At 42.9% G+C, this 115343-nt stretch carries 93 protein-coding genes and 1 tRNA gene (1 of these 94 running past the window's edge); 33 read left to right on the top strand and 61 right to left on the bottom strand.

What is annotated here, in order from left to right; genetic code table 11:
* On the top strand, positions 1-72 hold the 3' end of the coding sequence (locus BM090_RS13205; protein WP_091513939.1) for a porin family protein. It extends 567 nt beyond the left edge of the window; 72 of the gene's 639 nt are visible here — the last part of the coding sequence; its start codon lies beyond the left edge, outside the window; its stop codon occupies positions 70-72.
* Between the two features lie 260 nt (positions 73-332).
* Complete coding sequence (locus BM090_RS13200; RefSeq protein WP_091513935.1) at positions 333-1085, top strand: SDR family NAD(P)-dependent oxidoreductase; 753 nt, start codon at positions 333-335, stop codon at positions 1083-1085.
* Positions 1086-1162: 77 nt separating this feature from the next.
* Here BM090_RS13200 and BM090_RS13195 read toward each other — a convergent pair whose 3' ends face one another.
* Positions 1163-1858: an IclR family transcriptional regulator gene (locus BM090_RS13195; protein WP_091513931.1), complete on the bottom strand. Its 696-nt coding sequence runs from the start codon at positions 1856-1858 to the stop codon at positions 1163-1165.
* A gap of 142 nt (positions 1859-2000) precedes the next feature.
* A complete protein-coding gene (locus BM090_RS13190; protein WP_091513928.1) occupies positions 2001-2723 on the bottom strand; it encodes a 3-ketoacyl-ACP reductase in 723 nt (240 codons plus the stop codon).
* A gap of 241 nt (positions 2724-2964) precedes the next feature.
* Here BM090_RS13190 and BM090_RS13185 point away from each other — a divergent pair, with 241 nt between their 5' ends.
* From BM090_RS13185 to BM090_RS13175, 3 genes are all read left to right on the top strand, one after another.
* Entirely contained in the window at positions 2965-3867 is a 903-nt protein-coding gene (locus tag BM090_RS13185; RefSeq protein WP_091513924.1) for an NAD(P)H-binding protein, read from the top strand.
* 94 nt (positions 3868-3961) lie between these two features.
* Positions 3962-4885: a helix-turn-helix domain-containing protein gene (locus tag BM090_RS13180; protein ID WP_091513921.1), complete on the top strand. Its 924-nt coding sequence runs from the start codon at positions 3962-3964 to the stop codon at positions 4883-4885.
* Between the two features lie 101 nt (positions 4886-4986).
* Entirely contained in the window at positions 4987-6057 is a 1071-nt protein-coding gene (locus tag BM090_RS13175; protein ID WP_091513917.1) for a M42 family metallopeptidase, read from the top strand.
* Between the two features lie 224 nt (positions 6058-6281).
* On the opposite strand, the gene BM090_RS13170 is transcribed toward BM090_RS13175, so the two are convergent.
* The 4 genes from BM090_RS13170 to BM090_RS13155 form a co-directional block, all read right to left on the bottom strand.
* Complete coding sequence (locus BM090_RS13170; protein ID WP_091513914.1) at positions 6282-6878, bottom strand: NAD(P)H-dependent oxidoreductase; 597 nt, start codon at positions 6876-6878, stop codon at positions 6282-6284.
* A 109-nt stretch (positions 6879-6987) separates the two neighbouring features.
* Positions 6988-8088 carry an HU domain-containing protein gene (locus BM090_RS13165; protein WP_091513910.1) on the bottom strand — a complete coding sequence of 367 codons (1101 nt, stop codon included), beginning with the start codon at positions 8086-8088 and terminating at the stop codon, positions 6988-6990.
* Between the two features lie 79 nt (positions 8089-8167).
* Positions 8168-9811 (bottom strand): TonB-dependent receptor, encoded by a 1644-nt coding sequence (locus BM090_RS13160; protein ID WP_143083974.1) that lies wholly within the window; start codon positions 9809-9811, stop codon positions 8168-8170.
* A gap of 203 nt (positions 9812-10014) precedes the next feature.
* Complete coding sequence (locus BM090_RS13155) at positions 10015-11262, bottom strand: ABC transporter permease (RefSeq protein WP_091513902.1); 1248 nt, start codon at positions 11260-11262, stop codon at positions 10015-10017.
* 213 nt (positions 11263-11475) lie between these two features.
* Between BM090_RS13155 and BM090_RS13150 the strand changes: the two genes are divergently transcribed.
* Positions 11476-12390 (top strand): glycosyltransferase family protein, encoded by a 915-nt coding sequence (locus BM090_RS13150; RefSeq protein WP_091513899.1) that lies wholly within the window; start codon positions 11476-11478, stop codon positions 12388-12390.
* Between the two features lie 62 nt (positions 12391-12452).
* Here BM090_RS13150 and BM090_RS13145 read toward each other — a convergent pair whose 3' ends face one another.
* Entirely contained in the window at positions 12453-12845 is a 393-nt protein-coding gene (locus tag BM090_RS13145; protein WP_091513896.1) for a VOC family protein, read from the bottom strand.
* Positions 12846-13043: 198 nt separating this feature from the next.
* Here BM090_RS13145 and BM090_RS13140 point away from each other — a divergent pair, with 198 nt between their 5' ends.
* The 5 genes from BM090_RS13140 to BM090_RS13120 all read left to right on the top strand — a co-directional run bounded on the left by BM090_RS13140 (position 13044) and on the right by BM090_RS13120 (position 16938).
* Positions 13044-13391: a hypothetical protein gene (locus BM090_RS13140; protein WP_091513892.1), complete on the top strand. Its 348-nt coding sequence runs from the start codon at positions 13044-13046 to the stop codon at positions 13389-13391.
* Positions 13392-13393: 2 nt separating this feature from the next.
* A complete protein-coding gene (gene gmk, locus BM090_RS13135; RefSeq protein ID WP_091513889.1) occupies positions 13394-13978 on the top strand; it encodes a guanylate kinase in 585 nt (194 codons plus the stop codon).
* An 87-nt stretch (positions 13979-14065) separates the two neighbouring features.
* Positions 14066-14653 (top strand): nicotinamide riboside transporter PnuC, encoded by a 588-nt coding sequence (pnuC, locus tag BM090_RS13130; protein ID WP_091513886.1) that lies wholly within the window; start codon positions 14066-14068, stop codon positions 14651-14653.
* A gap of 92 nt (positions 14654-14745) precedes the next feature.
* A complete protein-coding gene (locus BM090_RS13125; protein WP_091513882.1) occupies positions 14746-16038 on the top strand; it encodes a T9SS type A sorting domain-containing protein in 1293 nt (430 codons plus the stop codon).
* A 3-nt stretch (positions 16039-16041) separates the two neighbouring features.
* On the top strand, positions 16042-16938 hold the full coding sequence (locus tag BM090_RS13120) for a GAF domain-containing protein (protein ID WP_091513880.1): 897 nt from the start codon (positions 16042-16044) through the stop codon (positions 16936-16938).
* Positions 16939-16983: 45 nt separating this feature from the next.
* Here the strand turns inward: BM090_RS13120 and BM090_RS13115 are convergent, their stop codons facing one another.
* The 3 genes from BM090_RS13115 to BM090_RS13105 all read right to left on the bottom strand — a co-directional run bounded on the left by BM090_RS13115 (position 16984) and on the right by BM090_RS13105 (position 19004).
* Complete coding sequence (locus BM090_RS13115) at positions 16984-17424, bottom strand: SRPBCC domain-containing protein (protein ID WP_091514302.1); 441 nt, start codon at positions 17422-17424, stop codon at positions 16984-16986.
* Between the two features lie 137 nt (positions 17425-17561).
* Positions 17562-18134 carry a Crp/Fnr family transcriptional regulator gene (locus tag BM090_RS13110; protein ID WP_091513877.1) on the bottom strand — a complete coding sequence of 191 codons (573 nt, stop codon included), beginning with the start codon at positions 18132-18134 and terminating at the stop codon, positions 17562-17564.
* A 45-nt stretch (positions 18135-18179) separates the two neighbouring features.
* Positions 18180-19004, bottom strand: a complete 825-nt coding sequence (locus BM090_RS13105; RefSeq protein WP_091513873.1) for an alpha/beta hydrolase — start codon at positions 19002-19004, stop codon at positions 18180-18182.
* Between the two features lie 114 nt (positions 19005-19118).
* On the opposite strand from BM090_RS13105, the gene BM090_RS13100 reads away from it, so the two are divergent.
* Positions 19119-20753 (top strand): T9SS type A sorting domain-containing protein, encoded by a 1635-nt coding sequence (locus tag BM090_RS13100; RefSeq protein ID WP_091513869.1) that lies wholly within the window; start codon positions 19119-19121, stop codon positions 20751-20753.
* Between the two features lie 106 nt (positions 20754-20859).
* Here the strand turns inward: BM090_RS13100 and BM090_RS13095 are convergent, their stop codons facing one another.
* Positions 20860-22200 (bottom strand): ammonium transporter, encoded by a 1341-nt coding sequence (locus BM090_RS13095; protein WP_091513866.1) that lies wholly within the window; start codon positions 22198-22200, stop codon positions 20860-20862.
* A 220-nt stretch (positions 22201-22420) separates the two neighbouring features.
* Here BM090_RS13095 and BM090_RS13090 point away from each other — a divergent pair, with 220 nt between their 5' ends.
* Positions 22421-24082 carry a M1 family metallopeptidase gene (locus BM090_RS13090; protein ID WP_091513862.1) on the top strand — a complete coding sequence of 554 codons (1662 nt, stop codon included), beginning with the start codon at positions 22421-22423 and terminating at the stop codon, positions 24080-24082.
* 57 nt (positions 24083-24139) lie between these two features.
* Here BM090_RS13090 and BM090_RS13085 read toward each other — a convergent pair whose 3' ends face one another.
* From BM090_RS13085 to BM090_RS13060, 6 genes are all read right to left on the bottom strand, one after another.
* Entirely contained in the window at positions 24140-24787 is a 648-nt protein-coding gene (locus tag BM090_RS13085; protein WP_177199931.1) for an OmpH/Skp family outer membrane protein, read from the bottom strand.
* Positions 24788-24857: 70 nt separating this feature from the next.
* A complete protein-coding gene (locus tag BM090_RS13080) occupies positions 24858-25409 on the bottom strand; it encodes an OmpH/Skp family outer membrane protein (RefSeq protein WP_091513856.1) in 552 nt (183 codons plus the stop codon).
* A gap of 62 nt (positions 25410-25471) precedes the next feature.
* A complete protein-coding gene (gene bamA / locus BM090_RS13075) occupies positions 25472-28075 on the bottom strand; it encodes an outer membrane protein assembly factor BamA (RefSeq protein ID WP_091513853.1) in 2604 nt (867 codons plus the stop codon).
* 136 nt (positions 28076-28211) lie between these two features.
* A complete protein-coding gene (locus BM090_RS13070; protein ID WP_091514298.1) occupies positions 28212-28943 on the bottom strand; it encodes an isoprenyl transferase in 732 nt (243 codons plus the stop codon).
* A 127-nt stretch (positions 28944-29070) separates the two neighbouring features.
* Entirely contained in the window at positions 29071-29637 is a 567-nt protein-coding gene (locus tag BM090_RS13065) for an acetyltransferase (protein WP_091513849.1), read from the bottom strand.
* A 108-nt stretch (positions 29638-29745) separates the two neighbouring features.
* Complete coding sequence (locus BM090_RS13060) at positions 29746-29997, bottom strand: 4a-hydroxytetrahydrobiopterin dehydratase (RefSeq protein ID WP_262487668.1); 252 nt, start codon at positions 29995-29997, stop codon at positions 29746-29748.
* A gap of 294 nt (positions 29998-30291) precedes the next feature.
* Between BM090_RS13060 and BM090_RS13055 the strand changes: the two genes are divergently transcribed.
* The 3 genes from BM090_RS13055 to hemN all read left to right on the top strand — a co-directional run bounded on the left by BM090_RS13055 (position 30292) and on the right by hemN (position 34388).
* Entirely contained in the window at positions 30292-32715 is a 2424-nt protein-coding gene (locus BM090_RS13055; RefSeq protein ID WP_091513841.1) for a heavy metal translocating P-type ATPase, read from the top strand.
* A gap of 30 nt (positions 32716-32745) precedes the next feature.
* Complete coding sequence (ccoS, locus tag BM090_RS13050) at positions 32746-32958, top strand: cbb3-type cytochrome oxidase assembly protein CcoS (protein WP_091513837.1); 213 nt, start codon at positions 32746-32748, stop codon at positions 32956-32958.
* Between the two features lie 62 nt (positions 32959-33020).
* Positions 33021-34388, top strand: a complete 1368-nt coding sequence (hemN, locus tag BM090_RS13045) for an oxygen-independent coproporphyrinogen III oxidase (protein ID WP_091513833.1) — start codon at positions 33021-33023, stop codon at positions 34386-34388.
* A 230-nt stretch (positions 34389-34618) separates the two neighbouring features.
* Here the strand turns inward: hemN and BM090_RS13040 are convergent, their stop codons facing one another.
* The 4 genes from BM090_RS13040 to BM090_RS13025 all read right to left on the bottom strand — a co-directional run bounded on the left by BM090_RS13040 (position 34619) and on the right by BM090_RS13025 (position 39810).
* A complete protein-coding gene (locus BM090_RS13040; RefSeq protein ID WP_143083973.1) occupies positions 34619-35122 on the bottom strand; it encodes a hypothetical protein in 504 nt (167 codons plus the stop codon).
* A gap of 148 nt (positions 35123-35270) precedes the next feature.
* Positions 35271-35762: a cytidine deaminase gene (gene cdd, locus BM090_RS13035; protein ID WP_091513825.1), complete on the bottom strand. Its 492-nt coding sequence runs from the start codon at positions 35760-35762 to the stop codon at positions 35271-35273.
* A gap of 189 nt (positions 35763-35951) precedes the next feature.
* The gene (locus BM090_RS13030; protein WP_177199930.1) at positions 35952-37958 is read right to left on the bottom strand and encodes a PAS domain-containing protein; all 2007 of its coding nucleotides are present in this window, start codon (positions 37956-37958) and stop codon (positions 35952-35954) included.
* Positions 37959-38232: 274 nt separating this feature from the next.
* On the bottom strand, positions 38233-39810 hold the full coding sequence (locus tag BM090_RS13025) for a complex I subunit 4 family protein (RefSeq protein ID WP_091513818.1): 1578 nt from the start codon (positions 39808-39810) through the stop codon (positions 38233-38235).
* A gap of 242 nt (positions 39811-40052) precedes the next feature.
* On the opposite strand from BM090_RS13025, the gene BM090_RS13020 reads away from it, so the two are divergent.
* Both BM090_RS13020 and BM090_RS13015 read left to right on the top strand, forming a co-directional pair.
* A complete protein-coding gene (locus BM090_RS13020; protein ID WP_091513815.1) occupies positions 40053-40604 on the top strand; it encodes a TetR/AcrR family transcriptional regulator in 552 nt (183 codons plus the stop codon).
* A gap of 35 nt (positions 40605-40639) precedes the next feature.
* Positions 40640-41512 (top strand): alpha/beta hydrolase family protein, encoded by an 873-nt coding sequence (locus BM090_RS13015; RefSeq protein ID WP_091513811.1) that lies wholly within the window; start codon positions 40640-40642, stop codon positions 41510-41512.
* Between the two features lie 92 nt (positions 41513-41604).
* Here BM090_RS13015 and BM090_RS13010 read toward each other — a convergent pair whose 3' ends face one another.
* The 4 genes from BM090_RS13010 to BM090_RS12995 all read right to left on the bottom strand — a co-directional run bounded on the left by BM090_RS13010 (position 41605) and on the right by BM090_RS12995 (position 45014).
* Complete coding sequence (locus BM090_RS13010; RefSeq protein WP_091513807.1) at positions 41605-43170, bottom strand: DUF4097 family beta strand repeat-containing protein; 1566 nt, start codon at positions 43168-43170, stop codon at positions 41605-41607.
* Positions 43151-43720 (bottom strand): hypothetical protein, encoded by a 570-nt coding sequence (locus BM090_RS13005; RefSeq protein WP_091513804.1) that lies wholly within the window; start codon positions 43718-43720, stop codon positions 43151-43153. Before BM090_RS13005 ends, BM090_RS13010 begins: the two co-directional genes overlap by 20 nt.
* Positions 43721-43750: 30 nt before the next feature.
* Positions 43751-44305, bottom strand: coding sequence for an RNA polymerase sigma factor (locus BM090_RS13000; protein ID WP_091513801.1), 555 nt, complete (start codon positions 44303-44305; stop codon positions 43751-43753).
* Between the two features lie 175 nt (positions 44306-44480).
* The gene (locus BM090_RS12995; RefSeq protein ID WP_091513797.1) at positions 44481-45014 is read right to left on the bottom strand and encodes a hypothetical protein; all 534 of its coding nucleotides are present in this window, start codon (positions 45012-45014) and stop codon (positions 44481-44483) included.
* 233 nt (positions 45015-45247) lie between these two features.
* On the opposite strand from BM090_RS12995, the gene BM090_RS12985 reads away from it, so the two are divergent.
* Entirely contained in the window at positions 45248-46480 is a 1233-nt protein-coding gene (locus BM090_RS12985; RefSeq protein WP_091513789.1) for a nucleoside recognition domain-containing protein, read from the top strand.
* A 76-nt stretch (positions 46481-46556) separates the two neighbouring features.
* The gene (locus BM090_RS12980; RefSeq protein WP_091513786.1) at positions 46557-47150 is read left to right on the top strand and encodes a T9SS type A sorting domain-containing protein; all 594 of its coding nucleotides are present in this window, start codon (positions 46557-46559) and stop codon (positions 47148-47150) included.
* A gap of 64 nt (positions 47151-47214) precedes the next feature.
* On the opposite strand, the gene BM090_RS12975 is transcribed toward BM090_RS12980, so the two are convergent.
* The 11 genes from BM090_RS12975 to BM090_RS12920 all read right to left on the bottom strand — a co-directional run bounded on the left by BM090_RS12975 (position 47215) and on the right by BM090_RS12920 (position 60746).
* Positions 47215-48486, bottom strand: coding sequence for an NAD(P)/FAD-dependent oxidoreductase (locus tag BM090_RS12975; protein WP_091513782.1), 1272 nt, complete (start codon positions 48484-48486; stop codon positions 47215-47217).
* A gap of 197 nt (positions 48487-48683) precedes the next feature.
* On the bottom strand, positions 48684-49313 hold the full coding sequence (locus BM090_RS12970; protein WP_091513778.1) for a hypothetical protein: 630 nt from the start codon (positions 49311-49313) through the stop codon (positions 48684-48686).
* Between the two features lie 10 nt (positions 49314-49323).
* Positions 49324-50589, bottom strand: a complete 1266-nt coding sequence (locus tag BM090_RS12965) for a M43 family zinc metalloprotease (RefSeq protein WP_091513775.1) — start codon at positions 50587-50589, stop codon at positions 49324-49326.
* 209 nt (positions 50590-50798) lie between these two features.
* The gene (locus BM090_RS12955; protein WP_091513769.1) at positions 50799-53240 is read right to left on the bottom strand and encodes a bifunctional UDP-N-acetylmuramoyl-tripeptide:D-alanyl-D-alanine ligase/alanine racemase; all 2442 of its coding nucleotides are present in this window, start codon (positions 53238-53240) and stop codon (positions 50799-50801) included.
* Between the two features lie 176 nt (positions 53241-53416).
* On the bottom strand, positions 53417-54064 hold the full coding sequence (locus tag BM090_RS12950; RefSeq protein ID WP_091513766.1) for an HAD family hydrolase: 648 nt from the start codon (positions 54062-54064) through the stop codon (positions 53417-53419).
* Positions 54065-54148: 84 nt separating this feature from the next.
* Entirely contained in the window at positions 54149-56269 is a 2121-nt protein-coding gene (gene ppk1, locus BM090_RS12945; RefSeq protein ID WP_091513762.1) for a polyphosphate kinase 1, read from the bottom strand.
* Positions 56270-56366: 97 nt separating this feature from the next.
* Positions 56367-57107 carry a tRNA (guanosine(46)-N7)-methyltransferase TrmB gene (trmB, locus tag BM090_RS12940; protein ID WP_091513759.1) on the bottom strand — a complete coding sequence of 247 codons (741 nt, stop codon included), beginning with the start codon at positions 57105-57107 and terminating at the stop codon, positions 56367-56369.
* 145 nt (positions 57108-57252) lie between these two features.
* Complete coding sequence (locus tag BM090_RS12935) at positions 57253-58005, bottom strand: NUDIX hydrolase (protein ID WP_091513755.1); 753 nt, start codon at positions 58003-58005, stop codon at positions 57253-57255.
* Between the two features lie 105 nt (positions 58006-58110).
* Complete coding sequence (locus BM090_RS12930; RefSeq protein WP_091513751.1) at positions 58111-58968, bottom strand: SIR2 family NAD-dependent protein deacylase; 858 nt, start codon at positions 58966-58968, stop codon at positions 58111-58113.
* Positions 58950-59774 (bottom strand): protein-ADP-ribose hydrolase, encoded by an 825-nt coding sequence (locus tag BM090_RS12925; protein ID WP_091513747.1) that lies wholly within the window; start codon positions 59772-59774, stop codon positions 58950-58952. The genes BM090_RS12930 and BM090_RS12925 overlap by 19 nt, the downstream gene beginning before the upstream one ends.
* Positions 59775-59864: 90 nt before the next feature.
* Positions 59865-60746, bottom strand: coding sequence for an NmrA family NAD(P)-binding protein (locus tag BM090_RS12920; protein WP_091513744.1), 882 nt, complete (start codon positions 60744-60746; stop codon positions 59865-59867).
* Between the two features lie 82 nt (positions 60747-60828).
* Between BM090_RS12920 and BM090_RS12915 the strand changes: the two genes are divergently transcribed.
* Positions 60829-61176 (top strand): winged helix-turn-helix transcriptional regulator, encoded by a 348-nt coding sequence (locus BM090_RS12915; protein ID WP_091513740.1) that lies wholly within the window; start codon positions 60829-60831, stop codon positions 61174-61176.
* 98 nt (positions 61177-61274) lie between these two features.
* Here the strand turns inward: BM090_RS12915 and BM090_RS12910 are convergent.
* A tRNA-Ser gene (locus BM090_RS12910) sits at positions 61275-61361 on the bottom strand.
* Positions 61362-61534: 173 nt separating this feature from the next.
* On the opposite strand from BM090_RS12910, the gene BM090_RS12905 reads away from it, so the two are divergent.
* The 4 genes from BM090_RS12905 (at position 61535) to rplS (ending at position 63855) form a co-directional block, all read left to right on the top strand.
* Positions 61535-62062: a 30S ribosomal protein S16 gene (locus BM090_RS12905; RefSeq protein WP_091513737.1), complete on the top strand. Its 528-nt coding sequence runs from the start codon at positions 61535-61537 to the stop codon at positions 62060-62062.
* A gap of 110 nt (positions 62063-62172) precedes the next feature.
* The gene (gene rimM, locus BM090_RS12900; RefSeq protein WP_091513733.1) at positions 62173-62718 is read left to right on the top strand and encodes a ribosome maturation factor RimM; all 546 of its coding nucleotides are present in this window, start codon (positions 62173-62175) and stop codon (positions 62716-62718) included.
* The gene (gene trmD, locus BM090_RS12895; protein ID WP_091513729.1) at positions 62708-63397 is read left to right on the top strand and encodes a tRNA (guanosine(37)-N1)-methyltransferase TrmD; all 690 of its coding nucleotides are present in this window, start codon (positions 62708-62710) and stop codon (positions 63395-63397) included. The genes rimM and trmD overlap by 11 nt, the downstream gene beginning before the upstream one ends.
* Before the next feature lie 101 nt (positions 63398-63498).
* Positions 63499-63855, top strand: a complete 357-nt coding sequence (gene rplS / locus BM090_RS12890) for a 50S ribosomal protein L19 (protein ID WP_091513726.1) — start codon at positions 63499-63501, stop codon at positions 63853-63855.
* Between the two features lie 359 nt (positions 63856-64214).
* Here the strand turns inward: rplS and BM090_RS12885 are convergent, their stop codons facing one another.
* The 3 genes from BM090_RS12885 to BM090_RS12875 form a co-directional block, all read right to left on the bottom strand.
* The gene (locus BM090_RS12885) at positions 64215-65978 is read right to left on the bottom strand and encodes a tetratricopeptide repeat protein (protein ID WP_091513722.1); all 1764 of its coding nucleotides are present in this window, start codon (positions 65976-65978) and stop codon (positions 64215-64217) included.
* 98 nt (positions 65979-66076) lie between these two features.
* Positions 66077-66778, bottom strand: a complete 702-nt coding sequence (locus tag BM090_RS12880; RefSeq protein WP_091513717.1) for a LytR/AlgR family response regulator transcription factor — start codon at positions 66776-66778, stop codon at positions 66077-66079.
* Positions 66778-67797, bottom strand: a complete 1020-nt coding sequence (locus BM090_RS12875) for a sensor histidine kinase (protein WP_091513711.1) — start codon at positions 67795-67797, stop codon at positions 66778-66780. The genes BM090_RS12880 and BM090_RS12875 overlap by 1 nt, the downstream gene beginning before the upstream one ends.
* 334 nt (positions 67798-68131) lie before the next feature.
* Between BM090_RS12875 and BM090_RS12870 the strand changes: the two genes are divergently transcribed.
* The 4 genes from BM090_RS12870 (at position 68132) to BM090_RS12855 (ending at position 74983) form a co-directional block, all read left to right on the top strand.
* On the top strand, positions 68132-69517 hold the full coding sequence (locus BM090_RS12870) for a TolC family protein (protein WP_091513708.1): 1386 nt from the start codon (positions 68132-68134) through the stop codon (positions 69515-69517).
* Between the two features lie 12 nt (positions 69518-69529).
* On the top strand, positions 69530-72757 hold the full coding sequence (locus BM090_RS12865) for an efflux RND transporter permease subunit (protein WP_091513705.1): 3228 nt from the start codon (positions 69530-69532) through the stop codon (positions 72755-72757).
* Positions 72754-73839 carry an efflux RND transporter periplasmic adaptor subunit gene (locus tag BM090_RS12860; RefSeq protein WP_091513702.1) on the top strand — a complete coding sequence of 362 codons (1086 nt, stop codon included), beginning with the start codon at positions 72754-72756 and terminating at the stop codon, positions 73837-73839. Before BM090_RS12865 ends, BM090_RS12860 begins: the two co-directional genes overlap by 4 nt.
* 229 nt (positions 73840-74068) lie before the next feature.
* The gene (locus BM090_RS12855) at positions 74069-74983 is read left to right on the top strand and encodes a hypothetical protein (RefSeq protein ID WP_091513699.1); all 915 of its coding nucleotides are present in this window, start codon (positions 74069-74071) and stop codon (positions 74981-74983) included.
* 516 nt (positions 74984-75499) lie between these two features.
* Here BM090_RS12855 and BM090_RS12845 read toward each other — a convergent pair.
* The 21 genes from BM090_RS12845 to BM090_RS12745 all read right to left on the bottom strand — a co-directional run bounded on the left by BM090_RS12845 (position 75500) and on the right by BM090_RS12745 (position 109244).
* Positions 75500-76606, bottom strand: coding sequence for an MraY family glycosyltransferase (locus tag BM090_RS12845; RefSeq protein WP_221405399.1), 1107 nt, complete (start codon positions 76604-76606; stop codon positions 75500-75502).
* The gene (locus tag BM090_RS12840) at positions 76593-77801 is read right to left on the bottom strand and encodes a DUF1972 domain-containing protein (RefSeq protein ID WP_091514295.1); all 1209 of its coding nucleotides are present in this window, start codon (positions 77799-77801) and stop codon (positions 76593-76595) included. Before BM090_RS12840 ends, BM090_RS12845 begins: the two co-directional genes overlap by 14 nt.
* A gap of 135 nt (positions 77802-77936) precedes the next feature.
* Positions 77937-79007 carry a glycosyltransferase family 4 protein gene (locus BM090_RS18875; RefSeq protein ID WP_091513689.1) on the bottom strand — a complete coding sequence of 357 codons (1071 nt, stop codon included), beginning with the start codon at positions 79005-79007 and terminating at the stop codon, positions 77937-77939.
* Positions 79008-79043: 36 nt separating this feature from the next.
* Positions 79044-80267, bottom strand: coding sequence for a glycosyltransferase family 4 protein (locus BM090_RS12830; protein ID WP_091513684.1), 1224 nt, complete (start codon positions 80265-80267; stop codon positions 79044-79046).
* 61 nt (positions 80268-80328) lie between these two features.
* The gene (locus tag BM090_RS12825) at positions 80329-81039 is read right to left on the bottom strand and encodes an acyltransferase (RefSeq protein WP_091513680.1); all 711 of its coding nucleotides are present in this window, start codon (positions 81037-81039) and stop codon (positions 80329-80331) included.
* Positions 81040-81069: 30 nt separating this feature from the next.
* Complete coding sequence (locus BM090_RS12820) at positions 81070-83463, bottom strand: phosphotransferase family protein (protein WP_091513677.1); 2394 nt, start codon at positions 83461-83463, stop codon at positions 81070-81072.
* A gap of 146 nt (positions 83464-83609) precedes the next feature.
* Positions 83610-84905, bottom strand: a complete 1296-nt coding sequence (locus BM090_RS12815; protein WP_091513673.1) for an O-antigen ligase family protein — start codon at positions 84903-84905, stop codon at positions 83610-83612.
* A 426-nt stretch (positions 84906-85331) separates the two neighbouring features.
* On the bottom strand, positions 85332-86432 hold the full coding sequence (locus BM090_RS12810; RefSeq protein WP_091513670.1) for a glycosyltransferase: 1101 nt from the start codon (positions 86430-86432) through the stop codon (positions 85332-85334).
* Positions 86408-87637, bottom strand: coding sequence for a lipopolysaccharide biosynthesis protein (locus BM090_RS12805; protein WP_091513666.1), 1230 nt, complete (start codon positions 87635-87637; stop codon positions 86408-86410). The genes BM090_RS12810 and BM090_RS12805 overlap by 25 nt, the downstream gene beginning before the upstream one ends.
* Positions 87634-89850, bottom strand: coding sequence for a GumC family protein (locus BM090_RS12800; protein WP_091513663.1), 2217 nt, complete (start codon positions 89848-89850; stop codon positions 87634-87636). The genes BM090_RS12805 and BM090_RS12800 overlap by 4 nt, the downstream gene beginning before the upstream one ends.
* A 14-nt stretch (positions 89851-89864) precedes the next feature.
* Positions 89865-90614: a polysaccharide biosynthesis/export family protein gene (locus BM090_RS12795; protein ID WP_091513659.1), complete on the bottom strand. Its 750-nt coding sequence runs from the start codon at positions 90612-90614 to the stop codon at positions 89865-89867.
* A 21-nt stretch (positions 90615-90635) separates the two neighbouring features.
* Entirely contained in the window at positions 90636-91067 is a 432-nt protein-coding gene (locus BM090_RS12790; protein WP_091513656.1) for a response regulator, read from the bottom strand.
* Positions 91068-91275: 208 nt separating this feature from the next.
* Positions 91276-95295 (bottom strand): FG-GAP-like repeat-containing protein, encoded by a 4020-nt coding sequence (locus BM090_RS12785; protein WP_177199928.1) that lies wholly within the window; start codon positions 95293-95295, stop codon positions 91276-91278.
* Positions 95279-95860, bottom strand: coding sequence for a hypothetical protein (locus tag BM090_RS12780; protein ID WP_143083972.1), 582 nt, complete (start codon positions 95858-95860; stop codon positions 95279-95281). Before BM090_RS12780 ends, BM090_RS12785 begins: the two co-directional genes overlap by 17 nt.
* A 156-nt stretch (positions 95861-96016) precedes the next feature.
* Entirely contained in the window at positions 96017-99652 is a 3636-nt protein-coding gene (locus tag BM090_RS12775) for a PAS domain S-box protein (protein WP_091513645.1), read from the bottom strand.
* Positions 99634-100737 carry an FIST signal transduction protein gene (locus BM090_RS12770; RefSeq protein WP_091513642.1) on the bottom strand — a complete coding sequence of 368 codons (1104 nt, stop codon included), beginning with the start codon at positions 100735-100737 and terminating at the stop codon, positions 99634-99636. Before BM090_RS12770 ends, BM090_RS12775 begins: the two co-directional genes overlap by 19 nt.
* A gap of 1 nt (position 100738) precedes the next feature.
* The gene (locus BM090_RS12765; protein ID WP_091513638.1) at positions 100739-102082 is read right to left on the bottom strand and encodes a sigma-54-dependent transcriptional regulator; all 1344 of its coding nucleotides are present in this window, start codon (positions 102080-102082) and stop codon (positions 100739-100741) included.
* Between the two features lie 245 nt (positions 102083-102327).
* Complete coding sequence (locus tag BM090_RS12760; RefSeq protein WP_091513635.1) at positions 102328-104643, bottom strand: DUF7619 domain-containing protein; 2316 nt, start codon at positions 104641-104643, stop codon at positions 102328-102330.
* Positions 104644-104806: 163 nt separating this feature from the next.
* Positions 104807-106966 carry a DUF7619 domain-containing protein gene (locus BM090_RS12755; RefSeq protein WP_091513632.1) on the bottom strand — a complete coding sequence of 720 codons (2160 nt, stop codon included), beginning with the start codon at positions 106964-106966 and terminating at the stop codon, positions 104807-104809.
* A gap of 168 nt (positions 106967-107134) precedes the next feature.
* The gene (locus tag BM090_RS12750) at positions 107135-108682 is read right to left on the bottom strand and encodes a hypothetical protein (protein WP_091513629.1); all 1548 of its coding nucleotides are present in this window, start codon (positions 108680-108682) and stop codon (positions 107135-107137) included.
* Positions 108672-109244 (bottom strand): RNA polymerase sigma factor, encoded by a 573-nt coding sequence (locus BM090_RS12745; protein ID WP_091514292.1) that lies wholly within the window; start codon positions 109242-109244, stop codon positions 108672-108674. Before BM090_RS12745 ends, BM090_RS12750 begins: the two co-directional genes overlap by 11 nt.
* Before the next feature lie 238 nt (positions 109245-109482).
* Here BM090_RS12745 and murQ point away from each other — a divergent pair, with 238 nt between their 5' ends.
* The 4 genes from murQ to BM090_RS18415 form a co-directional block, all read left to right on the top strand.
* The gene (murQ, locus tag BM090_RS12740) at positions 109483-110301 is read left to right on the top strand and encodes an N-acetylmuramic acid 6-phosphate etherase (RefSeq protein ID WP_091513626.1); all 819 of its coding nucleotides are present in this window, start codon (positions 109483-109485) and stop codon (positions 110299-110301) included.
* A 5-nt stretch (positions 110302-110306) separates the two neighbouring features.
* A complete protein-coding gene (gene nuoK / locus BM090_RS12735; RefSeq protein ID WP_091513623.1) occupies positions 110307-110612 on the top strand; it encodes an NADH-quinone oxidoreductase subunit NuoK in 306 nt (101 codons plus the stop codon).
* Between the two features lie 143 nt (positions 110613-110755).
* On the top strand, positions 110756-113188 hold the full coding sequence (locus BM090_RS12730; protein ID WP_091513620.1) for a DUF7619 domain-containing protein: 2433 nt from the start codon (positions 110756-110758) through the stop codon (positions 113186-113188).
* Between the two features lie 914 nt (positions 113189-114102).
* Positions 114103-115343 (top strand): DUF7619 domain-containing protein (locus BM090_RS18415; protein WP_221405398.1); only part of this gene is annotated, 1241 nt, incomplete at its 3' end.

Genomic DNA, 115343 nt, shown 5'->3' with positions numbered 1-115343 from the left:
CAGTCGCAAGGCACGACTTTCAAACAAAACAATCAGCAATTTATTCTGAGCGTTGGGTACAGTCTTCGTTAAAACATTACAAATATTTACCTGTATTTTAACAAGCTGCATTCTCCGTCAAAAGAGATGCAGCTTGTTTTTTATAAAATATTTTTTGGCATAGATTACAGATAATCAACCATTTATATTTTCAAAGTAAAAATCATTGATTTATTTTGAAGCAAGAAAAACTAACTTTTAATAAATTTGGTTTTGGAATAAATGCACAAACTATTCTCATAGCTTACTGCGCATTTAGTTATCATTTATTATACATTAATTTTACACCAGTTATGTCACTATTAAAAGACAAAGTCGCCATCGTAACAGGCGCAGGTTCAGGCATTGGCAAAGCCATTGCCGTTTTGTATGCTCAAGAAGGAGCTAAAGTAGTTGTGTCGGATATTAACGAAACAAGCGGCCAACAAGTAGTAAACGAAATCAAAAGCAGCGGCGGCGAAGCGTTTTTTTTCAAAGCGGACACGTCAAGTGCCGAAGACAATAAGCAATTGGTAGCCGCAGCCGTAGCGCAATACGGTCGTCTGGACGTAGCCTGCAACAATGCGGGTATCGGCGGTCCAGCCCAACTCACTGGCGAATACGACATTGAGGCTTGGAACAAAGTAATCAGTATCAATTTGAATGGCGTGTTTTATGGTTGCCGTTACCAACTCGAACAAATGGAGAAAAATGGCGGCGGTAGCATCGTAAACATTGCCTCTATTCACGGCACAGTAGCCGCGCCTTACAGTTCGGCTTACACAGCTACCAAACATGCGGTTGTTGGCCTTACCAAAAACATCGGGGCGGAATACGCACAGAAAAACATTCGTTGTAATGCCGTAGGGCCAGGTTATATCCTTACACCTTTGCTCGAAACGCACCTTGACGATGCCGCGAAAAAAGCAATCGCCGCCAAAGCCCCTATGAATCGCTTAGGCACATCGAAAGAAATTGCGGAGTTAGTAGCGTTTTTGAGTTCAGACAAAGCCTCTTTCAGCACAGGCGCGTATTACATCGCCGACGGCGGTTATACGGCTATCTAAGTCGTTTTGTTGCAATAAATTTTATTATGTTAAACCAACACATATTCATCAATGAACAAGAATGTGCGTTGGTTTAACTATTTTTGGAGAAAAGAACTCACAATTTCGGCGGCTTGCTGCATTTCTTTGGCCTGAAAACGATACGATGGCCCCGAAACCCCAATCGCAGCCACCAACCTATTTTGTTCTAACACAGGCACTGCAATACAATTCAGTTCTTTCTCTAGGCGTTCAAAATCTTCTGCATACCCCTTGCTCAACACTTTGCCCAAGCGGTCGTCCCAAACGCTCAGTTGTGCGGCGGACTCATTGCGCAAAAGCGTATTCCGCAAATATTCCGAATACGCCATAAACACATTTCCCAAAGCAGAGTTCATAATATCCAGCTCTTTTCCCAGTTCCAAACTGATACGCACCGACCTGTTTGGGTCGCATTTGAGTTCGTGGCGCATATACGTGCCCAGTTGGACGGTGAGGTACGAAGTTTCACCCGTAAGTTCTGTTATTTTTTCCAAAATAGGCCGAAAGCGTTGTTTGAGCGTATGCACGGACAACGGCGGCGGCATGAGCATATACATTTTGTCGCTGAGCCGATAACGCGGACTGTGTTGGTCTTGCTCCATGTAGCCGAGTTCGAGCAATGTTTTGAGGAAATTATGGGCGGTAGTTTTCTCCATGCCCAACGAGTCCACGATGTCTTGCAAACGAACATTATTGCCATTTTGGGCGACATATTCCATGATGAGCATGGCTTTTTTGACGGATAGTATCATCTCCAAAGTTCATTTATTCAGAACAAAAATAACTGCCGCGCGGTCTCTGCCACCATTTTGTTCCGATTTATTTAAAAAAATAGTACATACCTACACTGAGATATGTACTACGAGTTACAAAAAATCTTCCGTTTTTAGCTGGTTACGGATTGGTTGACCAAAGGCCAAAATCTTTTACAAAAGCTCTTTGCGGTAATTTCAGGTTATGCACCACCAATACGGCGAGGTCTTCGGGTTGAAGCACTTTGTCTTCGTTTCCGTCCGTAAATTTGGCATTGAGCGTCATTTCCGTGGCAATCGTGCTTGGGTTAATGGTCGTAACGCGAATATTGGATTTGCGAACTTCTTGCATGAGGGCTTCCGTCAGGTTAATAACCGCCGCTTTGGACGCGCCGTAAGCACTCAATTTGGCGTTACCTTTCAAGCCTGCCGTAGAGGCCACATTGATAATGTCGCCTTTGCCTTGTTGCAAAATATACGGTAACACTTCGTGCACTACATAATACGTTCCGAACACATTCACGCGAAATACTTGCTCCCATTCGGCTACTGGCAGCTCCAAAAAGCCACCAACTTTGAGGATTCCTGCGTTATTTACCAGAATATCAATGGTTTTCAGTTCGTCGGCGAGCTTAGCAACCGCCGTTTTTACTTGGTCGTATTCGGCTACGTCGGCCACCGCGTAAGCAACCGTCACTTCTGGATACTGCGCCTTTACGTCCTGAGTCACACGCAACAAATCAGCTTCTGTACGTGCAATCAAACCCAAATTAACGCCTTCGGCGGCCATTTCTAAAGCCATCGCACGGCCTAAACCTTTACCTGCGCCCGTAACAATGGCGGTTTTTCCTTTTAATGTTTGCATTTTATATGTCAAGAAAAATAGTTTCCTCTTTTATTGAACACAAAATTCATTATACCCAAAAAAGAAACCAACTATTTTGAGATAAAAGGCTTAAATGTTCCGCATTGAAGAATATTTTATTTCTTAAGCCTAAAACACTGCAATTTTAAAAAACATAGAAACAGCTACTACAACCATAGATTCGGATACATTTGTCCGAAAACTATAGCCCAATTTTGCATCATACCAAAAGATGTTAAAAATGAAAATAGTAGTAACAGGTTCTTTAGGGAACATCAGTAAGCCATTGGCTATTTCTTTAGTTGAAAAAGGCCATGAAGTAACCGTCGTGAGCAGCCAACCCGAACGACAGTCTGAGATTGAGTCGATTGGCGCAAAAGCAGCCATTGGCACCATGTTAGACGTTGATTTTCTTACACAAACTTTCGCGGGAGCCGACCTCGTGTACAGTATGGTAACGCACGGAAAAAATGCTTTTTTTGAACAACAGACTGATGTCGTAGCATTGCTCACCCAGATAGGTGCTAATTACAAACAGGCCATTGAAAAATCAGGCGTCAAAAAAGTCATTCACCTCAGCAGTATTGGGGCAGACCGACCACAAGGAAACGGAATTTTAGTATTTCATTATAACATAGAACAACTGCTTAGCCAGTTGCCTGATGAGGTAGCCGTAAAGTTCATGCGCCCGATGGGATTTTACTATAATATGCTGGCCTACATCCCCAGCATCAAGGCAAACGGAACAATTATTTCCAATTATGGCGGCGATGAAGTAGAACCTTGGGTTTCGCCGTTGGACATAGCCGCCACCATTGCCGAAGAGGTGGAACTTCCTTTTGTAGGAAAATCTTTTCGCTATATCGCCAGCGATGAGGTTTCGCCCAACGAAGCAACTACTATTCTGGGCAATGCAATAGAAATGCCTGATTTAAAGAGAGTTGTTGTTTCTGATGAACAAATGCTTCAGCGAATGATTGGCATAGGTATGAACCCCGAAACAGCAAAAGGTTTTGTAGAAATGAATGCAAGTATCCGAACTCGAAAAATATATGAGCATTATTACCAACATCATCCTGTTTTAGGAAAAGTAAAACTATCGGATTTTGCCAAAGATTTTGCCCTCGCATTTAAACAATCATAATCCAACATCGCTACAACCCAACTGAATTTTGCTTAATTTGGGTGAAATTCAGTTGGATTTATGTAGTATTTTTCGGCTTTTCTTTCTGTATAATATGAGCCAGTCGCCACAACCATTTAGGGTAAAAACTATCAGCGAATTTCATCGGCTAAAAGGTTTGCCGCCGCCCGAAAATCCACTTATTAGCGTAATTGACTACGGTGCTATTGCGTGTAAAGAAGAAGTAAATGCCCAAAATTGGGTTTTTGATTTTTATCAAATTTCGGTAAAACGCGGAATCAATGCAAAATTAAAGTATGGCCAGCAAGCCTATGATTTTGATGAAGGCGTCATGTTTTTTATTTCGCCCAATCAAATATTTGGCATTGAACCCAATCGCCTTCCCGTGCCCAAACGTTCGGGTTGGATGCTGCTCATTCACCCTGATTTCCTATGGAATAGTTCTCTTGCCAAAAACATCAAAAACTACGATTATTTTGGTTATTCCGTTAATGAGGCTTTGTTTCTTTCCGAAAAAGAAGAAGGAATATTACAAGCAATTGTGCAAAATATTCAGCAAGAATGCCAAACCAATACGGACAAGTTTAGTCAAAATATCATTGTATCACACATCGAAACACTCCTCAATTATTCTGAGCGATTCTATCAACGACAGTTTTTTACGAGGAAAAAAAGCAATCATCAAATTCTTGAGCGATTAGAAAATCTGTTAAACAACCGACTCAATGACAACTATTTAATTAATCACGGGCTACCAAACGTACAGTCAATTGCTGACGAACTGAACATGTCACCAAACTATTTGAGTGCCGTGCTGAAAACACTCACAGGACAAAGTACCCAACAACATATTCACGAAAAAATTATAGAAAAAGCAAAAGAGATGCTTTCCACTACGCATCTTTCTGTCAATGAAATTGCATTTCAGTTGGGTTTTGAGCATTCGCAATCTTTTAACAAATTATTCAAAAACAAAACAGAAATGAGTCCGTTAGAATTTCGAGCAAAGTTTAACTAAATACCAGTGCTTTTATTTGTATTGATAGTTAAAATTGTACTTGAATTTTACCGAAAGGCTATGTATCCTTGTACTTTGTTCACTTAACTGAAAACACAATTATGGACGCTCAAAGCAAATCATTTCTGTATCAATATCTTAACAATGCTTCTCCTACTGGTTTTGAGTCGAGTGGCCAACAAATTTGGTTGGATTATCTCAAACCCTATACCGATACTTATTTCACGGACGTGTACGGAACTGCCGTTGCGGTCGTGAATCCTGAAGCAAAATACAAAGTCGTAATTGAAGCGCACGCCGACGAAATCGCGTGGTTTGTAAGCTATATTTCCGACAAAGGCTATGTATATCTCAAACGCAATGGCGGTTCGGATGCACTCATCGCACCGAGCAAGCGTGTGAATATTTTCACGAAAAAAGGCATCGTAAAAGGTGTATTTGGTTGGCCAGCGATTCACGTGCGCGACATCGCCAAAGACGAAGCCCCCAAAATCAATAATATTTTCTTGGATTTGGGCTGCGAAAGCAAACAAGAAGTCTTGGATTTGGGTGTTCATGTGGGTTGTGTAGCCGTGTTCGACGACGAACTGACCGAACTAAACAACAAATTTTGGGTTGGCCGTGCCCTCGACAACCGTATGGGCGGCTTTATGATTGCGGAAGTGGCTCGCCGCCTGAAAGAAAACAATGTAAAACTTGATTATGGCTTGTATATCGTAAACTCGGTGCAAGAGGAAATCGGGCTGCGCGGCGCGGAAATGATAGCGGCACGCATCAAACCAGACGTTGCCATTATCACGGACGTTTGCCACGATACGCTTTCGCCTATGTACAAACCCGTGGAGCAAGGCGAACAGGCTTGCGGCAGAGGTCCAGTGTTGAGTTATGGTCCAGCGGTGCAAAATAATTTGCTTGACATGATTATTGACGCTGCCGAACAGAATAACATTCCGTTTCAGCGCATGGCCGCCTCTCGTAGCACAGGCACGGACACCGATGCGTTTGCTTATTCGTCGGGCGGAATTGCTTCGGCTCTTATCTCGCTGCCGCTCAAGTATATGCACACGACGGTAGAAACGGTACACAAAGACGACGTAGAAAACGTGATTCAACTCATTTACAATACGTTATTGTCGCTGAAAGCGGGTCACGATTTCCGTTATATCAAATAAAAAAACATTCGTTTCATTGCATGACAACAAAGGCATTGAGGTAAATCTCAACGCCTTTTGTTGTTCTTCTCCCCTTCCATTGCTTTATTATCCGTTAATTTTCTATTTTACTTAACATAATTAAATTTATAAAACTTATTATTGGTAATAAAAACTCCCGTTTTTGATAAGTTAACACATAACGGGAGTTTTTTACGGAAAATTTAGATTCTAAAAATTACCAATTAAATACTATACACAACATCCTCAAAAGGTCGGCGGCGTTTCGGAATAACGGATAGTTGGTTGGCATCGTCGGCGGCTCTCCCACCTAAAGCCACCGCAACAAGGGTTTGGCAACCTTCTAATTTCAAAATCGCATCGTATTGGTCGGGCATAATGCCGCCCATAGCCGTAGAGTCAATGCCCAAGCTGGCCACCGCACTCAACAAAAAACCCAGCGCGATATATACTTGCTCCGACATCCACGTTTTGACGTGCTCCTCTCCTTTTGGCTTTATCATTTTATGGTAATATTCCACCGCACCACTAGGCAGCGAAGCAGGCAAACGCTTTTCAAACGCATCTATCTTCTCCACCGCCAACACCACCACATGACTACAATGCAAAAGTTTATCTGTGTTATGAAACGATACTTTAGACAATTGCTCTTTGATTTGCTGGTCAGCCACAAAAATAAACCGCCAAGGCTGGCTGTTAATGGAAGATGGCGCAAGATGCAGCACTTTCATTAACTCATTGATTTGCTGATTGTTAATCTTAATATTTGCATCATACTTCTTGGTCGTGTAGCGCGTGCGAACTGTTTCCAAATAAGACATCGTATTTTGTCGTTTAATGATTGAATAATATTGTATTTCGTATCAACAAAAAAGGCTCTGGATTTGCTCCAAAGCCTTTTGCTATTTTATCGTATTTTTCAACTAAGTTCTAATATTTACAAACCCAAAGCGATTCTTTAAAACGGGTTTGTGCTTCATTGAGTTTTGCTTGTGCTTGTGTAAGATTTTCATAATCAGCTAAACTCACTTTATACAAACCTCTGTTATCGCTTGGGTGAATCACCTTGGCGGTAGCTTCTGATATAGCCAAACGTTGACGCAAACTTACGGCATTTTCGGGTTTAGAAAAACTTCCTACAATTACATAATAACGTTTACTGCCATCGGTTGGGGTAATCGTCTCTACTTCCGCTGGGCTTGAAGTTACCGCATCCATCATTGAGGATTCTTGATGAACTTTAGGCAAAGCCTTTGGTTCTTTCTTCGGCGTATGGTGTGGCTCTACTGCCGCGATAGGCTCACTTGTTTCTTGTTGCGTAGCAGAATCTTCTGTTGGCTCTGTAACCATTGCGACATCGTCCGCCTCAGTCTCTTGCGGGGCTATCGTACTATTTTTTTGCAAAGGATTAAAACCCGCAATACCTTGTTTGCCATCAGTAAAAGCTACGAAGTAAACCGAAACGGCTACCAATGCAATCACCGCCAATACAGGAATAGCCAAAATATAAGTCCAAACACTATCATTGCGGCGGCGGGCGGGCGCAGGAACGCGATTGCTTGTTGCAGCGGCGCGATCTTTGGAAGCTGCTACCAAACGAGTCGCGACATTTTCTCTGATAATGGGCTTAAAGAACAATTCAGGCAATCCAAAACTTTCGTTTTCGTAATTGTTTTTTGAATCTTGTTCAAACTGTAAGGCGTATTCGTGATTAATAAACAGTGTTCCAATTTCTTTGATATAACACTTGTTTTGGTCTTTGAGTGCTTCACGAATATCAAACACAAAACCTTTTATCTGAAAATACGCTTCTTCCGTGCTGATATTTTCAAACTTGGCTATTGTGTTGGCTAACAGTCCATCATCATTTTTAAGACGTTCATTAAATGCCACTGCTTTCGACGGCGGCAAAAACGTATGTCGTACTGGGTGAACCTCCGCAGTATTATAACTCGTAATAAAACCACCCAAATCAGGGATTACTACGCAATCATAATTAAATAGCAGATATTTAATGTATTTTTCAACCATAACAACTATAAAGAGTAACGCAATTTCTTGCCAAAAGCAAGCTGCATTGTTTTATTTTTAAGATTAGTTTATATTTTACCTAAAAAGATGCTGTTGCTCCAAGCATTACGAGCAGTCCTCTTGTTTGGTAATACAAATATCGGGGGTTTTTTTGAGAAAGTATATTGTCCATGTTAAGAAATGCTGAAAATTTCTGCGAAAACTTGTAGTCGATACGCAAATCTACGTCCGCAATTCCTTTCAATTCCTGTGTTTGGTTCGTTAGTGGGTTAAATGCGTACTGCGTTCCGATATAATATAAATCAAAATCTATATAAACTTTTTCTCTATAATTATAGCGTGTATTCAAATTCATGCGCAAGGCTGGACTGTGCCATGCTTTCGCCAACTTTTTGGTAGAATATCCGTAATAATCCGTTTTGAAAGCAAAACGCCATTTGTCGGAAGGTGCGTAGCCGAACTCACCCGTAAAACGTGTGATATTTACTTTGGCACTGTCGTAGGCCAGCGTAAATTTGGCCACGTCTGCCGTATCACTCACAAAAAAGGCTAATTGCTTATATTGTTGCATTCCGCCCGTGATTTTGTAAAAAAAGTCTTTGGCGATTACGCCTTTAAAACCTGCATACAAATCCATCGTCTTGTTGGCGTGCGAAAGCGGCAACTCCCCTTTTACAAATGGATTGAGCTGTACGGTATTGCGATAGGTTCTTTTTTCCAAATCGCCATTAAAACCCGCCAAAGCGGTCAGCGAACCACCCATTAACTGATAAGCTAATTCTACGGTCGGGTAAATCGTGGTTTTGGTGGCAAGTTTGGCCGTATCATTGCAAAAACCAAGATTAAAACCCACCGAAGCCGTCAAAGCTCCTTCTTTGTACTGAAAGCTCGGACGCAAAGCCGTATAATTGCGTCCCAACGAAAGCGTATCATTTTTGTATTGCAAAAGAGCCACTTCCAACGGCACAAACAGCGTCATGGTTTCGTTGAGTTTGTAGCTGCTATTAAAGCCAATCCCAAATTCAGATTCTCTGTTTTTGTGCGAATCCGAAAAATTAGAGAAATTGATGTTGCCGACATAATTAAAAGCTGCCGAATCGGTGGCGTTTTGTAGCGTCGCACCAAAAGAAAGCGTATTATAAATTTGCTTGAGCGAATCTTTGGACACTTCCGTCGGGTAGCCATAATAATTATAGCGTTCGCGCGAATAGTCGAGTCGGCCAGTCAGGATATATTTTTCGTTAAAATATTTACCATAACCTGCAAAACGATTTTCGCCGCTGCCGCTGTTTTTTACAGAGCCTTTGGCCGAAGCAAAATGTTTGAAATGCACGCCATACGCATAATCGTTGGTGCGTTTGCTGTTATGAAAAGCCTCCAGATAAGTAGTGCCATAATTCCCCAAGCCCCCTTTTAGATAAGTGCCGTAAAGTTTGTCAAGTTCGTCTTCGGGCAGACGTACCACACTCATACGCGGGTCAATGGCGGGCAGCGTTGCCCCAAAAGTCTGAAAAGAATATTTTTGAGGCGTTGGCGCAGGCACAGGCAACGGAATCGTTACTTTTTCAAAATTGCGCACGGCTTCGGGTAGCTTTAATTCCTTTTCTTTAATAATCACCACTTCCTCGTCCGAGATTTCTCCGTTTTGGTTACGCTCAATTTGCGCCCAAGCAGAGGGCACGCAGCAACACAACAAGGCCAATAGGCTATAATATCTTTTCATGGGCAAATACAGAATAATGGCAAATATGCTTAGTTTTTGTCTGTGATACAAAAAACGAGGAAACAAGGAAAAAAAATACACGCCAGCGGAAAAAATGACCTAAATTCATCCAAATCCCAACACCAAATATATGAGCAGTTTATTTACTCACATCCAAAAAACATATAGCCTGTCCTTATCAAACGTTTTTTTGCAAAAAACAGCTACAAATTTTTATAGAAAAGCCATTTGGCTAATTCCTTGTAGTTTACTTTTTTGCCGTACATCAGGATACCCACGCGATAAATACGCGCCGCAAGCCACGTAGTTGACAAAAATCCAAGAATCATCGAAAGCATCGAAACGGCGATTTGCCATGCGGGCGGGTCGAAAGGGATGCGAACCATCATCACGATGGGTGCCGTAAACGGAATCACCGAAAGCCAAATGGCCAAGGCTGAGTTGGTATCGCGCAAAATCAGTTGTGTAGAAGCAAACGCAATAACTAGCGGTATGGTAATCGGAAACATGAATTGTTGGCTGTCTGTGTCGTTGTCCACTGCCGCGCCAATGGCCGCAAACAAAGCACTATACAGCAAATAACCCGAAATGAAATAAAACAAAAACCCAAACAAAACCAACGGCATATTGATTGTATTGAGAATAGCCAAAACATCTATCTGGCTCGCCATCGCCATGACGACACCCGACGAAAAGACATAAGAAAGTAGCATCCACAACCCAAATTGTGTCAGTCCGACTGCCGCAATACCCAAAATTTTGCCCATCATTAGCTGAAAAGGCTTCACCGACGAAATCATCACTTCTACGATACGGTTAGTTTTTTCTTCTTGCACACCCTTGAGTACCTGTACGCCGTACATAAAAATAAACATATAAATCAAAAACGCGCCAACATAACCCGCACCCATAGCCGCCTCCGTACTACTTTCTTTTTCTTTAGATTCTTTATCTAACGTTTTGGTATTGAGGTCAATATTTACTTTCATTTGCGCGATAAGTGTAGGATCTATGCCTACTTCCCGCATACGTATATTCTCCAATTCTTTTTCGATGATGTCTTTGATGCGAGTCTCAATATAAAAATTGGGGCTGTTTTCATAGAAAATCGTAATGCCTTTGGTATTGTCGGGCGACACGCCAGCAGGAATGTAAAGCAATGCATAACGGTCTTTTTCTTTGAGGTTACTTTTATCCGTCGTTAGGTTTTTGCTGGAAGCCTCCACAAATTCAATATTGTGTGTGCTAGGAAATTTACCTGCAAACAGGCCACTTTCATCAAACACCTCCACTACTTTATTTTCGGAAGTAATGAGGGTAATAGTAACCCAACCTACTATGGCAGTAAGCCCAGCAAAAAGCAACGGTCCTAACAAAGTCATGATAATAAACATTTTATTTTTGACTTTTTGTAAATATTCGCGGCGCAGAATCAGGAAAATTATTTTCATACTAAACAATATAAGGACGATTTTGTGCCGCAAGGTATAGATTATTGGTTAGAATTGATATGGTTTGAACAATTCGAAGTTCTTGCAAAACAGGCAAAAAGAAGAAATCGTAGGAATATTATTTGTTTTATTGACAAAAAAATCACAGATTTAGGGTCTGATAGTTTATTGGCCTCTGTTCCAATATAAATTACATACACACTTAATTCGTTCATGAAAATACCTAACAAAAAGCTAAACTTTGCCCAAAAGTTTTTGCTGAAACTCAATCGCCCTGCTGATTATATGTATTATAAGCAGATGCGCAAGTTCCTTACGTCCAAAGAATTTAATCAGAAATATTTGTCGGTAGTATCACCGCCCAAAGTCGCAGATACGGTTAGCTTCAAGCATTCAGGAAATGTGGGAGACATTATATATGCCCTGCCAAGCATTATAGCTCTTTCGATGCACAAACCCAGTCATTTGTATTTGCATCTCAATCAGAAAGGCTGTAGCAAAGACCATCCACTCGGCGGCGTAATGCTCAATGAGAAGATAGCAGAAATGATCAAGCCTTTGCTCGAAGCCCAACCCTATATCAATAGTGTAGGTATTTATGACGGACAGCAACCTGTTACATACAATCTGGACTTATTTAGAGAGCTTCCTGTAAGTTCTTGCTTAGGCGATATTTCACGATGGTACTTTCAGATATTTGACACCAACTACGATCTATCACGTGCATGGATACAGGCAATTCCCAATAACAACTATAAAGACACTATTGTCTGGGCACGCAGTGAAAGATACCAGAATCCGCATTTAGATTTTAGTTTCTTGGCTCAATACCCAAAAATAGTTTTTGTGGGTTTGGATCACGAATATCAGTTGGCAAAAAAACAAGTACCCAACATAGAACATGTAAAAGTGAAAGACTTTTTGGAACTGGCTCAACTTATTGCAGGGGCTAAGTTGTTCATAGGCAATCAATCTTTCCCCTATGCCTTGGCAGAAGCCATGAAAGTCCCTCGTATTTTGGAATTATGCTACTATACGCCTAACGTAGTGATTCATGGCGAAAACGGCTACGACACGTACTTTCAAGCCAATTTAGAAAAGAGAATTAGTGCTTTATACGAAAAATAAACGCAAAACGCCATCAAATGTATATTTGATGGCGTTTTTATTACAAAAGCACCTTTATTTCTCTAACCCATTGGCGTACAAAGCTCTATCAGAAAACCGTTGGTATCGCGGAGATAGGCCACCGTTTGCCCCCAAGGTTTTTGTTTGGGTGCTTCCGTGAGTGTTGCACCTGCTTTTTGGGCGCGTTCTACGGCGGCAGGCACATCTTCTACCACAAACCCCAGCTCTATTCCAAACGGATGCGCCGACAGATCCGAAGTCTGAAAACCTTCTTTCAAATTACTGTTAGCCAATTCCTTAGAAGCAAAAGCCAAGGTAGTAGCACCCGTAAGCAATTCGGCGTAACTCTCGTCTGGAGTCATAAATTTCAGATCAAAGCCAAATGCTTTTTGATAAAAAGCCACCGAACAAGCCACGCGTTCTACATACAAAATCGTATAAACATATCGTATCATCTTATAAAGAGTTTTTCTGTACAGAATCTATTTGGCAATGCTACAAATTTTTAGTGAATAACATTGAAGTCCTGAAAATTTCATTTTATTTGAAAAAAAAAATACCGAAAATGAACTAAAACAAAGGTTTTCGTTGTATTTGTGAAATAACACACACTATGAGTAATTTTTTTTATACACAAACAGTCTTATATTACAATGAACCAGGAAGTTACTAATCGCTTAAAGCAAATTTTGGCGCAGGAGAATTATACCAATCAGCCATGTAGCGAAAAGACCTCAGAAATGAGTGCAGAAGAAGAAGCCGTTTTTCAAGAAAAACGCAACGCCTGCTTGGAAATGTTGGAGAAAATCGTTGATTGCCAAGCTACAGAGGAAGAACAACAGGCCTTTTTGGAGCATACAAAACAGTGTATGCCTTGTTATAAAGAGTACAAGCTCGAAGCAGCCATCAAAGAGATGCTCATGCAGAAACTTGAGAAAAAGTCATTACCTTGCGACCTTATTGATTGCGTTAAGTCCAAAATTAAGGAAACACAAATTTAAGTATGGCCTTTGAAGGTAAACTCATTATTTTTTGCGCCCCGTCAGGTTCGGGCAAAACAACTATCGTCAAACACTTGCTGGCCAACAACTCGGATTTAGGGTTTTCTATCTCAGCTTGCACACGCGACAAACGTGGCCGCAACGAGGAAAACGGAAAAGATTACTACTTCCTCACGCCCGAAGAATTTAAAGCACGCATAGATAATGACGAATTTGTAGAATGGGAACAAGTCTATGAAGGCGCGTTCTACGGAACATTAAAGTCTGAAATTGAGCGTATTTGGGCGCAAGGCAAACACGTAATTTTTGATGTGGATGTAAAGGGCGGTTTGAGCCTGAAACGCTATTACCAAGAACGTGCTTTGGCCGTTTTTGTGAAAGTGCCAAGCGAAGAAGAACTCGAAAAACGTTTGCGTGGACGCGGCACAGACACGGAAGAAAGCATTTCGCGCCGCTTGTTCAAAGTGAAATTTGAGATGAGTTTCCAAGACAAATTTGATAAAATATTATTGAATGAAGATTTGGATAAAACCTTAATCGAAGCCCAAAAACTTTACGATGAATTTGTAGGCCATTCAAAAGCCTAATAAGCATATTTGTAAGCAAGGTTCTTTTTTTCACGAGAAAGAACCTTTTTTTTGCCCTTTTATCAAATATTCCTCCCCGAAACTTACATGACAACAGATTGGCTATTTTATTTGGAATGGCTCGGCGTGGCTACGGGTGCGCTGTGCGTGTGGCTCAACTCCCGCCAAAATATTTGGGGTTGGCCTGTGGCTTTAATCAATGTGGTTTGCTACACGGTCATTTGCTGGAACGGACAACTCTACGCCGAAACGGGTTTGCAAATTTTTTATGGCCTTACCTCGGTGTACGGCTGGTATAGTTGGGCGAAAAACAAAAGCAGAAATACGCACCAAAAACTTGACATTCAATTTCTTAACAAAAAACAATGGCTTTGGGTAATGCTCTCTGGCGCAGGCCTTTGGCTGCTGATTTGGTGGCTACTGCACCGCTACACCAACGGCGACGTACCCGCTTGGGACGCACTGACAACGGCCTTTAGTTTGGTGGGACAATATCTGTTGGCACGCCGATATGTAGAAAATTGGTTGTTGTGGGTCGGGGTCAATGCCGTTTCGATTGGTATTTATTACTACAAAAATCTACACCTTACGGCCATTTTATTTTTCATTTATTTACTTTTGGCCATACATGGCTACAGACAATGGAAAAAAGATTTTGAGCCCAAAAAATCGTAATTTGCCCGCAATATTACTTTTATTACAAACTATAACCATTCTCATAACTTATTAAATATGAAACTTTTACCCATTCTTTAGTTTATTTTCTGATGAGAACAAAAATCTCACTTCTTTCGCTACTGGCCGTATGTGGCGGTTTGCTTTCGGCCAAAGCCCAAATCAATGATACAATTACCGTAATGCAGTACAACCTGACCAATTACGGCAATTATACAAGCTATTGCACCACTACCAACAACGCCGTAGCGACCAAAGACCCCAACATCAAGACCATCGTCAAGTACGTAAACCCTGATATTGTGGGATTTAACGAAGTAAACAAAACCTCCACGTATGCCGACCGCCTGCGCGATTTGGTACTCAATACCGACGGCGTGACGCATTACCAAAAAACGCCATCGTCTAACACGGTCAATTCGAGCATTATTAATATGCTCTATTATAATAGCGACAAACTCGTTTATCATTCGCGCGAAACCATTTTGGCCGCTACCCGCGACATTGATTTGTACCGCCTTTATTATAAAGACCCAAATTTGGCCGTAACCAACGACACCGTATTTTTTGTGTGCATCGTGGCGCACCTCAAAGCGGGCAACACCACCGCCGACGCTACCACACGCGGACAAATGACGCAATCGGTCGTAGATTTTTTGGCGGCCAAAAACAAAGCTGCCAATTATATGTTTATGGGCGATTTGAATCTTTACACTTCTGCCGAAACAGCGTACCAAAATCTTATTACGCCCACCAACTCAAAGTATAAATTCTATGATCCCATTAATAAAATGGGGGCATGGAGCGGCAACTCATCATTTAAAGCCTATCACACACAATCCACACGCGTAACCAGCAACGGCTGTTTGGCTGGTGGCGGCATGGACGACCGTTTTGACCATATCATGCTTACCTCGCATTTGCTCAACGACTCGGCGGGGGCACAATTTATTCAAGGCTCGTACAAGGCCGTAGGGCAAGACGGCAACCGCTACAACGGCAACGTAAACGACGGAACAAATTCGTCTGTTCCTGCGGCAGTAGCCAATGCGCTTTTTAACAGTTCTGACCATTTGCCCGTAACAGCCAAGTTCAAGGTAACAGGTACGGTTACGTCATTGCTTTCGCGCCAAAACCAACAACTTTTTGTGCGTTTGGCCAACCCTGTACGCAATGGCCTGATTCGCTGCGAAATAAAAGATATAGACGGAACTTCCTACAAATTAAGCATTTATAATACCGTGGGACAGCTTTTGAACAGCACTACGGCTCAAGTCGAAAGCGGCCAACTCCAAACCAGTATCCAGTTGCCACAAGGTTTGTATATGTTGCGTGTGGAAAATACCAAAGGGCTAGGTAATACGCAACGTATGCTAATAGAATAACCCATGCAAAAACAACGAAATCCCGAAACAGTACAATTCACTCTGTTTCGGGATTTTTTTTACCAAAAAAGCTATAATGTTATGGCGTTTTATACTAAAAACTTATATTTGGTAGCATTGTTAGACTTTTTCCGTTTTTATATGGCACAACAACTACACGACCTTTTTATTAAAGTAGGCGAACTTGGTGGCATACAAGCCCGAACCAAACTTTCTGTATTATCCAAAATGACTTCGGTAGAGGCCCGCACATTACCCGACACCACCGAAAATATTAAGTTATTGGAAAGTTGCTTCCAAGCCATCGTCCGAGAAATCGGAAAAGTACCAACGAACACATCAAATTCAGGAACGGTGGTAATAGATACCACTACTGTTATTGGAGCAAAATTACGCAAACACATGAACGTGGCCGCCGATATTATCGCCCAAAGACATTTGTATCAAGGGAATTTGAGCGACACGGCCAAACGCATCACCGAAGCCTTAGTAGAAGCCGCCGACGTAGAACGCGCCAGTATTTGGCTTTATAACGATACCAAAACTGCTATTGTCTGCACAGATTTGTTTGTACGCTCAAACCAAACACATAGTAATGGCGTAGTCATTAATGCTGGCGACTTCCCCGTTTATTTCAAAGCCATCGAAACAGAACGTACCATTTCGGCCAATAACGCCCACAACGACCAAGCCACCAGCGAGTTTTCGAAATCGTATCTTACTCCGCTCAATATTGGGGCTTTGCTCGACGTGCCGATTTGGGCAAATGGCCAAATGCGTGGCGTAATCTGCCACGAACACGTAGGCGGCGTGCGCCAATGGACTTCTGATGAAGAAACATTTGCTTACCTAATGAGCAACGTAATCGGAATGATTTTAGAACATTTGGAAAAGAACTGACTTTTAGACCAACCCTTATAGGCTACCACCCATAAGGGTTTTTTATTACTGATTTTCAGCGCGTTGTTTAATGGCTTGGTTCATGGCCACGAAATTCTGGCGAATATCATTGCCATTATTTTTGAGCACATAACCCGACAAAAGTCCGCTAAATTCTTCGCCGTGTGTGAGTTTTGTTTGATTGGCTTCGAGCGTTTCGAGGCGAAAATAATGCCGACCGTCGAAGATGCCCGACACCCACAATTTGCCCAACCATTCAAAATAAATTTCGGGAATTACTTGCAGCACCACAGGCCGAAAAGTCATCGTACTATTGCCATTTTTCATGGTATTTTCCAGCCGATTTCCTGTTTTTATTTCGCCTTTTATTTTCAAAAGAAAAGGATTCCAGTCGGCGTATTTTTCGGTGTTGGTGAGTATTTCCCAAACCCTTGCGGCAGGCGCATTAATTACAATTTCGGTTACAATTGATTTTGAATTTTTCATCACAATTTCTGTTTGTTTTTGATAAGACAAAATTAGGCAGCCGCCGCGAGTCGATTTCTTTACAAAAGATAATAAATGCAAAAGAGCTTCTCTTTTTTTAGAAGAAAAGCTCTTTTCGCATGGCCTAAAAACCTGATTTAGTCAATAATTCGTTTGCGTATGCGGCTCAATGACACGGGCGTAACACCCAAATACGAGGCGATAATATGCTGAGGCACACGCTGTAACAAATCTTTGTGCTGCATTTCAAATTTGCGGTAACGCTCTTCGGGGCTGTCCAGAATAAACGACGAGAGAATTTGCTGGGCATTAATAAAGCGTTGTTCGGCTACTTTACGGACAATCACATTCATTTTGGGAAGTCGTTCGTATAGTTTGTCCATCGCTTGACCTTGCAATACGAGCAAGTCGCAATCTTCGAGTGTTTCGAGCGTCTGGATACTGGGCGCAGCCCGCAACAAACTATCAAAACTACTGGCAAACAGATTTTCCTGAAAAATAAAACCTGTAATTTCCTCGATATCCTTTGTATAATACAATCTAATCAAACCTTTGTTAATAAAATATATTTCACTCGCAACCTCGCCTTCGCGCACCAACTTAAACTTTTTGGGAACTTGCCGAAACGTAAAAGCCTGCTCAAAAACTACCTTTTCTTTGTCGGTCAGCGTTACGAATGGCGCGACATAACGATACAGTGCCTCAAACATATATTTTATTAATCAATTGATTTAAAAACGTTTACCAATAGAAAATTATTTCTGAGCAGGATAAAACCACTTAAACGCCTTATAAACAGCCAGATGTAAAATAGTTGCATGGTCTTCGTCGGGCATATACGCAAAATGCGTACTAAGATTTTTCTTCCCCGACTTTTTCAGTGTTTCCGACAATTTTCGCGCTAAAGGCGTCATCACTTTGCCTTCTTCCCCTACCGCCACAAAAACTTGTCGAGGGCTGTCGGGTTGCTTGGCAAACATGGCGGCGGCGTTTTGGCTCAAAGACTGTTTGTCCCACCACAAACTCGGACTGACGATAACGTATTGGTCAAAAAGTTCGGATTTGGTCAATAACACTTCTGTGGCAAGCAAACCGCCGAGCGATTGGCCTATCAGCATTCCTTTGCCGCGTGTCTTATATTGCTGGTTTACAGATGGTTGCAATTCTTTTTCCAGAAAAGCAATAAACTTAGCCGAGCCGCCAGTAGTCGGAAAGTCTTTTTGGTCTTGCGCGTCGGTGCTGGGATAAGTAAAATCGCGTCTTCTGTCCACGTTGCCGATGCCTACTACGATAGTTGGCGGCATCATTTGCATCATGTTCCAGAACTGCACCAAGCCCGCCACGTGTACGAAATCTTCGCCTGCCGAGCCGTCCAGCAGATAAATAACGGGATAGCGGCGTGCCGAATCTGGGTTATAACCTGCTGGTAAATAAATATTTAAACTACGTTTTTCGCCCAATTGAACCGAATTTATTTCGAGCGTTTCGCCCAATACAAAAGGCTTTTTAGTAAGCAATTGTGCGTTGAGTTGGAAGGCCAAAAGCCCCAAAAAGAAAAGTAAAAAAGTACGTTTTTTCATGTTCGTGTATCAAAATAATCGTTTTCAAATTTATAAAAAGAAAACAGAAAGCTATTTTATTAATCATGCAAAATTATTATATTAGTGGTTTATTATTTAAACAACCTTATAGAGATGAAAATATTCAGATTATGGCTGCTCGTCGCGGCATTAGTAAGTGTACAACAAACGGTTTGGGGACAACAATTTGCACTGGAACATACTTATAGCAAGCCAATTACACGTATAAAACTAATCAATGGCGAAGAAAAATATTGTCAATATGATTATCCCCTCACAAGCAAAGAGGTAAATATTTACAATGCCAATCATACATTAAGGAAAACCATCACCCTTTCACCTCCAGAAGGTTATAGCCCATTGACTATACAAAGTATCACACAAACTACTATTAATAGTGATACCCTCCTTGAAATAATGTATCATTGTTTGGATTCGGCATACATCGGTACGTCATCTATTCTCAAATATCGTTTGATTATTGCAAATGAAAATGGAGATTCACTCTTTGAAACAGCGGGCATAAATAGCAAGATTGACACGACAGACGGATTGGCAGCCAAACTTTTTGTATATTCCTCCTCAGTACTTGCACCTACAGCTACTGTATATGATTTGCCAAGTCTCAACTATGAAGCACAATACAATAACTACTATATTAAGCGCAAAAAACTGAATTTATTTGGAGAAAAATATTTCACCAATGATTATAGTACAGCCATTCCTACGGCACTTATCTATAATGCAGACCATTCTTTATGGAAAACAATAACATTAGTACCACCCAATAATAGCTATACCATAAACCCTTGGACTTTCACTATTTCGGACAATGAATTTAATGCAGATTCTCTGATTGAAATAGCCTGCGCTTATACCAACACCACGACCAATATTAATGGAGCAAAAATAGCCAACGAATTAGGTGCAACACTATGGTCATACGACTACGGACAAATACCTATCACGATCAAAGATGGTGCTACACAAAAAATTATGACTTTAGGTTATAATGCCTCGACAGGCGAATATACCAATAGCCATTTTTATAATTTGTCAGATTTCATGTTCGACCATCTGATTCAGGGAATAGTCAAGCCCATTTATTCACCCAACGTAGGACTGAAATATTCTGTATTCAACAGTACTGCGAAAAAAATCACCTTTTATAATCCATCGGATTATAGTATATGGAAAAACGTCAATCTCCCAGTTCCCGCTGGCCAATACCTTAACTATGGAACAGGTTTTGAGCCAAAAGTAAATATTGGGGTGTTAAACAGCAGCAACAATGCAGAAATCTTATACTCCTATTACAACAACAACACGTATATACATACAATACGAATAATCAATGATAATGGAGTAGAATTATTTAAAACAGACAGCACTTATTTTGCCAGTATTAGTAATGAAAATTCATTGACAACTAAAATACTAACCTCTGGTAATGCTAAATATCAGGTATTTGGTATTGATACAACCCTAACGACCACCAAATCAAGCATTTCGTTGAGCGATAAAATAGACCTTTATCCAAGCCCAGCGCAAACGTATTTGACGCTAAGCAACCCCGAAAACATTGCACTTCAATCGCTTAAAGTCATGTCTGCTACTGGTGCTACCATTCAGGCACTTGTACCCACAAGCACTAAAATAAACGTAAGCCATTTACCGACTGGCACTTACTTCTTAGTTGGCCAAACTACTAAAGGCCAAGTCATTCGCAAAACTTTTATAAAAGAATAATTTTTTTTGCAGACAGAAATAAAAAACAGCCTTGTTCCTTTCGGGAATGCAAGGCTGTTTTTTATTTTATGGAGAGAAGTAGTAAAATAAAATACGCATCTGGATTTTAATGGCCGTAGCTTACAAACTGCTCGCCGTGTTGGCTCATGTCCAGACCTTCGGCTTCCTCTTCTTCGCTTACGCGCAACGGAGAAATAAGGTCAGTGATTTTGAGCAAAACAAAAGAACCGCCAAAAGCAAAAGCAATCACGATAGCCAAGGCCTGCAAATGTTTCAGAAACAAAGCCGTTTCGCCAAAAAACAAGCCGTTGCCTGTCGTATTAGCGGCATTAATGGCTTGGTGCGCAAACACACCTGTCAGAATCATGCCCACGATACCGCCCACACCATGACACGGAAACACGTCTAACGTGTCGTCGATGGTTGTTTTGGTACGCCATTCCACCACCAAATTACTCACAAGGCTGGCAAACGTACCAATAAAAATACTATGTGAAATACTCACAAAACCCGCCGCAGGCGTAATGGCCACCAGACCAACCACCGCCCCAATACACGCACCCAAGGCCGAAGGTTTTTTGCCACGCACCGCATCAAACAAAATCCAAGCCATTGCTGCTGCTGCTGCTGCTACATTGGTAGTAGAAAAAGCACTCACAGCCAATACATTAGCACCCAAAGCCGAACCAGCATTGAAACCGAACCAGCCGAACCACAACAAACCAGTTCCCAAAATCACATACGGAATATTGGCGGGTTGATGTGCGCCTTCGTTGTAGCGTTTGCGTTGCTTGAGGTAAATAGCCGAAGCCAATGCTGCACAGCCCGCCGAAATATGTACCACCGTGCCACCTGCAAAATCTAACACACCCATCTGAAACAAAAAGCCGTCGGGGTGCCAAGTCCAGTGCGCCAATGGCGTATAAATCAGCAAAGAAAACAAGCAGATAAACAACAAATATGACGTAAAACGAATGCGTTCCGCGAATGCACCCGTGATGAGAGCAGGTGTAATAATGGCAAATTTGAGTTGGAAAAACGCAAACAAAATCAGTGGAATGGTCGGAGCCAAACTCCAAGGGTCGCCTTCCAACACGCCTTTAAACATAAAGAAAGTGCGAGGGTCGCCAATGAAACCGCCAATGCTATCGCCAAAAGCCATGCTAAAGCCGCACACAATCCAAATAAGACTTACCACCGCCAGGCAAATGAAACTTTGGAGCATCGTAGAAATAATGTTTTTGGAATTGACCATGCCGCCATAAAAAAAGGCCAAACCTGGTGTCATTAGGCAAACCAAAGCACTAGCCGCCATGATCCAAGCCGTGTCGCCTGAGTTGATGGGCTTGTCGGAAAAATGAGAAGGAATGTTTGGCATGAGTAGCCCCAAAATGCTCAAAGCAATCAGTACACCAAACGGAACAATAGCAAGTCTTTTCTGTGTCATACGTTTTTGTTGTTAGATTGATGCAAAAATAAAAATTTGACTCTAATTTAAAAGCAATTTTAACAAAAAAGCTACTTTTATTTGAAAAAAGGCTTCAAAAATTAACCTTATTTTAATAAAAATGTAATTAACAAAAACAAAGCACTTCAATATTTAACCTGTAGTCTTATTGCGCACAAACCGTATATTTGCCTTATTTCTTAACAAAAACCCTAACTCCATGTATCGTCAATTACTGATTTTATGGTGCGTTTTGTGCGGCTTTGGGTCTATGGCTCAAGCCCAAAACGCAAAAAAATACACGTTTACGCACGGCGACACGTTGCGCGGCAGTCTTTCGCCCGAACGTGCCTGTTATGACGTGCGCGTTTATGACCTGAATTTACGCGTGCAACCTCGCACGCATTTTTTGAGTGGTTACAACCAAATTACGTTTCAGGTCGTGCAGGCCTGCCGCCGCATTCAGTTGGATTTGTTCGACAACATGAACATAGACAGCATCGTTTGGCGCGGCCAAAAACTCAATTTTTCGCGTGAAAATGATGTGTTTTGGGTGCGCTTTCCTGAGGAGTTGCGCAAAGGCAGCCGCCAAAGCATACGCATTTATTATAACGGCCAACCCCAAAAAGCCGCCAATCCGCCTTGGGATGGCGGTTTGGTGTGGCGCAAAGACCCCGACGGCCTCGACTGGGTGGGCGTTGCGTGCGAAGGCTTGGGCGCAAGTGTCTGGTTTCCATGCAAAGACCATTTGTCCGACGAACCCGACAGCACTTACATTCGCTGCGAAGTGCCCGCCGAACTCACCTGCGTAGCCAATGGCCAGTTTTTAGGGCAAAAAAACATCACCGATTCTACGGCGCGTTACGATTGGTTGGTGTCGTATCCCATTAATAATTATAACATTACGCTCAATATTGCGCGTTACGCACACATCGCCGACACGTTTCGGACGGCAGCAGGCAATGTATTGAAGCTGGATTATTATGTCCTTAAAAACAATAAAGACATTGCCGCACAACATTTTAAGCAAGTAAAACCCATGTTAAAATGCTATGAAAAATATTTTGGAGAATATCCATTTGTGCGCGACGGTTACAAACTCGTAGAAACACCCTACTGGGGCATGGAGCATCAGAGTTGTGTGGCTTACGGCAACGCCTACAAAAATAACAAACAGGGTTTTGACTTTATTATTATACACGAAAGCGGCCACGAATATTGGGGCAATAGCCTGAGTTGCACCGACCACGCCGAAATGTGGATACACGAATCGTTTTGTACTTACGCCGAAGCCATTTATATAGAAGAGCTTTGGGGGAAAGAAAAAACCATCGAATACCTGAAAGAGCAACGCAAACGCATCGGCAACAAAGAGCCTATGCTCGCGCCGTTGGGCGTCAATTATAACTACTGGGACGACAGCGACAATTATTTTAAGGGAACTTGGATGCTCCACACGCTCCGCCATGCCCTCCACAACGACGCGCTTTGGTGGGAGCTAATACGCGGCCTGAACAAAGAATTTTTGCGCTCGCCCGTTACTACCGCCCAAATCATTGATTTTTTTGAAAGAAAAGCTCCCAACACCTTGCACTGGCGGCCATTGTTCGAGGCGTATTTGCGCTATGCGCAGCCGCCACAATTCGAATACAAATTGGAACAAAATACCGAAGGCACTTGGCAAGTGGCTTACCGCTGGAATACGGCAGAAATGGCCTTTGATATGCCCGTAGAAGTGAGCATCGGCGGCTCGAAATTCCAACGACTTCAGCCGCGCACGCAATGGCAATATGTGGCCATTAGCGCACCCAAAGACCCCAAAAAGTTTGAGGTACAAGTCAATACCGATTTGTTTTATGTGGGCTGTAAGGCCTTGAAATAAAAAGGAAAGCCTCACTAATGTAGTGAGGCTTTCCTTTTTATTTCAAATAGCAATCAATTATTTTTTCTTAGGCGAAGTGGCTGGTTTTTTAGGACTTGTTGTACCTGTTGCTGGTTTTGGAGTAGCAGCAGGTGTGGCAGTTTCAGAACCAGGAGCAGGCAATTTAAAACCTAATTTTTTAGCCACAGATTCTGTTACGTCGAATTGCTCAACAGCGTACAAAAGCACTTGGTCTGAATTTAGCACGTAAGTGTAACCTTCTGCGATCGCTACTTCATTGATAGCCTTGTAGATTTTTTCGATTTCAGGCTTTAGCAACTCATCTTCTTTGTTTTTAAGCTCTGTTTGAGCGTTTTGTTGCAAAGTTTCGATAGAGGCTTGCAACGTACGCAACTCATTTTCTTTGTCCACACGAATAGACTCAAGCATGGTAGCGGCATTTTTTTGATAGTCCGCGTACTTGGTTTCGAGTTGTTGCATTTTGCCATCAATCTCTTTTTTCAATTGAATGCCACGCGCTTTCAAATCTGCTTCAATTTCTTTGGCGCGAGGGCTTACGCTCAATATATAGTTTACGTTGGTATAACCAATTTTAAGATTTTTTGCTCCTGCGGCATTTACTTTTGTGGCAGTACTGTCTTGTGCTTGTGCTGCAACTGTTACAGCGATGAGAGCAAAAAATAAGGCAATTATTTGTTTTTTCATTGGTAAATTATTTTTGTTTTTATTGGTAATATTTTGAATTTCAGTTGTATAGGTAGATAAACCTTGCATTTTAACGTTTGTTGTCAATCACATCATCTTTGTTGCCGATTCCGAGCTCTTCAAGCACAAAATCCGTGTAATCGTGGCGGGGGTCTGTGTAAATCATCACCAACTCACCCGACTTGTCGAACATAATTTGAATTTTCTTGGCCTTAGACACTTTCTCTACGGCATCAAAAACTTTGTCTTGTACAGGCTTAATCAGTTCTTGTTTTTTGAGAAAATAAAGCCCTTCAAAGCCAAATATTTTTCGTTGGTATTCGCGAGCTTCTTCCCGTTTTTTAGAGATGGCCGCCAAACGTTCCTTTTTCATTTCATCAGTAAGCAACACTTCTTCGGCCAAATACGCCTTTTCCATGTTATCAACCTCTTTGTTTTTGGCATCAACTTCTTTTTGCCAGCCTTGCGAAAGTTGTGCAATTTCGCTTTGCGCTTGTTTGTATTCTTTCATTTGTCCCAAAATAAATTTGGAATCAATGTACCCAAACTTTTGTGCATAAGAATCGTGCCAAAAAACGCAGGCCAAAACTACTAAAAATGCCTGAATTGCCAATTTTTTCATTTTCTGTAAGTGTTATTTTTAGAATAAAAACCCCAAAAGAGCTCTTGGGGTTTCTTTTTGTATTAACGAATTTGCTGGCCAATGGTAAAGTGAAGTTGTCCTTTTGGCATATCAGTACCTGGTACGCTATCGAAACGCCAGCCATAATCTACCCCAATCATCCCGAATGCTGGCATAAAGATACGCGCACCCACACCTGCCGAACGGTATAAGTTAAGAGGGTTATAATCGCGATAGCTGCCCCAGTTGTTGCCTGCTTCCAAGAAGCCTAACACAAAAATCGTAGCCGCAGGGTTGGTGGAAATCGCATAACGCAACTCACTTACATATTTGCTATAAATAATACCTCTGGTGGCTTCGCTACCATTTGGCAAAGTGGCATTTTGAGGTGTTATTTTATTGTCATCATAGCCTCTCAAACCAATTACGTCGGTGGCAAGCAGATAGTTAAAGTTAGTAAGGCCTGAGCCACCCACAGAGAATCGCTCAAATGGTCCAACACCCACACCCGCTTTGTAAGAGCCAATAAAGCCCATGTGCCCGCGTGTATTGATGACTAAGTTTTTGGCCAATGGCGTAAACCAAGAAGCGTCAAACATCCATTTATTAAACTCAACCCATTTGTATCGCTCTTGGTCGTCGCTGAAATTGTTGTTTTTTCTAAACAAAGAATACGGAGGTGTTAAGTTTACGCTTAACGAAATGGTAGATCCACTTGTCGGGAATGTTGGGTTATTAATACTATTACGTGAAAGCGTTGTTGTATAGTTAAAGCTATTGGCATGCCCATTCGTAAAGCCCAAAGACCTGTCTGAATAGTTGTCCAGCCAATAACGCTGATAGCCCCAAGAGTGCATCAAAGTAAAGTAGCTGTCTGGCCAACGAAGACGTTTGCCCAAACTCGCCGATATACCTGTGATTTGCAACATACCAGAACCCAAACTCTTGTAGTTTTGTACGGAATGGTTCGTGGAAACCGTAAACGAGTTCGGACGACGGCCACCCAACCAAGGTTCTGTAAACGATATAGAATAATTTTGGAACTGACGGCCATTGGCTTGGAAACGAATCGCCAAACGTTGTCCGTCGCCTTGTGGCAATGGTTGCCATTCGTATTTCTTGAAGATTTTACGTGCAGAGAAGTTGTTGAACGAAAGTCCCAACGTACCCACAAAACCATAGTAGCCACCCCAGCCACCCGAAAGTTCTACTTGGTCGCTTGGTTTTTCTACTACCGTGTAGTTAATATCTACCGTACCGTTTGCTGGATTCGGAACTGGTTGAATACCAATTTGCTCTGCGTCAAAATAACCTAGTTGACCCAACTCGCGTTGTGTACGGATAAGGTCGGCGCGGCTAAATTTCTGGCCAGGGAGCGTATAAATTTCACGCAAAACTACGTGGTCGTTTGTCTTGGTATTGCCTGCCACATTGATTTTGTTGATGGTGGCTTGTGTGCCCTCGTTCATGCGCAATTCGATGTCTATGGAGTCGCCTACGATGGCCACTTCCACAGGATCAACACTAAAGAACAAATAACCGTCGTCCATGTAGAGCGAACTTACGTCATAACCCTCTGGGTTATAGGTAAGTTTGCGGTCTAATGTAGTGGCATTATATACATCACCTTTCTTAATCCCCAAAATAGAATTAAGGGTTTTTGTATCGTGAATATAGTTGCCGACCCATGTAATGTTACGGAAGTAATACTTAGGGCCTTCTTCTATCTTCATTTTAATAACAATGCGTTTGTGGCTATTGGCCGCAATCGTCGTGTCTTTGCGCGTTACTTTTGGCGGCGTAACACTGCTATCCGTTTTTACCAGTACCATTTCTTTGTATTCTTTGGTAGGGTAAAGCGTGTCCCATGTGATGTCGGCATCACGGTAACCATTTTTGTTGTAGTAGGCGATAAGACTTTGTTTGTCCTTCTCAAAGTTAGACTTCTGATACTTAGACGCTTTGAATATACGATACCAACGGCGTACTTTGGTATCTTTCATTTTGCGGCGCAACTGCAAATCGCTAAAAGCCTGATTGTCTTCAAAAACAATTTCCGAAATTTTTACTTTGCGGCCTTTCTTTACGTTGATGCGCAATGTTACGCTATTGCGACCACTGTCTGCTATTTGCTCAATGTTTACGGCAGCGTGCAAATAGCCTTTTTCGGTAAAAAATTTCTGAACCGTGTTTTTAGTGTTTTTAATCAAAGCGTCGGTTACTACGCGACCTCTGATGAGGTTGATTTTTTCGCGTAGGTCGGTGGTTTCACCTTTTTTCGTGCCTTTGAACAAAAACTTAGAAAGGCGCGGGCGTTCGCTTAGGTGGTAATCTAAGAAAATATATTTGCCGTCGGTGCGTGTAACATTGATTTCAATGTCGCCCAAAATGCCTTGTTCCCACATTTTTTTGATTGCTCCCGAAATGGCTTCTCCTGGCACGGTGATTTCGTCGCCTACCTTTAAACCCGAAACCGAAATAATCGCGTTAGGGTCAAGGAATTGAACACCACTGACAGTAATACCGCCAATTTCATATTTCTGGGGATTCGTGTAATTCATTTCTACGGTTTCGCTTCCGCCCGCACGTCCACCCAATTTGATTTGGGCTTGTGTGGCAGCATTGGAAACCATAACGAAAGCTAAGGCTGCAAATAATTTTCTCATAGAAAATGCAAAGAGCCGTGTCAGCAGCGTCTTTGTTTGTTATAGAATAAGAGTTAATGTAAAATTCTGATTGTACTCAATAAAATACGGCAAAAGAACGGATAGGCTCTTGTGTTATTGTATTTTATTCCCAAACCTAACTTAATACTTTCCCGAAGCGGCGTTCGCGCTGTTGGTAGGCGATGATGGCTTCGTGTAGGTCTTTTTTGCGAAAATCTGGCCACAACACATCTGTAATATAGATTTCGGAGTACGCCAATTGCCACAACAAAAAGTTGCTGATGCGCAACTCGCCACTGGTACGGATAAGTAAGTCGGGGTCGGGCATATCGTGCGTAGCTAACAGGCTGTTAATGAGCTGCTCGCTTACTTGTTCGGGCTTGATTTGGCCATCGGCGGCCATTTGTGCAATACGCTTCGCAGCTTCCACCAACTCCCAACGCCCGCCATAATTGAGGGCTAAGGTCAGTGTCATGCGCGTATTGTCTTTGGTTTCTTCCATGGCTTCGGCCAATTCTTTTTGGCAACTTTTGGGCAGGCCGCTTGTGTCGCCAATGGTGGCCAAACGAATGTTGTTTTTGGTAAGTGTCTTAGTCTCTGAGCGAATAGTAGAAACTAAAAGTTGCATAAGTGCCTCTACCTCAATGGCTGGTCTGTTCCAGTTTTCGGTAGAGAACGCATATAAAGTAAGGAATTTCACCCCCAACTCGGCGCAACCTTCTGCCGTTTCGCGCACCGACTGAATCGCGTTGCGGTGCCCAAATACGCGCATTGCGCCTTGTTTTTTTGCCCAACGGCCATTGCCATCCATAATAACGGCGATGTGTTGGGGCAGAATTTCCGTTTTAATTTGTTCTTTCAAATCCATCGTAAAAATTTCGTCCAAAAATACCCGATTCTTTTGGGTAAAAATATAGATAGTGCTTGTTTTCTTTCTAAAAAGAGGTGCAAAATAAGTAAATACAATGCGTTATCACAACACACCGACAAAAGTCTTAGCGTACTACGCCAAAGTCTGGCACATCGGTAGTTACGCTCGCCCCTGCGTGTATGGTAGCCCATTGCCCAATTTTCACGCAAGGCGTAACTACTGCGCCCGCGCCAATGAGTGTGCCCGTGCCTACTTCTACGTGTCCGCAAAGCGTGGCGTTGGGGGCAATATGTACAAAATCGCCTACCAGACAATCGTGTTCCACCACAGCCGCCGTGTTGATAATGCAATGTTGGCCGATGCGTGCATCTGGCTGAATTACAGTGTATTGCATTGCTACTGTTCCCGCACCGACTTTTGCGTATTCCGAGCAATAGGCCAAACGGTGCATGGCCACTCCGAACTGATGTTGTACCATACGGCTAATTTGTTCGCGCACGCGATTGTTGCCGATGGCTATAATGAGTTTGGCTTCTGGCAACACATTGAGGCTATAAATGCCCAGCACTTGCACGCCCAGCAAGTCGTGCAACATAGAAGCGTCATCAAAAATCCCTTGTGTACGTTGTCCCTGCGAATGCAGACATTCAATAATTACTTTGGCGTGTCCGCCTGCTCCGTATAATAACATAGGTTTTCAGGTCTTTGGCTTGTCGTTTTCTTGATGCCTCAGAAAGTACATCAAATTTTATTGTACAAAAAAATGCACCTCAAAAATAGCCATTCTTTTTAACAAAAATTAACTAAAAAGTCTATCAATGGCGGCGGCAAGTTCGCGGTCTTTGTCGGTAACGGTGCTGCCCGCGTCGTGGGTGTTGAGGCGAATGGTTACGCGGTTATAAACGTTGTGCCAGTCGGGGTGGTGGTTGCGCTGCTCGGCCAACAAGGCTACGCGCGTCATAAATCCGAAGGCTTCTACAAAATCCTGAAAAACAAACGTTTTTTCTAAAGCATTATCTTTTTCGTCCCAGTTCATTGGCTTATTTTTCAACTCAATAAAAAATGTACTATTTTTTCAAAAACAAAAGTAGTATAATTTCCCAAACAAGCATTCATTTGAACTTTTTAGAACCCTATTGCACTTATTTATTATACTAATTCATCCCTCAAACGAAGGCTTTTCGCTGGCCGAGTAATGGCCTGATTTCCTGACAAAAATCATAAAGCCCATTGATGGCTCAATAGCATTTTCAGTAGCCTAACTCGTAGCTTTACAATGTGTTTTGTCTGTTTTTGGGGCAAATAATGTATTGACTTAAATGGCTGAAAATCAGCCCTGCAAGATATGGAGCATACCCACACACACACCGACCTAAAATGCGCACATTGCGGCGACGAATGCCGCGACAACTCGCTGCACATCGAAGACAAAGTTTTTTGTTGTCAAGGCTGCCAATCGGTGTATCTTTTACTCAAAGAAAATAACCTTTGCGACTATTACGAACTCAATAAACTGGCGGGTAACTCGCTGAAAGGCAAATCTTTTGATGATAAATTTGCGTACTTGGACGTGGCCGAAATAGCCCAACCCCTCTACGATTTTTATAGCCCAAGCGAGGCACGCATTACGCTGTATTTGCCTTCTATTCATTGTAGTTCGTGCATTTGGTTGCTCGAAAATTTCCATAAAATCAAAAAAGGCGTGCTACAAAGCCGCGTGCAATTCCTCAAAAAAGAATTGGCGTTGGTTTTTGACCCTTCGCAGGTGAGTTTGCGCCAAATCGTGGAACTGCTGGCCACTATCGGCTACGAACCATCTATCACCCTCAACGCCAACGATGCTGACACATATCACAAAAAACGCTCTAAAGAGCTGTACGCCTTGCTTTTGCGCTTGGGCGTGGTGGGTTTTGCGCTTGGCAATGTGATGTTGATGAGCTTCCCCGCGTATTTGGGGATAGATGCCGCCGACCAAGCCTTGTACGGCAATTTGTTCAGATATTTAAACTTAGCATTGTCCGTGCCTGTGGTGGCTTACGGGGCTTCGCCGTTTTGGTATTCTGCTTGGACGTCGTTGCGCCAAAAGAACCTGAATATCGACGTACCGATTACGTTGGGTATTCTGATGTTGTTTGTGCGTAGTGTTATTGAAACGGTTTTTATGAACGCCGAAGGCTACTACGACAGCTTGTCGGGCTTGGTGTTTTTGTTGCTGATTGGGCGTTATGTACAACAAATCACTTACGAAGGCCTTAATTTTCAGCGTGATTACAAATCTTATTTCCCTTTAGCCGCTACGGTGGTTTTGCCGTCGGGTGCGGAGCAAATTAAATCCGTGAATAACCTAGTGCCCACAGACCATTTACGTTTGCGTCCTCAAGAACTTGTTCCCGCCGATAGTATTTTGATTTCTGAAAATGCGCTGGTGGATTATAGTTTCGTAACAGGCGAAGCCGAGCCACAACATTGCGCCAAAGGCCAAACCATTTTTGCAGGTGGCCGCATTATGCAAAATATTGCGGAGCTGACCGTACAAAAACCTTGTTCGCATAGCTACCTGACGCAGCTTTGGAATAAAGACGAATTTGTAAAACCCAAAGACACGCCAACTACACGCACCGCCGAACTTTTCGCACATTATTTCACCTACATCACCTTGGCCATTGCTACGGCGGCGGGTGGTTTTTGGTTGATTTTTGATAGCAGTTTGGCACTCAATGCTTTTACTGCTGTGTTGGTGGTGGCTTGTCCGTGCGCTCTTACACTCAGTATGCCATTTACGATGGGAATGGCGATGGCGATTTTGGGTAAAAATAAATTTTATGTACGCAACAGCGACGTAATCCAACATTTGGCCGAAGCCAATAGCATTGTTTTTGATAAAACAGGCACACTCACCGACCCGACGGCCAACGAGCTCAAATACGAAGGTCGTAACCTGACGGCGGCGCAATGGACAGTTTTTACCTCAATGGCTTCGCACAGTACGCACCCATTGAGCCAAAGTTTGGCGCGTTTGCTCAAAACCCGCTACGCCGTGCAATCGCTTGACGAATGGCATGAGGTGTTGGGCTGCGGCATTGAGTGTCTGGTAGATGGGCAACTATTCCGTTTGGGTAAAATAGACTGGGTAAGTGCTGACAGAAACACGGTTACCAACGATAAAAATATTGCCTTGGGCATTGATGGCACGTTGGTAGGTTATTTTGGCGTGCAACAAGTTTTGCGCAAGGGTGTAAGAACAATGCTTACCGATTTGGCTACACATTTCCGTTTGGCCTTGCTCACTGGAGACAACAAAGGTGGTTTGCGCGACATTGAAAGCGTGCTTTCGCTTATCCCGACCGTGCGCACCAACCAACAGCCCGCCGACAAAATGCACTACATCGCCCAAATACAAGCCGACGAAAAGGCCAAAGTAGTGATGATTGGCGACGGCCTAAACGATGCGGGAGCTTTGCGCCAAGCCAACGTAGGCATCGCCTTGACGCAAGATGCGGCGCAGTTTAGCCCGTCGAGTGATGTGATTGCCGATGCGCAATCGCTGTACCGTTTGGCTGACTTTGTGTTGTATGCACGCACTTCCGTGAAGGTGGTAAAATGGAGCTTTTTACTTTCGTTAGTGTATAATTTCGTGGGGCTTTCGGTGGCCGTGAGTGGTCATTTGTCGCCTGTTTTTGCGGCGGTATTCATGCCACTTAGTTCGATTTCGGTCGTTACGTTTGGGGTGGGGATGACTGCACTCTACGCCCGAAAATTCAAATTGTAATTTCTTTATTCGTATTAAATATTTATTGTCATGGCTGTAATCATTATTTTGCTCACTGTCAGCATGTTGGTAGCGGGCGGTTTTTTGGCTGCGTTCGCAAGTTCGATGCGTCAAGGCCAATTTGACGACACTGTTTCGCCTGCGGTGCGTATGCTCATCGACGACGAAGACAAAAACGCTTTGGCTATTTCCGACAAAGCCAAAAAAGAAAACAAAGAACACGCTCAAAAAGTAAACGCCTAAACGTAATAGGTTTTGTTTGGTTGAGTAATTTTCTTTAAATCTACTTAAAACACTGTTTATCAATGAATTTACAATCGCTTATTCGCAAATACGATACCGCAACGCCTCGCTACACGAGCTACCCGACCGTTCCGTTTTGGAATGATGCCAGCCTTACGCCAGCCGTTTGGGAACAGCAAGTAAAGGCCGCTTACACGCAACGCCACGAAAATGGAATAAGCCTGTACGTGCATTTGCCTTTTTGCGAAGCACTGTGCACGTATTGCGGTTGCAACAAACGTATTACGCGCAATCATGCCGTAGAAACGCCTTATATTGATAGTCTTTTGGCCGAATGGCAAATGTATAAAAACCTGTTGGGCGAAACCCCAACGCTTCAGGAACTGCATTTTGGCGGCGGAACACCCACATTTTTTTCTGCCCAAAACTTAGACAGACTTTTGTCGGGGCTGTTGGAAGGTTCAAAACCTGCACCGCACCCAGAGTTTAGTGTAGAAGTTCACCCCAACGTAACAGACAGAGAACAGTTGCAAGTGCTTTACAATCATGGATTTATGCGCCTGAGTGTGGGCGTGCAAGACTTTGACCCCAAAGTTCAGTTTGTGATTAATCGTTTGCAAAGTTTTGAGCAAACGGCACACGTTTTTGAGGCGGCGCGAGAAATTGGTTACACGTCCATCAATGCCGATATTATTTTTGGCTTGCCGCTCCAAACCGCCGATAGCATTCGCCTTACCATCGACCGCGTGCGACAATTGCGCCCCGAACGCATCGCGTTTTATAGCTACGCGCACGTACCTTGGAAAAGCAAAGCCCAACGCCGCTACACGGAAGCCGACTTGCCGTCGGCGGAACAGAAACGCGCCATGTACGAGTTAGGCCGCGATTTGCTGTTGCAAGTGGGCTACATCGAAATAGGCATGGACCATTTTGCGCTGCCGCATGAGGCATTGGCACAAGCCGCCCTCAATGGTACGATGCACCGCAATTTTATGGGTTATACCACGCAGGAAACGGATATTTTGTTAGGCTTGGGCGCGTCGTCTATCGCCGACACGGGCACGGCTTTTATGCAGAATATCAAAGAAATAGAAGAATATCAGCAGGCTATCGCCGAAGGAAAATGGCCGATTACGAAAGGGCATTTGCTTACCGACGAAGACAAGCTTATTCGTAAACATATCCTGAACCTAATGTGTCATTTTGAAACTGACTGGGAACAGGAAAGTACTTACAGCCCTGCGCTGGAAGAAGCCGTAGTGCGTTTGCGACCGTTGGAAGCCGACGGCTTGGTGATTGTAGAGCCTAAGCGCGTGCGCATTACGCCACTGGGACGCGCGTTTTTGCGGAACGTATGCGTGTGCCTCGACGAACGTTATTGGAAAAACAAAGAACACAGCACGCAGCCGATATTTAGCAAATCAATTTAATTGCTGAAATAATCCCCCGTTTGAAGCTCATAATCGCGTCAAACAGCTATTTAAAAGAAAAAATCATACACTCACCAAAACACAAATGGTAGAAATTAAACTTTTATGAGTTTAATTTCTACCATTTGTGTTTCAAAATAAAATACAGTGTTTTTAATTCATCGAACAAGTTAATAAGTGTGATTTTGTAATGTATAATTAAGCAATAACTAATGTATAACTCCCTGATATTAAAACTCGTCGCCTTTGCTCAATAGCTTTTCTTTGGCATCAGCCACTTTGGCGGCAAGCTGAACCATACTTTTGAGATTTTCTAAACCCGAAACAGCCGAAGCACGCAAACTAAAATTCAGTCGGTAAGTCCCCTCTGTTCCGTCTATTTGCCAAGCTCCAATTTTTTTGTCAGCATTATCACGCAAAAGCGTAAACAGGTCGCTATGTGCAAAATCGCCGCTTTTGTTGCCTTTGGCGGCGGTCGAATAAATTTCTCTTACTTCTATATTATTATAGTCGTAAGTATTGGAATTAATAATAACGAGTTGCGTACGATTTTCGCCCATATCGAACACGAGCTTAAAATTTCCTTTTTCAGAAATTTCGTATTTCACGCCCCACTCATCTAGTTTGGCTTTTACGCGGTTGTCGTAATCAGCACCGCCCATTTGCGCAAATGTTGGCAAAGAAATAAAACCAATGGCGCATACCAACAAATACTTTTTAATACCTGTCATCATTATCCTATTTTATTTAAGTCTGTTTTGAAAGTGTAAACGGAGCAGCGATTTGCTCACAGACAAATATATAAGATATAAGAATATTACTACAAGTTTTCAGACTACAAAAACCGCTATTTTATATTAAATACGCAATATGCAGTAACCATTAAGCCAACTGAGAAGCATCAAAGCTCAGCGGCAAAAGCGCAGCCACCGAATCAAACACGTAGAATTTTCCGCCATCAGTAGGCAACAGAATTTGAATGTTTTGCTTTTGCTTGTATTCGTATTCGCGCATTACTTGTCGGCAACCGCCACAAGGTACTATGGGTAAAAAATGGGTTGGCTTCAAAGAAGGGCGAGCCGCCACAGCAATGGCTTTCACTTGGTGCTGTCCGTAATTAGCCGAAGCATAAAAAAGTGCGGTACGTTCGGCGCATAAACCCGACGGATACGCGGCATTTTCTTGGTTATTGCCTTGCAAAATAGAGCCATCACTCAACAGCAATGCTGCTCCTACATGGAAGTTAGAATACGGAGCGTAAGCATTATTCGTGGCGGCAGTGGCATTGTGCCACAAAACACGCAAATGTTCTGGCAATTCAGCTTCATTTGCATATACGTCAATCGCTATTTTTAATTCTTTTTTTTCTGACATTTGGTGCGGTGTCAATTAGCAAAAATGCTGTTCAGCAGCACACTGCCCCGCCTCAACCCCGCACGAACCCAAATAATAGCCCTGCAAAAGGAGACAAAGGGCGTAAAAATTAGGGTTTATTTTTTTCTTATCAAAATAAAATAAACTTTTTTCTGGCATTTTTCAGACAAATATCAGAGAAACAGTCGCTTAATTAAGCAAACGATTGATTAGAGCCAAACCAATAATCGAGCGATTGCCTTCGCCATAGATCGGATAGAACGCATATTGGCGGCGCAACGGATTGCCTTGTGCATCTTTATACTCTAATGTAAACGCGTAGGTTTCACCAGCCAAAGTGCGGTCATAGTAGCCTTTCCATTCCTCACGAGCATCGGCGGCTATCACCTGAAACACATTCATTCCATCATAATATTCTATTCCCATTTGCTTGTAACGTTCCCGATAGCCTTTATTAACCAAAACAACATTGTACCCCCTATCCAACACCAAAATATTATCATCATAGGCATTAATCACCGCTTCAAGCATTGATTTTTTACGTTCAATTTCTTGGCGAAGGTTTTGCGCCTCTGTTACATTTTTGGACATAGAAGTAAGACCTATGATATTTTCGTTTTCGTCATAAATAGGCATAAATGCTATATCAAAATAAGCTGGTTCTTTGGTTACAGGCGAAATAACACGTTCTGTAAAACTAAAAGATTCGCCTGACAAAGCCTTATCAAATTGTTCCTTGCGGTCGGCAGCTTCTTCCGCCGAAAGTTGTTTGAGTATATTTACGCCCTCCGTAAGCTGTACACCTTTGCTTCGGTACATTTCGCGCATACGCTTATTGATGGTAAGCAAATGATAATCTTTGTCCACCGACACGACGGCAGCTTCTATATTATTGAGAAGTGCTTGCAAATTAGCTTCTTTGGTGGCCATTACTTGCTGCGTGCGCATCATTTCTTCTTGCGTGGCTTGTAACTCTTCTACGTTTTGGCGCATCATTTCTTCTTGTTGGCGCATTTGCTCGGCTTGTTCCTGCGACCTAGCCAATAAGGTTTGGGTTCTTTGGGTAACATGAGCATTACGGATAGACGATGCCAAGGTCTCACTCAAACGCTCCAAAAACTCCACTTCGTGCGCTTCCAACACTTGAAAAGAAGCCAGTTCCAACAAACCTTCTACGGCATCGTTGAGTTTGAGCGGTACAATCGTGATACAAGTAGGCGTAGCCGCGCCTAGCCCCGATGTAATTTGCGTATAATTTTGCGGTACGTCTTTCAAGAAGATTGTTTCTTGCTCCAAATAGCAACGTCCCAAAAGCCCCTGCCCTATTTCGATGCGGCGTTGCTGATGGCGTTTGCGTTCGTAGGCATACAAACTTTTGAGCGAAATATGCAAGTCGTTGTCGTCGTGGCCTTCCACCAAATACAATCCCCCTTGATTGGCATTTAAGTATTTGACAATAAACAACAACATATCATCAAACATTTGTTGTTCATTGTCGGCAGACTGGCGCAAAATAGCCGCTCCTTGTGCCAAGCCGTTGGCTATCCAAGTGCGTTTTTCGTCTTCTTTGTGGGCTTTTTGTACTTCCAAAAGTGTATTTTCAATGTCTTGGCGGGCATTTTCTAACTCTGCATTTTTCTGATTGCTTTCTTCGATCCAAACACTGTTACGTTCTCTAAATTTATGATTGGCATGCAAAAACAAAAACAAAGAATCGGTCAAAAAAACAAGGATTACACCAAAACAAACGTATTGCATATAACCCGACTTGAATGTTTCTGTATCAAAATCGCCATGAAAAGCATTATTCAAGTACGGAAACAACATAATCAACGCCCCAACAAAAATGGCGTTGGCAAACAGGTAGAACCTTTCGGAATATGAATACAGCACAAAAGGGGTCATAAAGAACGTGAGTTGTATCACGATCAAGGAAGCGTAAATGGGTTGGCCGTCGGGCATCAGATACGCGATAGCAATATTGCCCAATACGGCATTAGGCGCGCACAAAAGCAGCCGTGCGACCGTAATATTCCCTCGAACACTAAATATAAAAGCAAGAAAGCAGTTGAGCAGAAAGCATACCAACAAAAATTGCAAACTTGGGTAAACGAAAAAAGCTACCGCAAAAAATACAACTCCTAATAGAATAGAACGTATGGCCAACTGATTGGTAATACGTATTGTTTCATTCATATCATCAGAATAGTCAGGTTTAACACCCCATTCCAATATATTTTTTAAGCTAAAACTCTCAACACTCATAGGCTAATTTACTAATAGTTTTGAACAAAAAATACTGAGCTATAACACTCAATGCCCAACAATAATAAAGGCAACCAATCTATTCCAAAAGTAATAAATCTTCGGAAAAAAGAAAGGTTGCCTTTATGGTTAAATAATAATATTCTTAATATTTGGCAATTATCAGGCAAATAACCTACAATAATACTATTAAAGCCATAATAATTTATTTTATCATTTGAATAAATGCTGTAATAGTCGGCGAAATTTTATCTAAAAGTAAAGCAGGATACACACCAAACAACAATGTGAGCAAAGCCAATGGCATGAGCAACAGCATTTCGCGCGTGGTCAAATCCACCAAAAACGCCGACCACGAATCCCCACCACGCACCCAGAATTTACCCAAAAACATTCTGCGAAACGCCCACAAATAATAGGCTGCCGCCAATACAATGCCCAACGTAGAAATAACCGCCATCGCAGGCGACAAATGCACCGATTTAAACGCCCCCAATAAAGCCAAAGCCTCCGCGATAAATCCCGAAAACATCGGCAAACCCAGCGAAGCGAAAAAGGCCGCCGCCGTAAAAAACGTATAACGCGGCATGGCCGAGGCCAAACCCGCATAGTTTTCGATACGGCGGTCGTGCGTGCGGTCGTAGAGTACGCCCACAATCAAAAACAACATCGCCGAAATTATTCCGTGACTAAACATCTGATAAACAGCCCCATTTACACCTTCGTGTGTAAGCGACGCAATCCCCAACAGCACAAAACCCATGTGCGAAACCGACGAATACGCAATCAATTTTTTCAAATCGTGCATCGCCAACGCATTGAGCGCACCATAAATAATAGAAAGCACACCCAAAGCTCCCAGCCACCAAGCATAATGCGCGGCTGCATCTGGGAAAATACTGTACGCAATTCGTAACAAACCGTAACCTCCCACTTTGAGCAACACACCCGCCAGCACTACAGAAATAGCAGTTGGGGCTTCTACGTGCGCATCGGGTAGCCACGTGTGCAAAGGCACGGCAGGCAATTTGATAAGAAAACCAATAACCAATGCCCAAAATATCCAGTGACGAACAGGCAAGCCAGCAATAACAGTCTGATTCGCTACATTTAACAGCGCATCAGGCGCAAAATTATGTGGGTTCATCATGGCAGGCAGACTGAAAGTATAAACGCCATTTTCTTGCACCGACGTACACAAAGCAATCATGCCCACCAAAATAAACAGCGACCCGACCAGCGTATAAATAAAAAACTTAATAGAAGCGTATTCGCGCCCCACGCCACCCCACAGCCCAATCAGGAAGTACATGGGCAAAAGCATAAATTCAAAGAAAATATAAAACAAGAAAAAGTCTAAGGCCACGAAACAGCCCATAATCGCGGCACTAAGCAAGCCGTACAGCGCGAAATAACCACGCGCTTTGTCCTGAACGTGCCACGAAGCCAACGCCCCGACCGCCATCACCAAAGCCGTAAGCCAAACCATGCTGATACTCAGGCCATCCACACCCACAAAATAATCTATCTGTAAGCCGCTGCCATCACCTCCAAAAGCCAACCATTTGTAACGCTCTACCCATTTGTAGGCCGAAAGCTCGGAAGGTGCTGCCGCTACCGCCTCAAAACCCCAGTACAGCATAGACGCAACCCACAATTGCACTAAGGCCGCTAACAAGGTAATCCAGCGATAAGAGTTTTTGAGCTTTTCGGGAATAAATAAAATGATAAGTGCCGCCAACAAGGGCAATACAATGAGGATAGATAAATACGGGACGTTCACGCGAGTAACAATATGATTAGTAATGAGTTATTGACCAATAAAACCGTTTAAAACAATTTTACTGACTCCAAAAAACTAACACCAAATAAATGTGTTTGGTGCATAAAAAGCCCAAAAATACAGCTTCGCGGCGAAAATGGTACTTTTTTAAAAAAATACCAATGATTTTGAATAACAAAAAAACTATTTGTTCGGAATTTAATTTTTTAATTATCTTTACCTATCTGTAAATAGGTAGCTACATGAGCACACGAGACAACATCATAGAAACGGCAGATACTTTGCTGCGCAAAAATGGATATAACGACTTTAGTTACAAAGACATATCGGAAATTGTGGGCATCAAAACAGCCTCGATACATTATCATTTTCCTGCCAAAACGGATTTGGGTATTGCCATTATTCAGGCGCACGCCGACCGTCTGCAACAAGATACCGCCAAATTGCGAAGCCGTCCGCCATTGGAGCGTTTGGAAAGATTTATACAATATTATTATAAACTCAGTGGTGCGGGGCAAGTCTGTGTCGTGGGGGCGTTTGCCAGCGATTTGGGCGCAGTGGACGAAAACATCAGGCTCAAACTCAACGATTTTATGCAGCAAACAGCCAACTGGGTACGCGAAATTTTGGAAGATGGGCAAGCCGACGGCACTTTTCATCTCAATATTGCCGCCCAAGACAAAGCCGTCCTGATTATCACAAACCTGATGGGCTTGGCGCAAATTGCACGTGTGGGCTATTTGGCGACTTTCGAGCAAATCAAATCACAGATTATCAACGAAATACGAAAATAATTTTTATTTTATAAACCATTAATTACACCAAAAACATGATTCATCAAGAAAAATTTGAAACGCAATGTGCCGACGGCGTAACGCTGCGCGGCATTTTATTAATTCCCGAAAATCCGAAAGCGGTCGTGCAGTTCAACTGCGGCACAGCGGCAAAAAAAGAATCTTATTTGAAGTTTTTGGAGTACATCGCTCAGCACGGCTATGTGTGTTGCCTATGGGATTACAGAGGAAGCGGCGAGTCTGCGCCCCAAAATATGCGCGACTGCCAGTTTCGCTTTTCGGATTATGGACTAAAAGACATGCCCGCTATCAAAGATTTTTTGAACCAACGATTTCCCAACCTACCGTATTTGTTATTGGCACATAGCGCAGGCGGGCAGCAAATCGGGTTCATGCACAACCTGAATGAAGTAAAAGGCGCGGTCAATATTGCCGTTTCGACGGGATATTATCCCAATATGCCATTGAATTACAGACTGAAAGCCTACTTTTTCTTTTATCTGTTCTCGCCGCTCAGCATCCAACTGACGGGCTGGGTACGTGCAAAAAAATTTGGATTCATGGAAGACTTGCCGCGCGAGGTGGTACGAGAATGGCGCAGTTGGTGTGCAGAACGTGACTTTTTCTTTAGCCCAAAATATTATCAAAAAACCGTTCCGAAAGGTCATTATCAAGAATTTGATTTCCCGATTCACGTTTTTTGGACACCCGACGACACTATTTCCAACGAAAAAAACACCCAAAATTTATGGAAACACATTCGTTCGGACAAAGGAATTGAATTTACGCGCGTAGAGCCGTCCGCATTGGGAGTCAAGCAAATAGGTCATTTCGGGTTTTTCCGTTCTTCGCTCAAAAATCAATTTTGGCCTAATGTGGTCAAGCAATTAGATGTTTTTTTAGCCTAAAATTTTGTTTTAAAAAAGCTGCAGGGGCGCATAATCCAAAATTTGGATTATGCGCCCCTGCACTGGTAACCAAGCAATTAACTATCTTATTTTTATTTTGTGTCTATGTGAGCATCGCCATATTGCGACCTGATTTTGACAACACTCGTTGGCGTGCCTTTTCCGACAGTGCCTCTGTAAGTATTGTTATTTGGGCGACGTTCCGAAACCGTCATTTTTACAAAATCTCTGTCCACGCGCAAATCCCCGAATTGAAAATGTGAATCTAAATCAAAAGTGGCGTTTTCATCAAAATCAAGGTCAATGCTTCCGAATTTGCTATCCAAATCAATTTTCCTGAATTTGCGGCTCACCTCTCCTACTTCAAAATTGTCGCAATACTGTACTTTCATGTCCAATTCTTCGTAAAGTTTATCCAACGAAATTTTGGTAAAAGCAGCCTTTCCGCGCAACACATCTATATTGTCAATATCAATGTTATCGTAACGGCTATTGAGGATAATTGTCTGCATATCATCCAAATCCAGCGTAGAAAAATCGGTTTTCATGTCAAGCGAACCCGCTTTTTGGAGGCGAAGCGTTGAGTACGAAACATCAAGTTTGCCTTGTCGGATATAATCGGCCATTGCCGTACCAAACGATACTTTTACGCGGTTGTCGTTGCCGAGCAGTTGGTCAAATTTAACGCTACCATAACTCACATTTACGTCCGAGCTACCCGTAAAAGTGGCCAGATACACATCTCCAAAACTGTTGTTCACTTGCACCGACAAATTTTTGGGAATGGTAACCGTGTAATTTATTTCCATGCCTTTGTATTCGTTGCGACGGTTGGTGTTCTGTTTGGTGATAATCGTGTTCAGGTACATGATTTTATCTTTTGTATATTGCTGAACATCAACCCCTTGCAAAAGATTTTTGGCAGTTGCTTCATTTGAGGCGTGCGCTATAATTTCCGTCTCAATACTAATATCTTGGCGATCAGAAGTATTAATATGCACTTTTCCGTATTTGTTGGTAATGCTCAACTTTTGTACATCTGAGGCATTGGCTTTAAAACTAACCGTGCGTTTTTGAGAAACATCATTCACACCCCAACGGCTGCGACCCGATTTACGATCAGCATCGTTGAGCGAACGCTCAAACTCCACGCTACCATTTTCAAAAGCACGCGCAATTTTGTCTCCAGCCCTTTCCATATCATCGCCGAAGCCTTCCATTCCTTCCCCAAAACCCTCAAAGGCACGTTCCAATTTTGTACCCAAGCGTTCTATTTTCGATTCAAAATCGTCGGCATCCCAAGTCCAGTTCCACGTTTGGCCATCTTCTTCCACCGTAACATCTACTCTGGACTTGGACTTCGAAGCTGGCGGTACAGGTGGTACGGCAGGTGGTTTGGCAGCTGCTTTTGCTTTTTCAGCTTGCTTCTGAGCAACAGCAGCTTGCCTTTGGGCGGCGGCGGCCTGTCTTTGCGCTTCTTTGAGTTTTCGCTGCGCTTCTTGCAATTGCCTTTGAGCTTCTTGCATTTGTCGTTGAGCTTCTTTTTCTGCTCTGAGTGCTTCCTGCTCGGCATTGTTTTGCGCCAAACTAACGGTATTGGGCAAGACGCTAAAGGCCAATACGGTAGCTATCAATATTTTATAAAACGATGTTTTCATTTTCTTGCGATGATTGTTTTGAAATACTCTGTAAAACTTCCAGTTGGCGCGAGAGCAATAACATACGCATCTGCAGGTTGCGCGTCATGGCATCAAGCACTTTTTGTTGATTGGGGTTAGTTTCCAATTCGTGTTTGAGTTGCTTGTAGGTCGAATCCAACTCGGCCATTTTTTGGTCGTTTTCGTCCTGCAAACCCAATTTTTGAAGATCGTATTTACTCAACTGCTTTTCCTTTAGGCTAATCATTTGGGTATAATAACGCTCAACCTCAGCCATTTGCGGATTTATTTGTTCAAGTTTGACGGTGGCAGCCATTTCTGCACGTCCGCTCACTTGCCCCCAATGATAAGCCGCTGTGCCTGCCATCATCAAAAAAGCAGTGGAGGCCGCCGCAACTGAAAACCTTACCCACGAAATAGTCCAAAGTGATGGCTTCTTGGCGGCGGGTTGTTGCAATTGCTCGCGAATCGAAGCCCAAACTTCGTCGGATGGCTCTTCGCTGTCAAATGCAAGCCTGTTGGCTCTGATTATTTCTTCCAAATTATCCATAACAACATAACAATCAGTAACTTATTCTTTTTATTGTTGGCAGATTTCGAGCAGTTTTTTACGCGCTCTACTATACTGCGATTTGGAGGTAGCCTCCGAAATAGACAAGATTTGCGCAATTTCGGCGTGGTCGTAGCCTTCCAACAGATACAGCGAAAGTACAACTCGATAGCCGTCGGGCAGTCGCATGATGGCTTGCCGTATGGCTTGTACTTGTTCCTCTGTGGCCGTGTGTGCCGAAGGCCAAGGGCTTGCTTCGTCGGGGTGGTCGGTGTCGTCGGCCAACGAACTAAAAACTAACCTCCTCTTTTGTAGTCCGCGAATGGCTTTATTGACCACTATCTTTTTGAGCCACAACCCAAACGAAGCATCGCCTTTGAAATTGCTAACCTCTCTAAATGCTATCAGAAACGACTCTTGCAACACATCTTCGGCCTCTTGCACGTCGCCCACGATGCGCAAGGCCACATTGAACATGGCCTTTTTGTAGAGCTTATACAGCTCATATTGCGCCTTGGGGTCGTTGCTTCGGCAACGCTCCACAATGGCCGCGTGTGGGTCTATGTATGTTGGTGCAGTAGTCAAGTTTCTTTCTAATTTCTGTCTAACAGATACCAAGCCGTGTGCAAGAGTTGCACGCCAACGCCAAAATAAATAAAAAAGGCGTAAAAAAATTTACGCCCATTTCATAAAATACAATAAACCAATTAGTTATTATTTTTTATTATTCACTAAATACTGAATTTTATATAGCGCTTTATTATTTGTTTTGCTGATAATATTTTTCGCATTCTTTCTGAACATTGGTAATATCAATTCGCTGCGGTGCGTGCTGGCCATCAAAAATCACCATTGCCCACAGTTCTTTACGCATATTCATCGGGAATTTCTGGCCGCTTTCTGTCTCAAAAACCAGTAGCGTATCGGCAGAGATGCGCTCAACAGACGTGTGTATCATTTCCAGATATTCTTTGGCTTGGCTCATGTAAAACATATTATCGTCGGCGGCGGTCATAAAATCATCTGGATTTTTCGCTTGCAGACTATCTACTTGTTTGTCAGAAGGATAAATCATCACGCCTACATCGCCCCGAAAGATTTTGCTGGGCATTTTGGATGCAGTTTCCTGCACCGTTGAGATTGCTGGCGCGGCGGAGTCTTCTACCTTGAGGGTACTTTTTATCAACGCGCGAGCAGTATCTACAAGACTTAGAGATTTTGCTTCTTTTTCTACTTTGGGCGACGAACAAGACATCACCAAAATCAGATACAAAAGAGTTAAGTATTTTTTCATGATTGATGACAAAAAATAGTAGTATGCTTCAAGACAAAAATACAATTGATAACTTACCTACTCTTGGGTATTATATCAATGTCCCGTTTTACTTAACGAAAAGCATATTTGCGTTTACAGCTCGCCTATATCTTTGGCCAAAATTAGCAAAACACCTCCCCTTTTGTATATTTGCGGGTATTGTTACGGTGATTGTCCAACCAAACCCCAAAGTCTTTTATTTTCAATAAATTATGGTACTGAATTATATTTGGATTCTGTTCTTTCTTATTGCTTTTGTTATTGCCACTATCAAATTGGTATTTTTCGGCGACACAGAAGTATTTCCCGAACTGGTCAATTCCACGATGGCCATGTCCAAAACAGCCTTTGAAATTTCGATTGGTTTGACGGGTGCCATGTCGCTTTGGTTGGGTTTTATGCGCATCGGCGAGCAAGCTGGCGCGATTACGCGGCTGGCCAAGCTGGTGAATCCATTTTTTACAAGACTTTTTCCCGAAATACCGCCACATCATCCCGCTATCGGAGCGATGCTAATGAACTTTTCGGCCAACATGTTGGGGCTGGACAATGCCGCCACGCCGCTCGGCCTCAAGTCCATGAAAGCACTTCAGGAATTGAACCCCAACAAAGACACGGCTTCTAATGCCCAAATTATGTTTTTGGTACTCAATGCTTCGGGTCTTACGCTTATCCCGATTTCGATTATGGTGTATCGGGTGCAAATGGGTGCGGGCAATCCTGCGGACATTTTCTTGCCAACGCTTTTAGCTACATTTTTCTCTACGATGGCAGGGCTTATTTCTGTAGCTATTTATCAGAAAATCAATTTGTTTGATAAAGTAATATTGGCGTATTTGGGCGGTGTTAGCTTGGTGGTTGGGCTAATTATTTGGTATTTTCTGGGACTGCCACAAGAACAAATCGGGAAAATTTCGAGCATTGTCGGCAACTTCATTTTGTTTGGGGTGCTGACATTATTTATTGTTTTGGCCATTAAAGCAAAAATAAATGTGTATGAAACCTTCATTGAAGGCGCGAAAGAAGGTTTTGAGACGGCTACCAAAGTAATTCCGTATTTGGTGGCAATGCTCGTGGGTATCGGCGTGTTCAGGGCTTGCGGAGCAATGGATTTGTTGCTTCAGGGCATTACTTATACACTGGACGCAGCCAATATTAACGCCGACTTTGTACCCGCTTTGCCAACCGCACTCATGAAGCCGCTAAGCGGTAGCGGAGCGCGGGGCATGATGCTCGATGCCATGAAAACCTATGGCGCGGATTCGTTTGTGGGGCGTTTGGTATGTGTTATGCAAGGTTCTGCAGATACAACTTTCTATATCGTAGCCGTGTATTTTGGTTCGGTGGGTGTGCGCAACAGCCGCTACGCCATTCCGTGCGGACTCATTGCCGACGCGGTGGGCATGATTGCCGCCATCGGGTTAGCTTATTTGTTTTTTACCTAACAAATAGCGACTTTGCAAAGTATTATTTTATTATTTGACAATAACCTTTCATTTTTAACATATTTATCTACATCTCATGACAAAACATTTTCGCGCCTTTATGGTGTTGGCAATTTTATTGCTGACCAATTACCAGTCATTTGCACAAACACCTGACTCGCTGAGTTTTAGTGCCAACCCTTTTTCTGATTCTACCGCCGCGCGTATTTTCTTGGGACAACCCACGGATACCGTAAAATTAAAAATTTATAATGTACTGGGTACGCTGATACAAAACTTCGAGTATCATAATTGGGCGGCAGGCACGCATGAAGTGTATATAGGCCAACCTGCAGTAGTAGGTTTATATAAAGTTCGGTTATATGCCAATAATGATACAATTCAAAGGAAAATCATTAAAATTGACAGCTCTGTAACGACAAGTATTTCCAAAAACGTAATATCTATTACGGGGAACGTTTGGCCTAATCCTGCCGCGCAAGCCATTTATTTGCCGCAACAAGCCCAATATTTTAGCATTACGGACTTGGGTGGAAAAGAGATTTTGAAAGGAGCAGCAACAAATAATAAATCTGTTTCGGTGGCTAATTTTCCGCAAGGCAAATATTTTATTCAGCTTTACGATTCCGCCAAAAAAATTATTGGCACACGGTTATTTATTAAAGAATAACAAAACTTTATCATAAATAAAGCGGGGCGATTTTCATGCTGAAAATCGCCCCGCTTTTGTTGTATTATTTGTCTTTGTCGTGTGGCCGAATGATAATGCGCAAAGTTGGGTCGTTGGTTACAAACGCCCACAACCAACTAAAGGCGAGCCAAATTTTATTCCTAAAACCTGCAATCGGCATAATATGCACTACCAACCACAACAGCCACGCCACAAACCCTTTGAAAAAAGCATTGGGCAAATCGGCTACCGCTTTGTATTTGGTAATAATGGCCATTGAACCTTTATTGTTGTAAGCAAATGGCTTCTGCGCTTTACTTTCCAAACTATTTTGAAGGTTTTGGGCTAATAATGAGCCTTGTTGGATGGCCACTTGTGCAAGTTGTGGGTGGCCGTTAGGATAGTCTTTGTCAGTGGTTTGGAAGCAAATATCGCCGATGGCGTAAATGTTTTCTGTTCCTTGTACTTTGTTGAAAGCATCGACTAAGATACGCCGACCGCGTCCAACAGCTTCGGCTGGCAAACCTTTTACTTCACGCCCCACCACGCCCGAAGTCCAAATCAGTGTATTGGTCTGAATATGTTGGCCATCGCTTAACACTACACCACCGTCCACATAATCTTTTACGGAGGTATTAAGTAAAATATTGACACCCAATTCTTTGAGCACCTTATACGTTTCTTGCTGCGATTTGCCGCTCATCGGCGCAAGCAACACGCCACCTGCTTCCACCAAATACAAATGCTGTAGTCTCGTGTCCAGTTCTGGATACTCTTTCGGGGCAATATGTTTACCCATTTCCGCGAGCATTCCCGCCACTTCTACACCCGTAGGGCCTCCGCCCGCAATGACGATGTTGAGGTGTCGGGCTTTGGCGGCTGGATCGGTTTCGCGCACGGCATCTTCCATGTTCAGCAGTAAATGGTTGCGCAAATGCGTGGCCTCGTCTATACTTTTGAGTGTCAGTGAATTATTTTTCACATTCTCCATCCCGAAATAATTACTTTCCGTACCCAAAGCCACTACCAAATAATCGTAAGGAAGTGTTCCCGTGTCGGTGGTAATGGTGTTTTCGGCTGGATTGACGGACAGTAATTCGCCCAAATGGAAACGCATATTGGCTTTATCCTGAAAGAATCGCCTGAATGGATAAGAAATATTAGACGGTTCGATAAAAGCTGTCCCGACCTGATAGAGCAACGGCGGGAAGAAATGATAGTTATTTTTATCGACAAGCGTAACCTCAAAGCGGTTATCGTTGGCTAAAACTTTAAGAAAATTGATGCCGCCGAAGCCTCCACCGACCACGACGACTTTTTTGGGTTTTCTTTCCATAGCGAAAAAGAAAAAATACGGTAATTGATTTGCAACAAAAGACTTCCGCAACGATTGTAGAAGCTTTTCTTTGAAACAAACTAAATTGTTTTTCGGTTTTGAAACCCAAAAAAATAGGTTAATCGGCACAGGTTTTTGTTTAAGCGTAGTATTTGGCTTGTTAAACGGAGAGAAGTGGCCGTCAGTCGTCGGCTCTTTTATTTCAATCGATTATAGTAAACGATAAGCCGCATCATGTCCTCAAAATCGGCGAGTTTGAGGCGATTATTTTTAATAAAAACTTCCAAATCCTGCTGATGGTCAGGCAATATTTTATACAAATCGTTCTCGCTTTTTCCTTCCCAGTAAGTAATGTTACCGTCTGGCAGACGTAAATACATTTCCTTGATGAGGCGCGTGCGCGTGTAATACATAGTTCGGCCTACAAAACTATCAAAAGTCGGGACGGTCTCGGTAATGAGCTTGTTACGCGTCAGTAAACTGGCCTTTTGCCCCTGCAAAGCCATCTGAAAAAACACTGGTACTTGGTATTGTTTGCGCATAGCATACGGCAACACATAAAATGTTTGGGAGGCGTTGCCGTGCTCATCCGTAAAAATGGCCACTTGCACTTGGCGCGGAGAAAGCACTTTTAGCATGCGGTTAGGCATGGCCACTTCCAGCAAATCTTGCGAGAAATCCAAATTCATTTGTCCTTCCAGCGAGTCGCCATCGGCCAACCAAGCCTTCCCGTAAATCGTTGAGACAATGGCCGTTTCTTGTGCTACCGCCAGATGCGAACCAAGCACAAAGAAGCAAACCCAACCCAACCAATAATACGCTCTCATTTTCTTTGAATTAATATTGAACTATTACTTTAAATGTTTTAGTCTGCGAGGGCTGTACCACTTTTAGGAAATAGCAGCCTTCTGCCAACTGATATTCAGGTAAATTAATTGTAATTTTATCCGCAGTTGGCGTAAATGTTTTTTGCAATATTTTCTGCCCGATTGCATTAAAAACAGTTACATCCGCATTGTCCGTTACGGCAGCAACAATAACATTACTGTTTGTTACAGGGTTCGGATATAAGCTCATCGAAACACTTTTTGGCTCTTCTTGCGGCACATATTCACTCCAAAGCGTTTTGCGGCGAATGCTACCACAAAGCACCGTGCGCATTCGGGCTACTTGGTCTTGCGTGAAAATATTCATACATGCATCGTAAGTATAATCCAAATAATTGGCCGTCATGTCCGAGCCTTGCGCATCGGGACAACTGTCGTAAGTAGTGTTACAGTTATAATTTGCCTGCGAAGCAGCTGGCGTGTCATTACAATAATCCGTACTGGTACAGTCGAAACCATCGCCCCAAATATGAATCAAACCCAAAAAATGCCCAATTTCATGTGTAAGCGTTCTGCCCAAATTGTATCGGGTGCTTAACGGGCTATTGCCCACATATTTATAACAAACCATAACGCCATCGGTTGTACTATCTGCACCTGTAGGCAAGCCATCCAAATCGCTATTGACAGGAAACGAAGAAAAGCCCAATAAATTTTCCGCACCATTTTTAAGATTACAAACCCAAACATTGAGGTACTTATCTTTTGGCCAATTGCTTTTGTCTTTTAGTGCCGCTTGTTCGCTTAATTGCCATTCTGACTGGCCTCCATTGGCACGCACAATTCCCGAAGTAGCCTTCCCTTGCGGATCTTTACTGGCCAATACAAATTGAATGCGTGCATCAGCTCCACGCGAATCTGTATTATAACCGTTCGTTCCTTCTTTTCGGCGATAGTCTTCATTTAATATTCTAATTTGAGACGTAAGACGACTGTCTGGAATATTCGTACCAATGCCCACAGCCTCGCCATTATGAATAATATGGAACACAACAGGTATTTGATAAACGGTTGTATCTGAGCAAGAAGCAGTAACCGAAACATTACTTACTGTTTTTTTTGTAAAAATAGTAGGAGACTGCGACAAAAGCCCTACACCACATCGTATTACATTTTCGTCTTCAGTTTTATTTTGGGCAAAAACCGCCATGCCACAGCCCATAAATAAGAAAGAGATAGAGAATATCTTTGCAAAAAGGGTTATTTTTTTTGACATAAAATCAGAAATTACAATGACAACTTCAGTGCAATATACATAATTATCATAGGAGAATAAGGAATTAAATAAAAAATTGGTTTATCCCGTATCAACGGAATAAACCAATTTTTATTGGAGAACATTTTATTGTTTGCGTCATGAGGTATTTGTTTTATAGAGCAAAATGCATTACTCCCACCCCATAACAAAAGCATTAACCTACATATTTATTCCGTATAAAAAACACGCTTGACACGCGCACTAATATTGGTAATGATTTCGTAAGGAATCGTATTGATTTTTGCGGCTAAATCGCTGATAGTAAGCGTGTCATCAAAAATAACGACCTCGTCGCCTTCCTGCGCTGCGATGCCCGTAATGTCTATCATACACATATCCATACAAATATTGCCGACTACGGGGGCAAGCTGTCCGTTCACTTTCACGCTGCCCACTCCCCTACTGAATCCGCGACTAAACCCGTCGGCGTAACCAATGGCAATCGTGGCCAGTGTCGTGTCGGGGTGTTGGGCAAGGCCGCGCCTTCCGTAACCGATGCTTTCGCCTGTGGGTACGTGTTTGATTTGGGAAATAACCGTTTTGAGCGTCCCGACCGTCTGCAAATGAGCCTGTTCCAAGCCGTTTACTTCCACGCCGTACAAGCCGATTCCCAAACGCACCATGTCAAAATGCGCTTCTGGGAAACGAATAATGCCTGGCGAATTGACGATATGGCGAATAAATTTATAACCCAAACCTTGCTCCAAAGCCTCCACGCTACGCGTGTAAGTGGCAATCTGTTGATGCGAAAAATCGTTGTGTTTGGCCTCGTCCGAACCCGCCAAATGGCTAAACGCCGAGCCGACGGTTAAATTTTTGTTTTCGTTCAGCACTTGCACCAACGCCGCAATTTCTTTTTCCTCAAAACCCAAACGCCTCATGCCCGTATCAATTTTGAGGTGAATTTTGGCGGGTTGGCCGTCCAAATGTTCCAAGAGTTTTTGCAGGATTCTGAAACTATATACTTCTGGTTCAAGATTGAAAGACAGCAACTTATCGAAGGTTTCGGGCGCAGGATTCATCACCATAATCGGCAACGTGATGCCGTTGCGCCGCAAGTCCACACCTTCGTCTGTGTAGGCAACGGTCAGGTAGTCCACGCGATGAAATTGCAGCAAATTGGCCACCTCATAACTGCCACTTCCATAAGCAAAAGCCTTGACCATCACCATGAGTTTAGTTTCGGGTTTTAGTTTGCTTTTATAAAAATTCAGGTTATTGACCAGCGCGTCCAAGTTGATTTCCAAGCGCGTGCCATGCACTTTTTCTTGCAGCCACTGCCCTATTCGCTCAAACTCAAAACTGCGTGCGCCTTTTATCAGAATCAGTTCGTTATGAAAATATTGTTGTGGTTTGATGGCCTCCAAAAAGCTGTCCGTGCTGTCAAAAAAGGCCGTTTCTCCTTCAAAAAACTGACGTAACACTTTGATTTCCTTGCCGATACCAATCACACGCCTTACGTTTTTTTCGGTGAGCAATTGCGCAATGTGTTTGTACAAAATAGTGGGTTCAATGCCCGCTTGCGGCACATCGGACAGTATCACGGTTTTGCGCGATTTGACGGCTTGGTTTTGTTGATTAAGTAAATCCAGCGCGAGCGTAAGCCCCGCCAAATCATTGTTATAACTATCGTCAATCAAATAACATTGATTAATTCCTTGCTTGAGTTCCAAACGCATGGACACGGGTTTGAGAGCCAACAGTCGCGATTGGGTTTCGGCCTGCGTTTTTCCCAAACAAAACATCAAAGCCACACAATGCAACACGTTTTCCACCGAAGCCGCATCCGAAAAAGGTAAGTTTAGCTCCCACGCCTCGCCGCCCAAACCTTCCACGCGGTAACGTGTGCCCTCGCGGGTCACTTTCCACGCAATAACGTATTGGTTATCAGATTTATATTTTTGAATAAAAGTATCCAACGCCTCATGCGCACGGTTATAAATCACCACAGGGCAATCTTTGAAAAGCTGCCATTTTTCGGCAATTTTTTCGTTTTGGGAAGAAAAACCTTCGTCGTGCGCCGTACCGATATTGGTAAAAATACCGATGGTCGGCTGCAAAATCGCTTGCAAACGCGTCATTTCGTGGGGCTGAGAAATGCCCGCTTCAAAAATGCCTAACGTGTGCTGCGGCGCGATGCTCCAGACCGAAAGCGGCACACCGATTTGGGAATTATAACTTTTGGGGCTGCGTACAATGTTAAAATCTGGCGCAAGCAATTGCGCCGCCCATTCCTTCACGATGGTTTTGCCGTTGCTGCCCGTAATGGCCACCACAGGCAATACAAAGCCCTGACGGTGCACCCGCGCAAGCAGTTGCAAGGCATCTACGGCACTGTTTACCAACAAGATATTGGCTTCGGGGTAGCGCGAAAGGACGGATTCGGGCAAGGCCACTTCTACCACAAAATTGCGAACGCCCTGCGCGTAAAGGTCTGGCAAATAGTGGTGTCCGTTGTGGCGCGTGCCGCGAATGGCAAAAAACAAGGTACGAGCTGGCAACACTAATTTGCGGCTGTCGGTAGCCAAATAACTAATAACCGACTGTGTGGCAGGCTCTTGCAACACTGAGCCGCCGATTATATCTACTAAATCTTTGAATGCAATCACGGTACTGTACTAAAAAGGGTGAAATGATGGCGGCAAATATACGGATAGCCCCATACAGTGCTATGTTTTTGTGATAATCATAGCGTTATAAAACAAAAATCAACTGATAAACAACGCTTTAGCTATAAATATCAATTACACGAGATTCTAATCAAGCAAATTTCCCAACCAAAAGCCTATAAAAAACTTTTAGTTGGGAAATTTTCGTAATGCGCTACCGTATGAATCGCACCCCATTGGCGTAGCTCGTCGGGCGTGTGCGAAGTAGTAATCCCGACGACGGGCAGCCCCGCGCCATTGGCCGAAACAATGCCGCCGCGAGAATCCTCTAAAGCGATGGCCTCCGACGGTTCTAAACCCAGTGCCTTAAGTGCTTTTTGATAAACTTCGGGGTGCGGCTTGCCGTGCCTGACCTGATGCCCGCCTACTATCACTTCAAAATAAGGCCGTATTTGCAGCGTATCCAACACAAAATCAATGTTATCTGCGCCGCCCATCGTGGCCAAAGCAATCCGAATTTGTTGGGCTTTCAACGCGTCGAGCAGTTGGGGCAAACCCTTGAGCGGCTCCATCGCTGGGCGGTACAACTCCCGATACAAAGCCTCTTTTTCATTGCCTAAAGCCTGTACTTTGGGGTAGTCAAGGTCTTGTCCAAAAAAATGTCTGATAAGCTCGTCTTGCGTTCCGTGATTTTGGGCGTGAAACTCGTGCGGCGCAAGCTCAATGCCATACTTGGCCAAAAACGCCAACCATGCTTTTTGGTGGTAACTTATGTTATTGATAAGTGTCCCGTCCATGTCAAAAATAAATGCCTTTACCTTCATGCTAAAAAAAGATTGGTTATTAGAAAACAAAAACCACCCGCCGAAGATAGCGAGTGGCCTCTGTATTTTTTATAAAAAATTGTTTTAGAACAACTTAGCATTCATTACTACGTCTTCCGTTACATCATAAAATTCTTGATGAATGTTAAACGGTTTTTCGTGGCCGTGTAGTGCGCGTTTGTGGTACGTGCCATCTTCGTGCATGAGGTGGCTGTTCACGTTGTCTTTTACGTTGTAAGCCAAAATATTAATGGCCTCTTGCTTGAGTTTTTCGTCCACAATCAAGAAAAGCGATTCCAGACGGCGGTCAAAACTGCGGTTCATCATGTCGGCACTACCGCCATACACTTTCGGATTGCCGCCATTGTGGAAATAATAAATACGTGTGTGTTCCAACAAATCGCCCACAATCGAACGTACCGTAATGTTGTCGCTCAAGCCTTTGCGGTGCGGACGCAAACAGCAAATACCGCGTACAATCAACTTAATCGTTACGCCAGCCTGAGAAGCCTTATAAAGTTCGTCGATAGTGGCTTTATCTTCCAAAGAATTTACTTTAATCACAATGCCACTCGGCAAACCGTTTCGAGCATTTTCGGCTTCTTGTCGGATTAGCTCAATGAGTTGGTTGCGCATGTCGCGCGGTGCCGTAATCAAATACTTGTATTCGTCGGGCACGGAATGGCCTGTAATGGCATTGAAAAACTCCGAAACGTCGTTGGCGTAAACCTCGTTGGTGGTAAGCAAACCAATATCCGTGTAAAGTTTGGCCGTGCTTTCGTTGTAGTTGCCACTCGACAAATGTACATAACGCGTAATGCGTTCGTCTTCTTTGCGCACAATCAACATCATTTTGGTATGCGTCTTGTAGCTGCTCACGCCATAAATCACAAAACAGCCTGCTTTTTGTAGCTTTTTGGCTTCGCGAATATTGTTTTCTTCATCAAAACGCGCCTTTACTTCAAACAAAACGGCTACGTGCTTGCCATTTTCTACGGCTTTGAGCAGTGCGTTGGTAATGCGTGAATTTTTGGCCAAACGGTAAATAGTCATCTTGATAGACAAGACTTTAGGATCGTCGGCGGCTTGTTCTATCAGGCTTACCACAGGTTCCATACTATTGTACGGGTGGTGCATCAGAATGTCGCGTTGCTTGAGAATGTCAAACAATTCTTCATCAAAATGCTTGTTGCCTGCCGCACTCAACGGCAATACGGACGCGTGCGAAACTGGTGTTTTTTCCTTAAATTCGGGGTGGTTTACAATTTGCCAAAGCCCCGTAAAATCCATCAAACTATTGGTAACAAAGATGTTATCGTAGTCAATTTCCCAGCGTTGCTTCAAAATCTTCATCATGTACGAAGAATAATTGTCTTCGACTTCCACACGCACTACCCTACCCGTGCGGCGCGTCGAGAGTTTGCGACGCACCTCGTCGACGAAGTCGGCTTCGATGTCGTCGCTTTCTTCGATGGAAATATCGCCGTTGCGCGTTACGCGAAACAGATTCACCGACAAAATCTCAATGTTTTTGTAGAGCTTAAAAATGCGCCAGCGCACAATTTCTTCTATCGGTACAAAAACCAGTGTATCAGCACGTTGTATCTCAAAAAATCGTGGCAAATTTTGCGGAATCTGTACGAAAGATAAGCGTTTGGGGTGCTTGGTATCAGCCAAATTTTGCGTAACCACCCCGAAAGTCAATGCTTTGTTCATTACCACTGGAAATGTGTGATAAATGTCCACGAGCATCGGCGTAAGCATCGGATACACCGTCTTTTTGAAATATTGCGCCGTGCGTTCTTTTTCCGCGTCGGTGAGTTGGTCTATGCCCAAAATCTCAAAGTCGTGGGTAATAAATTCGGGCATTAGCTTTTTAAATTGCTCGGTTTGAGCCGCAAAAAAATTCTGCGCTTCATTGAACAAAGCCGTTTTGAAGGGCTTTTCGCGCAGCCCCGAATAATCTACACGCTCTTTGCCGTAGTCCAGATAATTGTACAAACTGCCGATGCGAATCATGGCAAATTCATCAAAATTGGACGCGGTAATCGCCAAAAATTTTAGCCGTTCAAAAACCGATCTTTGCTCGTTGGTGGACTGATCCAGCACACGGTAATTGAACTGAAACCAACTCAAATCGCGGCTCACATAATCGCTTTGGAGTATTTGTTCTGAAGCCTTATTAGGGTGTAATTGGGTACTCATACTTGCAAATATCTTTTTCGTGAAACGAATAACAGGCCGAAGCCAAGACAGGTATATTTGATTGGTAGGCATCTTCTTTGGCAGGTTGTGTTAGGCTTTAATCTTCTTGCCCGTCGTCGCCGTCTTCCCCTTCGGGTACTTGGTCGAAAGGCAAAAAGTCCGCAGCCAATTGTATGGGCTGGTCGGCGAACTTAAAGCGCAGATAATGAATCGGTTGGCCTAAGGCTAAATATTTTTGTTCAAACTTCGTCTTAATGCCTTTGTGTTCGTCGGCATAAGGCGAAGCGTATAAATCGTGTGTAACGATCAGCTCGCGTACGGGCATTTGCGCGAGCGTTTCGAGCGTATATTCAAAAAGCCCTACGTTGTCGGTTTTCAGATGTACCCAACCTTCTTTGCTGATAAGTCGTTGGTACATAGCCAAAAAGCGTGGATTGGTGAGGCGGCGTTTTTCGTCACGGCCTTTGGGGCGCGGGTCTGGAAACGTAATCCAAATCTCATCTATTTCTTGTGGGGCAAAAAATTGTTCTAAATTCTGAATGCGTGTGCGCAAAAAGCCGACGTTTTGCAATTGGCGGTCGGTGGCTTGGCGGCTACCCGCCCAAATGCGGTTGCCTTTGATGTCCACACCCACAAAATTTTTATCTGTAAAAACACTGGCAAGTCCTACCGCATATTCCCCGCGACCGCAGGCAAGCTCCACGACAAGCGGGTTTGTATTTTTGAAAAAAGAAGTAAGCCACTGACTTTTGATGGTTTGATATTCGGATTTACCTTCTTGTATAATATTGACTGCCAAATCATTATCGGCAAATCGCTTTAACTTCTGACGAGACATACTGTGTTTTTATGAGGCACTAATTTTAATAACAATCCGCAATTTTAACAAAATTTTGCAGAAGCCTCAAACCCATTTCCGATTCCGTCAAGAATTATTCCGAATGCACGGCCATCGTTTTCGTACATGAAGCCCCGCGCAACGGCTACCAATTGTCTTTGAAGCCGTTGTGCAGAGCTGCTTTATATTTTTCTTGATTAAATTTGTACAGATACGGGGCTTTGTGTGCGCCACCTCTACGCGCCCCTTCGAGCTTGTCGAGCACGTCGTAAGCCATTATTTTCCGATAAAAATTGCCTCGATTGAGTTTTCGCCCCAAAATAATTTCGTACAATTTTTGTAGCTCAGGCAAGGTAAATTCTTCTGGCAAAAGATTGTAACCAATTGGTTTGTAGGTAAGTTCGCGACGCAACGACAGCAATGCCCCTTCAAAAATCTGTTGGTGGTCCATCATCAACGCGGGCATATCGTGAATGTCGCACCACAGGCACACGTCCGAGGCCTCATCGGAAACAGGCGTAACCGACAGATAAGGAATCAGGGCATAAAATCCCACCGAAACAAAACGCTGCTTGTGCCACAGCGCATCGGGCATCTCTGCAAAAAAGTGTTGGCTACGGTTGGGGTCAGAAAAAACTTTAAATTGCTGTAAATAAATATTTGTTGCGCCTGTTCGCTCTTCCAAAATCCGATTGGCGGCCTCTTCCAAATCTTCCTGCTTGCCCACGTAGCCGCCTGGCAACGACCATGTGTCTTCGCCTTTCATTTTTAATAACAATACTTTCAGTGAGGCCTCATGAAACCCAAAAACCACACAATCAATAGAAATATGAGGCAAAAATTCAAGTCTGTGTTTTTCAGACTTGCTCATCAATAAATCATAAACGCTTTGTTCCATTGAGCAAAAATAAGATTTGAACGATTGCAGAACAAACGCCATCGCCAAATAAACACTTTTACTTTACAAAACTTAGGTACAATTTTCAGGTTTTGTTTGAATAAATCAATGATTGCGTACCACTTCCCGCAAGGCAGCGTCTATGGGCATTCCGATTTCCAGACTGCGGCTCGCGATTTGGGCAGGTACGGCGGGATGGTCGAGGTTAAAACGCAACAAAAACGCCTCAGGATTATGATGTGTAATTTGTTCCATTGGCCAACGCACTACGCTTGGCGTGTTAAAACCCGTTCCCATGTCCATCAGCACCAACGGACTACCCAAATGCGCCTGTACCCATTGCTGAAATTGCTGACGTTGGGTTTGGTATGGTTTTTCGATAAACCAATGGCCGCCGCGCACGTTCATAAACATTGCACCGCCACATTTCGGACATCGGGGAATAGCCGTCAAATCCGTGATTTCGTGCGTTACGGGGTCAAGATTTGCTAATAATTTATCTAAAAAAGGCCGCGTATCGTAGGTTTCTTGCGAACACGGACGCAGGCATTGCATAAGTTTGTAATTGCCTTGTGGCGTAAAAATCCGTTCGGGGTCAAAGCCATTTTTAGCAAACATCGTGTCCACATTGGAAGTAAGCACAAAATAATCCTTCGAGCGCACCAACGCCAACAAATCTTGGTAAACCTCAGCCGTTTGGTTGTCGTAGGCCACATGTTGCACGTGCATGGCATGGTAGCCCCACATTATCGCCTCCGAAAGTCCCTGAAAGCCCATCAACTCATAGTTGTTGTGAAAGCCTCGGCGGTGCATTACTGGAAAAAGTTGTCGGAATCGCGCCTCGTCGGTGTAGTCAATGCCTGCGGCGGCACTCATGCCCGCACCCGCGCCAATGAGCACGGCGGGAGCTTCTTTTATTTTCTGGGCGGCTGTTTTTAATATCTCTACAAAGTTTGTGGCCATTGTTCTATTGCTTTTTGATAAATATGATAATCTGCCTCGCTAAATACATTAAACACAACGTGTTGCACTTGCGAATCGGGATGACTGGCAAGCCAATGATGCACAGCTTGCAAAGCAACCGTTACGGCCAAATGAGCAGGATAACCAAACACACCCGTCGAGATGCAGCAAAAAGCCACGCTCCGAATTTGGTCATTTTGCGCCGCCAAATCCAAACATTGTGTGTAGCAGTCGGCTAATTGTGCCTGCTGCGTGGCCGTAGGCAAGCCGCTACGAACTATCGGGCCAACCGTATGCAAAACATAGCTTGCAGGCAAACTAAAACCTTTCGTAATCTTGGCACTGCCCGTCGGTTCGGGGTGTCCCTGCGCAGACATTAGCCCATAACACGCCTCACGCAAACGAGGCCCCGCCACCGAATGAATGGCATTGTCTATACATTTATGAAAAACCGTAAAACAACCCAACATTTGTTCGTTGGCCGCATTGACGATGGCATCGGCGCGTAGCGTAGTAATATCGCCTTTCCAAAGCGAACATTTGCCCGCCGACGGATACGCCGTGCCCTGCATTTGTGCCGAGAGTCGCGGTAAAGTGGCCGCTTCCGTTACCAACAAACGGGCGGCTTCTTGCGCAAAAAGCCTATCTGCCAGTTCCATCACAGCGGCGGGCAATGGCTCGGACGGATACCAAACCGTCAGGTACGCCTTCAATCGCTCTCTTTTCTCCAAATTCCGAAAAGCTGTTTGTGGCGTTTTGGTTTCAAAATACAAAAGCAATTGGTCTAATATTTCTGTTTCTGTCATATTCTTTTCCAAAAATTTATATGCAAAAACAAGAAGCCAATACTTATGCTTGACTTCTTGTTTTGATAAAGCTACTAAAGAACTATTTGATTAAAAATTAGCGGCAAACTCTTTTGCAAAATCCGTGAGTTTCTGCACGCCGTTTTGTACCGCGCCTGTCGCCTCAAAATCTGCTTGCAGTTTACCCGCACGAATCGCTGCGCCCATTTCCGTATAAAGTCCTGCAATTTCGGAAGGCACACCCGCGCCCGTCATGCCTTGTATGGCTTGTTCGTCCGTAAATTCGACCCAAGGAAGTGCAGGTTTTCCGATGGCTTCGCCCAATGCGCTGGCCACTTGCGCCGCACTCACATAGTCGCTCACAATATAGCGCACTTGGTGGCCTGTAGCTGCTGGTTTTTGCAACTCTTCGGCAGCCGCCACCGCAATATCCGAAGGATGCACCAACGGCAATTGGGTGCTGGCTGGGAAATTAGAACCAATAATTCCTGCATTTTTAATTACTGGAATATCGTTGTAAAAATTGGTGTAGAAATATCCCGCACGCAAAAACGTAACGGCAACGCCCGACAACTCGCTGTACAACTGTTCGATATGATGCAAACCCGTGATTGGTCCCGTACCGCCGTCGTGCTCCGCTCCTACACTGCTGAGCATTACCACGCGTTTTACGCCTGCTTTCTCAATGGCTTGGGCATAGGATTTGCCCGCATTGGTGGTGTTGGCAATAATGTTTTGGCCGCCCATGTTCGGGGGTGTCATGGCAAATACGGCATCTGCTCCCGCAAATACTTGCGCCAAAAATGCCGTGTCCGTAATCGAACCAACCGCCGCCTTTACGCCTAATTGTTCGATGGCGGCTTGTCTGTCCTTGTTGCTGCTAATAACCGTAACATTGTTTCCGCTTGCAAGCAAATTCTTTACTAAATGTTGGCCAATATTTCCTAAAGACCCTGTAACTACAATTTTCATTTCAAATTTATTTTGATGTTTATGGCTGCAAAGGTATTTTTGTACTTACTTTTTTACAAGTACTTACCCTAAAGTATGTGCCATGACAGCCATTAAAGAAACATCGACCATTCAGCAAAACAAAAAGACAGCGCAAGAAATGTGTCCTGTTACGTTCACGATGGAAAAAATCGGGAGCTATTGGAAACCCATCATTATTTATCATTTGTCGGAAGATTGCAAGCGGTACAGCGAGCTGAAAAAATCTATTCCCGCCATTACGGAAAAAGTGCTCATTCAGCATCTCAAGCAGTTGGAAGCCGACGGACTCATCATCCGAGAAGCCAAAGCCGTAGTGCCACCTTTTGTTACTTATCGACTCAGCGAGGCAGGTCAGCGACTTTTGCCCGTGATTCATGCGATGGCCAACTGGGCAACCGCTTATATGTAATCAGCAATAAATCAATAATTTAGCTGTAAAAATTTGTTTGGGAAGAATAATTTGGGGCAAAAGCCAAGGTGGTTTTTGACGCGTAATAAGATAAGAAGCAGAGAGGAGGAGATTCGAACTCCCGATGCGATTTCGCGCATACACACTTTCCAGGCGTGCTCTTTCAACCACTCAGACACCTCTCTGTTTGGGCTGATATTGTTACAAAAATGCAGATATATTTTTTGGTTATCAAATTTTCCAAATATTTTTTGTTAAAGCATTGGGAATAAAAAAAAGATTCGATAGCTTTGCGCCCTCAAAAAAATATAAATAGGTGGACGAGTTCCGCCGCTCAACTTTAATAAGTTAATAAACAATGGCAGTAAAAATCAGATTAGCTCGCAGAGGCCGTAAAAAATTGGCTATATTCGATGTAGTAGTTGCTGACGCTCGCGCTCCACGCGATGGTCGTTTCATCGAGAAAATTGGTATCTACAACCCAAATACCAACCCTGCATCTATCGAGCTTAACGAAGAAAAAGCCTTCCAATGGGTAATGAATGGTGCACAACCTTCTGACACTGTACGTGCTATGTTGTCATACAAAGGCGTATTGTTGCGTCGCCACCTTCAAATTGGTGTAATTAAAGGTGCTGTAACTCAAGAACAAGCTGACGCGAAATTCGCTGAGTGGAAAGCTAAGAAAGAAAACAAAATCGCTGGCAAAGTGGACAACTTGGCTCAAAGCAAAGCAGACGCGCAAAAAGCTCGTTTGGCTGCTGAAGCTAAAGTTCGTGAAGCTCGTGCTGAAGCGTTGCGTGCAAAAGCGGAAGCTGCTGCCGCCGCAGCCGCTGCTCCTGCCGAAGAAGCTCCTGCTTCTGACGAGGCTGCTGCTGCCGAATAATCCTAACGCATTCATTTGCAACACACACACAGAGTAGCCCCACAAAGGCTGCTCTTGTTGTGTAATCGTATTTCTTAAAATCTATTTCCTTCACACAGATTGCAACCCCAATGACCAAAGACGATTGTTTTTTGCTCGGCTACGTTGAGAAAACACACGGTATTCACGGCGAAATTGTCATGGTATTCGATGTGGATTTCCCCGAAGATTACGAGGATTTAGAATCGATATTTTTGGAAGTAAAAGGCCGTTTGGTTCCTTACTTCATTGAGTCGTTGAGGCTGCGCGGCAACAAAGCCATTGTGCAACTGGAAGATGTCAATACCGTAGAAAAAGCCGCGCTGCTGAAAAGCTGCGAACTTTATTTGCCCGAAGAAGCATTAGAGCCTTTGGACGAAGACCAGTTTTATTTTCACGAAATAATTGGTTATCAGGTAATTGACAAACTAAAAGGTGTACTGGGAAAAGTTACTGCCGTCTATGAACTTCCGCAACAACATTTGTTGGCGATGGATTATCAGGACGTGGAAGTACTCATTCCGCTTACAGACGCAATCGTGTTGGCAGTGGACAAAGAAAACGCACAGGTGCAAACCCAATTGCCCGACGGACTACTGGAAATTTACTTAGAAGAAAAACCAAACCGTGAGAATTGATATAATCACTTGTGTACCGCAATTGCTTGCCAGTCCTTTTGACCATTCGATCGTCAAGAGAGCAAAGGACAAAGGTTTGGCCAGCATCAATGTTATTGATTTGCGCGATTACACGACTTACGCACACGGACAACTCGACGATTATGCCTACGGTGGCGGTGCTGGAATGGTGCTTATGCCCGAACCCATAGCCAACTGCATTATGTCTTTGCAAAGTGAGCGTAAATACGATGCAATAATGTACATGACTCCTGACGGAGAACAATTTTCGCAGTCGATAGCCAACCGCTATTCGATGGTGGAAAATATCATGATTTTGTGCGGCCACTACAAAGGCGTGGACGAGCGAATCAGACAAAAATTTATTACGCACGAAATCAGCATAGGCGATTATGTGCTTTCGGGTGGTGAATTGGCCGCCGCAGTCGTTGCAGACGCGTTGGTCAGGCTTATTCCCAATGTCCTTTCGGACGAAACCTCTGCGCTAACCGATTCGTTTCAGGACGGTTTGTTAGCTCCGCCCGTTTATACGCGGCCAGAAGTTTATGAAGGAATGAGTGTTCCGCAGGTGCTTTTGTCGGGCAACCACAAGGCCATTGAGCAGTGGCGCAACGACCAAGCCATCGAGCGAACCAAAACACGCCGACCCGACTTATATCAAAAACTATTGGGCTCATAATGAACGGTGTTCTTTTTTGATTGACGCGCCGGTCCGCTTATCCAGCTTTTATTTTATTCAAAATTTTTCTAATAACGCATTATTTTAACATCATTAATAACATGAGCGAGTTAATCAAAATCGTAGAAAGAGCGTTCAACACAGACCGTCGTGCTGAATTGCCTGCATTTAAGGCTGGTGATACTATCAATGTTCACGTAAAAATCAGCGAAGGTAACAAGGAGCGTATCCAACAGTTCCAAGGTGTTGTAATCCAACGCAAAAACCCTAACACTAACGGCGAAACTTTCACAGTTCGTAAAGTGTCTAACGGTATTGGCGTGGAGCGTATCTTCCCAATCATTTCACCTGCTATCGACAAAATCGAAATCGTACGTCGTGGTGCAGTACGTCGCGCACGTTTGTACTACCTACGCGGCTTGTCTGGCAAAGCAGCTCGTATCAAAGAAAAAAGATAATAAGCCCTCAAGGGTCGTTATTATTGACGATACAAAAAAGCGGTACTTACTACAAGTGCCGCTTTTTTTGTGCCTTTATTCCAAAATCAATATTTGTATTTTATCTTGAATACCCGTTCCACGTATTGTTGTGTTGGAGGCAACAAAAAAACCTTAATCCAAAGGACTAAGGTTTTTCTTTTTTTCCATATACTCTCTAATTATCTGTTAAAAACTACACCTTAAAATCAATAAAGATTTTGTTGTCATAGCCTTTAATTTTAATACTTCAAATATAGTATGAATTTTGAATTTTAATACTTTTTAGGGTTGGACAAACATAGGACAACTACAAAAGTTTAAATTATAGTCAAACAAAATCAAATTTGCACTAAACCAGAGGCTTCTTCTATCAAATTTGTAAAATTATCCTCTTCTGGCAAATCAAGCTTTTTACGCAAGCGATACCTACTTTTATGTACAGCATCCAGCGAAACGCCCAAGGCTGATGCAATTTCTTTTCCACTATATTGTAGCTTGGTCAGTACCAACAAACGGGTTTCGGCAGGCGTAACCTGTGGGTATTTTTTTTGTAAATTTTGAAGAAACGACGGATGCACTTTTTCAAATGCTTTGCTAAACAATACCCAATCTTGTTGTGTTACGAAAGATGGTTCTTCTAGCTGTTGTAATGCAGCATCATAATCTTCTTGCTGCTGAATGGACTTAAGCGAGAGGAGTTCTTGTTGAAAATGCTTGATAAGTTTATTCTTCTGATTGATGTTTTGTCTGAACGAATGCAATTCTAATAATGCCTCTTGCCTTTCGTGTTCCAGCTGCGATTGTTGGAGTGCCAGCAAACCCTGCTGGCGTTGGGCGTTAAGGCGCATCGTCCGAAACACAAAAACAGCCAACACCAATATAGCCAACATCGCAAAAAGCAGAAAATTACGTTGTAGTGTGGCGTATTCTTTTTCTTGCTCCAATATTTTGAGTGCCGCTTCCTTTTGTTTCTCCTCATAAGCCTGCGCCTTTTCCCCGATATTTCGCCGCTGGGCAGCCAAAGACAAGCTATCGGCAAGACTGTCGGCCACAATACGAACCTCCAACGCCTTTTTATAGTCTTTTATCTCGTACAGATATGCCGAATGTTGTTGTAAAAGCTTGTATAAATACTCTCTATTATTGCATGACTTGCTCCAATATAAGCCCCAATCCAAGTATTTTTTTTCTTTATCCAAACGATGAAGTTTCTTGCTAATTTCAACTAAGGTTCTGAGCGTATTTACGGCACTGCATATCTCTTTATAGCGGATAGAATACTGATAATCAATCAACAAACATTTTTCAGCCTCCTCCAATCGCCCTAAGGTATAATATTCCTCCCCAATATTGCCATTGAGTAAGCCTACCCATACACTATCGCGAGGCCTGACGATAAGTGGTTCTATTTTTTCAAAAGCATGAATCGCATCTTCATGTTTTTGAAGCCTACTCAAACACAATCCCACATCATTATAATAATTGATTTTATACCAATTCCACGGGTCTTTATCCATGTATTTGGCCGCACGTTGCAAATAATCCAACGCCACAGGATACTCTTTCATTCTCAAATAAAAGTCGCCAATATTGACCAGTACCTGAAACGAACCAAAGGCATTATCGTAGCCAATTTTTTTATAAATAGAATCCGATTCTATGTACAACTGCTGCGCTTGCGGTTCCATGCCTTTTTCTTGCATAAAATAATGCGATGCAGCAGCCTGTAAATGAAATACATACATACTGGCCAGTTCGGGAGTCCACTTATTCGAATAAGGCTTAATATCTCGTACGGCTTTCAAAAAAATAGGCAACGATTTCGGGATATTCGGTTGAAGGCCTCCGCCATAATAGCAACCTTCCATAAATTTAGCCAAATAATGCAACTCCAAAGAAGGCTTGGTAACTTTCTCAAGGTATCGAATTTCGGCAAGTGCCTCCGCAGAATCTACATATAATATTTTGTTTTGGAAAATCCCCAACAACGAATCCATGCGCGGTTGAGCTTCATTTCTATGCCAATAATCAACTAATTGCGCCTTTGATTGAATGGAAATGAGAGAAAATAAAAATAGCAGTGTTCTAAAAAAACGTAACATAACAAACCAAGACAGTATGTATAAAAATAAGTGCAAATTAGTTAAAAAATCTAAAATACCATTATAATATCCAAAACACTGCTCTTTTTTTGTATTAACTAACGTTTCAAGTATTCCGATAACTCCCGTTTGTAAGTAATACCAATCGGGATTTTTTGCTGACCAATTACCACAAAATCTTTATCTATTTCCTGAATTTTGTCTAAAGCCACAATATACGATTTGTGAATACGCATAAACCGATGACTGGGCAAACTGCATTGAATTTCGTTGGTAGTCGAAGACACCAAATAGGTTCTATTTTTAGTAAATAATTTCACATAATTTCCGAAACTTTGCGCATAAAAGATATCGTCTAAGGCCAATTCTACCATGATGCCATCTACTTTTATGGAAATGACGCTGATATTTTCATCTATATTTTGCAAAGTTTCTTGTCCATACATCGAAAAAAACCTATCCACCGATTTCAGAAAACGAGGGAAATAAATGGGCTTTAGCAAATAATCAATGACACCATATTCGTAGCTTTCTAACGCAAATTCAGAATAGGCCGTCGTAAGAATTGTTTTGGGTGGTGCAGGCAATATTTTGAGCAAATCTAATCCCGTAATTTCGGGCATATCTATATCCAAAAACAATAAATCAACTTTATTATCTCGCAAATAATTAAGCGCATCCACACCATTAAAAAACTGGCTTGCCAGTTCCAATTGTGGGCTTTTTTTGATATAATTAATGAGTACATAATGCGCAGCTGGCTCATCATCTACAATAATACATTTGCGGACGGTATTCATTACGCTAACTGAATTTCTAATTGTACATCAAATATATCTGCCGAAGGTTTTATATCTAATTGGTAGCGATTCGGATAAATAATATTTAAACGCTGTTTGGTATTTACAATCCCAATTTTTGTAGAAATAATTTCTTTTTTCTTTTTGGGAATTGAATTAATAACGCGCAAAATAAGTGTATTATCTTTCACCAAAAGAGAAATTTTAACAAAGCAATCTTTGATGCTACACGCGCCATGTTTGAAAGCATTTTCGATAAAAGTAATCAGCAACATGGGGGCTATCTGATAGTTTTTTTCTGGGTCAATATCAAAGTTTACATCAATGGCACAACGGTAGCCAACTCGCTCTTTTTCAAGCTCTATGTAACTGTTCAAGAAGGTTACTTCATCTTCCAGCGATACATATTCTTTGGCCGAGTTTTCGACCTGATAGCGCATCAGTTGCGAAACTTGCATAATCATATCCGAAGTGCGTTCGGGGTATTGCAAACTGATGCCATACAGCGTATTGAAAGTATTAAAAAGAAAATGCGGATTTAATTGGCCTTTCAGCGTATTGAGTTGCACCTCATTAGAAATTAATTTCATGCTGGAATTGCGTTTTTGCTCCCTGTAATAGGCCAAAATTTGCAAAGCTCCCAAAATACAAAGCAGCGTACCCGCCAACGAAGCCAATTGAAATTGATACGTTTTTTGGTGCGAAGATTTATATAAAAAACAATTTTTGTAGAGTATTTCGGTAGAAACTTCGTACAAAATTCCCGAAAAAATAAGCATGGCCACAATCGTAAGTAAAAAATATAATAATGGCTTTTGTTCTTTCCACAAAAAAGGTAAAATAAAATGTCTATTAAATTGAGCGTGTCCGTACAAAATAGAGAAATAAACGACACCCGAAAAAAAGCCTTTCCAACTTAAAATAAAAATCCAATCGTTGAGCGTAAATAGCACAAAAGAGAATATTAAAATAAATATCTCTTGCAACAACTCATTGTCTATGACGTACTTAAATTTCATATCGTTTGTATAGTATATATCGTTTTGAAAAAAGACAGTTAATTGTGATGCGGTGCGCTGGTGTGTGGCCAAAATCAAAGTCTATTTTTAGCCCAAAAACCAAATTAATCAAATTTTAATATTGGACATTGCACTAAAAATAAAGCACACTTGTTGGTAACTAGCAGCTAAAATTAGGGCTCTATTATTTGCAAAGAAAGCATATAGGCATAGACTTTACGGCGTATAAATGACGAATTGAATTCATCATTTTATTAGCTGCATTTATCACTAAAAACACTCCTATACGCGCCAAGACGTTTATGTTTGTAGTTATATCAATCAATCAACAATTATGGAATTTAAAAGACTTATCTTTTTTGTCAATTTCTTATTATTCTATCAGAGTTTTGGGCAAACGCTATCGCTCAAAGAAGCCGTAGAAACTGGCGTGGCCAACTACGGAACCATCAAAGCCAAAGGCAAATACTGGGAAGCGGCCAACGAAACCGTAAAGCAAGTGCAGCGCGATTATTTACCCAACCTGACGCTCTCTTTACAGCAAGATTATGGCACGGTAAACGGACAAAACGGCCCACTGTATGGGTTTGGCGGCTTTGGCGTTTCCTCGTCGGGCTTGCCGCTGCCCCACCAAAACTGGAACGCCGCGTTCGGGGCACTTTACCTTACCAACGTGAATTGGGAGTTTTTTACTTTCGGAAAAATAAAGCAAAGAATTAACCTATCCAAAGCCGATGCCAGCCGCTACGAGAAAGATTTGGAACAAGAAAAATTTCAGCATAAAATCAGAATTGCAGCCGCTTACCTTAATCTTTTGGCCAGCCAACGCATGATTATTTCTCAACAAAAGAATTTAGACAGAGCGGAAATATTTTATAAAACAACTGCCCAAAAAGCGAAAAATGGCCTCAATGCGGGTGTAGATTCTACGCTTGCCGCCGCGGAAGTATCGAAAGCTAAAATTTTATTAAATCAGATAAAAGACCAAAACAAAGAACTCAACAACAAGCTCATTGCCCTGATGGGCGTAGAAGTGCGCGATTTGGTGTTGGATACGACCTTTGTGAAGAAAACGCCCAAATCGGCCTACCCGACGGCAGCCAGCAGCGACACGCTCAATCCTATTTTGCAATTTTACAAAAGCCGCATCAGCTTTGGCAAACAACAACTAAAGTCTTCAGAAACAGAATATTATCCGAGTCTTAGCCTTGTGGGAATCTATCAAACACGGGCTTCGGGTTTTAATGCCGATTATGCCAGCAACCAAAATTCGTTCACGCGCAACTATCTGGACGGCATCAGCCCCAATCGCCAGAATTATTTGTTGGGTATGGGACTCAACTGGAATCTGACCACTATCGCCAAAGTAAACAAAAAGGTAAGTGCCCAAAAACTGTTGGTAGAAGGCCTGCAAAGCGAATACGACGTAGTAGAACAGCAACTCAAAACGCAGTCGGATGCGGCAGATACCAAAATCAAGTTGGCCATCGAAAATGCGCAAGAAGCACCTAAGCAAGTAGCCGCCGCCCAACAAGCCTACACCCAAAAAACGGCTTTGTACAAAAACGGTTTGGCGGATTTGGTGGCTGTTACCCAGACGTTTTACACGCTCAACCGCGCCGAAATTGACCAAGACATTATCTTGACCAACATTTGGCAATCGCTGTTACTCAAGGCGGCGGCAACAGGCGATTTTGACTTTTTTATGAATGAATTTTAAGAATAACCAGCTATGAATTTAATACGTTTCGCACTTCGCAAACCCATATCCATTTTGGTGTTGGTGGCGGGTCTCGTTTTCTTCGGAATTGGAGCCGTCCAAAGCATCAAGGTAGATATTTTGCCTAAAATGAACTTGCCAGTAATTTACTTGGCGCACCCGTTTGGCGGCTACACCCCCGACCAAATGGAGTCTTATTTTGCCAAAAACTATGTAAACATCATGTTGTTTGCCAATGGCGTAAAATCCATTGAAACCAAAAACATTCAGGGGCTTACGCTCATGAAAGTTAGCTATTACGAAAATACGAATATGGCGCAAGCTGCCGCCGAACTCGCCGCCTTAGCCAACAGGATTCAGGCGGGCTTCCCTCCTGGTTCGCAACCGCCTTTTATTATTCGTTTTGATGCTTCGTCTTTACCTGTCGGGCAATTGGTTTTGAGCAGTAAAACCCGCACCAACAACGAGTTACAGGATTTGGCCAACGTATATGTACGTGCTTCGTTTACGTCCATTCCGGGGCTGTTGTCGCCGCCGCCTTTTGGTGGTAGCCCGCGCACAATCGAGATAAACGTAAACCCCGACGCACTCCGCGCACACAACCTCACGCCCGACCAAATCGTAGAAGCTATTCGCCTCAACAACCAAACCGCACCGTCTGGGAACGTCCGCATCGGGGATTTGAACTACATCACGCCCACCAACAACACCATCAAAAGTGTAAAAGATTTTGAGAAAATACCTTTGTTTAAAGGCGGTGTGAGCAACCTATATTTGGGCGATGTGGCCAACGTAAAAGACGGCGCAGACATTACGGCAGGTTATGCCCTCGTCAATGGCAAACGCTCTGTATATGTGAGCATTGCCAAAGCGGGCGACGCTTCCACTTGGGACGTAGTGAAAAACCTAAAAGCGCAATTACCCAAAATACAAAGCACCTTGCCCGAAGACGTGAGTATTTCGTATGAGTTTGACCAGTCCGTACACGTAATCAACGCCGTAAAAAGTTTGGTAACGGAAGGGGTCATCGGGGCGATACTCACTGGCCTAATGGTGTTGCTCTTTTTGGGTGACCGACGCGCCGCCCTCATCGTGATTATGACCATTCCGATTTCCATTATTTCGGGGGTTTTGTTTCTCAAATTGTTTGGTCAAACCATCAACCTCATGTCTTTGAGCGGTTTGGCTCTGGCCATCGGAATTCTGGTAGATGAAAGTACCGTAACCATCGAAAACATTCACCAACATTTCGACATGGGCAAACCAAAAGCCTTGGCCATTTGGGACGCTTGTAAAGAAATCGCCTTGCCCAAATTGCTGATTCTATTGTGTATTTTGGCCGTGTTTGCTCCCGCCTTCACGATGGCAGGCATACCAGGCGCGTTGTTTTTGCCGTTGGCCTTAGCCATTGGCTTTTCGATGGTGTTTTCGTTTCTTTTATCTCAAACTTTTGTGCCCATTATGGCCAATTGGTTGATGAAAAGCCATGCAGAACACGCGCCGCACCACCCAGCCGCCGCAGGCCACGAAAAAGAAGAGCTAAGCCACCGCGAAGACCTCAACAACGACGGAAAACTCAGTGGATTTGAGCGTTTCCGTGTGCGTTTCATGGCCTTTATTGGACGTTTATTTTCTTACAAAAAACCCATTACGATTGCCTATTTGCTGGCAGCCAGTACGGTAGTTGTGTTGTTGTTGAGCCATATCGGACAAGACGTTTTCCCGAAAGTAAATTCAAGCCAGTTCCAAATGCGCCTGCGTGCGCCCAACGGAACACGCCTCGAACGCACCGAAGAACACGCCCTCACCGCCCTGAAAGAATTAGAAAAAATGATTGGCAAAGAACATATTGCCATTTCGTCGGTGTACGTGGGACAGCACCCAAGTTTGTTTTCCGTTTCGCCTATTTATTTGTTCACGGCAGGGCCGCACGAAGCTGTTTTCCAAATTGGTTTGCAAGACTACCATACCGACATGGACAACTTCAAAGACGAATTTAGAAAGCGTTTGGCCAAAGCATTACCCAACGATAAAGTTTCTTTTGAGCCTATCGAACTGACCGACAAAGTATTGAGTCAAGGTTCGCCTACGCCTATCGAAATTCGAATTGCGGGCAAAAACAAAAACCTTAATGAGCAATACGCCAACAAACTCATTGCCAAGCTCAACGAAACGGCTTTTTTCAGAGACGTGCAAATCGGCCAACCTATCAAATATCCTGCGCTCAACATCGACATAGACCGTACACGCGCCGCGCAATTGGGCGTGGACATGAACGACGTTTCGCGTTCGCTGATTGCCTCTACGTCTTCATCTCGTTACACCGAAAAAAACACTTGGATTGACGAGAAAGCAGGTCTTTCGTACAACGTGCAAGTACAAGTCCCACTCGACCAAATGAACACGGAAAACGACATCAAGGAAGTGCCTTTGCTCAAAAATGCGACACGCCCAGTGCTTAGCGACGTGGCCACGCTCACGCCCTCGTACACGCACGGCGAAAACGACAACTTAGGTGCAATGCCCTACATTTCCGTAACTGCCAACATTCACCATACGGATTTGGGAACAGCCAACCAAGCCGTTAAAACGGCTATCAATTCACTTGGCGAGCTGCCTCGCGGTTTGTTTATGGAACCTATCGGCCTTACAAAAGTGCTTTCCGAAACAATGGGCAGCCTCGAATCGGGTCTTTTGGTGGCGATTGTGGTTATTTTCTTGATGCTTTCGGCTAATTTCCAATCCTTCAAACTCTCGCTGGTAATCTTGACCACCGTGCCCGCCGTAGTGTTGGGAGCTTTGCTCATGCTGTTGCTGACAGGTTCTACGCTTAACTTGCAGTCTTACATGGGTATTATCATGTCTGTGGGGGTTTCCATTGCCAATGCCGTGTTGTTGGTAACCAATGCCGAACAACTCCGCAAAGTAAACGGCGACGCGCTGGAGTCGGCACGCGAAGCGGCTTCGTTGCGTTTACGCCCTATCATTATGACCAGTATCGCCATGATTGTGGGTATGTTGCCGATGGCCATCGGGCACGGCGAAGCTGGCGAACAAACTTCCCCGCTGGGACGTGCCGTAATCGGCGGACTGCTGTTCTCGACTTTTACCGTACTCATTGTTTTGCCTGTGATTTTTGCTTGGATGATGGATAAAAACTCTACTCAATCCGTGTCTTTAGACCCCGAAGACGAAGAAAGCAAACATTATGTACCATCATCTTTCCAACCAACAAAATGAAAAATACAACCCTAAAAATAACAATGGCCGCAGCGTCTTTCCTTTGGGTGAGCTGTGCCGAACAAAAGCCAGCCCAAAAAGCCGAGACAAGCGAAAAAGCCAGCATCGAAACCTTCAAAATTGCCAGAGAAAAACTCTCTACGGAGTTGCGACTTCCCGCCGAACTCACAGGTTTTCAGGAGGTAAATATTTATGCTAAAATCAGCAGCTTTGTAAAAGAACTCAAAGTGGATATTGGCTCTACCGTCAAAAAAGGGCAATTGCTCATGGTGCTGGAAGCTCCCGAAACCAGTTCGCAATTGTCGGCGGCCAAATCGCGCCTACATTCCCAAGAAGCCGTGTACATGGCCAGCAACGGCACTTACAACCGCCTTTTGGAGGCCAGCAAAACCGAAGGAACGGTTTCTAAAAATGAATTAGACGTGGCCGAAAGCAAGAAAAACGCCGATTTCGCACAGCTCCAAGCCGCCAAAGCCGCCTATCAGGAAATCCAAAACCTGATAAGCTATTTGCAAATTCACGCGCCTTTTGATGGCGTGGTAGCGGCCAGAAACGTAAACATTGGGGCGTATGTTGGCCCTGCGGGAAAAGGTTCGGATTTGCCGCTTTTGGTGGTACAACAACAAAACAAATTGCGTTTGGCGGTATATGTGCCCGAACTTTACACGGGTTACCTTAGCATCGGCGATGAGCTTTCTTTTAGCGTAAAATCTTTGTTGGGGAAAAAATTCAAAGCCAAAATAGCCCGTAAAGCAGGCGCATTGGACAGCCGTTTGCGTTCCGAACGCGTCGAAATGGACGTGTACAACGAATCCAAACTGCTTTTGCCGGGAATGGTGGCCGAAGTGTTATTGCCACTCAATGCCAAAGACAGCACTTTTGTAGTGCCAAAATCCGCGTTGGTGGCGTCCAGCGAAGGCAATTTTGTATTGCAAGTCGAAAACAACCAAACCAAACGCACGCACATCCAGAAAGGCCGCGAGTTTGCCGACAAAGTGGAAGTATTTGGCGAGCTAACGCCTTCGGCTGTTTTGGTCAAAAACGCCTCCGAAGAAATCAAGGACGGCACGGCAGTGAAATAAACAAACTCCCGTCCTCACTTATATTTCTCAATAAACAGGCAGAGCCGCAACAAGTTGCGGCTCTGCCTGTTTGTAATTCATTGACCACAGAATAAAATATAAATATTATTTGCAAACATCGTTCGAGTTTAGGATTTTGCAAAGGAATAGCAAGTAAGGTGCTTGTTTGGTGCAATGAGATTCGTTTGGACGGATGTTATGAACCATACCAAGAGAAACCGTATAATTAATGGAAGTTAAGAAAAAGAAAATATCACCAGAAGCAATCTCAGCAGTTAAAGAAGCCTTATCTGTCATCTATTGGAAAAAAGATGATTTACAACAGTTTGTAAAGCTAACTATAGACAATCCCGCAATTGTTTCAACAATAAATTGGTCAGCCACAAAAAGAGGGATTGTAAATGAACTTCTTACACGAATGACTAACCGCATTGATATTTACGAATCTGATTTAATGAATCTAATTTTAGCCGTAACTGATTTTAATGACTTCGGAAATTTGACTTACTGGGACGAGGACGGAACAAAAACAAAAAGGGCTAAAGATGCAGTAAATAGATTGAGAACGTTAAGTAAAGGTTTCATTCAAATTACTAAAGAGCAAGAAGAAGCTAAAGTTAGGAAAGCTAAAGCAGAACTGAAAACAAAAAAGGCTTTATCACTTGAACTAGAGCTTTTTCAACTCAAAGATGAATTCAATACAATAGCCGTTAATAAAAATTTTAATCAACGAGGATTTCAGCTTGAGAAATTTTTATACAAGCTTTTTCTTCTATTTGACCTTGAACCTAAAGGTTCATTCAAAATTCATGGCGAACAAATCGACGGAGCATTTACTTTTCAGAATACAGATTATTTATTGGAAGCTAAATGGGCAACCGAAGTTAACAGAAGTGATTTAGCTACATTCTGTTTTAAAGTCGAAACGAAATTCAAAAATGCAGCTGGATTATTAATATCAATTGATGGAATTACCAAAGAAGCAATTTCAACTGATTTCAAATCTATAATAATTATGGATGGAATTGATTTGCTTGCAGTGCTTGAAAATAGAATTACATTAACCGATTTATTGTTTAAAAAGCGCAGAAAGGCAAGCGAAACAGGAAACATTTATATGAATTTCAACGAGCTCTTTAAATAGGTGCAGCTCATAACATACGTTTGGCGAGTTTTTCAGTAAAATCACGTTCAGTGTTCCCCCATGGCCTGTATCTCGCAGGCCATTTTTTATTCCCTCGCCGCTGGGCTATGGTTTTTGTTAGTAGATACGCACGGTTGTGCGTATCCTTAAATCCGCAATTCCTATTAAAGTCCTCCCCTTGGGGAGGATTTAGGAGGGGTTTGAATATTTATCCTTCCCCTCCCGTGGTCTGTGTCCTCACAAACCACATATCCAACCTGCAACTTCTGTTAAAGTCCTCTCCAAGGGGAGGATTTAGGAAGGGTTTGAATATTTTCTTCCCGCGACTCCTGTTATCCAACCTGCAATTCCTGTTAAAGTCCTCCCCTTGGGGAGGATTTAGGAAGGGTTTGAATATTTCACCCCTGCAATTCCTGTTCAAGTCCTCCTTAGAGGGGGTTTTCATTCAACAAAAAAGCCACCCTAATCGCTTCGGACGAGGCTGGCTACCACTTAAATATATCTCCTAAAGAAAAACTATAAATTGCCTTGTTGTTCCATTTCTCGGATTTTCACTTGCCAGTGTTGTATGTCGGATTTGGTTTTCAGGATTCGGGTCGTAAGGCTAAACACCAGCAAAACAATCTGAACCCCAAACGTTACACCCGTCAGCGAGCTGGTCAGCACGCCCATCAGCGTAATGAAGACAAGCAAAGCGGCAATCAGCAACGTAATGTATTTGTGCTTGAGACCAGTTACCAAAAACAAATGATGCAAATGTGTTTTGTCGGCAGCAAAAGGGCTTTTTCCTCTTCTAATTCTATTTTTAAACACCCGCAGCGCATCGAGTACGGGCAAAGCCATTACCGCAAACACACCGCCGTACATAATATCAGGCCTTGCGGCTTGTTCGGCTTTTTGTAGCAACGCAATGGCCAACACCACCATCACAAAACCCAGCACCAACGACCCCGCATCACCCATAAATATTTTACGGGTTTTGGAAAAATTGTAGTACAAAAATCCAACCAACGCGCCCATAATCGACATACAAATCAACATGATATTGAGCAAGTTGAGCATATACGCAAACGCTCCGAGCATGGCCAGCGTAAAAATGGCAATGGACGCGGCCAAACCGTCTATTCCGTCCATGAGATTAAAGGCATTAACCACACCTGCCACCACCACAATCGTAAGGGCATATTCCAACCAATGCGGAATGGCATAAATTCCAAACACGCCCAAAAGTGTATCTATATAAAAACCTTGCAGGTAAATATAATGCGCTAACGTGAGTTGTATCAGCAATTTAAGCGAAGCACCCAAGTCCCATTTGTCGTCGGCCACGCCCATAATGAGCAGCACCGTCGCCCCCAAATAGATGCTGACGTATTCGCCCAAATGAAACCCGTGAAACATGGCAAACGTCAGAGCCAAACTCACCGCCACAAATACGGCAATCCCTCCCACCAACGGCACGGGTTGCCTGTGTACTTTGCGGCCATTGGGAATGTCCGTTAGGTTTACTTTCAGAGCCACAGCCCGAATCATGGGCAAAATCAAGAGAATAATCAATAAGGATAAGAGCGGGATAAGAAACATTAGTTGGTTCATGGCCGTAAGTGGTTTAGAAATTATCAAGGGTTTTGAGATGTGCGCAGCCATTATCCAAAAGTTGCGAATACTGCATGGCACTGGCCGCAGGCAATACCGTTGGCTTTTCTTTTTGGCTAAGAGCCTGTTCCACAAGACGTTCGTATTTGTCGGAAATCGTGCCCCACGTGTAGCGGCGTTTGGCGATTTGCCCCATCACCTCACCCAACTGCGCGAGCATATCGGCTTCTACGCTTTCGAGCAAGCCCATCAAATCGTCCAAATCTCTGAAATACAAGGCTTTGTTTTCGGTTGTTACGCGGTTGTACGACACGCCGAAAGCCATCACAGGCAAACCCAAATACATGGCTTCCACTAACGACGGATTCGTTCCGCCTGCCGAATGTCCGTGCACATACAACGCCGCATTGCCGCGCAATACGTCCAGTTTGGCTTGGTTGTAAATGGGGTCAAGAATAAAAATATTAGCGTGGTGTTTATATTGGACTTTCAGATTTTGGCCGTATTCGCTTTTATCCCAATTGCCTACAATCACCAGCGGCAATTTACGGGTTCTGGAAAAAGCCTCCAGTACAATGTGTACGTTATTTTCGGGTTCTATTCTACAAACCTTAAAGGCGTAAGATTGATTGACAAACGGATATTGTTTGCGCGTTTCTTCGTCTAATGGCAACTTGAGTGTGTGGTCTGCGCCGTACTCAATAATGCGGCTCAACGAACCGTAACGTTCTGCTGTATAGTCTTGTATGGCTTCGTTGTCGGAAATATCTATGTGCGAAAAACGCACCGCCAACGACTCCGCCCAGAACAAATACAACTTGGCCAAATTGCTCCATTTATCGCGTTTCCATTCGATGCCATCAATGGAAATTATTATTTTTTTGTTGGTGAATAGCTTCACAAAAGGCAGTATCCAAGCTCCCGCCACGCCCAAAATCAAGAGCACGTCCGCATAAAACAAACTATGCAAAATCGAAAGCGTATCGTACGGAATGCTTTGTACGCCGTTGGCATCAAGTGGCAAATATTGTAAGCGTGCACCTTTGTAATAGCGCAGGCGTTTTTCTTTTGGATATTTTTTGCCCGAACAATAAACCGTAATGTCGTAACGGTCGCTTAGATTTTCGACAAGATGTTCGGCGAGTGTTTCAAAACCGCCGTAGTTGGCTGGCAATCCTACCGTCCCGATAATGGCCAACTTGTTTTTTTGTTCCTTTTTCATGGTTTTTCGCTTTTCAGATAAATGTAACCAAATGCGTACCAAAACGAATACAACACTGAAAATCAATAGCTTATAATAAAAAAAGAATCGAAGTATTTCCATATTTCGGAAGTTTGGGTTTGGTTTGGAAAAATTTTAGAACAGCGACAAAATTTTGGTCTGAAACGTCTGGCTACTAAACATTTGCAATTGCTCTTTGGCTTTGGCCGAAAACGACAAATAAGCGTCGCGGTTGTCCAAGAGTTTATGCAAACATTTATTGACGCTGTCCGTGTCGCGGCAATCGGCCAAAAAGCCCGTTTCGCCATCGCGTACCACTTCCGTAATGCCACCGACAGGCGGCACGATGGCAGGCAAACCATAAGCCATTCCTTCCAAAACAGTCATGCCGAAGGTTTCGACCCAAGCATCAGGGCGCGAAAGATTCAGTATCACATCGGCCCATTGGTAATGCGGGTGCATATCCGATTGCGCGGCCAAAATTTCCACGTTGGGCGGTAAAATGCAGTTTTTGAAAAAAGATTTAATCTTTGGTTCGGAGGCATTGAGCACCAACCGAAATTTTAGATTTCTGTTTTTTTCGGCCAATTTCATAAACTCAAAAATGCCTTTGTAAATTTTGAGAGAACAGGCCATTAATACATGTTTCATAGCGGTTGGCTTGTCAAATTCGGCGGCTTTTTGGGCAAAATGCTCATCCAACGAATTGTAAATCAAATAGCTATTCACTTGTTGTATTTTGTGGGCTTCTTTCACAAAATCTGAAACATTCACAATTTCGGAAGCCATCTTTTTGGCCACACCTACCAAAAAATCGCGCAATAAGGGCGGGCTAATACTGCTTTCGTGTACGTGATACACCACGCGGCAACCACGCAAACGCGCTGCCAATGCCGCGCCATACGGCAACAGCGTATTAATGTAAACGGTATCTTTTTTATCCAAAAAAAAGACCAAGTACACGAACAAAATCATTTGGGTGAGTGTATAGAAAAATAAACGAAAAATTGGATTTGCATCATAGTGATACCATACATTTACTTTCTTAACACCCTGAATATCTGTAAGAAAACCTTTGTTATTGAACGACGAAAACAAATAAACTTGGTGCTGATTGTCCGCCAAAACGCGCAGAGCTTGCGCCAGAATTTTGGGGCTGCCGCTAAAATCGTTTAGCAAATGGCAGGCAATAATACGTGGTTGCATAGGAGTAATAGTAGTGGTGATGGAAAAAATTATTATTTAAAGTTTTTCGTAAATTTCTTGTAACTGCCTGCCGCGCACGTCCCAATGAAAGTGGTTTTCAAAGCGTTTGCGAGCCGCCAAGCGCATGGCTTTTCTTTTGTCGGGGCGTACAAAAAGCGTGGTTAGTGCGTTGCCCAATTTTTCGACAGTGCTCTCATAGCTACTAATCGGCACGGCAATTCCGCAAGTCCCGTCGATAAATTCGCCCGGCCCGTCGTTGTCCAGACACACCACAGGCAACCCAAACGACAAGGCTTCGGCTACCACCATGCCCGCGCCCTCGTGCGAAGGGAACAAAAACACAGAGGCCATTTTCATCATTTCCAGCAGTTCTTGGCGGTCTATCCAAGAGATAAACTCTACATTTTCAACTACTTGCAACGACTCGCACAAATCCATGAGGGTATGTTTTTCTTCGCCGCTGCCCACAATCTTGAATTTGCAATTGGCTCTTTGGGCGGCTGGCAACTGGTGCACAAATTGCGCAAAAGCCGCAATCGCTAAATCAAAACCTTTGAGCGGCACAAGTCGGCCTGCCGAAATAACCGTGAATTGCTCGGTGTCGGGCTGCACAGGCAACCAACCGCAATCTTGCGTAGCCACCGACGGCACTACCGAATATTTGGTTTCGGGCAACTGCAATTGCGTCGAAACGCCCGCATTCATGCACAAAATATGGTTGGAATTGGCGATGGTATCGTTGAGGCCAGTCGATGCGTTCCAAAACGATTTTTTGACAAGCCACGTAAGCTCATCTTTGAGCCAATACAAGCGCGAATAAGATTGTAAATATTGAAACGGAATGCGGTTGTGATGGCCAATTGGTCCCCAAACAAACGGCTTTCCGAATTGCCACAAATACGAGGGAGTCCAGTCGTTATGAAAGTTCAGATTATGTACAATATCAAACTGAATATTTTGTTTGCGAATAAAATTAATAACGCCTTTTTGCCACATCAAATAATAAATCATGGCACCTCTGCTACCTTTTTTCCAAAAACGCGCCCAAGCTGGCAAATCGAAATACAAAAACTGAATATTTTGGTAAAAGTCAGCGGGATTTTCGCGCATAAATTTATCAATATATGGGCGATTATTTTCGCGAGTAATCGCAATTACACGGCTGAAACGTGCCATTTGTGCCACAAAATTCCAGCCCATTCCATCTTCAGAACCTTTGTAAGGATTGATGGCGTATGCAGTTGCTAATATGGTTTTCATGGTTTGAGTGTGTTTTGTTAGTAGTCAATAGATTTAAAATACAAACCGTATATCATTTTATTTAATCCATTGGTATATATTCGGCGTTTCGAGTTTTGAGCAAACGCGCTGGCACGCCACCAATTACGCTATTGTCAGGGAAAGATTTGGTAACCACCGCCCCCGCCGCAATCACGCAGCCGTTACCGATGCGCACGCCGTCCAGAACCGTTACTTTACTGCCAATCCAGCAATTTTTCCCGATTCGGATACCTTGCCGCGTTACGCCCTGAAAGCGTATGGCCGCGTCAGGGTCGTCGATGATGTGGTTTTCGGGGTGGCAACTAAAGTACTGACCTACAATGGTTTCTGCGCCAATTTCCAAGCCACCAGCACCGCCCAGATACGCAAACTCGCCAATGCCGACGTTGTCGCCGATGCGGATAAACTCGCCAATGTGGTTGAGCGTCGTGGAAACTACCAGCCTGCTATACGCCCCAATGCTCACGTTATCGCCGAGCTTGATGCCCTCCACGCCCAAGGCGCGTAAGTAAACGCCATCGCCCAATTTCATGAATTTGCCAAACTGAATCCCCGCCAAATTGAAGAACTTTACGCCCTTGCCCAACAAGGCCATTTTTGGATTTCGGAGATAAAAACACAGTATGCAACCTCTCCTAAAATTCGCGATTTGTTCCCAAATAAATGCTAAAAGCATTGCACCCGAAAGGTGGGCATCAAAACGAAACTTCGGGTTTCTTTTTCTGATAATATATTCTAATAAGCGTGTCATGGTTTTCGGTTGTTTTTGTTCAATAAAAAATTAATAAGCAAGATTTTTAATTTCGCCCGAAATATGTTGCAAAGTATGGGGCAAATGATTGTTTTCTAAAGCAATATATTTTGCATTTTTATCTTTAGAAAGCGACTCAAATAGTCCCAAATAATCGGAAGTAAGTGAGCGAATTGTATTTTCGTTTAATTCTTGTTTTCGCTTCAAAATTTCTTGTGCTTGCGCATACAAAAAGAAATTTAATTCTGGTTTTTTGAGGAAGAAATAACCCATTTTCAAAAACCATTTTGGCAAATAAATATTGCTGCGTTTGGAATCGTTGATGAAGTCGAAATAATAGCGGTCGTACAGCACAATGTAACCACGCAAAATATATTTGAAATACACCACGAATTGCCCAAACAGATAATCTATGTAGTAATAACCAAAGCGGAAAAGCGAACTAATCACGCTGGTATTTTGGCCTTGGCGCGGCAGCGTGTTGGCCGCGATTTGTTCGGCTTGGGTTTTGCCGTGTTTGTAGGCACTGAGAATCGGCAGAAACGATGGCCTGTGGCGCAACACCACTACTCTACGTCTGAATTTTTTGTCCAGCTCCTCGCGCAAATGCGCAATCACCGTCGATTTTCCTGCGCCGTCAACGCCGCTAAACGTTACCGTAAAGCCTTTGGTCGTGATGAGCCTACTGGCCACGTCCAACCAATATTGTACTTTACACAAAAACGCGCTAAAACCCTGATTATAAATACGTTTTTGCAAATAGCGTGTCAGGCGTGCAGGGTTGGCGCGATCGCCCAGATACAAGCCATAAATTTGATTGTCGAGCGAAGAGCGGCTTTTTTCCAGAAACTGACTGTAATGCAGGTATTTGAACGGGATTTGTGATTTATTTAATCCATAAAAACAACCCACAAAAACCGCCGTGTAATACGGGCTTACGTGTCGGATACCTTGCGCATCGGTGTGGGTTTTGGCCAAAACATCTCCCAGCAAGCCAAATTGTGTGTATTTGCGTCGCCATTGGTGAATAAAATCCACGTGCAAAATACCTCCGTCGCGAAGCAAAAGCGTAACGCGCGACACGGTAAAACCTTTAACCACAATGAGTTTGGCAACCAACGAATGTTTGGAGAAATACGCAAAGGCTTGCAAGGCATCAGCGCGATTCAGGCAAATATCTAAATCCGAAGTAACAGGCAAAAGCTCCACATTAGGCAATTCGAGTTTGAGTGTACCGTATTGTTTGGCCGAAAGCCAGTCGAACAAATCCCTGATAATCAACGGGCGCGTTTGGTGTTTGGCGGAAAGAATATCGCTCAAAGCATCGTTCCAAGTATTGAGCAGCCAGTTTACCTGTGTGTGCCATTGGGCTTGGGCGGCGAAAATCTCCAGTTGATTAAGTGTGTTTAGTAGCAAATACCATTTGAGTTGTTGGTCAATGGAAATTTCCATATCCCCCTGATATTCAGCATAAGTATTGTAGATTTCTTCTTTGATGGCCGCCCAGTTTTTGCGCTCAATCAAGATTCCTTTTTGAACAATAAAATGAATGAAGTCGAAGCCTTCGGGATAAGCCTTGCGGAACAGTTCCCAGTCGTACACGAACAATTTGCCTTGCGCATCCACGAACATATTCCATGGCGTAAAGTCGCCGTGCGCGTAACTTAGCATCAAGTTAGATTGCTCATTTGCAAGGTCTTTGGCCAGCGTGTTGAGTTTTTTGACAATGCCCACAGGCACTTTAGTACCGCCCAACAACTCAAGGCGACGATCCAAATTTTCGAGTTTCAAAAACTTGCTGGTGTTGGCCAAATGCACGCTTTGGTGATGCAACTCCTCCAAAAAGATTTGGTGTGCTGCCCCGAATCGGTCGGTACTGGTTTTTCCTGCGCTTTCGTTGACAAACATCAGAAAAGTGCTGCCCGCAAACGCCACCGAAGGAATGCGTGATTGTGATAAACTAATGTGATTTAAATATGATAGTGTGGTTTTCTCTCGCTCAATGAGCTGTAAGGAGTTGGAGCTAATGGCTTGTTTTACAAAAAAACTTTTACCCTGCTGATTGCGCAGAAACAGGGTAAGTTTTCGGTTGGGGCCTGCCGTCCCCGTGAACACAAAAACATCTGTCCAAGCGTCTGAGCCAACAATTTTATTCATGTCGGCTATGTAGGCCAGTATCTGGTTTTTGGCAAATAACAAATGTTGTAATTTGAAGAAAAAAACAAGGTGATAAAACGCCGCAATCAAGCGAGAACGCCAGTCGGCTGTGTGGTAGAATTTGAGGAAATGTGGTTGAGTGGCTTTTTCATTCCAAAACCAACGAATAGAGCCGTCAGTATTTGGGATGTAATAGAAACAAATTGGAGTAGCTCCTTCTCTGGTTTTTTTGAGGCTAAGGCCTAGCGCAAATAAGAAATCTTCCATTGTATTTAGTGTTTTGTTTGTTGTTGTAAAGGAAAATACCAAAACCTTGCCAATATCACAAAGCACTAATTTTCAATTATTTACAAAAACAAAAACAACATTTTTTTTCCAGAATATGGACAGAAAAATAAAATATGGAAGAATCGCTATACCGTTAGGTCTGGCCGACGCTTGCGCAAATGCACGCGTTGGGCAGGCGTAATGATAGACGAAGCCTTAAAGGAAATATATAAAATGACCAATTGGTAAAATAAAATACCATAGTTGGACTCGCCATAAATGCCAAATTCCGTGAACGAGTTTATCACAATCGGGATGAGCATACTAAACAGCATGAGTTTTTTCTCGTTGTTTTCTGCCAAAATCCCACGAACCGTAAAAACTATCTGAAAAAACACCATCGTCAGGCCAATAAAACCCAGATTCATGAGCACTTGCATAAACGTGTTATGCGTCATTTTGCCAGGATACGTGTGCGTACTCTGAAAAAATTCTTTGTAGTCGATGCGCATAAAACCAAAACCCAAGAGCGGCTCACGAGGCAAACCTTCATTAATGAGAGCTTGCCAAAACGGTAAACGTCCCGTCATGCTCATGACTTCTTCCATGCGTTCGGGGTCGCCGTCTTTGAGTACCACTTTATAAATGGCAATCGGCGAAACCAATGCCATGACGATAATAGCCGCAATTGCAAATTGTTTTTGTTCGGACTGCAACACATGAAACCCTATAATAAGCAAAGCCCCAATCAACGAAGAGCGCGAACCCGTTGCCATGAGGCCATAGAACAACACCAGCAGTTTGACAACCGTCCAGACGCGGCGATGATTTCGGCGAATGTCGAACAGCAAACCCGCCACGCCAATCCCCGCCAACATTCCTAACTCATTGGGATTCATCATGTAGCCACCCAAACGAGCCTCTTCCCCGCCGTGCGTGAGCCGATAAAACGCATCAGGATTCACCCACATTCCTACCACAAAAACCAAAATCAGGAGAAAAGATGTATTGCCGACTAAATTAAACATTCGGATAGGATGTTCTGGGAAAAAGTGGTCGAGCAAGTACAGACTTTTGACAAAATAATAGCAAAACACGAGGGTTTGGGAGGTCATAAACCACTGCAAAGAGCTGTATCCGACATTGGTACTCCACATAAACGAGGCAAAACCAATGAGCAAATAAATACCATAAAACGCACTGGAAAGCGGATTATGCACTTTGAGCGAGTCCACCGCGCCATAGTTGATAATGCTTTTGTACACGTAATACGACGCGTAGAGCATTCCCAAACGGCCAACAACTTTGATGCCTCTGGTAATCACCACGTTTTCGCTCCACGTAAAAAAGCACGCCACCATCAGCAGCAAAATCAAGAACAATTGCCAGTTGGTTTTGGCAAAAAAGGCGGCGTTTCGTTCTTCGCGTGTTTTCGCTTTCATAGACTCTATGTCATGGGGTTTAAATATCAATCAAATTATCAAACCAATATTTTGCATTGAAGATGTCACGCCTAAAGGCGTTAGAATCCTATCTCAATTCCTTTGGCTACCAAGATTTCAATCCTTACGGATTTACCATATTGCATCACAAAGCCTTTAGGCTTGGAATCTTGGTAGTAATGTGTTTTTTGTACGAACGAACGCCGTAGATTGCTACCTGCTTAAACCAAATGACCACGCCTAAAGGCGTTAGAATCCTATCTCAAATTCCTTTGGCTACAAAGATTTCAATCCTTACGGATTTACCATATTGCATCACAAAGCCTTTAGGCTTGGGATCTTGGTAGTAATACGTTTTTTGTACGAACGAACGCCGTAGGCGTGGCATCTTCCATTATTTTTTATGCAAAAACAAAAATTTAACACTCAGGCATACAGCTCTTTGTACTGCTGCACCAGCACAGGCCACGCAAACGCCTGCTTGAGCATGGTTTCGCAATTGTGCCCTAATTGATGATAGCGTTCGCCTTTATGGTTGGCGTGTAGCTCCAACATGGCGCGTTCGAGTTCGTCCACATTTTCGTTGGCAATGCCCACGCCACAATCATATTTTTGGACATAGGCTGCCACGTTGGTGGCTTGCGTAACAATGGCAGGCACCCCGAAAGAAGCAGCTTCCAGCACGGCAGTTGGCAAACCTTCGTTGCGCGAAGGGTGCGCAAACACGTGCATTTTGGAAATGAGCATATCTTTTTCCGCTCCAAATTTTTTACCCCAAAGCGTAATACCTCTAATATTCTTGGTGGCAATGAGTTGGCTCAAAAAATCTTTGCCTTCGCCATCGCCCACAATCCAGAGCTTGGCCGTCGGGACTTTGTACTGAAACCGCTCAAAAGCCGAAACAAGCAAATCCAGCCCTTTGGTATAAACGTCGAGGCGACCCACAAAACCCAGCGTAAAATCAATGTTTTTGGTTACATGAAATACGCTATGCTCCGAATACTCAAAGCCATAAGGCAACAAAAAAGATTTTTGATTGGGGAAAATTTGATTTAACCCACTCACTTCGCTCTCGCCGATGGCGTGAATTTTGCGTGCGCCGCTCAAGAGTTTTTTCTCAAACAAATAGAAATAGATTTTTTTTGCCCAAGAGCTGCGTTGCATCGCGACAGTGTTGTATGCACCGTGTGGCGTGAACACATATTTGATGTCATATTCTTGCATCAGCGTAGCCAACGCACTGAAACGCGGAATCCAGCCGCCGTGCAAATGAAATACGGCATCTTCTTTAGCCAAAATCGCCAGTTTAAGATTGCGGTCTATGCTAAACGGATTCTGGTGCGCCTCAAAAAGCCGCGTAGTGAAATTGCGTGCGGGATAGTCGTGTGTCGGGTCGGGCGTAATGCCCCAAACCTCTACATTCATACCCGCTTTGGTTTGTTCGGTGGCCATGTTATACACCACCTTATTTACCCCGTTGAGGCGGTCGGGGTTTGCCTTTCCTAAAATGATATGAATGATTTCCATGAGAAAAAGCCTTTTTTGTTGTTAAGAGTGAGTTGCCAGAAAACAATCAGAATCAGTTGGGAACTTAGCAGCCCCACCAGTACGCCGATTAATCCGTAATTGGAGAGTAAAAAATCTGAGCTTGATAAAGCAAATATCAACGTGAGTACATATCCATAGAAAAAGTATTCGTTCAGGAGTAAAACCCTGATACTGATGCGAATAGGTTGCGCCAAATAAATAAGCACATAGTTGCAGGCCATGCCCGTAAGCAAAAAGCCGTATTCCATATACACTTCGCCGCCTACCAATTGCATAATTTGTTTTGGGAAAAAGGCCGTCGCCAATAGCACAGGTACAAACAAAATGGCTGCGGTTTGGGTAGTCCGTACCAAATAATGCGCGGCATCGTTGCGGCTTTTGGCCAAAAGCGTGGCCGTAGTCGGCAACACATAATTTTCGAAGGTTTGCAAAAGCACATTCAAGATGCCAAAAAGCGATTGCACCAAACGCAACCCGCCCAACGCCTGCGCACCCAAATAAATGCCCGAAGCCACTACAAACAAATTGCCTGCCCACCATTGCACCAAAGCCGAGCCCAAAAGCCATTTGCCTTCCGTAAAATGCAGAGCCGCAAACCCCGACCATTGGCCGCGCAAACTCCACAGCAAAGGCCGCAACACGAACACGCCATACACAAACGGCAGCACGTAGGCCACTCCCATGAGCAGTAAATACAGATTCAGCGAACCTTTGAGCCAAAACAAAGCCACTAACGCCCCGATTTGCGCCACAGCGGCCAGTATGTCAATGGTCAGCACTTGTGTAGTTCGGCCTAAGGCAATGAGTGTTTTGCGGAAATAATCGTGCATCACAAAGCCCCAAATCAGCGGTAGCACCGTCCAGAGGCTCAACGAAAGCGGCAAAAAGCGATACACCAAGCCTCCTACCAACAAAATCCCCGACAAAACCACCGTTTGCAACCAAAACGAAAAGGAAATATAAGCCCTCGAATCTTTTTGGGCGGCGGCTTGCACCTGTACCACTTGCACCACTATCGCATTTAAGACACTGACAATCAAATACATCGCCAACACAACAGCCGAATATCGACCAAAAGCCGCTACATCCAGCGTGCGAGCCAGCAGAATCGTGAGCAAAAAATTAGTGCCACTGAATACTGCTTGGTCTGCGAGTATCAATATTTTTGGGTTAGAGCTTTTCATCGTTTGAATTTTTTATAAATCTTGACGATAACCATGCGTTTTATTCTTTCTATGTTACCCCAAATACACAAAAGCACTTCTTTTACGAAACTTGGATTATAACCAGACCGATTCAGCGCGAAATGAAAGTTTGCCAATTTGTATTCGTCTTGTATCAGTTGCGTTTCCATTACCCGACTCATCGGGCTGAGGCGAGCATCCAAACACATAAAATTCAGGTCGGTGGCCGCCATCACAGGCAACGTAATGGCATCGCCAATGGGTGCATTTCTTATCAATACTACGTCGTAATCTACTGCTAAATTCGTGAGCCACTGTTTTATTTGCTCCGAAGTGAACGAGTACATATCCTTCACCCTGACAGGCAACTCCCAGTAATAATCTTCTACTTGCGTCGGTGGATTTTGGTGGTTATTCACTTCCCAAACATTTTCCGCAAAGCGAATCAGCAATGTTTTTCTTTCTTGAAAGCAAAAGGCTTGTGCCAAATTTTTAACAATAAAATCCGCGCCTTCGTCTGGGGAAAAATGATTGCAAACAATGATTTGACCACTACTAAACAGCTTTTTCACTTCCCATTGGCCAATCAAATTCAGGAAATACATCGGAATCAAATCTTTCTTGAGCTTGGGAATATTAGCCGAAAGCGGAATCATGGTGTTTTTTTCGATGTTCGACGGTTCATTTACTTTGGCTTTGAGCGTATGCACCACCATAATCAACATGATACTTCCCATCATACCCAGCAATGCCGACACAATTTTGATAATGGCCACGTTCGGCGAAACAGGGCTTTTGCTCACGGTGGCAGGCGTAATGATGCGGTGAAACGCAATGCGAGCGGCGCGAGCGATTTCGGCTTCTATCTTCTTACTGTTCAGGAAATTGTACGATTGTTGGTAAATATCAAATTCCCGATTCATAATCGTAAGCATTTTTTCTTTTTCGGGAACAGTTACGAAAACGGCTTCGGCGGCTTCTATGTCGTCCACCAACTGATTGTATTTGGTTTCTGTGTTGCGGCGCGTGTTGGTAATACTTTCTATCAGATACGAGGTTAGGTCTTTTATCTTTACATCAATGATGCGGACTTTCTCTTCATTTTCGGTGTATTTGAGCAACAAGTCCTTTTTTTCGGCCTGAAGCAACTTAATATTTTTGATAATTTCGGTAGAAAGCAAATCCGTAAACGCCTCAAAATTAGGAGCTAAATCCAAAAAATGGTCTTGCCCAGATTTTACATATTGCTCCAATTGCTTGATGGCATCGAGGCTCATTTTCAGGTTGGTTTGCTGAATTTTGAGCTGCGAGATTTGGCGCAAATCCGTCTCGGTTTCTTGCCTAATGTTCGTGATGCCTTCTTGTTCCCGAAAAGCTAAAATCTTGTTTTCGGTGGCCGTGAGTTGGTCGTTAATGTCTTTGATGCGATCGTTCAAGAAATTAACGGTTACGTTGGCGGCGTGGTATTTATTTTCGATATAATCTTCGATATAAGCCCGCGCCAAAGCATTAGGAAAGTCGGCGGCTTTGTGCGGATGTGAGGCCTTGTAGGCGATGCGAATCACGGGAACGTCTTTGTCCACCGTAATTACATCTAAGTTTTTATCAATTTCGGACAAAAGTTTTTCTTCACTCTTGACGAGCATTTCGTAAGTGTCCGCTACTTTCACATCTTTTTTGGACTGGATATACGAGTAGTTGAGCTTTATGATAATGCGAAAATGCAAGCAACTGAGCGTGTCGCCCATCATGCCAGTAGCAATGTTTCCGTCGGGGCAAGTAATCGTAATTTTTCCCTTTTCGGTAATGACCAGCGGCAACATTACGTCTTTGGTTTTTTCTTCAAAATACAGAATCTGCACCACAAAAGGACTCTCATCGTAGAGTTCATATTTCTTAAAACTTCCCACCCTGTACAGTTCCACTTCAAACGGTAGCTTTTTGATGGCCTTCGTCAGTAGCACGCGCGATTTCATTATTTCGATTTCGGCGGCGAGTTTGTGAGTGTTCGAAAAAACATCTAAGTCCTTGAACAAGTTACTGTTATGTACGCCTTCTTGCGCATCGGCAACCCGCATTTTGGCCGAACTCTCGTACATGGGCGTTACGTAAGTGAGATATTTAGCCGCAATCATGTAGGCAAGCACCATCGCCCCCAAAATAATAGGCCAGCCTCTCAAATAGGGTTTTAGAAAGCTAAAAGAATCTCCCATAAATTAGATTTGGGTTAGAAAAGCCCCATGAAAATGGCGGCGGCAGTTACGGTGGTCGTAAATGGAATAATCGTAGATACCCGCTTGTCAAACTCTTTGTAAGCCTTAGAGGGAACTACCACCACATCACCTGGATACAAGTAAATATTGCGCTTGTCGAAATAGCTGCCCTTGCTCAAGTTGATGTTGGCTACGTGTACGTGAGGCCCTTTTTGCCTGAAAACTTTAATGTATTTGATGTTGGCATAAAACTCAAAACCCTTGCAGCGCGTAATCATATCCAGCAAAGTATTGCGTTCTTTGTCCACTGTAATTACCTGTGGGTCACGCACTTCTCCGAGTATCGTAATTTCTCGGTTCAGCACTTTTACATCTACGATGGGGTCGCGCACCCACCGAGCATAAAGCGTACGAAGCGTGTCTTTCATTTGGGTAATGGAAAGCGACTCAACGTGCATGGTTCCGATACGCGGAATTTCTACATTGCCTTTGCTGTCCACCATGAGCCATTTGCCATATACTTCATTGGAGTTATAAATCCCGTAAGTAGAGCCCACGCTCAAATCGTCGTGTCCCCAGAGGCTAATGGTAATTTTGTCGTCGCGGCGAATATGGTATTCGTAAGAAGAGTCAGCCCAAAATAAGCTATCCAAATCGGCTACCCGATTGCTTGCATGTCTTGCTTCGAACAAGTTAGTAGTTTTGCAAGCCCCAAAAAGTAGTAACAAGAATAAAATAATTACACCGAATCTCAGATTTACCATACTTATGCGTTGCTGTTTGCCTTATAAGAAACCGAACACTGCTTTAAGAAAAGTCGGTTTTCGTTCTCTTAACTTTTCTTTTACAAGTTCAATTCTTTTTAGAACATCTGCAACATTTTCTATCATATTTCCAGATTTTTGTACATAATCAAAAGCCCCATGCTTGAGAGCATCTACGGCGGTCTTGATTTCTTCTTGCGCCGACACCATCACCACAAAAATATTGGGATTCTGGCGTTTGATTTTCCGTAACACCTCATAACCCGAATAAATATCCATGTTATGATCCAGAAAAACGATTTGCGGATTATGATGAATATTATCCAAACACGACACCCCATTTTCGTATTTGTGTACGTCTGTGTAACCAAAATTGTGGAGAATATGCTCCATTAATTCAAGATGAAAAACATCATCATCTACCAGAAATATTTTGTTTTCGACCGTTCTCATATCCGTATAATTTTAAGTTTGGTAAATTAAATGCCATTTTCGTACCAAATAAATAACTATCAGATTATCAATAACTTAAAAACATAAATAAAATTATATTTCTTCCAGATTCATTATGTTTTTCCAAATTATGGAAATGCCAAAAGCCGCTTACGAGAAGCGGCCTTTGGGCACTAGAGAGCACAAACAAAACAACTATATTTAAAATTTACTGCTTGGTGAGTTGGCCAATATAAAGCACGCCGTATTGGTCCCAAGCCTTGAGCAAATACACGCCTTTTTCCAAATTCGCGACACGTACTTGTGCTTCGGGCTGGCTTAGGCCATAGGCTTCCATTTTCACCCTCCCCAACAAATCCATTACTTGCCATTGCAAAATTACTTGCGGTTCGGTTACGGACTCATGCGCCTTGTCGAGTACCAAAGTAACTTCGTCGGTGGCGGGATTCGGGTACAAAATCAATGATTTGACCGCGTTGCTACCTTTGAAGCGAATCGTATTTTGGACAATATTCGTCGCGATTGGAGCTTCAAAATCGAAGGTAATATTCGCTTGGTTCAACAGTCGCGTATCGCCTGCCAAGTTATTTTTTGGTTTGATTTGATATTTGAAATAACCGTGCGCCGCCGTCGGGTTATCGTAAACCGTAGGCAAATCTATGTGGCTAAACGATACGTTCAGGTTGCCGTCGCGGTCTAACGAGTAAGTGTAATGATGACTTGCGCCAACTACTTGGAACGTATTAAAATCCAGTCCCGCAGGCAATTGACTTTCTAACACTACATACGTTGCTTTGTAAGTACCTGAGTTTTCGAAACGAATCGTGTAAGTAAGCACTTGGTCAGGATTCACATAACCCAAACTGCCTTTGCCTTTTGGCGAAACCGAAATGTCGTTGGGGTCAATCGCGCCCACAATCGTAATGTCCTCCTGCGCCGTGTTGTTGGCGGCGTTTACGTCCAGCCCCGAAGCCGACGTGTTGGCCGTAAGTGTTACGCTATTGCCCGTAGCCAAGCCCAAACCTACGCTGTCCGTAATCAAAAACGTACGGCTTGCTCCTGCCTCCAACGTCCCGATTTGCCAAGTATATTCTTTGCCCGAAACGCTGTAATTGGCATCGGCTGTTTTCAAATACACATTGTTCGGATACGTGAGTTTTACTTGTGCGCTGCCCGCCGCCGTAGTACCCAAATTCTGCACCACCAAAACGGTTTGATTTTCAAAACCTCTGCGCCAAGCCGTCGTAGCAAAACTTACAGCCAAATCATAACCATTCGTAACGGCTTGCACCGGCACGTTTGCCCATAGCGTATCATTCGGATTGGTGTTGTTGATGGTTGCAAAATTTTGATTCAAAGACCAATAAGACGTATTATTCAAACTAAATTGTAAGCTGCTTTCGCGGGTGTAGAGTTGGAAAGTGCCTGCCTCGTCGGTGCGCAACGAAATGCCCGTTGGGTCAATGTTTAGTCCCAAATTGCCCACCGTATTTTCCCCCGCATTTTGTACGCCATTGCCGTTGAGGTCGTTAAAGGCTTTGCCCATTACCACCGTTCCGCCTTGCTCTTGCACGGCATTGTAAGTACCCGAACTGTAACCTGTTACGTATTGTTTTATTCCCGAAGGCCACAACACCCGCACCGAATCTACTTGCGAAGTAGCCGCCAAACCAAAATGAATAAGCGTAGTATTTTGGCTACCAAAACCCGACACGGGCAAAAGCTGGCGATACTGCCAAACGCCGTTGGCTTTGATGGCCACTTGCGCCCCGATAGCCGCTTTGTTGCTATAAACGCCTTGCAGTTTAAAGCCTATCCAGTTGTTGGTAGAAGGATTATGGCAATAAAAACCAGTCGTGCCAGTCGTGTGCGTGGTTACCACCAAATCCAATGCGCCATCTTTGTTATAGTCGCCGTAAGCCACGCCGTAGGCTTTGCCCAAGCTACCCGCAATCAACTCTTCAGGTTTGAGGGTAAAGCCTCCGTTGTGGTCATTGAGATAAAGCATCGAAAGGCCGTTGTCGTTGGTCATGAAAATATCCGTCCAACCGTCATTGTCGAGGTCGGCACACACAACCCCATGATTATCACCGTTATATTCTGCAAAAAGCGAGTTTTGAACTTTCATAAACGATTGTCCTTGTACGTTCAAATACAAATCGTTGGTTTGTTTGGAAGCATTCACCACCACCAAATCCAAGAAACCGTCGTTGTTCAAATCGCCCCAAGCCGCGCCAACGCTGTTTTTGGCATCTGCCGCCAAAGTCGCATCGTTTACTTTTTGGAACTGAAAATTTCCTACGTTTTTGAACAAAGAATTAGGTCTGTTATTGCCGTTGGGAATGAAAATATCTACAAGTCCATCGTTGTTGTAATCGGCCAGAATCGGAGCTAAAGAACGTTCGGTTTCTTGCGTTACAGGCGTATTTTCTACGCGGCTAAACGTATTGTTGCCATTGTTGCGGTAAAGCTGATGGAATCGGGTTTGGAAGAAATTTGTCATTACCAAATCCACGAAACCGTCGTTGTCGAAGTCGGCGAAAGCCGCCCCATGAAAATATTCTGGATTGGTGTCTATGCCCGAATTTTTCAGTTCCGTAAAGTTGCTGTTGCCGTTGTTCAAGAACAATTTAGAACGGGTTTTGGACGAATTAACCAACAGCACGTCCATGCGGCCATCATTGTTAATGTCTGCCCAAACGCTGGCGGTAGTGAGTGCCTTTTCGTTTACAAAATTAATATTCGTGATTTTGGTAAAAGTGCCGTTTCCGTTGTTCCGATACAGCTCATTGGCTTGCGTTTCGGATTTGGTAGCCACACACAAATCTTCCCAACCGTCATTGTTATAGTCCACCCAAGCGGCATTCCAAGCGTCGTTTACGGTGCTGCCCACCGTGGTTTGGTGGCAAGCCGAGAACAACAAATTAGCAGTATTGGCCGTGTTGTTCTGAATCCCTTTGGACACGAAAGCCTGCTGAAATTCGCCGTTTACCGTGCCACTCACGACGGTTTCAGTACTCAAAATCACGCCGTTAGGAATGACCGTGCCGTTATCGTAAGTAGATTTGACCAACACGGTAGTTTGCATTTGGTAGTTGTCGGTGGCCGTAATGGTACTGATGTCTTGGAATGTAATCAGGCTGCCGTCGGAAGTGGTCGTAATCGTTCCTGTTTGGACTTGCTGGCCGTTGTTGTACAACACGCTACTAATCGGCAAAAGCCCCGAACCGACATTTACTTCCATGCTCGTACCCGTAATCGTTACGTTGTCTTGGGTCAGTGAGGTGGTAAAAGTAACCTGTTGGCCGGGAATCGCATCTGGGCTGGAAGAAGCCGCCCCCAACTTGAAACTTTGCGGCAAAGACGAACCAAAATAGTTCATCCAGTTGTCGTTAAAGTTGGTACTTAGCACCGAAATATTTTGCGACGATTCGATAAGCACATAAGGCCGTTCCGAACCGCCAGCGGCTGTACCTGTTCCGTTGTAAATGCTTTTCCATTCTGTAATGGTAAACTTGGCATCTGCGTAGCGGTCGGCGGCAATGTTATAAGTTTTATTCAAAACCGCGCCATTGGTTTTGGCATCTTTGATGGTTACGGTAGTGCTTTGGCCGCCCGCAAACAAGTAAAAGTGCGAAATACTTCCCGTAAACAATTGATTGGTAAAAGGATCATAAACGTTGCCTTCTGTGCTGGGTGGCAGCATATACGCCAAATATTTTTTACCAGAACAAGTGCCATTTTCTGCTGAAAGCATCGTGGACATGTCCGAAGTATTGGTTGCGCCAGTTTCCATCCAGTTGGCTTCCATCACCGAAACGCGTTTGCCAGCCGTACACGTAACGCGGAAAAGTGTGGCGTACGTTGCATTTCCGTTTTGTTTGCCTACCCAGTCGGCGGGTTGGTATTGGTTGAGTGTCCAAGAACTCATGGCTATCCATTGGCCGCCGCTATAGCGCGAAAGTTGTACTTGGTTATTGCTGTCCCACGAAGAAACTCTAATTTCTTGTTCGCCAGCTGCCTGATATGGCACAGCAAAATAAAACAACTCGCCCGACGCACTGCCATTCGAGGAAGGGACATAACCGCCGCCGTCACGTTCATTTCCCCACAAAGCACCGTATTGCACACTTACGTTTTTGTTGGCCTCTATCATGTACGTTGCGCCCGACTGCATTACGTCGCGGCCTTGCGTGTTGAGGTAAATAATATCATTGTTTTTGGTCAAAATCAATGTTGGTGTAGCCCGTTTGGAGCGTGGTAACCGTCGAAATTTTGTAAATAGAGATGGTTGTATTGTTTTCGAAAGCAAAAACATTAAGGTCGCGCGGCGAGCTACTTACTTTCGGGGCATAAATGTAGAATTTTTGACCTACGGATTTTTTGTTTACCGACGGCACAAAGTTGTGTTGCCAATCGCTGTCGGTGGACATGGACGCATATACAATTTTGTTGCTGTTGATGGTAAAATAATCGCCATCGCGTTTGAGCGTGCCGCCCGAAGCATAACGCGCGTCGTCGTTGATGCCGTTGTCTTTGATGTACAAAATGTAGGATTGTCCCGCCATCAAAACGCCTTGTACATTGTCGTCGGTATCGCCGTCCATGCCGTCGTCGGTGATGGTAAAGGTTGTGCTATCACTTACTGCTGTAATTACCAACGCTACGTTGCGTTGTACGGCTTCGTTGTTGGGTGGCACAAAAATATTAAAATAGGTGGATGGTTCGCTTTGCCCGAAAGCAGCCCATTTGGCCAGTAACAGTATGGAGATGAATAAGATTATCCTTTTCATGGCGAATCGTTTTTAGCGTGTGCATCACTGCATTACGCATGATTTATGCCAAAGATTTTTTATTCACACAAAGTATTCAATTTCAGTATTTTAATATTTTTGTAGTTTTAAAAATCACTTCCAAATCTTGGAAAATCTCCGTGTTTTGGAGTTGATTTAAAGTGATTGTTGAGTGAGTTGGTCAATGGTTTGTTGCAAAAGTTGATTGGTTTGGCCGATGAGCAGCCGCAAAGACTCCTTGTCTTTGGATTCTGGGTCAAATTTCTCCAACACCCGAATTGTATTGTACAGCGATTTGATGCCCATTTGGTCTATGCTAGCTTTAGCCTTGTGCGATACTTTATTGATACGGTCTATTTGGCCAGCCTCCAAAGCCTCCACAAGGTCCGTCATGGTTTGTTTGGTTTGCTCCACAAACACGCTTACCATTTTATCTACAAAAGCCTTGTTGCCCCTACTCATTTTTTCCAAATACGTCAGGTCGTAAAGTAAACCGTTGGTAGGCTTTTCGGCCTCTAGCATTTTCATTTCGGCTCTTGCCAGTTGCTCAGCTTCTTTGATGGACACAGCCTCACCCCCCAAAACGTGTTGTATTTTACCTATGAAATAATCTTCATCGTAGGGTTTGATGATAAAATCGTTCATGCCTTTGTCCAGATATTTGTCAATATCGTGTCGGAAAGCATTGGCAGTAAGGGCGATAATCGGCGTATCAATTTTGAGTTCTTTGCGGATAATTTCGGTGGCTTTTTCGCCGTCCATGATGGGCATTTGTATATCCATCAGAATCAGATCGAAGCGTTGGGCGCGTACAATATCCACCGCCATTTGGCCATTTTCGGCTTCCATTATCTCAAAACCCAAATATTCAAGGCTTTGCCGCGCAATAAATCGGTTCATTTCGTTGTCTTCGGCCATCAATACTTTTTTGCCCTTAAACGCTCCCGTTTGGATGTGCGTGCTGGCAGTGAGTAGATTTTTTTCGTTGCCTATCGGCAAATCCAGTTCAAAACCAAACACTGAGCCTTGCCCCTTTTGGCTTTGCACGGTGAGTTGGCCGCCCATGAGCCGCACCAAATCATTGGAAATGGCCAAGCCTAAGCCCGTACCTTCATATCGGCGATTCGCATTGTTTTGTTCTTGCGAGAATTTATCAAATATTTTACCCAAAAACGCCTGCGACATACCTATACCCGAATCCTCTACTTCCACACTTACGCGCTGGTGTGTGGCGGTAGTCTGCCAGACTTTTACGTTGATGGAGATAGCCCCAAAATCCGTAAATTTGATGGCGTTGCCTATCAAGTTGATGAGTACCTGACGGATACGCGTCTCGTCGCCGAGCAAGGCGGGTTTGAGATCAGGGCTTACATTGAGCTTAAATTTGAGATTTTTTTCTTTTACTTGCGAGTGCATAATGCTATGCACATTATAAGCCAACACACTCAGGCTAAACTCTTTAGAAATAATTTGCAATTCCCCCGACTCAATTTTGGCTATATCCAAAATATTGTTCAGAATCGTGAGCAAATGTTTGGCTGCCGTCTCGGAATGCTTCACGTAAAAAGATTGTTGCAAACTCAGTTGCTCTTTGGAGAGTTGGCGAATCATGCCAATAATCACATTGAGCGGCGTGCGGATTTCGTGGCTCATGTTGGCCAAAAACAATTCTTTGGCTTTGGCGGCGGCTTCCGCAAAACTTTTGGCCTGCGCCAATTGCTCTTCTAATACTTTTTGTTCGGTAATATCCAAGAAAATGCTGATGCTGCCTGTTACTTGACCTTTGTCGTTGTAGTTGGGTGCGCCACTGATAAACAGCCACAAATCACTGCCATCTTTGCTGCGGGTTTTGTATTCATAACTTTCCGTTAAGCCCGCTTGCCGCTGCTCTATGCGTTGCATGATTATTTCTTTGTCCGAATCGGAAAGCACATCTACCAGTTTGAAGCCTTGCAGCTTGTCGAGCGAATAGCCAAACATGGAGCTAAAACTTTGATTGAAAAATACGATTCCTCCATTATTATCTATTTCCAACAAGCCCAAATCCATGTTGGCGATAATGTTACGGAATTTTTCTTCTTGCAAAATCAATTGCTTTTGCCAACGTTGACGGCTACGCACATTGATAAGCATTTGGGCAAAAAGCGTCAATAATCGGGTTTCTTTTTCGGAATAATTATGGTACATACGCACCGAGTCAAAGCCCACAAAACCAATGAGTTCTTCTTTGTCTATCATCGGAATGGCCATAAGGCTCTTGATGCCTTGCGCCTGCAAAATCGCTTTCAGGCCATGCGCACCCGTGTGTATCAATTTGCTTACATCTGGAATATAAAACGGCAGGCCTTTGCGGTGCTGCTCTACCCATTGCGGGAAATATTCCATCGGAACGTTTTGCAAATTATTGATTTCTGACTCAATGCCCTCATTGCACCACTCATACGTGTTGGAAGTAGTGTTTTTCTCAAAATCATAATCAAAAATGTAGGCCCTGTCTGCGTCCACGAACTGCCCCATTTTTCTAAGCGACTGATTGATCGTATTTTCTATTTCACTTACATCAAGATTGATGTACGTGGAAGCGATGTCCGTAAGCGTTTCTTGCAAGTGCAACTCTTGTTGCAAGCTGCTTTCGGCGGTATAAAGTTTGGTTTTGTCCATAATCACGCCATCGAGCCGAATGGCTACACCCGCATCATTATATACAAATTTGCCCCGATTGCGTACCCATTTTATTTGCCCAGCCCCCGTTACGATCCGATAGCGCACATCGTAAGTACCATTATGCGCCAAATCATAGTAAATATCTCGGATAATGCGTTTGTCGTCTGCGTAAATAATATCCGTCCACAAATCACTATTTCCTTTCCAATGCTCCACGCTAAAGCCAAAGAGTTTTTCAACCGATGGCGTTACGAAAATAAGTTGGTTGTCGGGGATACTCACCGACCAAATAATATCATCTAAATGATTGAGAATACTTTCTAACTGTTGTTTAGTTTCCAGCAATTGTTTTTCCTGTTCTTTGCGTTCGGAAATATCCCTGGAATTGGCAATGACGAAGGTTTGGCCTTCTACTTCTACCGTATTTACGGTTACTTCCACAGGGAAATATTCCCCTGTTTCTTGATTAATATTCTGTCCTTCAAGTATTTGCTTTCCATTTTCTTTCAAATCCTGCACGTGCAAATACCATTGCTGCGGATCTTCGAACAGCTTTTCAAAATCCTTTACATTATGTTCCGTGATTTTATCTCTTGGAATACCGAGTCTTTTTTCGGCTACATTATTGATGTAATACAATTGCCCGTCTTCTTTGCTTATCTGGAACGCATCGGAACTGTTATTCACGAGGTTTTGTAACAATTTCAGTTGCTTTTCCTCATTGGCTTGCGTTAATAATCTACCCAATTGGTCTATTACTTTGCCGAGTTCTTTTTCGATAGAATCCGAAAAAGGCGTATTTCTGACCAAAATCAAATGGCCAAACGTATAGAGTTTATATACAAAATAATAGCGACCATCAATTAACTTACTAAAAAACGGCTGCGTATCGGCCATGATTTCGGGTTGCAGTTGCATGAGCCGATTGCGTTCCGTTTCGTTGCTCTGCACCACTCTTGGCAACACAAAACGCAGTTGCCCTTCATGACACACGCCCGCCATAATACAATTGAGTTTTTTGAGGTAGAGCGGCAGTGCGTTTTGTATAATTTGCTCAATATTAGACCCTTGCATTTGCTGCAAAGTCAGTTCGAACAACACTTGTATGTCTATTTTGTTACGTTCCATTGTGATATTACGACGGTTTTATTGTATAATTCCAGTGCCGATTCACCAGCATTGGCAATTTCCCCCAAACTCAACACGCCATCAAACAGGCCATTCTGACCCAAAATATTTAATTCTTTTACAAAATCAGCGTCCATGTAAAGCACACGTGAAATGCAGTCCACACAGAATTTGAGCGTATTTTCTTTTTCCCCGTTGTTGAGCAAGGAAATGGCGTGTTCTGCCCCAGCCAACAACGAATGTGGGTTTCCGTGCATAATGCGCACGTAGTCGCCTTGCGGCACGTGGTCAATGATGTGCAAATGACCATTTAGGGAAGCGTAAGGGTCGCGAATCACCATTTCTGCATCCATACGCACCAACCCCAACGGATAGGATTTGGCTATTTCAAAAAAAGTAGCTTCGGTAATCTGTTTGCCCGAATGCGCAAAAATTTCTTTTTGATACACCTCAAAAGCAGGTTGCCAGTTTAGGGATTTAACAATGTTACCGTCCACCTCCGTTACTTTGATGGGTTCGCTAATCGGAGACCAACCGTGCGCCACCCCCACTTGTATGTCCGACCCGCAAACAGCCACCAAAGCCGTATTGCCATAAAAAATTCCGTTGTACAAAATGCTGTCCAGTGGCTTAAAATCCAACGCGCCCGCTCCTGCTCCCAGATAATTGACACCATGCCCGAAGGTATTATACACCTCCTGAATTAGTGTATCTTTATTCTGTGATAAAAAATCAACGAAGCAGAATACAGATTTGACCGAAAACAATTGCCCCAAAGTCTCTAATTGCTGGATAATGACCGCCATATTTTTCGATAAGTCCAGTAACGTAACCTCAAACACCATCGGCAAAGGAATAAGTAAAAAGCCCGTTTGTTGGCGACGGCTGGCCGCAATGAGTTCGGGGTAAATTCCGCCCAAAAGTGGCTTTTCGAGGATTTTGTATAAAAGCTGAGCAGTGTCAGGGCTTAGTCTGGTACTGTCTGCAATAAAAAGTAAATAGGAGTTGTATGTGTGTGTGTTTGCCAATTGTTGGGCAATCTCTACTAGCTCCCTTTCGGTTTGGCAATAGATTCCCTTATTCATTTTATTTGTTTTTTAACTCTCCTGCACTGATTAAATTATAAATTTTTGACTTTCCAATGTCTAATTTTTCGGCTACCAAAAGCGCATTGCCTTCGTATCTGTCCAAATAGGATTGGATAATTTCTAATTCGTAATCCCTGAGGGTTTTTTCGGATTCAGAGTAAGGCTTCGTACCTCCTAATTCATAAAAAGTAATATCCTCGGCGGTGATTTCGCCGTTATCGCACATAACGCAGGCCAAGTCCATGACCGCTTTTAATTCACGTACATTGCCACCCCAAAGATGTTTTTTGAGTTTGGTTTTGGCCGTATCCGAGAGTTTGAGCGGCTTTTGTTTATTTTGGCTCGTGTATTCGTCCATAAAATGTTTAGCCAGCAATAGCACATCATTTTGGCGGTTGCGCAAAGGTGGCAACTCAATGGGCAAACCCACTAAGCGAAAAAATAAATCCTCGCGGAAATTCCCTTTTTTGACTTCGTCAGCCAAGTTTTTGTGTGTGGCCGTAATGAGTCGTATGTCTATTTTCTTGGGCTTGCTTCCTCCGATTCTCACTACTTCGCGTTCTTGCAACACGCGCAATAGTTTGCTTTGCAGGTTCAGGTCCATTTCGCCTATTTCGTCCAAAAAAAGTGTACCGCCGTCTGCTTCCTCAAACTTGCCCGCTTTGGCGTTCATGGCTCCCGTAAACGCGCCTTTTTCGTAGCCAAAAAGCTCACTTTCCGCCAATTCTTTGGGAATGGCGGCCATGTTCACGGCTACAAAAGGTTTTTTGCGACGGTCTCCGTTGAAATGAATGGCTTTGGCATAAACCTCCTTGCCCGTTCCCGTTTCACCAGTCAGCGACACATTAATACTGGATTGGATGGCTTTTCGCAACAAACCAAAAGTGCGCTGAATGGCTTCACTTTGGCCAATAATCGTTTTGGTAAAGTCATATTTGGCACTGAGCTCTTCGCGCAAAACCTCCACTTCTTGCCGTAGGGCAAGATTTTCGCGGAGATAAATTACAGATTTCCAAAGTACATCTTTCGCATATTCATCTTTGATTATGTAGTCTTTTGCTCCTTGCTTGAGCAAGTTTACGGCCACCCCGATTTCCTCTTGTGCGCTAATGACAATCACAGGCACGTGCGCGGCTCTGGTCTTGATTTCTCGGAGCAATTGCTCGCCGTCCATATCGGGCAAGCCAAAATCCATGCAAATAAGATCTGGGTGTTTGTGTAAGGCTTTGAGCAAATCGCCAGCCTTCTCGAATAAAGATAATTCGTAATCAGGATTTTGCCCTAAATGATACAGTAGCATTTGCCCGTACCAAGTATCGTCTTCTACTATAAAAATTTTCATATATAGTCTGGCTTTGGTTTAATACGTTTCTAACAAAGTTATGGGATATAGTTAGAAAACCAAACACACTATTTAAGACAAATACAAGATAAACTTGCATTGTGATTGTTTTGAGTAGAACATATAATAACACTATTTTGCCTACAAAAAAACAAAACAAACAATCGTAATATTATATAAAAAACAAAAAAGCGGCCTGTATTGAACAGTGCCGCTTTATACAAATATTACAAATAATCAAAACACTACTTCACCATTACTTTGGCGGTGCGTGTTTCGCCTTTTTGTGTTACTTTCAACAAGTACATTCCTTGTGCGATGCCTTCCAATGAAACACTTTCGCCGATGGCCGACCAGTTGCGCAACTCTTTGCCTTCAAGACTTGTAAGCGTAGCAGATGCACCAATCATGTTCGGAACATATAATACGCCTTTGTCCACTGGGTTTGGATATGTTGCCAATGTCTTATTGATTTTATCAAAAATACCTGTTGGGTTTTGTACTTTCGTAACGGCGGTGTTGGTAATCACTGGCGCATTATAATCGAAGTAAATCGCCGCTTTGTTAGAAATGTTCGTGCCCAAAGCCAAGTTTGCTTGCGGTTTGATGCGGAAGCTCACGAAACCATGACTTGCTTTTTCGTTTACGTTGCTGTCTGGTAACTGTATGTTCAAATGCTCAAAATACACAATGTTATTTTTAACGCTTGTACGAACATTGTGCGAAGAAGCAAGCATTTCAAGTGTATTGGCTTGCAAATTACTTTCCAAAGTATCGGCAATTACGACGGTGAAAGCCGTGTCTGTACCTGTGTTTTGGAAACGAATGGTATAGTCGATATACTCACCAGCAGCGATTTGTGCAGGGCTAATTTCTGAGCGGGCTTGTTTGTCGTTAGGGTCATAAGAGCCTGTAATCATAAGGTTCAACATTTGGGTATTATTCGCGGGAGTTTCTTCTGTGCCATTGCCTTGAATACCAGCCCAGAATGGCATACTACTTCCTAAAACAGCGGCAGTAGAAACCTTTCCATATACGGTAATTTCACTCCTAAAACCAAGAGGCAAATTTCCTACATTCCAAATGAGTGTATCGTTACTTACTATATAGCCTTCAACAGAAGTCGAATCTATGGTATATAAGGCAGGTTTTAAAAACTTCACTACACCATTGGACACTAGTGTACCTTGGTTCATATAATCTATCATAACATCTAACCCAAAACCAGGGCGAGCATTGCGCGAATTTGTTAAATTAACTTTTAAATCATAGACTAATGCATTGGTAATCAGTCCGAAATTCGTCATATTAACTTGCCCGAAAGCAGCAAAATGAACCGTTTGCGAGGTAGGAGTAAATGTAAAATACAATGGTGCCGTAGGAACGGAGGCTGTAAATATGCCAGTATCAGGCACTGCTATTTCATAGTAACCACTATTATCCGAAAACACGCTAATACCATTACTAGTGGTAACTTTTATATGAGCAATACCTATTTCAGAAGCGTCTTTCACTCCATCAGCATCAGAATCTTCATATATATATCCAAAAAATTTAGGATACACATTACATTGTTCACTGTTATTGGTTGGATTGCAAATCGGAGGTAATGGTGTAGTGTTAAGAGAGTCGCCATTGATGGTGGCAACCAAAATCGGCGTACTGTTGGGAATACAAGAAATATTCGTGTTAGTTACGGAGATCTGCCATAAGTAGGGTGGTAATAAAGGCAAACAACTCAATGGATTGTTATGACATATTAAAAAACCAAGGCTATTGGAAAGTATTGGCAAACTAGTCAATTGATTATCGTTGCAATATAACTCAGCTAAATTAGAAGGAAGTGTAGGCAAGTTCGTCAATTGATTGTTATTGCAGTATAAATAATATAGGCTATTTAGCAATGTTGGCAAGTTCGTGAGTTGATTATAAGAACAATTAAGATAATTAAGCCCACTGGGCAGTGTAGGCAAACTCGTGAGTTGATTATTCTGACAAGTTAGATAATGCAATGTACTTGGCAACATAGGCAAACTTGTAAGCTGATTATTATTACAAGCAAGCATAGTTAGAGATGATGGCAAAGTAGGCAAACTTGTCAATTGATTATTAGAACAGTCTAATGCTCCCAAACCACTAGACAAAGTTGGCAAAGTTGTTAGTTGGTTATCACTAATATTCAAGTATGTTACTGTATTCGGGATACTTGGTAAACTTGTGAGCTGATTAGAACCACAGTTTAAAGTTTGCAAACCACTTGGCAATGCAGGTAAACTTGTGAGCTGATTACTATTGCAATACAAGTATTTTAATTGTTTAAAATACTGGATTCCTTCTAGGTTAACAATAAAATTATGGGACAAATCCATAAAATTATTCGTCGAATTTTGTGCACAGAGTGTATCCAACTGCTCCGAAGTATTAAAACAACTCGGATAAAGCGACATTAGTTTAGTCCTGAAATTAGCATCAGGAATATCAACGTAATTTTGTGCTTGCACCTCTGGCTGCACAAAAAGTCCTGCCAAAAGCAAAGACATGGTTGCGATTAATTTTTTCATAAAATGTTAAAGTTTAATTAGTAAATGAATAATGATAAAATAAAATTATATTACAATAATAGCATATTCAAATACAAAAAACAAGCTTTATTTCAAGAAAATAAAAAATAAAGCCTATATTTATAATTATATGGACTTAGGAAAGTTAAAATCAAGCAAAAAACTACTTCACCATTACTTTGGCGGTGCGTGTTTCGCCTTTTTGTGTTACTTTCAACAAGTACATGCCTTGCGCAATGCCTTCCAACGATACGCTTTCGCCGATAGCTGACCAGTTGCGTAATTCTTTACCTTCAAGACTGGTAAGCGTAGCCGAAGCTCCCGCCATGTTCGGAACGTACAACACGCCTTTGTTCACTGGGTTTGGATAAACAGATACTGTTTTATTGATTTTATCAAAAATACCTGTTGGATTTTGAACCTTTGTAATGGCGGTATTAGTAATTACTGGTGCGTTATAATCAAAATAAATCGCTGCTTTGTTAGAAACCGTAGCACCCAAAGCCAAGTTCGTTTGCGGCTTGATGCGGAAACTCACAAAACCGTGACTTGCTTTTTCGTTTACGTTGCTGTCGGGTAGCAAGATGTTCAAATGCTCAAAATACACGATATTGCCTTTTACGCTGGTACGAACATTATGCGAAGAAGCAAGCATTTCCAATGTATTAGCTTGCAAATTACTTTCCAAAGTATCGGCAATCACCACTGTAAAAGCAGTGTCTGTACCTGTATTTTGGAAACGAATCGTATAGTCAATATACTCGCCAGCAGCGATTTGCGCAGGGCTAATTGCTGGACGGGCTTGTTTGTCGTTGGGGTCTAAAGAACCTTGTACCGTAAGATTTATTGTACTGACGTTGTCGGCCAAGTTATAATCCAAAGTATCATTGTTATTCAATAAAGATTGGAACGAAAGCACAGAACCCAATACGGCAGCCGTTGATACCGTACCATGAACAACAATGCTTTTAATTTCGCCGATACCTAATGTTCCTAAATTCCAAATAAGTGTATCTCCACTTACTGTATAATTTGGTTCAGAAACGATTGCCGTTGTATATAAAAATGGTTTTACAAATTTGGCTACGGCGTTAGTTGGAACAGTTCCCTGATTGCGATATGTTAATTTGAAATTTAGCATAAAACCGGGGCGAGCTCTCTGATAACTCTCCAAATGTGTAGATAAATCGCGAAACGGATTAGACGTTGTTAATGCAAAATCCGTTGCACTTATTTGTCCGAAAGCAGTAAAATGGGCCGTAATAGCAGAATCTTGGACAATAAAATATTGCGGCGTAACCACCGTAGCTACAAAATAACCTGTATCAGGAACGGTAATCGAATAAAAACCATTGGCATCTGTAAAGACCTTATTGTTAGCCGATATTTTAACGGCAATATTAGCCATTCCTATTTCTGAGGAATCTTTTATTCCATTGCCATTTGCATCATAAAAAACATAGCCCGAAAACATAGGGAACGTCATACACTGCGCTATGTTATTAATAGGATTACATATCGGAAAACTTGATGGCATATTGACTGGCTTGTTGGGGATACAAGTAATATTGGTATTAGATAAAGATATGACTTGCATTCCGCTTGGCAAAAAAGGCAGACAGTATATCGGGTTGCCATGGCAGTATAAGGCCGATAAACTAGCAGGAAAGTTTTGTAACTCCTGCAACAGATTATTGGCACAATGTAAAATCTTTAATTGGCTGGGCAGAACGGGTAAGTTTTCTACCAAGTTATTAGGGAAATACAAGGTATTTAAACTACTTGGTAGCACGGCAGGCAAACTCGGAAGCGAATTATCAGAACAATACAAATGTTTAAGCATCGGCGGCAGTTCTGTAAGGCTGTTCATGGAGTTATTAGAACAATTCAAATACTCAAGACCTGCGGGTAAGGCGGGCAAGCTATCTACCATGTTGTTGGCATAATGCAAATACGTAAGTGTACTCGGCAATGTCGTCAGGCTTGTAAGCGCATTGGTATAACAAATTAAGGTTTTTAAACTATCTGGTAATGGCGGTAAACTTGTAAGCAAATTGCCATAACAGTTTAGCTCTTTTAGGTTCTTGAAATAACGCACACCTTCCAAATTAGCGATGTTTTTAACCGACACGTTCAGTAATGTATCTGTTAGAATAAGAGCGCAAGTAGTATCTAACTGCGAATCAGCATTAAAACAAGTCGGATATTTCACTTTTAGCGCATTCCTGAAATTGGCATCAGGAATGGTTACATACTGAGCAGCAACATTTTGGGCGCAAAGAGCCGCCCAGCAAAAAAGCAGGGTTGAGAACAGTTTTTTCATAAGATGACAGACGTTTAAATAAAAATAAATATATTTTTTTGTATCTTTCTTTGAGATAAAAAAGTGCGCGCCTTATTGTCGGAAACTCCTTTTGGGGAGAGGCAACTCAAAAGCACGCACTTGGATTTAAATTAATAAAGGTTTAATTAAGATATATTTGCTTATTAGTTAGAATTTAAAGTTGATTGAAGTGTTCACACCCATACTTCTACCGCGCACATTAGAACTTCCCGAAACAATGCGTTGCCAATATGGAGAAAGCACAAATTGCATACGTTCATTCAAAGACCAAACACCATTGAGCGATACATTAACGCCTGTATTCCATTCTCTTGCAGAGCGGTTCACGATTGTTTTTTGTTCTGCATTAGCATATGCCAAATGCCCTTGAAGATCGTATAGTGTAATATTTTTTACATAGTCAAGTGTCTGAATAGTAGTTGAATTCCGTATGGTAGCCCCTGCCGTAGCCGACAAACTAACATTCTTGTGCTCAAGGATTTGATACTGAAGCTGGATTGGAAGTTGTATGTGTTTTTGTTTTACAAAACTGGTTACCATTCCAAATGAAGTATCCGTAGAGGCTTGATTTATTGTATTGTATTTATTTTGAGCATAGAACAAACCAACTTCTACACTTAGTTTTTTAGACAACAGATAAGAGGCTTTTATACCAATCTGACCACCTTGTTCATTGAATGTTTTGGCCGACGATGAATTTCTATTTGTTGATTCGCTTGCCCCATAAGAAGCCACAAACCAAGTGCTATATTGACTTCCTGAATTGTAATTTTGTTGCTGCGACGCATTAAGAATTTGCGCACTTTCGGTATCGTTACTGGCACTGTTAGCGGATGGCGTTGTATTTATAACATTAGTTACATCAGGGTCTGAGTTAGAATCCCCACCGTCCTCTACTAAGCCATATTCTCCCATTTGCTTATATCTTGCAGCAGCTAAAAAATTTCTATTAAAGCCACGATTCAAATTGCCACGACCTCTTCCAGTATTGCTAGTGTTTAAGCTAACAAACTGTGCACCAGCACTTCCTTCTTCCACATAGCTAGATTGTATAGCCATTTGCGCAGTTTGTGCCAACAAATTAGTAGTCTGCGTACTCACAAACGCTTGAAATGGCGTATTCAGAAATTGAGGACGATTAGCTCCATTTACACTGATACCATTGGCAGCAGGCAAAGGAGTCGAACCATTGCTAGCAGAAGTAAGCGCGTTCCTAACCGAATGACGATAAGTCTTGAAAGTACGCGCTTTCCTCGCTAAAATAATTGGACGTTCATTTTTACCTTTTTCAGAGGTTTGGAGATAATCTAGGTTTGGAATTGTAGCACTGGAATTAATAATATTTATTTTTTCGGCACTAAAGGTTGGTTTATTGGTTTTATTTTCTTTGAGCGCGGCCATCGAAGCATTGCCTTTTCTGCCTGACTCAGGTTTATATACGTCAAGAGTGTTCGTGGAGTTGTCAATAGCAATGTGTTCTGTTTGGCTAGACTGTAACCAATACAGCGCAGAACCAGCACCTGTGAGCAAAAACAAGGCGATCAGCAGATTATACCATTTCTTCCACCAAGCTACGGGCATAGTGGTATCAAGGCGACGTTGCATGTCATCCCAACCTGATTGGTCAAACGGAAAGGCATACTCCTCCACACGCTCCCTTATTTTATCATCAAAAGAATTTCGCTCATTTTGCATAACGTTCGTAGATAGTGGGTTCTGTTTCTTTTATTATGAGTTGAAGTTTAGCACGCGCCTTCGCCAAATTAGCCCTAGACGTACTTTCTGTTATTTGCAATTGATCTGCAATTTCTTTATGTGAATAGCCTTCAATGGCGTATAAGTTAAACACCACTTTATAGACTGGTGGCAAATCCTGAATAATCCGAATGATGTCTTCTGCCGCAAAATGCTCTATTACATCGGGCGACACATTCACTTCTTCAGCAGCCTCAATATCCAATTGGTGCGCATACTGCCGATTTCGGCGAAAAGCATCTATCGCATTATTGACCATTATCCTACGAATCCACCCTTGCAACGAATGCTCAGGCTTGTACTCTTGGATATGCGCAAATACTTTCATAAAGCCATCATTAAGCATCTCCCCCGCCTCGTCCTTGCTGCTGGCGTAGCGCATACAAACAGACATCATTTGCCCGTAAAACTGCTGATAGAGCAATTTCTGTGCATTGCGGTCTTGTTTAGCACAAAGAGCCGCAAGTTTGCTGTCGTTTATATTTTGAGTAGAACTAGGCAATTTGTTATAGCGAGATATATTCCTAATTGGCTTTCTAACTACAAGACGCAAACAGCTACCCCAAACGCTGCCTGTGTTTGTAAAAAAAAAATTACTTTTTTTTAGAAGTGGCAAATATAGCCCAAAAAACACTATATTATTCAATAAAAAATTATTTTAAATCAAAAAAAATAGCACTGTGATGCCGTTTTTTTTTTATTTAGTTTTGCCCTAAATTTTATTTCAGCATACAGATACAATGAAAAATATAACAGAATCGGCCTCTCATTTCTCTAATCTGGAGCAAATGTCGGTGTCTGAACTATTGCACGGCATCAACTCCCAAGACCAAACCGTTCCGCTGGCCGTAGCGCAAGCCATTCCGCAAATAGAGTGCTTGGTAAATGCCATCGTAGAAAAAATGCGCGTGGGCGGACGTTTGTTTTATATCGGAGCTGGTACGAGTGGACGTTTGGGAATTGTGGACGCGTCCGAATGTCCGCCAACTTTTGGCGTGCCGCACGATTGGGTCATAGGCCTGATTGCAGGTGGTGATGGCGCGATTCGCAAAGCCGTTGAGTTTGCAGAAGACGACAAAGAACAGGCTTGGAAAGATTTGAATTTTTATGAAATAAATAAAAACGATGTAGTGGTGGGCATTGCCGCTTCGGGTCGCACGCCTTACGTGATTGGCGGACTGGAGATGTGCAACCAACACGGCATCACGACGGGAAGCATTAGTTGCAACCCTAACAGCGCACTATCAGCCGCCGCAAAATTTGCGGTAGAAGTAATCGTGGGGCCAGAATTTGTAACGGGCAGTACACGCATGAAAGCAGGCACAGCCCAAAAATTGGTGCTCAATATGATAACGACCAGCACCATGATACAACTTGGCCGCATCAAAGGCAACAAAATGGTTGATATGCAGCTTTCTAACCATAAACTCGTGGACAGAGGCCGCCGTATGTTGGCCGACGAACTGAATATTACAGCCGAAGAAGCCGCCCATTGGCTCGAAAAAGCAGGCAACGTGCGCCGCGCCATTGAGTTATATCAGCAAGAAAACAAGCATTAGGCCACATGATACCGATTAATTATTATTTGTATTTGGCGGCGTTTTTGTTTTCGGTGGGGCTGCTGCTTGTCATCGTAAAACGCCATGCCATCCTGATGCTCATGGGCATAGAACTCATGCTCAATGCCGCCAACCTTAATTTGGTTGCTTTTAGCCGCCAAGATTCGGCGCAAACAGGCGAAATTTTCGCGCTGTTTGTGATGGTAATCGCTGCTGCCGAAACAGCTGTGGCATTGGCCATACTGATATTGTTGTACCGCTACACGCAACAAACCGACCCAAGCACCTTTACGCATTTGCGCGACAGATAAAGTGTTTTTCATAGATTTTATTTACTTCAAAAGCCTAAAATATTCGAGTATCTAATAATTATAATATTTTAGGCTTTGTTGCGTTTTGGCTACAGAATTTTGCTCAATTCTAAAATTCTTTAACCTTAAGCATTAATAATTGAATGAAAAAATTATTTTTCTCACTGCTCTTCTTCTGGGCAGCTTTATGCACACAAAGCGCGTCGGCACAGTATGTAACTATTCCTGATGCAAATTTCAGGGCTCAACTAATGTCGATTTATTCGAGTTGTTTTAATTCTTCGGGGCAGTTGGATACCCTCTGCGCACAAAATTCGACGAATTATCAAATAAACGTATCATATAGTAATATCGCCAATTTGGAAGGTATTAAATACTTTAAGAACGTGAAAAATTTATATTGCAGTAACAACCAACTAACAAGTTTACCAAACTTGCCAAGTGGTTTGCAAACGTTAGACTGCGGTTCTAATCAGCTCACAAGTTTGCCTGCATTGCCGAGTGGTTTACAAACGTTAGACTGCGGTTCTAATCAGCTCACAAGTTTGCCTGCATTGCCGAGTGGTTTACAAAATTTAAACTGCTATTATAATCAGCTCACAAATTTGCCTACGCTTCCTGTTAGTTTACAATATTTATCTTGTCAGGATAATCAATTGACGAGCTTACCAACATTACCAAGTGGTTTGCATTCATTAAACTGTTATTATAACCAGCTAACAAGTTTGCCTACATTGCCAAGTGCTTTGAGTTATTTGGCCTGCTCTAATAACCAATTAACGAGCTTACCAACATTACCAAGTGGTTTAAATTATTTATCTTGTCAGAACAATCAATTGACGAGCTTACCAACATTACCGAGTGGTTTAAATTATTTATCTTGTCAGAACAATCAATTGATAAGTTTACCAGCGTTACCGAATAGCTTACGCTATTTATATTGTCAGAACAATCAATTAACAAGTTTGCCAACACTGCTCTCTAATTTAGTTGAGTTATATTGCAATGATAATCAATTGAGTAGTTTGCCAATACTTCCCAATGGCCTTAGTTTTTTAATATGTTATAATAATCCTTTAAACTGTTTGCCTCTATTACCACCCAATTTGTGGCATATTTCGGTAACTAATACTAATATTTCTTGTATTCCGAACAGTACGCCGAATTTGGTAGCTCTCATAAATGGCGACTCTCTTAGTCCAACATCTTTACCTCCTATTTGCAACCCAACCAACAACAGTGAGCAATGTAATGTGTATCCTAAATTCTTGGGCTATACATTTTTAGATGCCAATAATAATGGCATTAAAGATGCCTCCGAAAGTGGGGTTGCTTATGTAAAAGTTACCATAGGTAATGGTATTAGTGTGTATTCAGATAATAATGGTTATTATGAAATAGCAGTGCCAGATACAGGTACATTTACGGCCTCTGTTCCTGCTGCACCACTGTATTTTACATTTACTCCTGCCTCACAAACTGTTCATTTTACTGCTTTTGGACAGGTTAGTTTGACTAATTTCGGACAGGCTTCCAATTTACTGGTCAATGATTTAAAAGTTAATTTAACAAATTCGCGCAATGTTCGCTCTGGTTTTGGCTTAGATTTTACGATAGATTATGCCAATCAAGGTACCTTAGCTTCTAATGGTGTAGTGAAGTTTCTAAAACCTGCTTTATATACTATAGACTCTACTTCACTTGAAGGCTATATTGTAAATAACGATACGCTTATTTGGAATGTAGGAAATTTGACGATTGGTGCTACAAATAAAATCATTGTATATGGAACTGTTTCGACTGCTGCTGTTTTAGGAAGTAGTATGCTATTCTGGGCAGGCATTCAAGGCAATAACCCAGAAGAAACTCCCGAAAATAATGTCAAAACGTTAAATCTTACGGTGGTAGGTTCTTTTGACCCCAATGACAAACAAGCTCGCCCAGAAATTAGTCCTGCGCAAATCGCTGCTGGCGAGTACATTGATTATATCATTCGTTTTCAAAATACAGGTACTGATACCGCTTTCACCGTCGTAATTGCGGACACTTTAGCCAATACTTTGCAAACCAATACGTTAGAGGTTGTTTCTTCTTCGCACAATGTTCGTACAAGTTTGAATGGAAGCGTAGTGTATTTTGAGCATCTGAACATCCTGTTACCAGACAGCAACGTAAACGAAAAAGCAAGTCATGGTTTTGTGAGTTTCCGCATCAAACCTAAAGTTAGCTTAGCAGTGGGGGCTACGGTTTCTAACAAAGCCGCTATTTACTTTGACTACAATGCGCCAGTGATTACCAATACGGCCGTTACGAAGAAAGTACAAAATACAACAGGTATTTTTGATAAAATCAATAAAACCCTGTCAGTTTACCCGAACCCAGTGGAAAATGGCGTGTTGTACGTGCCAAACATGGTGGGTGCAGCGGCTACGCTTACAAGTCTTGAAGGCAAAGAGTTGCGCAACTGGTCGACTATCGGCGAAAGCGTTTCATTGGAAGGCATCGCGCAAGGCATGTACTTGTTGAAAGTGACGCAAAAAGGCGAAACTCGTACCGCCAAAGTAATGGTGAAGTAGTCTAACTTTGAATAATTTTAATAAAAGACAAAGTCTATATATTTGAATATATAGACTTTGTCTTTTATTTTTTTGCAAATATCCTTGTTTGTTGTTATTTTATAGTTTATTATTGCGAAAAAATTAACTTAATTTAATAAACTTTTACATTTATGAAAAAAACAATCGCAACACTGTCTTTGCTCATGGCAGGACTTTTCGCGCAGCACGAGGCCCAAGCGCAGTATGTAACACTGCCCGATACGAATTTTAGGAACCGTATGCGTTTAATCTATCCAGAATGTTTTAACGCAGTTGGAGATTTGGATACGGTGGCCGCAGCAAATGCTGAAAATTCGACCTGTGATATCTCTGGACTTAGTAGCCAAGCTGTCACGGGTATTCATTACTTTAAAAATATCATATTTCTATCTTTTACGTACAACACAATATCTACCTTACCAAGATTACCATATAATCTACAGATTTTGAGTTTTACGCAAGCGAATTTTCTCACCCCTTCTGAGCTCATAATTCCTACGTCAGTAAAGCAGCTAGAATATATTTCATGTAATCTTAGTGTATTACCAACATTACCGAGTGGACTAACAGCCATAAGTTTACGAAATAACCCTAATCTAAATTTCTCCTCATTACCTCCGCTGCCAAATAATAATTTTAGTCAAATTGATTTGTCTTACAACAATTTAAGTGAATATCCTTCCAATTTCATAGGGCAACAAGGATCGTTACAGAACCTTTATTTGAATAATAACCAACTAACAAGCCTTCCTAATTCGTTAGAATTAGGGGGAGATGTTAACTTTAATGTTAATTATAACCAATTAACAAGTATTTCTTCTGGTCATTACTACGCTTTAAGCTGTTCTAATAATCAGATCACAAGCTTAAACGGGGTTAGTGTTGTCAATTCTTTGAATTGTTCTAATAACCCAAATCTTACTTGTTTACCTTATTTGAACCCATATTATTTTCAATCTCTTAATATAAGTGGTACGGGCATCACTTGTTTACCTAACAAACCTGTTAGTCTAAATTCTAATCTACCTATTTGTAACCCAACTAATAATCCGAACAGTTGCCCAAGCTTTCCGTATGCTATAAAAGGAAAAGCCTATAAAGATTTGAATAATAATGGCTCTTATGAAGACAATGAGCCTATAGTAAATGCTGCTGTGAAAGTAAATGGCCATAGCTGGGTGGGCTATAGTTATAACAATGAATACCAAGTTGACATTGATACAGCTGGTAGTTATAATATTTCACTTGCATCTTCATTGCCTTATTGGACGGCTATCATCAGCCCAACAACTCCTGCAGATTTATATATGTATGGAGATATTGCCACGCGAGACATTAGATTAGTGGCCAACCAAACAGCTAAAGACCTTTGGATATATCAATCTCTTGGTACTTCTCGTCCAGGTTTTAACAATACAATAGCGATTATCTATCAAAATATAGGTACAGTATCTGCCAATGCCACAGTTAAGTTCTTGAAACCTGCTGGTTTTAGTGTAGATTCTGCGTCAGTATCTGGCTATACAGCAAGCGGAGATACCCTTATTTGGAATGTAGGAAACCTTGATATAGACCAAAAAGGTGTAATTTTGATTTATGGTAAAATTGCTACCAATGTAGCTTTAGGCACAGAATTGGCGTTTAATTCTTGGGTGAACATGAGCGACACACAAGAGCAAACCCCAACCAACAACCATTCCTTAGCGACCAGCATCGTTACAGGTTCTTTTGACCCTAACGACAAACAAGCGCGCGAAGCGATTAGTCCGGCGCAAATAGCTGCTGGCGAGTATATTGACTATACCATTCGTTTTCAAAACACAGGTACAGACACGGCTTTTACCGTCGTAATTGCCGATACTTTGGAAAGTAATTTGCAAGCCAATACTTTAGAAATGGTAGCATCTTCGCACAATGTTCGTACAAGTATGAAAGGAAACGTAGTTTATTTTGAGCATTTGAATATCCTGTTGCCAGACAGCAACGTAAACGAAAAAGCAAGTCATGGTTTCGTGAGCTTCCGCATCAAGCCGCAAACGAACTTGGCTTTGGGCACGAACATTTCTAACAAAGCAGCGATTTACTTCGACTACAACGCGCCAGTAATCACCAACACCGCCGTTACGAAAGTACA

The sequence above is a fragment of the Flexibacter flexilis DSM 6793 genome (genome assembly GCF_900112255.1).
GTDB lineage: Bacteria > Bacteroidota > Bacteroidia > Cytophagales > Flexibacteraceae > Flexibacter > Flexibacter flexilis.
This window is presented reverse-complemented; position numbering and strand designations above follow the sequence as displayed.

Bases quoted from the DNA above. Each gene is read 5' to 3' on its own strand.
- BM090_RS12770 (WP_091513642.1), bottom strand. From the start codon at position 100,737: ATGAATAAGGGAATCTATTGCCAAACCGAAAGGGAGCTAGTAGAGATT.
- BM090_RS13030 (WP_177199930.1), bottom strand. From the start codon at position 37,958: ATGAATGAAACAATACGTATTACCAATCAGTTGGCCATACGTTCTATT.
- BM090_RS13020 (WP_091513815.1), top strand. From the start codon at position 40,053: ATGAGCACACGAGACAACATCATAGAAACGGCAGATACTTTGCTGCGC.
- BM090_RS12760 (WP_091513635.1), bottom strand. From the start codon at position 104,643: ATGAAAAAATTAATCGCAACCATGTCTTTGCTTTTGGCAGGACTTTTT.
- BM090_RS18875 (WP_091513689.1), bottom strand. From the start codon at position 79,007: ATGCAACCACGTATTATTGCCTGCCATTTGCTAAACGATTTTAGCGGC.
- BM090_RS12805 (WP_091513666.1), bottom strand. From the start codon at position 87,637: ATGAAAAGCTCTAACCCAAAAATATTGATACTCGCAGACCAAGCAGTA.
- BM090_RS12775 (WP_091513645.1), bottom strand. From the start codon at position 99,652: ATGGAACGTAACAAAATAGACATACAAGTGTTGTTCGAACTGACTTTG.
- BM090_RS12995 (WP_091513797.1), bottom strand. From the start codon at position 45,014: ATGAAAAAATACTTAACTCTTTTGTATCTGATTTTGGTGATGTCTTGT.
- BM090_RS12860 (WP_091513702.1), top strand. From the start codon at position 72,754: ATGAAAAATACAACCCTAAAAATAACAATGGCCGCAGCGTCTTTCCTT.
- BM090_RS12810 (WP_091513670.1), bottom strand. From the start codon at position 86,432: ATGGAAATCATTCATATCATTTTAGGAAAGGCAAACCCCGACCGCCTC.
- BM090_RS12830 (WP_091513684.1), bottom strand. From the start codon at position 80,267: ATGAAAACCATATTAGCAACTGCATACGCCATCAATCCTTACAAAGGT.
- cdd (WP_091513825.1), bottom strand. From the start codon at position 35,762: ATGTCAGAAAAAAAAGAATTAAAAATAGCGATTGACGTATATGCAAAT.
- BM090_RS13065 (WP_091513849.1), bottom strand. From the start codon at position 29,637: ATGTTATTATACGGAGCAGGCGGACACGCCAAAGTAATTATTGAATGT.
- trmB (WP_091513759.1), bottom strand. From the start codon at position 57,107: ATGTCTCGTCAGAAGTTAAAGCGATTTGCCGATAATGATTTGGCAGTC.
- BM090_RS12800 (WP_091513663.1), bottom strand. From the start codon at position 89,850: ATGGGAGATTCTTTTAGCTTTCTAAAACCCTATTTGAGAGGCTGGCCT.
- BM090_RS12730 (WP_091513620.1), top strand. From the start codon at position 110,756: ATGAAAAAATTATTTTTCTCACTGCTCTTCTTCTGGGCAGCTTTATGC.
- BM090_RS12975 (WP_091513782.1), bottom strand. From the start codon at position 48,486: ATGGAAAGAAAACCCAAAAAAGTCGTCGTGGTCGGTGGAGGCTTCGGC.
- BM090_RS12925 (WP_091513747.1), bottom strand. From the start codon at position 59,774: ATGACAGAAACAGAAATATTAGACCAATTGCTTTTGTATTTTGAAACC.
- BM090_RS12750 (WP_091513629.1), bottom strand. From the start codon at position 108,682: ATGCAAAATGAGCGAAATTCTTTTGATGATAAAATAAGGGAGCGTGTG.
- nuoK (WP_091513623.1), top strand. From the start codon at position 110,307: ATGATACCGATTAATTATTATTTGTATTTGGCGGCGTTTTTGTTTTCG.
- BM090_RS13070 (WP_091514298.1), bottom strand. From the start codon at position 28,943: ATGGATTTGAAAGAACAAATTAAAACGGAAATTCTGCCCCAACACATC.
- BM090_RS13085 (WP_177199931.1), bottom strand. From the start codon at position 24,787: ATGAAAAAACAAATAATTGCCTTATTTTTTGCTCTCATCGCTGTAACA.
- BM090_RS13110 (WP_091513877.1), bottom strand. From the start codon at position 18,134: ATGTTTGAGGCACTGTATCGTTATGTCGCGCCATTCGTAACGCTGACC.
- BM090_RS12855 (WP_091513699.1), top strand. From the start codon at position 74,069: ATGGAAGTTAAGAAAAAGAAAATATCACCAGAAGCAATCTCAGCAGTT.
- BM090_RS13100 (WP_091513869.1), top strand. From the start codon at position 19,119: ATGAAAATATTCAGATTATGGCTGCTCGTCGCGGCATTAGTAAGTGTA.
- BM090_RS13155 (WP_091513902.1), bottom strand. From the start codon at position 11,262: ATGAAAATAATTTTCCTGATTCTGCGCCGCGAATATTTACAAAAAGTC.
- BM090_RS13115 (WP_091514302.1), bottom strand. From the start codon at position 17,424: ATGAAAAATTCAAAATCAATTGTAACCGAAATTGTAATTAATGCGCCT.
- BM090_RS13195 (WP_091513931.1), bottom strand. From the start codon at position 1,858: ATGATACTATCCGTCAAAAAAGCCATGCTCATCATGGAATATGTCGCC.
- BM090_RS13005 (WP_091513804.1), bottom strand. From the start codon at position 43,720: ATGGATAATTTGGAAGAAATAATCAGAGCCAACAGGCTTGCATTTGAC.
- BM090_RS13160 (WP_143083974.1), bottom strand. From the start codon at position 9,811: ATGAAAAGATATTATAGCCTATTGGCCTTGTTGTGTTGCTGCGTGCCC.
- BM090_RS13190 (WP_091513928.1), bottom strand. From the start codon at position 2,723: ATGCAAACATTAAAAGGAAAAACCGCCATTGTTACGGGCGCAGGTAAA.
- BM090_RS13040 (WP_143083973.1), bottom strand. From the start codon at position 35,122: ATGATGACAGGTATTAAAAAGTATTTGTTGGTATGCGCCATTGGTTTT.
- BM090_RS12930 (WP_091513751.1), bottom strand. From the start codon at position 58,968: ATGGCCACAAACTTTGTAGAGATATTAAAAACAGCCGCCCAGAAAATA.
- BM090_RS12755 (WP_091513632.1), bottom strand. From the start codon at position 106,966: ATGAAAAAACTGTTCTCAACCCTGCTTTTTTGCTGGGCGGCTCTTTGC.
- pnuC (WP_091513886.1), top strand. From the start codon at position 14,066: ATGACAACAGATTGGCTATTTTATTTGGAATGGCTCGGCGTGGCTACG.
- BM090_RS12825 (WP_091513680.1), bottom strand. From the start codon at position 81,039: ATGACACGCTTATTAGAATATATTATCAGAAAAAGAAACCCGAAGTTT.
- BM090_RS13105 (WP_091513873.1), bottom strand. From the start codon at position 19,004: ATGAAAAAACGTACTTTTTTACTTTTCTTTTTGGGGCTTTTGGCCTTC.
- BM090_RS12815 (WP_091513673.1), bottom strand. From the start codon at position 84,905: ATGAAAGCGAAAACACGCGAAGAACGAAACGCCGCCTTTTTTGCCAAA.
- BM090_RS12780 (WP_143083972.1), bottom strand. From the start codon at position 95,860: ATGAAAAGGATAATCTTATTCATCTCCATACTGTTACTGGCCAAATGG.
- BM090_RS12880 (WP_091513717.1), bottom strand. From the start codon at position 66,778: ATGAATACCGTCCGCAAATGTATTATTGTAGATGATGAGCCAGCTGCG.
- BM090_RS12920 (WP_091513744.1), bottom strand. From the start codon at position 60,746: ATGAAAATTGTAGTTACAGGGTCTTTAGGAAATATTGGCCAACATTTA.
- BM090_RS12915 (WP_091513740.1), top strand. From the start codon at position 60,829: ATGACAGCCATTAAAGAAACATCGACCATTCAGCAAAACAAAAAGACA.
- BM090_RS13140 (WP_091513892.1), top strand. From the start codon at position 13,044: ATGAACCAGGAAGTTACTAATCGCTTAAAGCAAATTTTGGCGCAGGAG.
- gmk (WP_091513889.1), top strand. From the start codon at position 13,394: ATGGCCTTTGAAGGTAAACTCATTATTTTTTGCGCCCCGTCAGGTTCG.
- rimM (WP_091513733.1), top strand. From the start codon at position 62,173: ATGACCAAAGACGATTGTTTTTTGCTCGGCTACGTTGAGAAAACACAC.
- BM090_RS12885 (WP_091513722.1), bottom strand. From the start codon at position 65,978: ATGTTACGTTTTTTTAGAACACTGCTATTTTTATTTTCTCTCATTTCC.
- BM090_RS13200 (WP_091513935.1), top strand. From the start codon at position 333: ATGTCACTATTAAAAGACAAAGTCGCCATCGTAACAGGCGCAGGTTCA.
- BM090_RS13010 (WP_091513807.1), bottom strand. From the start codon at position 43,170: ATGAAAACATCGTTTTATAAAATATTGATAGCTACCGTATTGGCCTTT.
- BM090_RS13180 (WP_091513921.1), top strand. From the start codon at position 3,962: ATGAGCCAGTCGCCACAACCATTTAGGGTAAAAACTATCAGCGAATTT.
- BM090_RS13080 (WP_091513856.1), bottom strand. From the start codon at position 25,409: ATGAAAAAATTGGCAATTCAGGCATTTTTAGTAGTTTTGGCCTGCGTT.
- BM090_RS13015 (WP_091513811.1), top strand. From the start codon at position 40,640: ATGATTCATCAAGAAAAATTTGAAACGCAATGTGCCGACGGCGTAACG.
- BM090_RS13125 (WP_091513882.1), top strand. From the start codon at position 14,746: ATGAGAACAAAAATCTCACTTCTTTCGCTACTGGCCGTATGTGGCGGT.
- BM090_RS13120 (WP_091513880.1), top strand. From the start codon at position 16,042: ATGCAAAAACAACGAAATCCCGAAACAGTACAATTCACTCTGTTTCGG.
- BM090_RS12875 (WP_091513711.1), bottom strand. From the start codon at position 67,797: ATGAAATTTAAGTACGTCATAGACAATGAGTTGTTGCAAGAGATATTT.
- BM090_RS12820 (WP_091513677.1), bottom strand. From the start codon at position 83,463: ATGGAAGATTTCTTATTTGCGCTAGGCCTTAGCCTCAAAAAAACCAGA.
- BM090_RS12865 (WP_091513705.1), top strand. From the start codon at position 69,530: ATGAATTTAATACGTTTCGCACTTCGCAAACCCATATCCATTTTGGTG.
- BM090_RS13185 (WP_091513924.1), top strand. From the start codon at position 2,965: ATGAAAATAGTAGTAACAGGTTCTTTAGGGAACATCAGTAAGCCATTG.
- BM090_RS12935 (WP_091513755.1), bottom strand. From the start codon at position 58,005: ATGGAACAAAGCGTTTATGATTTATTGATGAGCAAGTCTGAAAAACAC.
- BM090_RS12840 (WP_091514295.1), bottom strand. From the start codon at position 77,801: ATGAAAAAGGAACAAAAAAACAAGTTGGCCATTATCGGGACGGTAGGA.
- ccoS (WP_091513837.1), top strand. From the start codon at position 32,746: ATGGCTGTAATCATTATTTTGCTCACTGTCAGCATGTTGGTAGCGGGC.
- BM090_RS13175 (WP_091513917.1), top strand. From the start codon at position 4,987: ATGGACGCTCAAAGCAAATCATTTCTGTATCAATATCTTAACAATGCT.
- BM090_RS13150 (WP_091513899.1), top strand. From the start codon at position 11,476: ATGAAAATACCTAACAAAAAGCTAAACTTTGCCCAAAAGTTTTTGCTG.
- BM090_RS13170 (WP_091513914.1), bottom strand. From the start codon at position 6,878: ATGTCTTATTTGGAAACAGTTCGCACGCGCTACACGACCAAGAAGTAT.
- BM090_RS12795 (WP_091513659.1), bottom strand. From the start codon at position 90,614: ATGGTAAATCTGAGATTCGGTGTAATTATTTTATTCTTGTTACTACTT.
- BM090_RS12985 (WP_091513789.1), top strand. From the start codon at position 45,248: ATGGTACTGAATTATATTTGGATTCTGTTCTTTCTTATTGCTTTTGTT.
- rplS (WP_091513726.1), top strand. From the start codon at position 63,499: ATGAGCGAGTTAATCAAAATCGTAGAAAGAGCGTTCAACACAGACCGT.
- BM090_RS12870 (WP_091513708.1), top strand. From the start codon at position 68,132: ATGGAATTTAAAAGACTTATCTTTTTTGTCAATTTCTTATTATTCTAT.
- BM090_RS12905 (WP_091513737.1), top strand. From the start codon at position 61,535: ATGGCAGTAAAAATCAGATTAGCTCGCAGAGGCCGTAAAAAATTGGCT.
- BM090_RS12970 (WP_091513778.1), bottom strand. From the start codon at position 49,313: ATGAGAGCGTATTATTGGTTGGGTTGGGTTTGCTTCTTTGTGCTTGGT.
- BM090_RS12980 (WP_091513786.1), top strand. From the start codon at position 46,557: ATGACAAAACATTTTCGCGCCTTTATGGTGTTGGCAATTTTATTGCTG.
- bamA (WP_091513853.1), bottom strand. From the start codon at position 28,075: ATGAGAAAATTATTTGCAGCCTTAGCTTTCGTTATGGTTTCCAATGCT.
- BM090_RS13055 (WP_091513841.1), top strand. From the start codon at position 30,292: ATGGAGCATACCCACACACACACCGACCTAAAATGCGCACATTGCGGC.
- BM090_RS12765 (WP_091513638.1), bottom strand. From the start codon at position 102,082: ATGAAAATTTTTATAGTAGAAGACGATACTTGGTACGGGCAAATGCTA.
- BM090_RS12950 (WP_091513766.1), bottom strand. From the start codon at position 54,064: ATGAAGGTAAAGGCATTTATTTTTGACATGGACGGGACACTTATCAAT.
- BM090_RS13165 (WP_091513910.1), bottom strand. From the start codon at position 8,088: ATGGTTGAAAAATACATTAAATATCTGCTATTTAATTATGATTGCGTA.
- murQ (WP_091513626.1), top strand. From the start codon at position 109,483: ATGAAAAATATAACAGAATCGGCCTCTCATTTCTCTAATCTGGAGCAA.
- BM090_RS13095 (WP_091513866.1), bottom strand. From the start codon at position 22,200: ATGACACAGAAAAGACTTGCTATTGTTCCGTTTGGTGTACTGATTGCT.
- BM090_RS13090 (WP_091513862.1), top strand. From the start codon at position 22,421: ATGTATCGTCAATTACTGATTTTATGGTGCGTTTTGTGCGGCTTTGGG.
- hemN (WP_091513833.1), top strand. From the start codon at position 33,021: ATGAATTTACAATCGCTTATTCGCAAATACGATACCGCAACGCCTCGC.
- BM090_RS13145 (WP_091513896.1), bottom strand. From the start codon at position 12,845: ATGATACGATATGTTTATACGATTTTGTATGTAGAACGCGTGGCTTGT.
- BM090_RS12965 (WP_091513775.1), bottom strand. From the start codon at position 50,589: ATGTCAAAAAAAATAACCCTTTTTGCAAAGATATTCTCTATCTCTTTC.
- BM090_RS12790 (WP_091513656.1), bottom strand. From the start codon at position 91,067: ATGAGAACGGTCGAAAACAAAATATTTCTGGTAGATGATGATGTTTTT.
- ppk1 (WP_091513762.1), bottom strand. From the start codon at position 56,269: ATGAGTACCCAATTACACCCTAATAAGGCTTCAGAACAAATACTCCAA.